This window comes from Ruegeria sp. E5 (assembly GCF_056534105.1).
Map to the genome: position 1 here is coordinate 739,045 of NZ_JBQFPA010000002.1, position 91,261 is coordinate 830,305.

Annotated in this window: 86 protein-coding genes (1 of these 86 cut by a window edge); 39 read left to right on the forward strand and 47 right to left on the reverse strand. The window is 57.2% G+C overall.

All coding sequences use genetic code 11. The features are described 5' to 3' along the window. Both ACR0BI_RS11525 and ACR0BI_RS11530 read left to right on the forward strand, forming a co-directional pair. On the forward strand, positions 1-78 hold the final stretch of the coding sequence (locus tag ACR0BI_RS11525) for an MlaA family lipoprotein (RefSeq protein ID WP_480561928.1). The gene continues 738 nt to the left of window position 1, outside the view; only the last 78 of its 816 coding nucleotides appear in the window; the start codon falls outside the window, past its left edge; its stop codon occupies positions 76-78. Then, the gene (locus tag ACR0BI_RS11530) at positions 68-676 is read left to right on the forward strand and encodes an MlaC/ttg2D family ABC transporter substrate-binding protein (RefSeq protein WP_170408534.1); all 609 of its coding nucleotides are present in this window, start codon (positions 68-70) and stop codon (positions 674-676) included. The genes ACR0BI_RS11525 and ACR0BI_RS11530 overlap by 11 nt, the downstream gene beginning before the upstream one ends. 59 nt (positions 677-735) lie before the next feature. Here ACR0BI_RS11530 and ACR0BI_RS11535 read toward each other — a convergent pair whose 3' ends face one another. The 5 genes from ACR0BI_RS11535 to ACR0BI_RS11555 form a co-directional block, all read right to left on the reverse strand. After that, positions 736-1,545: a methyltransferase domain-containing protein gene (locus ACR0BI_RS11535; RefSeq protein WP_170664290.1), complete on the reverse strand. Its 810-nt coding sequence runs from the start codon at positions 1,543-1,545 to the stop codon at positions 736-738. A 108-nt stretch (positions 1,546-1,653) separates the two neighbouring features. Further along, a complete protein-coding gene (locus tag ACR0BI_RS11540) occupies positions 1,654-2,751 on the reverse strand; it encodes an ABC transporter ATP-binding protein (protein ID WP_170408536.1) in 1,098 nt (365 codons plus the stop codon). A 5-nt stretch (positions 2,752-2,756) separates the two neighbouring features. Beyond that, complete coding sequence (locus ACR0BI_RS11545) at positions 2,757-3,656, reverse strand: carbohydrate ABC transporter permease (protein ID WP_170408537.1); 900 nt, start codon at positions 3,654-3,656, stop codon at positions 2,757-2,759. Then, positions 3,649-4,521, reverse strand: coding sequence for a carbohydrate ABC transporter permease (locus ACR0BI_RS11550; protein ID WP_039543053.1), 873 nt, complete (start codon positions 4,519-4,521; stop codon positions 3,649-3,651). Before ACR0BI_RS11550 ends, ACR0BI_RS11545 begins: the two co-directional genes overlap by 8 nt. A gap of 56 nt (positions 4,522-4,577) precedes the next feature. Further along, positions 4,578-5,822, reverse strand: a complete 1,245-nt coding sequence (locus ACR0BI_RS11555; protein WP_170514081.1) for an ABC transporter substrate-binding protein — start codon at positions 5,820-5,822, stop codon at positions 4,578-4,580. A 217-nt stretch (positions 5,823-6,039) separates the two neighbouring features. On the opposite strand from ACR0BI_RS11555, the gene ACR0BI_RS11560 reads away from it, so the two are divergent. Together ACR0BI_RS11560 and ACR0BI_RS11565 are read left to right on the forward strand one after the other, a co-directional pair. After that, the gene (locus ACR0BI_RS11560) at positions 6,040-6,777 is read left to right on the forward strand and encodes a response regulator transcription factor (RefSeq protein ID WP_170408540.1); all 738 of its coding nucleotides are present in this window, start codon (positions 6,040-6,042) and stop codon (positions 6,775-6,777) included. Next, positions 6,774-8,216, forward strand: coding sequence for a sensor histidine kinase (locus ACR0BI_RS11565; RefSeq protein WP_170598324.1), 1,443 nt, complete (start codon positions 6,774-6,776; stop codon positions 8,214-8,216). The genes ACR0BI_RS11560 and ACR0BI_RS11565 overlap by 4 nt, the downstream gene beginning before the upstream one ends. Here ACR0BI_RS11565 and fliP read toward each other — a convergent pair whose 3' ends face one another. From fliP to fliF, 4 genes are read right to left on the reverse strand one after another with little or no spacing between them, the layout of a single operon-like run. Further along, positions 8,217-8,945 carry a flagellar type III secretion system pore protein FliP gene (fliP, locus tag ACR0BI_RS11570; RefSeq protein ID WP_170626750.1) on the reverse strand — a complete coding sequence of 243 codons (729 nt, stop codon included), beginning with the start codon at positions 8,943-8,945 and terminating at the stop codon, positions 8,217-8,219. After that, positions 8,942-9,229: a FliM/FliN family flagellar motor switch protein gene (locus ACR0BI_RS11575; protein WP_170394848.1), complete on the reverse strand. Its 288-nt coding sequence runs from the start codon at positions 9,227-9,229 to the stop codon at positions 8,942-8,944. Before ACR0BI_RS11575 ends, fliP begins: the two co-directional genes overlap by 4 nt. Beyond that, positions 9,222-9,818, reverse strand: coding sequence for an ABC transporter ATP-binding protein (locus ACR0BI_RS11580; protein ID WP_170394851.1), 597 nt, complete (start codon positions 9,816-9,818; stop codon positions 9,222-9,224). Before ACR0BI_RS11580 ends, ACR0BI_RS11575 begins: the two co-directional genes overlap by 8 nt. After that, positions 9,818-11,407 (reverse strand): flagellar basal-body MS-ring/collar protein FliF, encoded by a 1,590-nt coding sequence (fliF, locus tag ACR0BI_RS11585; protein ID WP_170426084.1) that lies wholly within the window; start codon positions 11,405-11,407, stop codon positions 9,818-9,820. Before fliF ends, ACR0BI_RS11580 begins: the two co-directional genes overlap by 1 nt. Before the next feature lie 119 nt (positions 11,408-11,526). On the opposite strand from fliF, the gene ACR0BI_RS11590 reads away from it, so the two are divergent. Genes ACR0BI_RS11590 through ACR0BI_RS11610 form a run of 5 tightly spaced genes read left to right on the forward strand, consistent with a single transcriptional unit; the run spans position 11,527 to position 16,196 of the window. Continuing rightward, complete coding sequence (locus ACR0BI_RS11590; RefSeq protein WP_170466650.1) at positions 11,527-12,024, forward strand: flagellar basal body-associated FliL family protein; 498 nt, start codon at positions 11,527-11,529, stop codon at positions 12,022-12,024. A gap of 9 nt (positions 12,025-12,033) precedes the next feature. Continuing rightward, complete coding sequence (locus tag ACR0BI_RS11595) at positions 12,034-12,546, forward strand: hypothetical protein (protein ID WP_480561925.1); 513 nt, start codon at positions 12,034-12,036, stop codon at positions 12,544-12,546. After that, a complete protein-coding gene (locus ACR0BI_RS11600; protein WP_170664295.1) occupies positions 12,543-13,136 on the forward strand; it encodes a MotE family protein in 594 nt (197 codons plus the stop codon). Before ACR0BI_RS11595 ends, ACR0BI_RS11600 begins: the two co-directional genes overlap by 4 nt. 46 nt (positions 13,137-13,182) lie before the next feature. Further along, positions 13,183-14,052, forward strand: coding sequence for a flagellar motor stator protein MotA (motA, locus tag ACR0BI_RS11605; protein ID WP_170408548.1), 870 nt, complete (start codon positions 13,183-13,185; stop codon positions 14,050-14,052). Further along, positions 14,049-16,196, forward strand: coding sequence for a tetratricopeptide repeat protein (locus ACR0BI_RS11610; protein WP_480561922.1), 2,148 nt, complete (start codon positions 14,049-14,051; stop codon positions 16,194-16,196). The genes motA and ACR0BI_RS11610 overlap by 4 nt, the downstream gene beginning before the upstream one ends. A gap of 680 nt (positions 16,197-16,876) precedes the next feature. Here the strand turns inward: ACR0BI_RS11610 and betB are convergent. Continuing rightward, positions 16,877-18,331 (reverse strand): betaine-aldehyde dehydrogenase, encoded by a 1,455-nt coding sequence (gene betB, locus ACR0BI_RS11615; protein ID WP_480561920.1) that lies wholly within the window; start codon positions 18,329-18,331, stop codon positions 16,877-16,879. 191 nt (positions 18,332-18,522) lie between these two features. On the opposite strand from betB, the gene ACR0BI_RS11620 reads away from it, so the two are divergent. Then, positions 18,523-18,852: a hypothetical protein gene (locus ACR0BI_RS11620; RefSeq protein WP_480561918.1), complete on the forward strand. Its 330-nt coding sequence runs from the start codon at positions 18,523-18,525 to the stop codon at positions 18,850-18,852. A gap of 6 nt (positions 18,853-18,858) precedes the next feature. Here the strand turns inward: ACR0BI_RS11620 and ACR0BI_RS11625 are convergent, their stop codons facing one another. Both ACR0BI_RS11625 and trhO read right to left on the reverse strand, forming a co-directional pair. Beyond that, complete coding sequence (locus ACR0BI_RS11625) at positions 18,859-19,359, reverse strand: potassium channel family protein (RefSeq protein WP_170394876.1); 501 nt, start codon at positions 19,357-19,359, stop codon at positions 18,859-18,861. 64 nt (positions 19,360-19,423) lie between these two features. Further along, a complete protein-coding gene (trhO, locus tag ACR0BI_RS11630) occupies positions 19,424-20,329 on the reverse strand; it encodes an oxygen-dependent tRNA uridine(34) hydroxylase TrhO (protein WP_170737172.1) in 906 nt (301 codons plus the stop codon). 96 nt (positions 20,330-20,425) lie between these two features. Between trhO and pncA the strand changes: the two genes are divergently transcribed. Continuing rightward, positions 20,426-21,019: a bifunctional nicotinamidase/pyrazinamidase gene (pncA, locus tag ACR0BI_RS11635; protein ID WP_170737170.1), complete on the forward strand. Its 594-nt coding sequence runs from the start codon at positions 20,426-20,428 to the stop codon at positions 21,017-21,019. A 3-nt stretch (positions 21,020-21,022) separates the two neighbouring features. Here the strand turns inward: pncA and ACR0BI_RS11640 are convergent, their stop codons facing one another. Further along, the gene (locus ACR0BI_RS11640; RefSeq protein ID WP_170737168.1) at positions 21,023-21,553 is read right to left on the reverse strand and encodes a hypothetical protein; all 531 of its coding nucleotides are present in this window, start codon (positions 21,551-21,553) and stop codon (positions 21,023-21,025) included. Between the two features lie 164 nt (positions 21,554-21,717). On the opposite strand from ACR0BI_RS11640, the gene pncB reads away from it, so the two are divergent. Further along, entirely contained in the window at positions 21,718-23,010 is a 1,293-nt protein-coding gene (gene pncB, locus ACR0BI_RS11645; RefSeq protein WP_170394888.1) for a nicotinate phosphoribosyltransferase, read from the forward strand. Here the strand turns inward: pncB and ACR0BI_RS11650 are convergent. From ACR0BI_RS11650 to ACR0BI_RS11670, 5 genes are all read right to left on the reverse strand, one after another. Beyond that, complete coding sequence (locus ACR0BI_RS11650; protein ID WP_480561915.1) at positions 23,007-24,458, reverse strand: aldehyde dehydrogenase family protein; 1,452 nt, start codon at positions 24,456-24,458, stop codon at positions 23,007-23,009. The two genes, pncB and ACR0BI_RS11650, sit on opposite strands and share 4 nt — an antisense overlap. 35 nt (positions 24,459-24,493) lie before the next feature. Then, positions 24,494-26,092, reverse strand: a complete 1,599-nt coding sequence (locus tag ACR0BI_RS11655) for an ABC transporter ATP-binding protein (protein WP_480561913.1) — start codon at positions 26,090-26,092, stop codon at positions 24,494-24,496. Next, entirely contained in the window at positions 26,089-26,904 is an 816-nt protein-coding gene (locus tag ACR0BI_RS11660) for an ABC transporter permease (RefSeq protein WP_170648868.1), read from the reverse strand. The genes ACR0BI_RS11655 and ACR0BI_RS11660 overlap by 4 nt, the downstream gene beginning before the upstream one ends. Further along, positions 26,901-27,848, reverse strand: coding sequence for an ABC transporter permease (locus tag ACR0BI_RS11665; protein WP_480561911.1), 948 nt, complete (start codon positions 27,846-27,848; stop codon positions 26,901-26,903). The genes ACR0BI_RS11660 and ACR0BI_RS11665 overlap by 4 nt, the downstream gene beginning before the upstream one ends. 155 nt (positions 27,849-28,003) lie before the next feature. Next, a complete protein-coding gene (locus ACR0BI_RS11670) occupies positions 28,004-29,491 on the reverse strand; it encodes an ABC transporter substrate-binding protein (protein WP_170408558.1) in 1,488 nt (495 codons plus the stop codon). Between the two features lie 171 nt (positions 29,492-29,662). Here ACR0BI_RS11670 and panB point away from each other — a divergent pair, with 171 nt between their 5' ends. The 3 genes from panB to glpK all read left to right on the forward strand — a co-directional run bounded on the left by panB (position 29,663) and on the right by glpK (position 32,899). Then, on the forward strand, positions 29,663-30,502 hold the full coding sequence (gene panB / locus ACR0BI_RS11675) for a 3-methyl-2-oxobutanoate hydroxymethyltransferase (protein WP_480561909.1): 840 nt from the start codon (positions 29,663-29,665) through the stop codon (positions 30,500-30,502). After that, complete coding sequence (gene panC, locus ACR0BI_RS11680) at positions 30,499-31,350, forward strand: pantoate--beta-alanine ligase (protein WP_170514138.1); 852 nt, start codon at positions 30,499-30,501, stop codon at positions 31,348-31,350. Before panB ends, panC begins: the two co-directional genes overlap by 4 nt. Before the next feature lie 70 nt (positions 31,351-31,420). Next, positions 31,421-32,899: a glycerol kinase GlpK gene (glpK, locus tag ACR0BI_RS11685; RefSeq protein WP_480561907.1), complete on the forward strand. Its 1,479-nt coding sequence runs from the start codon at positions 31,421-31,423 to the stop codon at positions 32,897-32,899. Here glpK and smpB read toward each other — a convergent pair. The 10 genes from smpB to ACR0BI_RS11735 form a co-directional block, all read right to left on the reverse strand. Next, on the reverse strand, positions 32,896-33,378 hold the full coding sequence (gene smpB / locus ACR0BI_RS11690) for an SsrA-binding protein SmpB (RefSeq protein WP_170394914.1): 483 nt from the start codon (positions 33,376-33,378) through the stop codon (positions 32,896-32,898). The two genes, glpK and smpB, sit on opposite strands and share 4 nt — an antisense overlap. Positions 33,379-33,422: 44 nt before the next feature. Next, on the reverse strand, positions 33,423-33,965 hold the full coding sequence (gene idi / locus ACR0BI_RS11695; protein ID WP_170394917.1) for an isopentenyl-diphosphate Delta-isomerase: 543 nt from the start codon (positions 33,963-33,965) through the stop codon (positions 33,423-33,425). Between the two features lie 144 nt (positions 33,966-34,109). Beyond that, entirely contained in the window at positions 34,110-34,523 is a 414-nt protein-coding gene (locus ACR0BI_RS11700) for a c-type cytochrome (RefSeq protein ID WP_170394920.1), read from the reverse strand. Positions 34,524-34,635: 112 nt separating this feature from the next. Beyond that, positions 34,636-35,649 (reverse strand): P1 family peptidase, encoded by a 1,014-nt coding sequence (locus ACR0BI_RS11705; RefSeq protein ID WP_480561905.1) that lies wholly within the window; start codon positions 35,647-35,649, stop codon positions 34,636-34,638. Positions 35,650-35,731: 82 nt separating this feature from the next. Then, a complete protein-coding gene (locus ACR0BI_RS11710; protein ID WP_480561903.1) occupies positions 35,732-36,478 on the reverse strand; it encodes an SDR family oxidoreductase in 747 nt (248 codons plus the stop codon). A gap of 60 nt (positions 36,479-36,538) precedes the next feature. Next, on the reverse strand, positions 36,539-36,958 hold the full coding sequence (arfB, locus tag ACR0BI_RS11715) for an alternative ribosome rescue aminoacyl-tRNA hydrolase ArfB (RefSeq protein WP_170394928.1): 420 nt from the start codon (positions 36,956-36,958) through the stop codon (positions 36,539-36,541). 263 nt (positions 36,959-37,221) lie between these two features. Next, positions 37,222-37,869: a queuosine precursor transporter gene (locus tag ACR0BI_RS11720; protein WP_170394930.1), complete on the reverse strand. Its 648-nt coding sequence runs from the start codon at positions 37,867-37,869 to the stop codon at positions 37,222-37,224. Positions 37,870-37,960: 91 nt separating this feature from the next. After that, a complete protein-coding gene (locus ACR0BI_RS11725) occupies positions 37,961-38,845 on the reverse strand; it encodes an esterase-like activity of phytase family protein (protein WP_170394933.1) in 885 nt (294 codons plus the stop codon). Continuing rightward, on the reverse strand, positions 38,818-39,681 hold the full coding sequence (gene mepA, locus ACR0BI_RS11730) for a penicillin-insensitive murein endopeptidase (protein WP_170394937.1): 864 nt from the start codon (positions 39,679-39,681) through the stop codon (positions 38,818-38,820). Before mepA ends, ACR0BI_RS11725 begins: the two co-directional genes overlap by 28 nt. Next, entirely contained in the window at positions 39,678-41,045 is a 1,368-nt protein-coding gene (locus ACR0BI_RS11735; RefSeq protein WP_170394940.1) for an MFS transporter, read from the reverse strand. Before ACR0BI_RS11735 ends, mepA begins: the two co-directional genes overlap by 4 nt. 133 nt (positions 41,046-41,178) lie before the next feature. Between ACR0BI_RS11735 and ACR0BI_RS11740 the strand changes: the two genes are divergently transcribed. The 3 genes from ACR0BI_RS11740 to yaaA all read left to right on the forward strand — a co-directional run bounded on the left by ACR0BI_RS11740 (position 41,179) and on the right by yaaA (position 44,388). Beyond that, a complete protein-coding gene (locus ACR0BI_RS11740) occupies positions 41,179-41,466 on the forward strand; it encodes a YggT family protein (protein WP_170394943.1) in 288 nt (95 codons plus the stop codon). Positions 41,467-41,544: 78 nt separating this feature from the next. After that, positions 41,545-43,584, forward strand: a complete 2,040-nt coding sequence (gene recQ / locus ACR0BI_RS11745) for a DNA helicase RecQ (protein ID WP_480561901.1) — start codon at positions 41,545-41,547, stop codon at positions 43,582-43,584. A 33-nt stretch (positions 43,585-43,617) separates the two neighbouring features. Next, entirely contained in the window at positions 43,618-44,388 is a 771-nt protein-coding gene (yaaA, locus tag ACR0BI_RS11750; protein ID WP_480561899.1) for a peroxide stress protein YaaA, read from the forward strand. On the opposite strand, the gene ACR0BI_RS11755 is transcribed toward yaaA, so the two are convergent. The 6 genes from ACR0BI_RS11755 to ACR0BI_RS11780 form a co-directional block, all read right to left on the reverse strand. Beyond that, positions 44,379-44,840, reverse strand: coding sequence for a VOC family protein (locus tag ACR0BI_RS11755; protein WP_170733948.1), 462 nt, complete (start codon positions 44,838-44,840; stop codon positions 44,379-44,381). The genes yaaA and ACR0BI_RS11755 overlap by 10 nt on opposite strands. Before the next feature lie 9 nt (positions 44,841-44,849). After that, positions 44,850-47,063 (reverse strand): response regulator, encoded by a 2,214-nt coding sequence (locus ACR0BI_RS11760; protein ID WP_480561897.1) that lies wholly within the window; start codon positions 47,061-47,063, stop codon positions 44,850-44,852. 67 nt (positions 47,064-47,130) lie between these two features. Next, the gene (locus ACR0BI_RS11765; RefSeq protein ID WP_480561895.1) at positions 47,131-49,173 is read right to left on the reverse strand and encodes a hypothetical protein; all 2,043 of its coding nucleotides are present in this window, start codon (positions 49,171-49,173) and stop codon (positions 47,131-47,133) included. Then, positions 49,170-51,932 (reverse strand): DUF4159 domain-containing protein, encoded by a 2,763-nt coding sequence (locus ACR0BI_RS11770; protein WP_480561893.1) that lies wholly within the window; start codon positions 51,930-51,932, stop codon positions 49,170-49,172. Before ACR0BI_RS11770 ends, ACR0BI_RS11765 begins: the two co-directional genes overlap by 4 nt. After that, positions 51,929-52,804 carry a DUF58 domain-containing protein gene (locus tag ACR0BI_RS11775; protein ID WP_480561891.1) on the reverse strand — a complete coding sequence of 292 codons (876 nt, stop codon included), beginning with the start codon at positions 52,802-52,804 and terminating at the stop codon, positions 51,929-51,931. The genes ACR0BI_RS11770 and ACR0BI_RS11775 overlap by 4 nt, the downstream gene beginning before the upstream one ends. Next, positions 52,801-53,808: an AAA family ATPase gene (locus tag ACR0BI_RS11780; RefSeq protein ID WP_170394959.1), complete on the reverse strand. Its 1,008-nt coding sequence runs from the start codon at positions 53,806-53,808 to the stop codon at positions 52,801-52,803. Before ACR0BI_RS11780 ends, ACR0BI_RS11775 begins: the two co-directional genes overlap by 4 nt. Positions 53,809-53,872: 64 nt before the next feature. Here ACR0BI_RS11780 and ACR0BI_RS11785 point away from each other — a divergent pair, with 64 nt between their 5' ends. Beyond that, positions 53,873-54,451: a DUF1285 domain-containing protein gene (locus ACR0BI_RS11785; protein WP_480503076.1), complete on the forward strand. Its 579-nt coding sequence runs from the start codon at positions 53,873-53,875 to the stop codon at positions 54,449-54,451. Here ACR0BI_RS11785 and ACR0BI_RS11790 read toward each other — a convergent pair. Then, the gene (locus ACR0BI_RS11790; protein ID WP_480439074.1) at positions 54,376-55,383 is read right to left on the reverse strand and encodes a DMT family transporter; all 1,008 of its coding nucleotides are present in this window, start codon (positions 55,381-55,383) and stop codon (positions 54,376-54,378) included. The genes ACR0BI_RS11785 and ACR0BI_RS11790 overlap by 76 nt on opposite strands. Before the next feature lie 179 nt (positions 55,384-55,562). Between ACR0BI_RS11790 and ACR0BI_RS11795 the strand changes: the two genes are divergently transcribed. Both ACR0BI_RS11795 and ACR0BI_RS11800 read left to right on the forward strand, forming a co-directional pair. Beyond that, positions 55,563-56,318, forward strand: coding sequence for a TIM barrel protein (locus ACR0BI_RS11795; protein WP_170408575.1), 756 nt, complete (start codon positions 55,563-55,565; stop codon positions 56,316-56,318). Between the two features lie 73 nt (positions 56,319-56,391). After that, a complete protein-coding gene (locus ACR0BI_RS11800; RefSeq protein WP_170408576.1) occupies positions 56,392-56,622 on the forward strand; it encodes a DUF2798 domain-containing protein in 231 nt (76 codons plus the stop codon). Between the two features lie 45 nt (positions 56,623-56,667). On the opposite strand, the gene polA is transcribed toward ACR0BI_RS11800, so the two are convergent. The 3 genes from polA to ACR0BI_RS11815 form a co-directional block, all read right to left on the reverse strand. After that, positions 56,668-59,469: a DNA polymerase I gene (gene polA / locus ACR0BI_RS11805; protein WP_480561888.1), complete on the reverse strand. Its 2,802-nt coding sequence runs from the start codon at positions 59,467-59,469 to the stop codon at positions 56,668-56,670. Positions 59,470-59,573: 104 nt separating this feature from the next. Continuing rightward, the gene (locus ACR0BI_RS11810; protein ID WP_170394971.1) at positions 59,574-60,236 is read right to left on the reverse strand and encodes a YrbL family protein; all 663 of its coding nucleotides are present in this window, start codon (positions 60,234-60,236) and stop codon (positions 59,574-59,576) included. A gap of 44 nt (positions 60,237-60,280) precedes the next feature. After that, a complete protein-coding gene (locus ACR0BI_RS11815) occupies positions 60,281-60,466 on the reverse strand; it encodes a zinc-finger domain-containing protein (protein WP_170426216.1) in 186 nt (61 codons plus the stop codon). A gap of 87 nt (positions 60,467-60,553) precedes the next feature. Between ACR0BI_RS11815 and ACR0BI_RS11820 the strand changes: the two genes are divergently transcribed. Next, the gene (locus ACR0BI_RS11820; RefSeq protein WP_170395098.1) at positions 60,554-61,546 is read left to right on the forward strand and encodes an ABC transporter ATP-binding protein; all 993 of its coding nucleotides are present in this window, start codon (positions 60,554-60,556) and stop codon (positions 61,544-61,546) included. Here the strand turns inward: ACR0BI_RS11820 and ACR0BI_RS11825 are convergent. Then, positions 61,543-62,010 carry a DUF1203 domain-containing protein gene (locus ACR0BI_RS11825; RefSeq protein WP_170566845.1) on the reverse strand — a complete coding sequence of 156 codons (468 nt, stop codon included), beginning with the start codon at positions 62,008-62,010 and terminating at the stop codon, positions 61,543-61,545. The genes ACR0BI_RS11820 and ACR0BI_RS11825 overlap by 4 nt on opposite strands. 196 nt (positions 62,011-62,206) lie before the next feature. On the opposite strand from ACR0BI_RS11825, the gene ACR0BI_RS11830 reads away from it, so the two are divergent. Further along, positions 62,207-63,145: a DMT family transporter gene (locus ACR0BI_RS11830; protein ID WP_480561886.1), complete on the forward strand. Its 939-nt coding sequence runs from the start codon at positions 62,207-62,209 to the stop codon at positions 63,143-63,145. Positions 63,146-63,199: 54 nt separating this feature from the next. Here ACR0BI_RS11830 and ACR0BI_RS11835 read toward each other — a convergent pair whose 3' ends face one another. After that, positions 63,200-64,312, reverse strand: coding sequence for an S-(hydroxymethyl)glutathione dehydrogenase/class III alcohol dehydrogenase (locus tag ACR0BI_RS11835; RefSeq protein WP_170394983.1), 1,113 nt, complete (start codon positions 64,310-64,312; stop codon positions 63,200-63,202). Positions 64,313-64,441: 129 nt separating this feature from the next. On the opposite strand from ACR0BI_RS11835, the gene ACR0BI_RS11840 reads away from it, so the two are divergent. Beyond that, positions 64,442-64,729: an I78 family peptidase inhibitor gene (locus tag ACR0BI_RS11840; protein WP_170394986.1), complete on the forward strand. Its 288-nt coding sequence runs from the start codon at positions 64,442-64,444 to the stop codon at positions 64,727-64,729. A gap of 2 nt (positions 64,730-64,731) precedes the next feature. On the opposite strand, the gene ACR0BI_RS11845 is transcribed toward ACR0BI_RS11840, so the two are convergent. Continuing rightward, entirely contained in the window at positions 64,732-65,457 is a 726-nt protein-coding gene (locus ACR0BI_RS11845) for an SDR family NAD(P)-dependent oxidoreductase (protein ID WP_480561884.1), read from the reverse strand. A gap of 185 nt (positions 65,458-65,642) precedes the next feature. Here ACR0BI_RS11845 and ACR0BI_RS11850 point away from each other — a divergent pair, with 185 nt between their 5' ends. Genes ACR0BI_RS11850 through ACR0BI_RS11870 form a run of 5 tightly spaced genes read left to right on the forward strand, consistent with a single transcriptional unit; the run spans position 65,643 to position 69,843 of the window. Beyond that, positions 65,643-66,971 carry an FAD-dependent oxidoreductase gene (locus ACR0BI_RS11850; RefSeq protein ID WP_170648912.1) on the forward strand — a complete coding sequence of 443 codons (1,329 nt, stop codon included), beginning with the start codon at positions 65,643-65,645 and terminating at the stop codon, positions 66,969-66,971. Continuing rightward, a complete protein-coding gene (locus tag ACR0BI_RS11855; protein ID WP_170648914.1) occupies positions 66,928-67,467 on the forward strand; it encodes a hypothetical protein in 540 nt (179 codons plus the stop codon). The genes ACR0BI_RS11850 and ACR0BI_RS11855 overlap by 44 nt, the downstream gene beginning before the upstream one ends. Then, complete coding sequence (locus tag ACR0BI_RS11860) at positions 67,467-68,690, forward strand: MFS transporter (RefSeq protein ID WP_480561882.1); 1,224 nt, start codon at positions 67,467-67,469, stop codon at positions 68,688-68,690. Before ACR0BI_RS11855 ends, ACR0BI_RS11860 begins: the two co-directional genes overlap by 1 nt. Next, positions 68,687-69,304, forward strand: coding sequence for a DUF3833 domain-containing protein (locus ACR0BI_RS11865; RefSeq protein WP_170566832.1), 618 nt, complete (start codon positions 68,687-68,689; stop codon positions 69,302-69,304). Before ACR0BI_RS11860 ends, ACR0BI_RS11865 begins: the two co-directional genes overlap by 4 nt. After that, entirely contained in the window at positions 69,301-69,843 is a 543-nt protein-coding gene (locus ACR0BI_RS11870; RefSeq protein ID WP_480561880.1) for a DUF3833 domain-containing protein, read from the forward strand. Before ACR0BI_RS11865 ends, ACR0BI_RS11870 begins: the two co-directional genes overlap by 4 nt. Positions 69,844-69,879: 36 nt before the next feature. On the opposite strand, the gene ACR0BI_RS11875 is transcribed toward ACR0BI_RS11870, so the two are convergent. The 3 genes from ACR0BI_RS11875 to ACR0BI_RS11885 all read right to left on the reverse strand — a co-directional run bounded on the left by ACR0BI_RS11875 (position 69,880) and on the right by ACR0BI_RS11885 (position 72,832). Further along, entirely contained in the window at positions 69,880-70,668 is a 789-nt protein-coding gene (locus tag ACR0BI_RS11875; protein ID WP_170395006.1) for an ATP-binding cassette domain-containing protein, read from the reverse strand. A gap of 1 nt (position 70,669) precedes the next feature. Next, positions 70,670-71,794, reverse strand: coding sequence for an ABC transporter permease (locus ACR0BI_RS11880; protein ID WP_170408588.1), 1,125 nt, complete (start codon positions 71,792-71,794; stop codon positions 70,670-70,672). An 87-nt stretch (positions 71,795-71,881) separates the two neighbouring features. Continuing rightward, positions 71,882-72,832 carry a sugar ABC transporter substrate-binding protein gene (locus ACR0BI_RS11885; RefSeq protein ID WP_170395010.1) on the reverse strand — a complete coding sequence of 317 codons (951 nt, stop codon included), beginning with the start codon at positions 72,830-72,832 and terminating at the stop codon, positions 71,882-71,884. Between the two features lie 187 nt (positions 72,833-73,019). Here ACR0BI_RS11885 and ACR0BI_RS11890 point away from each other — a divergent pair, with 187 nt between their 5' ends. Further along, positions 73,020-74,024, forward strand: coding sequence for a LacI family DNA-binding transcriptional regulator (locus tag ACR0BI_RS11890; RefSeq protein WP_170514211.1), 1,005 nt, complete (start codon positions 73,020-73,022; stop codon positions 74,022-74,024). Here ACR0BI_RS11890 and ACR0BI_RS11895 read toward each other — a convergent pair. From ACR0BI_RS11895 to ACR0BI_RS11905, 3 genes are read right to left on the reverse strand one after another with little or no spacing between them, the layout of a single operon-like run. Next, complete coding sequence (locus ACR0BI_RS11895; protein ID WP_170408589.1) at positions 74,021-75,154, reverse strand: Gfo/Idh/MocA family protein; 1,134 nt, start codon at positions 75,152-75,154, stop codon at positions 74,021-74,023. The genes ACR0BI_RS11890 and ACR0BI_RS11895 overlap by 4 nt on opposite strands. 13 nt (positions 75,155-75,167) lie before the next feature. Further along, complete coding sequence (locus tag ACR0BI_RS11900) at positions 75,168-76,061, reverse strand: sugar phosphate isomerase/epimerase family protein (RefSeq protein WP_170515248.1); 894 nt, start codon at positions 76,059-76,061, stop codon at positions 75,168-75,170. 19 nt (positions 76,062-76,080) lie between these two features. Further along, entirely contained in the window at positions 76,081-77,184 is a 1,104-nt protein-coding gene (locus tag ACR0BI_RS11905) for a Gfo/Idh/MocA family protein (protein ID WP_170566823.1), read from the reverse strand. Positions 77,185-77,313: 129 nt separating this feature from the next. On the opposite strand from ACR0BI_RS11905, the gene iolD reads away from it, so the two are divergent. The 9 genes from iolD to ACR0BI_RS11950 all read left to right on the forward strand — a co-directional run bounded on the left by iolD (position 77,314) and on the right by ACR0BI_RS11950 (position 90,820). Further along, entirely contained in the window at positions 77,314-79,182 is a 1,869-nt protein-coding gene (gene iolD / locus ACR0BI_RS11910) for a 3D-(3,5/4)-trihydroxycyclohexane-1,2-dione acylhydrolase (decyclizing) (RefSeq protein WP_480561877.1), read from the forward strand. After that, positions 79,182-80,021: a phytanoyl-CoA dioxygenase family protein gene (locus tag ACR0BI_RS11915; RefSeq protein WP_480561875.1), complete on the forward strand. Its 840-nt coding sequence runs from the start codon at positions 79,182-79,184 to the stop codon at positions 80,019-80,021. Before iolD ends, ACR0BI_RS11915 begins: the two co-directional genes overlap by 1 nt. Further along, positions 80,018-80,995 carry a 5-dehydro-2-deoxygluconokinase gene (iolC, locus tag ACR0BI_RS11920; protein WP_170613444.1) on the forward strand — a complete coding sequence of 326 codons (978 nt, stop codon included), beginning with the start codon at positions 80,018-80,020 and terminating at the stop codon, positions 80,993-80,995. Before ACR0BI_RS11915 ends, iolC begins: the two co-directional genes overlap by 4 nt. A gap of 12 nt (positions 80,996-81,007) precedes the next feature. Beyond that, positions 81,008-81,865, forward strand: coding sequence for a 5-deoxy-glucuronate isomerase (locus ACR0BI_RS11925; RefSeq protein ID WP_170395026.1), 858 nt, complete (start codon positions 81,008-81,010; stop codon positions 81,863-81,865). Next, positions 81,862-82,692: a class II fructose-bisphosphate aldolase gene (locus ACR0BI_RS11930; RefSeq protein ID WP_480561873.1), complete on the forward strand. Its 831-nt coding sequence runs from the start codon at positions 81,862-81,864 to the stop codon at positions 82,690-82,692. Before ACR0BI_RS11925 ends, ACR0BI_RS11930 begins: the two co-directional genes overlap by 4 nt. A gap of 1 nt (position 82,693) precedes the next feature. After that, complete coding sequence (iolG, locus tag ACR0BI_RS11935) at positions 82,694-83,683, forward strand: inositol 2-dehydrogenase (protein WP_480561871.1); 990 nt, start codon at positions 82,694-82,696, stop codon at positions 83,681-83,683. Between the two features lie 2,203 nt (positions 83,684-85,886). Then, positions 85,887-88,073 carry an adenylate/guanylate cyclase domain-containing protein gene (locus ACR0BI_RS11940; RefSeq protein WP_170425982.1) on the forward strand — a complete coding sequence of 729 codons (2,187 nt, stop codon included), beginning with the start codon at positions 85,887-85,889 and terminating at the stop codon, positions 88,071-88,073. A gap of 26 nt (positions 88,074-88,099) precedes the next feature. Further along, entirely contained in the window at positions 88,100-89,251 is a 1,152-nt protein-coding gene (locus ACR0BI_RS11945; protein WP_170395034.1) for a phosphatase PAP2 family protein, read from the forward strand. Between the two features lie 21 nt (positions 89,252-89,272). Next, complete coding sequence (locus ACR0BI_RS11950; RefSeq protein WP_480561868.1) at positions 89,273-90,820, forward strand: S8 family serine peptidase; 1,548 nt, start codon at positions 89,273-89,275, stop codon at positions 90,818-90,820. Positions 90,821-91,261 lie beyond the last annotated feature (441 nt).

Genomic DNA, 91,261 nt, shown 5'->3' on the forward strand with positions numbered 1-91,261 from the left:
GATCCCTACGCCACCACCGGGACCGACCCTGTCAGAGACCCCTATCTTGACCCGTACGAGGACCCCTATGCCGAATAACCTGTTGAACCGACGCCGTTTTGTGGCCACCGCCCTGACCGGGATGACAGTTGCCGCATTGCCTCTGCCCGCGTTCGCGCTGACCGAAGCGCAGGCCAAACAGCTGGTCAACAGCGTTGTGGCCGATATCACGCGTATCATTGACTCGGGTAAATCCGAAAATGCCATGCTACGTGATTTTCAAAAGATCTTTGTGCAATACGGTGATGTGCCGATCATGGCCCGCTATGCGCTGGGGGCGGATGCACGCACAGCCTCATCCGCACAGCTGCGTCAGTTCACCAAAGCGTTCGAAGGCTATATTTCGCGCAAATATGGTCGCCGGTTCCGCGAGTTCATCGGCGGTGAGGTCACCGTGCGTAACGCGCGCAAGATCAAGACCGGATACGAGGTCAGAACCTCGGTCAAATTGCGCGGCTCATCCCCGTTCGAAGTGACATTCCTGGTGTCCGACAAATCGGGCCGTGGCAAGTTCTACAACATGTTCATCGAAGGTGTAAATTTGTTGCTGACCGAGCGCACAGAGATTGGCGCAATGCTGGATGCGCGCGGCGGCGACCTGAATCGCCTGATCAAAGATCTGAAAAAGACTGGCTGATCAGAGGTATTACCCTACGCCGGCCACCGCTCGACCCGTTCGCGCGGTGGCTTTTTTGTTCAGGTTGCAGGCTTGCGCGCGATCTGGCTGACATAAGACATGTAGCCAAAAAACGTGTTTGCAGACACACGCGCCCGGGCCTCGGATTTCAGCGCCTGTGCCGTTTCAGGCGCCAACAACCCGGTCTCGGCCATTCGATCCGCACCACGGTCGATAACGGTCAGAAAGTAAGTCGCCTCTCCTTCGGCTACATAACCGTGTCCCCGGCGACGGCCCAGCTCAAAACCTGCCTGAGAGAGTACACCGCCAATCTGGCGCATGATCCAAAGGTTTGTGACGTTCTGATTGATCATGAACCGAATGAGTTGATCCAGAGGATCAAAATCGGCAATCTGCGCTGTGGCGGTATCGTAGTCCCCATCGCAAATCGCGAATATCCCGCCCGGTTTCAGTATCCGAAAGGCCTCGGAAACCACATCGTCGGGGCCGGGTACATGGCACAACAGTGTATGCGCCAGAACAAGGTCTGCTGAGCTATCTTCAAGCCTGGTTGCCTTTGCATCGCCGGTTTCAAAAACAAGATTGCTCTCGCTGGCGAAGCCGTTTCTCGCACGTTTGACCATAACCGGTGAGGGCTCAATGCCGAGCGCGCGCTCCACCCCGCCAACTGACAGCAGCTCTTGCGTGATGTGCCCGGTGCCTGAACCCAGCTCAACCGCGAACCCGCCCTCAGGGACAATCAGATCACTTAGATAGCTATCCCTGATCTCTTTCTGCGCCGGCTCCAGACACCGCGCTTCCATAGCTTCGGCGATACGCTCTTGGACCGAGATATCCTGCCCGGCCAGATCGGAATACGGATCGGACATAGCGCGCCTCCCTTCGCTACGTCCCAAGATAGCATATTTCAAATTAACCGGCCAAAACCGACCGTGATTGCTATGGCCCACCCCGGGTTGGTGCGGGCCAACGGTCCCTTAGTTCAGCCGTTCACCCGTTTCCTTGGCAAAGTAGGAAACCTTGCTCATGTCGAACGCCAAGTTCAGCAATTGACCGGCCTGCGCGCTGGTTTCAGCATGCAGCCGCGCCGTGACCTGCTTGCCACCCAATTCCGACACCACATAGGTATCTGCCCCTGCGGGTTCGACCATATCGACCATGCAGGCGGCTTCCTGCACGCCTGCGCCAGCGCGGAACCCCGCCTCGGCGATATCTTCAGGGCGTAGACCAAGGATGACATCCTGCGGCAGAGACAAGTCGCGTGCATCGTTCAGAACCAGCGTTTCACCGGATTCGCGTGCAATAGAGATTTGCGTTCCCGAGCCATTGTTCGATGCCTGTGCCGGGATCAGGTTCATCGCAGGTGAGCCCATGAAATCCGCCACAAACAGGTTGGCCGGGTTGTTGTAGATCTCGGCCGGAGTACCGATCTGCTGCACGACCCCGCCTTTCAGGACCACGATCTTGGTGGCCAGCGTCATCGCTTCGATCTGGTCGTGGGTGACATAAACAATGGAGGCGTCCAGTGTCTGGTGCAGCTTCTTGATCTCGGTCCGCATCTCGACCCGCAGCTTGGCGTCAAGGTTCGACAGCGGTTCATCGAACAGGAACAGCTTGGGGTCGCGCACCAACGCCCGGCCCATCGCGACCCGCTGACGCTGACCACCCGACAGTTGGCTGGGGCGGCGGTTCAGCAATGGCTCGATCTGCAGCAAGGAGGCGACGTCTTTCAGCTTAGCTTCCTGCGTGGCCTGATCGACGCCGCGCACTTTCATGCCGAAGGTGATGTTCTTGGCCACCGACATGGTCGGGTACAAAGCGTAAGACTGGAACACCATCGCGATGTCGCGATCCTTGGGGCTGACATGGGTCATGTCGTTGCCGCCGATGGACAATGTGCCACCGGTGATCTCTTCCAGTCCCGCAATGCAGTTCAGCAGCGTAGACTTACCGCAGCCCGAGGGGCCGACAAGCACCAGGAAATCGCCCGGTTCAATCGAGATGTTGATGTCTTTCAGAATCTCGGTCGCGCCGTAATTCTTGTAGAGTTTGTTGATATCAAGGATGGGAGCCATGGGTCTTATCCCTTCACTGAGCCAGCGGTCAGGCCGCGGATGAAATACTTACCGGCAACGACATAGACGAGCAGCGTCGGCAGCCCTGCGATGATCGCGGCAGCCATGTCGACGTTGTATTCTTTGACGCCGGTGGTGGAGTTTACGATGTTGTTGAGCGCAACAGTTACGGGCTGTGTCCCTGCCTGGCTGAACGACACGCCAAACAGGAAGTCGTTCCAGATCTGCGTGAACTGCCAGATCACGGTCACCACGATGATGGGCAGCGACAGCGGCAGGAAGATCGACCAGAAGATCCGCATGAAGCCGGCCCCATCAACCCGCGCCGCCTTGGTCAGCTCGGCCGGAATGGTGACATAGTAGTTGCGGAAGAACAGCGTGGTGAAGCCCAGCCCGTAGATCACATGGACAAAGATCAGGCCCGGAATGGTTCCGGCAATCCCCATCATACCCAGCAGACGTGCCATTGGCAGCAGAACAACTTGGAACGGGATGAAGCAACCGAACAGCATCAGCGAGAAGATGATATTGGCCCCTTTGAACCGCCATTGCGCCACGACATAGCCGTTCAGCGCACCCAACAGGGTCGACAAAAATACCGCAGGCACCGCGATCAGAACCGAGTTCCAGAAATAGGGTCGCAAACCTTCACACTGGATACCGGTACAAGCGCCGGACCATGCGGTTTTCCAGGCGTCAAAGCTGACCTCTCGCGGCAGCGAAATCAGGCTGCCGGTGCGGATTTCCTCAAGGCTTTTCAATGATGTCGTCAACATCACGAAGAGCGGCATTAGATAATACAGTGCAAACAGGCCAAGCAGGACATAAAGCAACCAACGCAGGGCAATCTTGCCCGTAGCGCTTTGGGTGCGGGTTTGTGTTTGGGGCATCGACAGATCAGTCATTTTTCGCCCTCAGCTCTGAGTAAAGATAGGGAACCACGATGGCAAAGACGACCAGCATCATGATCATCGCGGACGAGGCTGCTTGACCAATATCGCCGCGCGAAAACGCCATGGCGTACATGTAAGTAGCGGGCAGATCGGTTGCGTAGCCCGGACCGCCACCAGTCAGGGCGATGACAAGGTCGAAGCTTTTGATTGCGAGGTGCGCCAGCACGATGAAAGCAGACAGGAAAATCGGGGCCATCGAAGGGATGATGATCGCCGTATAGATGCGCCAAGTGGGGATACCATCGACCTGTGCGGCCTTGATGATCTCGCCATCGACCGAACGTAAACCGGCCAAAAACAACGCCATGACGAAGCCGGAACTCTGCCAGATCGCGGCGATCACGATAGTGTAGATCGCATAGTCAGGGTTCACCAGCCAGTCGAATTCGAAATTCGGAAAGCCCCACCCCTGCACCATGGATTCGATGCCCAGGCCCGGGTTCAAAATCCACTTCCACGCCGTACCGGTCACGATCATCGACAACGCCATCGGGTACAAGTAGATCGTCCGGATCGCGCCTTCGACGCGGATCTTCTGATCCAGCAGGATGGCCAGCAACAGGCCCAGTACCATCGCGATCACGATGAACAGCGCGCCAAAGATATACAGGTTGTTGATCGCCGTATCCCAGCGGGGTGAGTCGAACAGGCGTTCATACTGAATGAAGCCTTTGATCTCGTATTTCGGCAGTAGTTTCGATCGGGTTAGCGACACCCATGCGGTCCATCCGATAAATCCGTAGACAAAGATCAATACGGCGATGAACGACGGTGCCAGCACCACCTTGGGCAGGTGGTTTTCCAGCCATTCGGACATTTTAGCCTCCGGGGAAAGATGCTCTGCCCCTCACTATAGGGGCAGAGCGTATTGGATCAGTAGCTGTTTGCTACCGCGTCCGCCAGTTGCTGAACCGCGTCAGCCGAGGACATATCCGAGTTGAAATGTGCGGTCACAACATCCGTAATCGCACCGGCCTGCGACCCGCGCAGCGCCATACCATGGGCGTAAGACGGCAGCAGCGAACCGCCTGCCGAGGTCGAACCCATATCTTCGGCCGAGATTTGCGCGCAGATGTCGAACGCATCCAGCGCCACATCAGTCCGCGCAGGGATCGAGCCCTTGTTCAGGTTGAACACTTCCTGGAACTTCGGCGCGACGATCAGCTTGGCCAGCAATTCCTGACCAGCGCGGTTGTCGTCACCTTCCACTTCGAACATGGCGAAGCTGTCGACGTTGTACAGATATCCGTCGCCGGGGGTCGAGGCACACAGGAAGTCTTCGCCGGGCTTCTTGCCAGCCGCCAGGAATTCGCCCTTGGCCCAGTCACCCATGATTTGGAAGGCTGCTTCGCCATTCATCACCATGGCGGTGGCAAGGTTCCAGTCGCGGCCTGAGAAGTTTTCGTCCACATAACCGCGCAGGGTGCGCATCTGATCAAAGACCTGAACCATGGTGTCCGAGGTCAGCGCCTCGGGGTCGAGATCGACAAAGGCTTTCTGATAGAACTCGGGGCCACCCAGTCCCAGCGCAACCGCTTCGAACACTGTGGCGTCTTGCCACGCCTGGCCACCATGGGCCAACGGGATCACTCCGGCAGCCTGCAGTTTTTCGGCAGCGGCGTTGAACTCTTCCCAAGTTGTGGGCATTTCAATGTCGTTGGCGGCCAGAACGTCAGCATTGGCCCAGATCCAGTCGATGCGGTGCACGTTCACAGGTGCTGCGCACCACGTACCTTCGCACATCATGTGGCCTGCAATCGATGCTGGCAGCACATCGGCCCAGCCTTCGGCTTCTGCCACGGATGAAATGTCTGCCAAAACGCCCTCTTCATACCATTCCTGAATGGCAGGTCCTTTCAGCTGAACAGCAGTCGGCGCGTTACCCGCAAGAACCCGGGCCCGCAGCGCAGTCATGGCCGCATCGCCGCCGCCACCTGCGACCGGCATATCGGTCCATGTGCCGCCGTTCGAGGCGAACTCTTCCTGCAGAACCGCGACCGATTTCGCCTCACCACCGGATGTCCACCAGTGCAGAACTTCGGCCTTTGGTTCAGCCACAACAGCCGACCCGGCCACTACGGCCAAGGTCGACACGGTGGCAAATGCAAAACGCTTCATTTTTTGTTCTCCTCCCTGAGAATTCGGTGCCACCCCAAGGGCGGCCATAGGTGATATAGCGCTAACGGAATGCCGCATGGCAACGCAGAATGCGATGCAATATCCTGACAAGGTGGAAATTTTCACCGCTTTTGTTACCCCGTGTTACGTTGGCCTTGAATCCGTTTCCATTCGTTACAATTGGCGGCGACGGAGAACCCTGAGGAGGAGAAACAGAGTGGGCATTCCCCGGCTCCTGGTGGTGGATGACGATTCGGAGATGCGGTCGATGATGACCCAGTTCTTTCAGCAGAACGGGTATATTGCTCTGCCTGCCAGTTCCGAAAGTGAAATACGCACGCATCTAACCTCGGGGCGGATCGACCTGATCCTGTTGGACGTGATGCTGGGCGATGAAAACGGCGTCGAGATCTGTGCCCGGTTGCGGGCCGAACAGGATGTACCGATCATTCTGGTCTCGGCCCTGTCGGCGGATCATCAGCGCATGGCAGGATATGAGGTTGGAGCAGACGATTACATCGCCAAACCATTCAACCCGCAACTGTTACTGGCCCGCGTCCGTGCGGTGATGCAACGCGCCCGACGCACGCCTTCGCTGGCATACCGCCGCCGCACGCGCACCTTTCACTTTGACGGCTGGGTCTTTGACGGCAAACGGGACGAGGTGCATTCGCCCGAAGGCTATCTGGTTTCCCTGTCCCAACGGGAGACCGCCCTGTTGAAGGTTTTGCTGGCGAACCCGCATATTCCGCTGACCCGTGATGAGATCGCCGCCGCACTGGATGTAACCGGTGAGGCCGACAAGCCTGAGGCGCAAGGCCGTGCCATAGATATGCTGGTGGGGCGGTTGCGGTCGAAAATCGAGGCCAACCCGAAAGACCCCCAGATGCTGCGCACCGAGCGCGGTGTTGGCTATCTGTTTACCGCTGACGTTATGGTGGATGAGGACGCATGACCCTGCGCCTGCGCAGTATTGGGTGGCTCTGGACCCTGTCCGCCTTTGTCGCGGGGCTGGTGGCTGCCGGGATGTGGTTCACCTCGGCACAGGCTTGGAACCGGTATCAGACCGCAGCATTTGTTGCCGGTTTCACCATATACGAAGACTTGCGAACGGGGATGGCGCCGCCACCCGGCCTATTGATCAACCCATTGCCAACCGAGGCAGCCGCTCTTGCTGATAGGGGAGCGTTCCAGCAAATGCCCGGCTTTGCGGATCGCCGCTTTGTCACCAATCTGTCGATTCTGACCGACAGTTCAGCCCCCCTGAGTGGCCGCGAATTGACGCTTGCGGTGTTATCGGATCGACTGGTCTATCCGGTTTCAGACATCGTATCTGGCAGCGATCAGACCGGCCCCGAGAAGATGGGGAACCTGACCCGTCTGTTGGCCACATATTGCAGCGAACCTATCCTGATCGCGCAGTTCGGGCGCGGAGTCTGGCAGCAAGTCGACGGCACCGAAATCTGGGGCTGTAAGGCTGCGCCGGTTGATCTGCGTTTGCCCGCGATATTGCTGGGAATTGTGTCCTTGGCGGTGCTTCTGACCTCGGTCGGGAATGTTTCTGACAGTTTCGCACGTTTCGCTCAGGCACTAGGCGACCGCCGACGTCGCGGCGGGCCGCAAAGCTATGACGCGGACGGGCCCGAAGAGCTGCGCGATATCGTGACTGCGGTGAATGATCACCTGGATGCCGAACGTGCGCAGCTTGAGAAACGCGCCATTGTACTGTCGGGCGTCAGCCACGATCTGGGGACACCTGCAACCCGCGTCCGGCTGCGTGCGGCGCTGATTCCCGATGGTGAGTTGCGCGAAAAGCTCGAGGCCGACGTGGACCAGATGACCGGCATGATAGAAAGCGTGCTTACTTACACGCGATCGGAACTCAGCGTCGAGGAACCGCGCCAGATATCGTTGACCTCGCTGGTTGAATCGCTTGTGGCCGATTATCAGGATATGGACCGGCCAGTGTCGTTGAAAGCCGTTGATCCCGTTGTCGTCGAAAGCGCGTCGTCTGTTTTCATGTCACGCCGTGGGCATGCGTCGCTGCCGGAAACGCGGCGCATCCTGGTGACGGGTCAGCCCATCGCATTGAAACGAGCGTTGTCCAATCTGATCGACAATGCCCTGAAATACGGTCGTCACGCCGAGGTTGAACTGGAAACTGATGCTCAGACCGCCACGATCATCGTCGAAGACAAGGGCACCGACCTATCGGTCGCGGATATCGAGGCGCTACTGGCACCGTTCCAGCGCGGATCAAACATCGGATCTTCGGATGGGTTCGGATTGGGCCTGACAATTGTCAGCACCGTTGCCGAACAACACGGCGGAACGCTGAGTTTCGAGGCCGGAGATCAGGGCCTGCGCGCGCGCCTGCAGATCACCCGGCAATAGTCATGGCACGTAGCTGCGCACCAAGGCGCTGGCGATCAAGGCCCAGCCATCAGCGATGACGAAAAACGCCAATTTGAACGGCAGCGAGACCGTAGCCGGGGGCACCATCATCATTCCCATCGACATCAAAACCGCTGCGACAACGAGATCGATTATCAGGAAAGGCAGGAAAATCAGGAACCCGATCTGAAAGGCCCGCGCGATTTCCGACAACATGAAGGACGGCATCAGCACGGATAACGGGGCCTCGGGCGATAGTTGGATCGCAGCATCATCTGGGCGCAGGTCTGCCATGGCCTGAAACGTGTCGGCATCAATACGCGCTGCCATAAAACTGCGAAACGGCACCAGCGCGCGTTCCAGCGCAGGCTCTACGTCAAGCGTTTCCTCGACCATCGGTTGAATCCCGGTCTCCCACGCCTCGGTAAAAACCGGCTCCATGACGAAATAGGTCAGAAACAGCGCCAGACTGACGATCAACATGTTTGGCGGTGACTGCTGCAAGCCGATTCCTTGCCGCAGGATCGCCAAAACCGTGATCAAAAACGGGAAACAGGTGATCATGATCGCCAGTCCCGGTGCCAGGCTGAGCACCGTGATCAGCAAAATCAACTGGATGGTCCGGGCCGAGATCGACCCGCCCTCGCCCAGGGACAGCGACAGTTCTTGCGCCGCGCCACCGGAGGGTATGACCAGCAAAAATGCCAGCCAAAAAAGGTAGCGCATCATCCGATCCCGTTCTGCAGATCCGAGATTTCGGTCAGCCGTACAGCCAGTTGCCCGGACTGGTCGCCCTCCATCTCTTCCAACAGACCGCGCGCTACCAATTGGTCCCCAACATAGAGGTCAACCGGATCCTCGATCCGCTTGTCCAGTGTCAGTACGGCATTTTCGCCCATGCTCAACAGGTCACGGATCAAAGGCCGCGCACGCCCGACCGAGACGGTGACTTCGATCGGAACAGTCTCGAACGGGTTGGGTTTTTCGGGTTTCGGTGGTTGAGGATCACTCATTTGACAAAGCCTCTTTTGCTTCAAACAGATATGCGTCGAACGTTGCAGCAATGGATGAGAGCAAGGCAGCGCAGTCCACCTCGCGTTGGGCGATCCCCACCTGCAATCGCGCCTGTCCCGGCTGGAGCGAGACATCCTCGATGACCTGGGGACGCGGCGAGATATCCTGCGGCAGCATCGCCTCGACCTGATCCCAGGTGCCCGCCGGGACAGTCAGCTGCAATGGCTGGCCGACCTGCTCACGCGCCATGTCGCAAAGCTGCTCGGTCAATCGCTTCGCAAAGCCATGCTCGATCGTCTCAGGCAGAATAGTCTGAACCAGGCTCTGGAACATCGGTTCCAGCGACAGGGTCATGCGGGTCAATGCTTCTTGATAGGTAAAGGACAGGTCGGATAACGTCGCCGACAGATCGGAGCTTAGCTGTGTGCCAGTCTGTTCCTGTGCCTGAACCGCATCTTCCCAGCCCGCCCCATAGCCTTGTTCAAATGCAGCAAGCCGCTGTTCTTCCAGTGCGTCTTCATCCAGTAGATGTACGGCCACCCCAGCCGCAGAGGCGTTGAAGTCTTCAAGAAGATGAGCGATCGACATCACACCTTCTCCTCGCCTTCTTCAAGCCAGCTGCGCAGGATCTCTACCGTCTCTTCCTGCTTGTCGCCGATCATGGCGCGCAAACGGTCGACAGGATCTTCCCCACGCGCAGCGGCAATCGCCGGAACATTCGGCTGCGCCGCATCCGCGAGCGGTGCAAAGTCCGGCGCATCTGCGGTCGCAATTTCTCCGGTCAGGGAAGGCGCTGGGGCGACCTCGACCGGTGCACCTGCTGGCAGCAGCGCCGATGCCGCAGATTTCGTCAGAATTGGCCGTATGACAAACAGACCCAAAACAAGGGAAACCAGCGCCAAAACCACCATCTGAATTAGCGACATAGCGTCGATATGCATGTTCTGCCAAATCGACCCGGACACCAACTCGCCCTGGGGTTCAACCATGGGCAAGTCGAGCGATTTCAGTGTGATGACGTCGCCGCGTTCAGCATCAAACCCGACCGCAGAAGCCACAAGCTCTTGCAGTGCATCAAGCTCGGGCTGCGGCATGGGTTCAAAAATCTCGACGCCATCTGTACCTGCCGCTCGAACACCATTGACCAGCACCGCGACAGTCAGACGTTTGATCGCACCTGGCGCGCGATGAACTTCCAACTCGGTCTCTGACACCTCATAATTCACCCGTTCGCGGGTCTGAGTGGCATTCGAATTGGATTCATCGCCTCCTGCCCCGTCGCCATCCGGCAGATTCGACGCCACTGTCACATCCGCCGACTGATTACGCGCACTGTCCGACCGTTCTTCAACATCCGTGCTGATCGCAACACGGCCTTTGGGGTCAAAGCGACGTTCCCGGATAGACTCGGTTTCGGTCACCGTATCTACGCTGACCTCAACCACCGCGTTGCCGGCCCCGACCCGGGCTTCGACCAGACGCAGGACTTTCTCACGCAATTGGCGCGCCTTATCATCTGCAGTATCGGCTGCCACCGCCGTGTCCTGCGCGCCAATCACGGCCCCGTTTGAATCAATCACAGTGACGTTTTCCGGTGCCAGCCCGCTAACCGCCGACGCCACTAAAAACCGGATCGCCTTTGCCTGATCTCCGTTAATCGGTGCACCCGACGGGACCAGATAAACCGAAGCGGTTGGTGCTATGCTGCGCTGAAACGGGTTGGAGGAGCTGTTGGCGATGTGCACCCGGGCCTTGCTGACATGCGGGCTGCCCACAATCGTGCGCGCCAGCTCTCCTTCTTTTGCGCGCCAATAGGCGGCATCAAACATCTGCGACGTAGTGCCAAAGCCGCTGAGCGAATCCAGCAGTTCGTAACCGCGATTGCCGTTCGCAGGCAGGCCCTCGCTGGCCAAAGTCATCCGCAACTCATCCCGCTGAACGCCGGGGACGTAGATCGAGCCACCCCTTATTTCATAATTCACACCACGCTGGTCCAGCGCCCGCACGATATCCCCGGCTGCACCGCTTTCGAGCCCCGCATAAAGCAGCGTCATCGACGGCACTGTCACAATCCGTGACATCGCAAGCACACCCAGAAACACCAGTGCCACGGCACCGGCCACGATAATTTGTTTGCGCCTGTCCAAACTAGCCCAGACAGTTCCGATCTGCTGCACGCTTACCTCCGACTCACCGACATTCTGTGCGGCTCTGCCCTTGTTTGGACGATTGCCCTTAACAATCGGTTAGTCCCTGAGGGGTTATGACGGTTGCCGAACAGATTCATGAGGACCGCATGACCGACGCAACTGCAGATGAGGCGGAAGCCCCTAAAAAATCAGGGAAAAAAGGCCTTCTGCTTGGGCTGATTCTGGCTGTCGCGGGCGGTGTTGGTGGCTATTTCATAACTGCATCCGGCCTGCTTCCCATAGGTGGGTCCGAGATGGTGAAAGAGGCCAAAAAGAAAGGCGAAGACGCTTCCGTAAAGGCACTTCCCGATGTGAAATTTGTCGATCTTCCGCCGGTGATCATCTCGGTCAAGTCAGATGATTCGCGACATTTAAAATTTCACGCGCAGCTTGAAGTGAATGCGGGCTACGCCGCCGAGGTTGAAAAGATGCAGCCGCGAATCATGGACGTTCTGAACAGCTATTTGCGCGCCCTTGAGTTAACCGATCTGGAAGATTCTCTGGCTTTGATGAGGATCCGCGGACACCTGCTACGACGCATTGGGATCGTCGTTGGCGAAGGCCGCGTGCGTGACGTTCTGGTCATGGAATTTGTACTGAATTAGGAGGCGATGGTGGAGTTGATTGCCGATATTCTGCTGGTTGCGGGCGCTCTTGGGGCTGGTCTGTATTGTTTCGTTCTGTCGCGACGCCTGAAGCGGTTTACCGATCTTGAGAAGGGTGTGGGTGGCGCCGTTTCTGTGCTGTCCTCGCAAGCAGAAGAGTTGCGAAAATCGCTGGATAGCGCGCGTCAGGCTTCGGATGATTCCGGCACCGCGTTGCAGACGCTGACCGAACGGGCAGAAACCGTCGCACAACGGTTGGAGCTTATGATGGCCTCGATGCACGATGTCGTTCAGGAAGAGCCCTCTGAGCCAGACGCTCCCATGGATCAGCCAGATAACGCACCTGCTGAGGACAGGTCTGAGCAGCCCGGCGAAGCACAAGAAACTGCATCCGATCCGTCTGGTGAACCAACTGAGGTCTCGACTGAGCCATCGGAAGCACCACCAGAGCCGCCCGCAAAGAAACCAGAAGGCCTGATGTTCTTTCGGCACGCCGCTCCATCTGGCGGAGCAGCGAAATGAGTCGCAACCGGGCAAAAGCGCCTGATCGCCGAGCGCGCGGCGGTGTTCTGACCGTCATTTCCTTGCTGATGGTCGGCTCTGCGATTATTCGCATCGGGCTTGAGGCCGGGCCTGCACTTGCCCGCGGCGCGGAACCAAACATGGCCTCGCCCGCCGGTGGTGAACGCAAAGAGGCGAATGCGGCAGATCTACAATTGCTGCTTACGGAACTATTGCGCCGTGAAAAGACTCTAAACCAGCGTGAAAGCACGATTTTGGACCGGGAACGGGCGCTCGACATTGCCGATCAGGCCATCGAAACCCGGCTCACCATGCTGGAGGACGCCGAGAACGCTCTGCGTGAAACGGTGGCGATTGCCGAAAAGGCCGCCGAAAACGATCTGACACAACTGACTGACGTGTATCAGAGCATGAAGCCCAAAGATGCCGCCGCGTTGTTCGAAACGATGGACGCGGTATTCGCCGCTGGCTTCCTGTCTCGCATGCCACCGGAAGCTGCCGCTGAAGTTATGGCCGGTCTCAGCCCCGAGGCTGCTTACACCATCAGCGTGATCATGGCCGGGCGCAATGCACGTGCCCCACAGGAATGACCCTCATGGCCATATCTATCTGCACCCTCAACGCTGGAGACCTTTCATGATCGGGCTCATCGGAATTGCCGTCATCTTTGTCATGGTATTCGGCGGCTACCTTGCCGCAGGCGGTAAGATGGCAATCATTATGAAATCACTGCCCTTCGAGATGATGATGATCGGAGGGGCCGCAGTCGGCGCATTTCTGATCAGCAATGATATCGGCGGCGTAAAACACACCGCCAAGGATATCGCGAAAGTTTTTAAAGGACCCAAATGGAAGCCCGAGGATTATCGCGATCTGTTATGCTTGTTATTCTCTCTGATCCGGATCGCACGCGCGAACCCGGTCGAGGTAGAGCAGCACATTGAAGAGCCAGGAAGCTCATCGCTATTTTCCGCATATCCCAAGATTCAAGCCGACAAAGAAGCGGTGGACCTGATCTGTGACACCATGCGCTCGGCGGCGATGAACTATGACGACCCGCACCAGGTTGAGGAGGTGCTGGAGAAGCGGATGGAGGCGAACTTCCACCATGCCATGCATTCAAGCCACGCGCTGCAAACCGTTGCTGACGGGTTGCCCGCTCTGGGGATCGTGGCCGCCGTTCTGGGTGTGATCAAGACGATGGGATCAATCGACCAACCACCGGAAGTCCTAGGTAAGCTGATCGGCGGCGCGTTGGTTGGGACGTTTCTGGGGGTTTTTCTGGCTTATGGATTGGTGGGCCCTTTTGCGGGCAAGCTGAAATCTGTTGTCGAAGAAGACAACCACTTTTATCAACTCATCAAAGAGGTTCTGGTGGCTAATCTTCACAACCACAACGCGGCCATGTGTATAGAGGTCGGCCGCCAGAACACACCGACCCACAACCGGCCCGGTTTCTCGGAACTTGAAGACGCGCTTAAGGAACTCAAGCAGGCTGCAGCATGATCCGCGCATTGTCTTTGGTCTTGCTCACATGGGGCACAAGCGCGTCAGCACAGGCTTTGTCCGTGCGATCGGGCGAGCATGAGGGATACACGCGTCTGGTGGTACAGGTCCCCTCTGGCACCGGTTGGATGTTGGATCCGGTCGAGAACGGCGCGCGGCTGAGCATTGGCATCGATAATGCGACATTCAACACTGCAGCTGTCTTCGACCGCCTGTCGGGGAACCGTCTGCAATCGCTTCAACAGGTCGGGCCAGGTGCAGCGTTGGAGATGACATTTGGGTGCGACTGCGTGGCAACGGCATTTCTGCATCGCCAAACTATGGTGGTCATAGATATCGCACCCGACCAGGGTACACCTGCAAATGACCCGGTAGAGCCAGAGGCGCCTCCCAGGACTGCAAGTATCCCGGCCCCAAAACCCTTACCTACTGATATTCCAGCCACCGAACTGGCCTTGCCTTTGCTGCAGTTAAATCAACGAAATTTTGAGGAGCAGTTGGCATCACGTATATTGCAAAGCGCTGATCGAGAGGTTGTTGATCTTGAACTGGCAGGTGTCGGACGCAGGGAATCGTCCAGTTTTGGTCCGCTGCGATCTTCGGAAAAGCTGGTGCCAAATCTGCGACTGTCTTCAGTGCTCGATGGGGTTTCGGGGCTAGGCAATCTGGCAGTTCCTCAGATTGATAGCAAACCGGAATGTATCACGGACAGCGAACTGGGTTTTGAGACATGGTCGGGCGCTCGATCATTTTCCGAGGATGTGGCCGAATTGCGGGTCGGGCTATTTCAGGAATTCGATCGTGTCGACCAGGCGTATGCAATGGATTTGGCGAAGCTCTATACGTATTTCGGGTTCGGTGTAGAAGCGCACCAAGCCCTGTCTTTGTTGTCGGAGACCTCGGTTGAGCAGCGCAGAGTAGCGGCCATCGCATCAGTGATGGACGGGTTGCCTGCACCGACGCCGAACCCTTTGGAAGGGCAGCAAAGATGTGATGGTGCCGCCGCACTCTGGGCGCTTTTGAGTGAGGGTAAACTTCAATCCGATGTGCATGTGAAAGCGATCGAACGCAGTTTTGGTCGGCTGCCGTGGCATCTCAGGCAACATCTCGGCCCGGATATCGCCGAGATGTTTGTCTCGGCAAGCCGGCTTGAAGCATCGCGACGGATCTTGCGTGCGGTCGAACGGATCTTAGAGGACGAACCCGCTGATGTAACCTTTGCCCAAGCCAGAATCGCGGATGCTGCAGGGGATACCGATACCGCGGAAACGCTGTTGACCGAGGTCATATCGGCGCCCGATGCCGCAACCGATGCGCCGTTAGCACTTGCGCGGTTGATCGAAAAGCGGTGGTCGGACCGGGGTACGGTCTCGCCCCGCGACCTCGATTTAGCTGCAAGTTATGCGCGCGAGCTTCGGAAGTCCGAACTTGGCCCGATGTTGGCGCGTGCTCACGCTTTGGCGATGGCTTTGTCCCAGGATTTTACCGGAGCTCTTGCCGGTTTTGAGGATGTCTCAGATTCCGACGAATGGCAGAGGACACGAGATCAGGTGTTCCAATTGCTGGCGGAGCGGGCCGACGACATTACTTTCCTGCGCCATGTGATGGAATTGAAGGACAGGCGACGCAACGCGCTGGCGGTCGAAACTGCCGTGTCCATGGCAGAGCGATTGGCTGACCTTGGGTTTTCAGCGCAGGCTTACGCGCTGGCAAACCGACCGCAAGATCGGGAACGCAGCCGTGATCGTGCTCGGCTTCGGGCAAAGGCGGCTCTGATGGACAACCGTCCCCGTCAGGCGCTGCTGGAAATCGCGGACGATTCCTCGGACACCGCGCAAGAGTTGCGCGCCCAGGCCATGATGCAAACACAGGATTTCGATGCCGCCGCGCGCGCATTGCAGGCAGGCGGGAAGCACGAGATGGCCGCTCGATACAACTGGTTGGCGGGCTCCGGCGGTGCGGATGAAGAGAGGTCAAACACCTTCACCGATTTGTCCCGCATCCGAACATCCCTGATCAAGCCGGTTGCGCGACAGCCGGACAAGCCATTGTCGGACGCCGCAATGCTAATACAGGACAGCACCATCGCACGCGCGCAGATCATTGAAATGCTTGAGACAGTGCGCGCAATCGACCCGAATTGAACCTTGGAAGTCTGTTCTTGCAGAGACAAGTGTAACTGCTTTGGCCTGTAGGCTGATAGACGCCAAAATCAGCCTCTAACAAGGGTATTGAATTCATTTTGACTTCCTATGCATCAATCAATGATGCCCATCGGACAGTGGCGGTAAACTCAGTGAACGTGTCGAAGATCTTCAGCTGGCTCAATGATCATTCAGGACCACCGCACGCGTTCAAGTGTGCTGGTTCTTGGACAACTCTATCTGAGATTACGATCACCACATCTGCCCTTGGTAAACCGGGCCGAGTGACTCGGACTTTCTGAAACCGTATTCCAGGGCACTACGGTTGCCACATCGGGATCCGGCAGACCCGCCCCAGAAATGTGTTCAGCCCAGATGCGAACATGCACCGCCAAAACAATCGCTACAATTGGCATTGCGTATTGTGCCGGGGACATGGTCTGGGGTTGGCCCGAAGATAGCTCGCCCTTTCCAGCATCGCCACGTCAATCCAACCAAACTTGGCCAGATGATAAAGGATCAAACTGCACCGATCACAAAAGCTTGGGCGTGTGTTTTCACAGGCTGATCTCCGGTTTGCGGAGGAGGCGTCTTGAGGAATTTAGTCATATGTACGAGCCAGCATGTGCTCTGTCCCCGACGTGAACCATCAAGAACAGAGACTATTCAACCGGATTTACTCAGTATGGGGCCTCCACATCATTCATCGAGACGTAGACTGTCTTCATCTCGCTGAAGTGGTTGATTGCCAGTTTCGAGTTCTCGCGACCTACGCCCGACATCTTGGAGCCGCCGAAAGGCGCCTCTACCGGGGCCAGGTTATAAGTGTTGATATAGCAAGTTCCCGCCTCAAAACCTGCCACGATGCGGTGGGCGCGGGTCAGGTCGTTGGTGAAGACGCCGGCGGCCAGACCGAATTCGGTGTCATTGGCACGGGCCAGAACCTCTTCTTCGGTGTCGAAGTCCAGCACCGACATCACCGGGCCGAAAATCTCTTCGCGCGCGATTGTCATATCGTCCTTAACATCGGCAAAAACCGTGGGCTGCATGTAGAAACCATCGCCTTGGACCCGTTCGCCGCCATAGATCAGCCGCGCGCCTTCGGCCCTCCCCTTTTCGACATAGCCAAGCGCGATATTCATTTGGTTTTCGCTGACCATCGGGCCAAAGTTGACCTCTTCATCCATCGGGTCGCCGATTTTCGCCGTAGCAAGGCGTTCAGACAGGCGCTTAAGGAACGCTTCCTTGATTCCCTTTTGCACAAAAACTCGAGTGCCGTTGGAACAGACCTGTCCCGAGGAGTAGAAATTTCCCAGAATGGCGCCTGACACGGCATTTTCGATGTCGGCGTCGTCGAACACGATCATCGGGGACTTGCCACCCAATTCCATGGTGACATGTTTCATGCTATCGGCGGCAGCAGCGTACACCTTGCGGCCCGTTGGAACCGACCCTGTTAGCGAGACCTTGGCCACTCGGGGGTCGGTCACCAGGCTGGCGCCTACATCACCGTAGCCCTGAACAACGTTATAGACGCCTTTGGGTGCACCTGCCTCGATCAAAATCTCGGCTACTTGCAATGCCGACAGCGGAGTAGTCTCGGAAGGCTTGAAGATCATTGTGTTTCCGCACGCCAACGCCGGGGCACCCTTCCAGCAAGCGATCTGCGTCGGGTAGTTCCATGCCCCAATGCCCACACAAACGCCGAGCGCCTCGCGGACGGTATAGACAAAATCCCCGTCTGCCAGAGGGATATGTTCTCCGGTCAGCGAGGCCGCCAGACCGCCAAAATACTCCAGCGCATCCGCGCCGCTGGTAGCGTCGGCCACCAGCGTTTCCTGCAAAGGTTTGCCGGTATCATGGGTTTCGATAATCGATAAGTCACGATTGCGATCCCGCATGATGTCGGCCGCGCGTCGCAGCACACGGCCTCGCTCGGTGCCCGATAGGGCAGCCCAGGCCGCTTGGGCCGATTTTGCGCTGTTTAGAGCCTTTTCAACAATCTCAGGCGTGGCGGAATGCAGCCGTGCGATGACCTCTCCGGTGGCGGGGTAGATAACGTCGATGGGCGCGCCATTGGTGTCCTCGACATACTCGCCATCGATGAAATGGCTGGCCTTAGGTTGAAATTTCATGCCGGTTCCCTCTGTGTTCAGAAATCTCTTTAGGCAAAAAGATCGCGTGCGTTGAGGATCGAATTATCGATTATTGACTGATCAGTCAATCAAGCCGCGGATTGGCAGGTTCTCGCCTAACCCAAAGGGTCTTCCCTTGAAACGAAAGGTTAATGTTCTATTTATGTTCTACATAGTCAGAGGATTACCCGATGGCCCAGAACATGCGAAATACCGCCCTGAGCGGCCCGACAAACGACTATCACCTGCTGCCAGTTACAGATCGGCAGATGCGCTTTGCCCGCGCCATCGCGCAACAATCAGCGCTTGAGATTCCGGTCGAGGCGCAGCGTGACCGCAAATCCCTGTCGGACTGGATTTCAGCCCATAAGCCGCATGATCCGTCGCCCTTTGCAAACTACCCAACAGGTAAGCAGGTTGCTTTTGCCGAACGTATCTCGCGCAGCAAGCGCCGCCCGATCCCGTCCGAATGTTTCCGCGACAAACAAATGATGTCGCGCTGGATCGATCATAATAAATAGATCGCTCTATTTGCCGTGGTTGCGCGCGTATAGCGCGACGGCGGCGGCCACAAACATGCCCAACAGGATGTAACCCGTCACAGCCTCGGCCACAGCCAGCCCACGGCAAAAGCCAGTTGGGGACATGTCCCCATATCCGACCGTTGTGAAGGTGACGTATGAAAAATACAGAATATCGGCTGGCCCTTCGGCGCCGATCACACAATGGTCGTTATATCCAAACGCGCCGTAGACGGCTGCGAACAGGAATGGCACGACCTGGATGAAGGACACCCCCATCAGGAACAACAACCTCCGGGGAGATTTCACCTGGGTCATGTAGTACCAGGACTGCGAGGCGATCCAGATCAGAAGGCCTACCGAAGAAAGAGTGCCAATGGTGTCGCCTGCAGTAGCTTCGTTCAGGCGCGACAGACCGTACCACGCAAGAAAGCTTGCCAAGACCAGCCCAAGCGCCGCCAGCAAAGTTGATTTCCATTCTTCCAGGGTTCTGGGTTCGTGGGTCATGAGCGCTCCGTCGGTTGGGCTTGCGCACAATCATCCGATTTCAAACGCAGCCTGCAAGCTGATTTCAGTCAGAGCCCAGATGTTCCTCGCCCCGCGCGCGGGCCAGCTGTATCTGCTTTTGCCGCTCGCGAAACCGCGCCTTGTCCTGTTCTGAAGTCTCATTGATACACCGATGGCAGGATACGCCATGCTCGTATTCAGGGCGTTTCACATCTTCGGGCAGGATCGGGCGACGGCAACCATGGCACAGCTTGTGTGGGCCTTCGACCAGACCATGACCAACTGAGACGCGGTTGTCGAAGACAAAACACTCACCCTGCCAAGTGCTGTCTTCGGGTGGCGTTTCTTCCAGATACCGCAGGATGCCACCTTTCAGGTGATAGACATCTTCGACCCCTTGCCCCAGCAGGTAGTTGGTGGATTTTTCGCACCGGATGCCACCGGTGCAGAACATCGCAACGCGTTTGTTGTGAAAGCGGTCCTTGTTATGTTCCCACCACGCCGGGAAATCGCGGAAACTGGCTGTGTTAGGGTCTATTGCACCCTCAAACGTGCCAATCGCCACCTCGTAATCGTTGCGAGTGTCGATCACCACCACATCATCCGAACGGATCAGCGCGTTCCAGTCCTCAGGCTCGACGTAATTCCCGACATTTGCGCGGGGATCGACATCGGGCTGGCCCATAGTCACGATCTCTTTCTTCAACCGCACCTTCATCTTGCCGAAGGGCGGGTGGTCCGAGGTCGCCTCTTTCCACTCAAGATCACTGCATCCTGGCAACGCACGGATATGCGCCAGAACCGCATCGATACCTGCGCGGGGTCCGGCGATGGTGCCATTGATCCCTTCTTGCGCCAACAGCAGGGTGCCTTTTACCGACTGCGCGCGGCAAAGCTCGTGCAAAGCCGGGCGCAGCGCATCGGGGTCGGAAAAACGCGTGAAATGATAGAGGGCAGCGATTGTGTACATGTGGGCGATCTAATGCCCTTGGCAAAAACACACAAGAGACCGGATTGACGATACCCGCTGCGCACCATACCGATAACACGACTTTAGGAGGCCAGCATGTCCCACGCCCTGCTCGTTATCGATGTTCAGAATGACTTCTGCCCAGGCGGCGCGCTTGCTGTTGCCGGAGGGGACGAGATCGTCGCACCGATCAATGCGATCATGGATACGTTCGATACGGTGATCCTGACACAGGATTGGCACCCGTCGGGGCATTCTTCATTCGCCAGTTCTCATACTGGCAAAGCGCCGTTCGAGATGATCGACATGCCTTATGGCCCTCAGGTCTTGTGGCCCGATCACTGTGTTCAGAGCAGCGCAGGCGCGAACTTCCATGCGGATTTGCGAACAGATGGCGATCTGATCATCCGCAAGGGATTTCGCAGCGCTATCGATAGCTATAGCGCGTTTTTCGAAAACGACCATTCCACGCCCACTGGTCTAAAAGGCTATCTTGAGACGCGCGGGATCACGCAGCTGACCATGGTCGGTTTGGCGACAGATTTCTGCGTGCATTATTCGGCGGTAGATGCGGCACAGCTGGGGTTTGATGTCACCGTCTTAAGCAACTTGTGCCGCGCCATTGATATGGACGGATCTTTGGCTGTCGCAGAGCAGGCCATGCGCGCAGCAGGTGTGACACTGGCCTGAGGATCAAAGCGCGGCACCATGCTCGGCCAGCAGTTTCAGAAACACAAACAGGATCACGGCAAGACCTAACGCGAAACCGATACGCCCAGAAACCGTGCGACGCTTTGGACGCACTGTTCTTGGGCGTGGCGCTTGCAATGGTCGCTCGGGCATTTTCCGGTTCACGGTCCCGGGCTTTGCGGTCCTGATATGGCCCAAGAAGTGATGGAAATCGAACTCACCACTATACTCTCCCTGGACACCCATATTCCGGATATTCGCAAAAAGCCGCTTTAGGATCAGGAGGCGATCTTCAGCCTCTTCTGGCCGAAAATAACCTCGGGCAAGATGCCCATCCGACTCGTCCAGGCTAAATCCTGATTCCAGAAATATTCTGCGAATCTTGGGCGATGCAGCGCGCAATGCGTCTGCCGTCTTGATATCCCTGAACCGCGCCCGCACCGGGGGCCGCCCAGTTATCGATGTTTGCCCATGCTCAGGATCAACCTCATCCGGAGCTATTGCAACAATGTCAAAATCGTACTCGAGACTCATTCACTAACTTCAACCTTCAGTTCCATCCCCACCCCTCACTAAAGCGTGAAGGAAACCCACAATAAGCCCGTAATGTGTTCTGTCGTGGGCATTGTTCCCAATTCCGCGACTCTTGCCATTTCGTGCTCCGATTGATCTAACAACGGAAATTGCAGGAGGTCCCCATGGTCGATATCGCGACGCGGGTCTACAATCATAAATGGAAGATTGACCCGATTATCCGGTCATTGATCGACACAGATTTCTACAAACTGCTGATGTGCCAGTCAGTGTTTCGAAATAAGCCCCAAACCGATGTGGTGTTTTCGCTGATCAACCGGTCGAATCACGTGCCATTGGCCCGTTTGATCGATGAAGGCGAGCTGCGCGAGCAGTTGGATCACATCCGCTCGCTAAGTCTGAGTCGTGGGGAAAGCACGTGGTTGCGGGGCAATACATTCTACGGCAAGCGTCAGATGTTTCGCCCGGATTTCATGGAATGGTTCGAGAACCTGCGCCTGCCCCCTTACCACCTGGAGCGTAAGGGTGATCAGTATGAGCTGACCTTTGAGGGTAAGTGGCACGAGGTCATGCTATGGGAGATCCCGGCGCTGGCCGTACTGATGGAATTACGCTCACGCGCGGTTCTGAACGATATGCGCCGGTTCGAACTACAGGTGCTCTATGCCCGTGCAATGACACGCGTATGGGAAAAGATAGCCCAGCTTCGCACTATTGAGGGGCTTGGGATCGCGGATTTCGGCACGCGGCGGCGGCATTCCTTCCTTTGGCAGGACTGGTGTGTGCAGGCCATGATTGAAGGTTTGGGCTCGTCCTTTACCGGAACGTCCAACTGTCTGATCGCAATGCGACGCGAAGTTGAGGCTATTGGCACCAACGCACATGAACTACCTATGGTGTATTCTGCGCTCGCCGAAGACGACGCCGCGCTTGCGCAGGCGCCCTATGACGTCCTTAGCGACTGGCACGAGGAACATGATGGAAATCTGCGCATCATTCTGCCCGACACGTATGGCACCAAAGGGTTTCTGGACCGCGCGCCTGACTGGCTGGCAGGCTGGACCGGCATTCGCGTTGACAGCGGCGACCCCGCTACCGGCGCAAAAATCGCAATAGACTGGTGGAAATCACGCGGCGAAGACCCGACGCAGAAGCGGGTTATTTTCTCGGACGGGTTAGATGTGGACAAGATACGCGAATTGCACGCTCAGTTCGCGGATCAAACCAATGTCTCGTTCGGCTGGGGTACGTTGCTGACCAATGACTTCCGCGAACTTGTACCGAATGACGCATTGGCTCCCTTTTCGCTAGTCTGCAAGGCGGTCTCGGCCAATGGCTACCCGACGGTCAAACTATCTGACAACCCAGAAAAGGCGATGGGACCCGCCGAGCAGATTGAGCGGTACAAGCGCGTCTTTGGCGTTGGAGCGCAGGAGCCGATCGAAGTGATCGTTTAGCCGTGGTAGGCCGCAACCGTTTTCAGTTGTGAGAAACCATAAAGTGCCTCGAACCCTTTTTCGCGGCCGTGGCCGGATTTTCCAACGCCGCCAAAAGGCAGCTCGACACCTCCGCCCGCGCCGTAGTTGTTAATGAACACCTGCCCCGAACGCAAACCCTTGGCCAGCCGCATCTGCCGCCCACCATCTCGGGTCCAGACGCTGGCAACAAGGCCATATTCGGTGCTATTTGCTATGGTTAGAGCCTGTTCCTCGGTGTCAAACGGGATCAGAATCTGTACGGGGCCAAAGATCTCATCCCGCGCCAAGGCATGATCGGGCGGCACATCCGAAAACAATGTGGGCCTGACATATGCGCCGGATTCGGGTGCGCCAGCCGCAATCTGGCCCTCGGCGGCAATCGCCAAGTCCGAGCCTTGGTGAAGGAAACCGGTCACGATTTCTTTTTGCCGTGTTGAGATCAGCGGACCAACGCGCAAATCCCGGATCGCCGGACCGACGGTAAGCTCTTGGTATGCCAAGGCCATACGGGATTTCACCGCATCATAAACACCGCGCTGCACCAGAATGCGCGACGAGGCCGAGCAGGTCTGGCCCGCATTCTGTATACCCGCATTCACCAGATACGGCAGCGCGGCATCCAGATCGGCGTCATCGAAAACCAGTTGCGGCGACTTGCCGCCCAGTTCCAGTGTCACCGGAACAACGTTTCGACCCGCCGCCTGCTGAACCAACGCGCCTGTCGCGACCGAACCGGTGAATGAAATGTGATCCACACCCGGGTGTGCCGACAGGGCCGCGCCCGCCTCAGCCCCCAGGCCGGGCACCACATTCAGGGCACCAAGCGGAAGGCCCGCCTGTATCGCCAGATGCGCGAAGGCCAGTGCGGTCAGGCAGGCCTCTTCCGCCGGTTTCAGAACACAGGCGTTACCCATTGCCAGCGCCGCCCCGACAGAACGGCCAATGATCTGCATCGGATAATTCCACGGCACGATGTGGCCGGTCACACCGTGCGGCTCGCGCAACGTGTAGACGGTATAGCCATCCAGATAGGGAATGGTCTCGCCCATCACTTTATCCGCAGCACCACCATAAAATTCGCAATACCGCGCCAATGCTACCGCATCTGCCCGAGCTTGGGTCAGCGGTTTGCCGACATCCATCGCCTCTAGCTGTGCCAGTTCATCCACTCGGTCCAGAACCAGTTGCCCCAGTCGGGTGAGAATACGCCCTCGCTCCAGGGCCGTCATGCGACCCCAATCGCCATCGCACGCGGATCGGGCGGCCTGCACCGCAGCGTCGATATCGGTTTCGCCACCTCGAGCGATCTGGCAAATTTCGGAACCGTCCGAGGGATTCACCAGCGGCAAGGTTTGACCTGACGCGGGCATTTTCCATTCTCCGCCGATCAGGCAAAGGTTGGGATCGAACCAGAGTGGGTTAGTCATCGGAAGCTCCAATAGCAGGCTCTATACAGGGGTTTTCATGCAGCGCCTCGTCCAGTCTCCGGCAATTTCGGTGCCGCATTGATCAGAGTTCTTGTGTAAGGATGCTGAGGCTCTGTGAAGACTTGCTCGGTTTCACCCTGTTCCACAATCTTGCCGGCCTGCATTACCAGCACACGGTCGGTGATGGTTCGAACCACGCTCAGGTCATGGCTGATGAACAGGTAAGTCAGATCGTAAGCCGCACAAAGCTCGGCCAGCAGGTCGAGAACTTGGGCGCGGACCGAGACATCCAGCGCCGAGACAGCCTCATCAAACAGGATCAACTCGGGTCGAATAATCAGAGCGCGCGCAATAGCGATACGTTGCCGCTGCCCACCCGAGAATTCGTGAATGTAGCGGCCCGCATCATCGGGGCTTAGGCCAACGGCGGTAAGCATCTCAGCGACGCGATCCTGCCGTTCAGAACCGGTTGGCGGGGTGTCCAGCAAATGAAATGGCTCGGTGATCAGGCGCGCGACCCGGTGGCGAGGATTGAAGCTGCCGTAGGGGTCCTGAAACACCACCTGCATCTTGCGTCGCACTGCCAGATTGGGTTTGTGGCCGGTGAAAACAGGCTGGCCATCAAGGGAAATGCGACCTTGCTGCACCTCCTCCAAGCCCAAAATAGCTCGTGTTAGGGTCGATTTTCCACAACCGGACTCTCCAACCAGCCCTAAACGCTCCCCCCGATTCAGGGTAAAGCTGACATGATCGACGGCCCGATGATGACCGGGCGTGGCAAACAGGCGCGTTCGGGGCAGACGGTAGTCCCGCACCACGTTCTCGACCTCAAGCAACGCTCGCGGTGCAGGAGAGGTCGGCAGGTTGACTTGATGCCCCGAAGCTTCGAACAGCATACGGGTGTAAGGGTGCTGCATATGGCGCAGGAGATGATCTGTTGCGCCCGTTTCAACAACCTCCCCATGCCGCATGACCACAATCTGATCCGCCATGTCTGCAACCACCGCCAAATCATGCGTGATCATCAGCAGACCCATGCCGTACTCCGACACGAGCCCTTTAAGCAGATCAAGGATTTGCGCCTGCGTGGTCACATCAAGCGCCGTTGTCGGCTCATCCGCGATCAACAGTCGGGGGCGCAGTGCAATCGCCATGGCGATCACCACTCGCTGGCGCTGACCGCCTGACAGTTCGTGAGGATAACGCTTCAACGGAAACCTGTTGGTTGGCAATCCAACCCGGGCCAGAACCTCTTCGGCCCGAGCGCGCGCTTTGGCCGGGGGCATGGCCTTGTGGATCAGGATAGTCTCCATAACTTGATCGCCGATGGTCTTCACCGGGTTCAGGGCAGTCATCGGCTCTTGGAAAACCATTCCGATCGCAGCGCCCCGCAACGCACAAATCTCGGCCTCAGACCGGTCCAGCAGGTTCTGGCCCTCTAACTCTAGCACCCCATCTACTTCGGCATCGTTTGGCAGCAACTGCATCACGGCAAAGGCTGTCATTGATTTGCCCGAACCGCTTTCTCCGGTCACAGCCACGATCTGCCCAGGGGCAATCGACAGGTTGATCTTCTTTAAAATCGGCGTGCCATGGATAGCCAACGAGAGGTCCTTGATCTGCAAAAGACTCATGCGCGGGCCACCCGTATCCGAGGGTCCAACCAATCGCGCAAGCCATCACCCAGAAGGTTCAGGCCAAGAACCGTCACGATGATGGCAAGACCTGGAATCAGAGCCAAATGCGGGGCAAAACTAACCATCGTCTGCGCATCGGCCAGCATTCTGCCCCAGCTTGGCGTAGGGGGTTGCGCACCAAGACCGACATAGGACAGCCCAGCCTCGGCCAGAATGCCAAGTGAGAACTGGATTGTTCCCTGAACAATCAGCAGATTGGCGACATTGGGCAGGATATGTTCAGCCGATATCCGTGCCGCGCCTTTGCCTGACACACGGGCGGCAAGGATAAACTCGCGCTCCCAAAGAGACAAAGCTGCGCCTCGAGTGATGCGGGCAAAAACGGGGATGTTGAAGATACCGATGGCGATGATCGCGTTAATGGCCCCGGCACCAAAGACGGCAGTGATCAGAATGGCGATGACGAGAGAGGGGAATGCAAAGACCAGATCATTGCCGCGCATGATGAATTCATCTAGCCACGATCCACTGCGCGCAGCGGCGGCCAGACCCAAGGGAACGCCCAGCGCCATGCCAATCCCGACCGCGACCAGCGCCACCGCAATCGAGGTGCGCGCACCAACCATGATCATCGAGAACATGTCGCGTCCGAAATGATCGGTACCGAACCAGTGCTGCGCGCTGGGTGGCTCCAGCTTGGCGGGAATGTTCAGCGCGGCGTGGTCGTATGGGGTCCAGACAAAGGACACCAGCGCTGCCAGCACCACCAGTGAGGACAGCGTCGCGCCAAGGATCAGGTTGCGGCTCATGTCCTGCTCCTCAGCCTTGGATCGACTGCGGCATAGGCCAGATCGACAAAAAAGTTCACCATGATGACGGCAAAGACCAGCAGCATAACGACCGATTCCACGACGATCAGATCGCGCGCCGATATGGCCTGAAAAACCAGCCGCCCGAGGCCGGGTAGATAAAACACCTGTTCGATGATGATCGAACCCGCCAGCAGGAAGGAAAATTGGAGTCCAATGATCGTCAGTACCGGGATCAGCGCATTCCGCACTCCGTGTCGCCAAAGCGCCTGCCGACGCGAAAGGCCCTTGGCGCGTGCAGTGCGCAAAAAATCCTCGGCCAGAATATCCAACAGAGCCGAGCGCATAACCCGCGCAAGGATCGCCGCTTGTGGCAGGGCCAATGCAATGGCTGGAAGGGTCAGCGAATGTAGACCGGTCCAAATGCCGTTCTCCCAACCCGCGAAACCGCCGGCATTGAACCAGCGCAAGTTGATGGCAAAGACCAGCACCAGCATCATCGCGAACCAGAAATTTGGCACCGCGATACCAAGCTGAGTCGCACCCATCACGGTCAGATCACCCGGTTTGCCGCGCCGTGAGGCTGCGTAGATACCGGCGGGGAAAGCAATCAGCGTGGACAGGGTCAGCGCGTATAAAGCTAGCGGCAATGACACCCACAATCGATCTGCGATCATCTGCGACACGGGTGTGCGATAGGTGTAGGACGTACCAAAATCCCCAACCAGCATCCCGCCGACCCAGTTGAAGTACCGCTCGATCTTCGAGACATCGAGGCCCAGTTCAGCTCTCAGCGCAGTCAACGTATCGGCCTGCGCGTTCACGCCCAGCATGAACGACGCCGGATCACCGGGCGCGACCTCGATCACTGCAAAGATGACAACCGAGGCGACGGCCAGGCTCAGGATCAGCGACAGCAGACGTTTGAGGGCGTAGCGGAGCATTTGGAAACGTTAGGGTCACATCCCGTGTGGGTCCAGCGCCTAAGGCACGAGAAGATAGACAAAAAGAAACCCGCCAAACCAGAATCCTTGTGGGTTTCATGGTGCAACAGTTCGCGCCGGGGCGCTGGCCATCGCCCCGGTCCAACTCTGTTCTTCTATTCGGACCAACTGATCCCGGTCAGATCGATCGCTGCGGTGGGTGCGTTTTCCCATAGCCCCTCAACACCGGCCTTGGCCACGCCAAGCTTGGCAAGTTGAAACAGGTACCCGTTGACGTAATCGGTCGAAATCAAGCGCTGTGCCTCACCCAGCAAACGTGTGCGCTCATCAGGGTCCGTGGTCGAATTCAGCGTGTCCATCAATGCCTGAAAGTCGGTGCTGTCATATTGGAAGTAATAGTCGGGCCGGGCATAAATACCGATATCCATCGGCTCGGTATGGCTGACGATGGTCAGGCCAAACTCCTTGCCCTTGAACACGCTTTCCAGCCACTGCGCCCATTCCACATTGATGATCTCGGCGGTGATGCCAATATCGGCCAGTTGCGCAGCGATGATTTCACCCCCGCGTCGGGCGTAGGAAGGCGGCGGCAAGTGCAGCGTGGTCTCGAACCCATCGGGATACCCGGCCTCGGCCAGCAGCGCCTTGGCTTTTTCCGGGTCATAGGCCGAATTGCCGGTCAAATCGACGTAAGCCGGGTTATGCGGAGCAAAATGCGTACCGATGGGTGTGCCATAGCCGAACATAGCCCCATCAATGATGGCCTGCCTGTCAATCGCGTGGGCCAATGCCTGTCGGACCAATATGTCATCAAACGGGGCTTGTTTGTTGTTGGTCGACAGAATGGTTTCCCCCTCGGTCGAGCCGACAAGAACCTGAAAGCGCGGATCAGCCTCGAATTGCGGCAGATTCTCGGGTGCGGGGAAGTTGTCGAACACGTCCACATCCTCGGCCATCATGGCGGCAAAGGCGGCGGTCGGATCCGAGATAAACTTAAACGTTGCGGTCTCTAACGCGGGCTGTTCGCCCCAATAGTCGGGGTTGCGATTCAGGATGATGCTGTCACCCTGCAGCCAGTCAGAGAAGGTGAAGGCCCCCGTGCCAACCGGATTGGTCTTGATATTCTCGATGCTTTCGGGCGCAACGATCACCGCGTCACCCCAGGCGAGATTGAAAAGGAAGTTCCCGTTCGGCTCATTCAACGTCACCTGAACGGTCAGGGGGTCCACTACCTCGACACTTTTAATGCCCGCAAACAAAGCCTTCTGCGCGTTGGCGCTGTCTTCTGCCGTGGCGCGATCAAGGGTGAACTTGACGTCCTCGGCATCCATCGTTGTGCCATCGTGAAATGTCACACCGTCGCGCAGCTTGAATGTGTAAACGGTACCGTCATCCGAGATTTCCCAGCTTTCGGCCAGCCCCGGCACCACCGAGCCATCCCCCATGAACCGGGTCAGGCCTTCGAAGATATTGGTGTAGACAACCGAATCGATAGCCTGCGCCGCAGCGCTGGTCGGGTCCAGATGCGGTGGCTCAAGCTGCATGGCGATGGTAATGTCAGATTTGGCCATGGCCTGCGTGGCAAACAGGCCCGCGCCAAGGACCAGGGCCGACGCGAACGAGCGAAAGCGCTGCTTTGTCATGAAAATCTCTCCCCACTGAAATTGGCTAGCCCTGCTTTTTTCGGGCCGATCTGCGACCAATGTCCTCGCAAACCCGAGGTCAATCAAGGAATTGTTGGCGCAACCGGGGTTTCTTTGCGCCTGCCGCATCTGCTATGCCGCGCTGCAACATGAACCCTGCGAGGAGCGAGCATGAGCGCCACCGCCCGCAAGAAAGCCCCGAACGCCGAGGATATCCGCGCCCGGAAAGGTACTGATCCTCTGGTATCGTTGACCGCCTACACAACACCGATGGCGCAGTTGATGGATGCGCATTGTGACTTCGTTCTGGTCGGTGACAGCGTCGGCATGGTGTTGCACGGGTTGACGTCGACCCTTGGTGTGACGATGGAGATGATGATCATGCACGGCCAGGCCGTTGCCCGTGGTCTGGACAAGGCAATGATGGTGATCGACATGCCTTTCGCCAGCTACGAGCATGACCCGGCTCAGGCATTCCGCAACGCAGCCCGGCTGATGTCGGAAACAGGGGCAGGGGCGGTTAAGCTGGAAGGTGGGGTCGAGATGGCTGAAACCATCCGGTTTCTGGTCAAACGCGGGATCCCGGTGATGGCACATATTGGCCTGACACCGCAGTCGATAAACACTTTGGGTGGCTATAAGGTACAAGGGCGCGACGAACAGGCCGATGCCGTATTGGCCGACGCCCGGGCCGTCGCCGAAGCAGGCGCGTTTTCGGTCGTGTTAGAGAAAGTTCCGCAGGGTTTGGCCAACCGGATTACCGCTGAGATTGCGATCCCCACAATCGGCATTGGTGCCTCGGCCGGGTGCGACGGGCAAATTCTGGTGGTGGACGATATGCTTGGCTTTTTCACCGCCTTCAAACCGAAATTCGTCAAACGCTATGCTGATCTTGGCCCGCTGGCCGAAGCCGCCATTGCTGAATACGCAACCGAGGTTCGTGCGCGAAGCTTCCCGGCAGACGAACATGTCTTTGCCGATGCCGTACCCGTCAAAGGACCCAAGTCATGACCGCGCCTATTCTGCGTCGACTGGCAGACTTGCGCGCTCTGACCCGTGATTGGCATCTGAATGGTGAGGTGATCGGAGTTGTCCCCACCATGGGTGCGCTGCACCAGGGGCATCTGTCGCTGGCCGAAGCCGCGAAGACGGCTTGCGACCGGGTGATCGTGACGATCTTTGTAAACCCCAAGCAGTTCAACAACCCCGAAGACCTCGCCAACTATCCGCGCACCGAACAGGAAGACGCAAAAAAACTCGCGCCTTACAACGTCGATGCGATATACGTGCCCGACCCGGATGAGATTTACCCTGATGGCTTCGCCACCACAGTCTCGGTCTCGGGTCTGACCGACGCGATGGAGGGAGAATTCCGCCCGGGTCATTTCGATGGTGTGGCAACCGTTGTCGCCAAGCTGTTCCTGCAAACGCAAGCGGATCGAGCCTATTTCGGGGAAAAAGACTATCAGCAGCTTATGATCGTCCGCCGGATGGCCCGCGACCTCGATATCCCTATCGAGGTGATTGGTTGCCCCACGGTGCGTGAACCTTCGGGCCTCGCAATGTCTTCGCGCAATCAAAGGCTATCCGAGGATGGTCTGGCCATCGCAGCCGAAAAACATCGTATCATGCGTGCAGTTGTTCAGGCGCTGGAAAACGGCGAAGAATTCGAAGCTTTGGCTTCTCAGGCACAGGCCGATCTTTTGGCCGCCGGCTTCAACGAAGTGGAGTATCTGCAACTACGCTGCGCTGAAACGCTGGAGCCTATGACCCATGCCAAACGACCCGCACGACTGTTTGCGGCAGCCTTGGTCGACGGCGTGCGGCTGATCGACAATCTACCGGTGTCTCCGGTCTGATTTCCCCTCTGGTACGTTTGGTTGTGTTTGCGCTAAAGTCCTGCAAAACCAAAGCGGGAGGGGCGCAGGAATGACCTATATACTGGCAATCGATCAGGGCACCACATCGTCTCGTGCAATCCTGTTCGACGCGCAAATGCAGCGTGTCGGCACTGCGCAGCACGAGTTTACACAGCATTTCCCACAGGAAGGCTGGGTTGAGCATGATGCCGAGGAGATATGGGACAGCGTTCTGACGGTTTGCCGTAAAGTGATGCAAACGACAGGTGTATCCGCGGCACAGATCGCTGGTATCGGGATTACCAACCAACGCGAAACCACTGTCATCTGGGATCGCGCCACCGGGACCCCCATTCACAACGCAATCGTCTGGCAGGACCGTCGCACCGCTGAGATTTGCGAGCGTCTTCGCAAAGCGGGATGCGAGGATGACGTAACTGCCCAGACCGGTCTGCTGCTAGATCCTTATTTTTCAGGCACCAAGGTCAAATGGTTGCTTGATACCGTCGCCGGCGCACGCGACCGTGCCGCCGCCGGAGAGCTGCTGTTCGGCACAATCGATACCTTCCTGATCTGGCGACTGACAGAAGGGCGCGTGCACGCCACCGATGCCACCAATGCGGCCCGCACATTGCTATTCGATATTCACAAAGGGGAATGGAGTACCGAGATCTGCGACTTGCTGGACATCCCCCAAGCTTTGTTGCCCGACGTGCGCGATTGCGCCGCAGACTTCGGATCGACCTCCCTGTTTAGCGGTAATATTCCAATTCTCGGCGTGGCGGGGGATCAGCAAGCTGCCACCATCGGACAGGCCTGTTTCCAGCCGGGCATGATGAAATCCACCTATGGCACGGGCTGTTTCGCACTACTCAACACCGGTACGCAGCCAGTTGAATCGAAAAACCGGCTGCTAACGACAATTGCCTATCAGTTGGACGGGCAGAAAACCTATGCGCTTGAAGGCTCGATTTTCATTGCCGGTGCGGCGGTGCAATGGCTGCGCGATGCGTTGCAAATCATCGAAACCGCACCGCAAAGCGGTGAACTGGCCGCCAAAGCTGATCCGAACCAGCACGTTGTTCTCGTCCCTGCCTTTACTGGGCTGGGCGCGCCTTATTGGAAACCCGATTGCCGGGGCGCAATCTTTGGCCTGACTCGCAATTCAGGCCGCGCCGAAATCACGCGCGCCACGCTGGAAAGCATCGCGTTCCAGACCCGCGACCTGTGGCACGCCATGCAGGGCGATTGGGGCGCAGAGACTGACGTGATCCTGCGCGTCGACGGCGGAATGAGCGCCTCGGACTGGGCCATGCAGGGGCTTTCCGACATTCTGGGCGCCCCGGTCGACCGCCCGGTGATGCAGGAAACCACCGCGCTTGGTGCCGCATGGCTGGCGGGCATGAAAGCGGGTGTCTACCCGGATCAGGCCGGATTCGCCGAAACCTGGGATCTGGACCGGCGGTTTGAGCCTGCAAAACCCGTAGCTGACCGAGACGCGGCCTATGCACGCTGGCAACGCGCGGTTCAGGCGGCCATGGCGTTCTAACTGTGGTCCTTCATCAAGCGCTGTTTCTGCCGTGACCAGTCGCGCTTGGCCTGCGTTTCGCGCTTGTCGTGCAGCTTCTTACCTTTGGCGATGCCGATCTTCAGCTTCGCCCGACCCTTGTGATTAAAATAAAGCACCAGCGGCACCAGCGTCATGCCTTTGCGTTGGGTCGCGTTCCACAGGTTCGACAGTTCCTTGCGTGACACCAGCAGTTTACGGCGGCGGCGTTCTTCATGTTTGAAGACCTTGGCCTGCTCATAGGGCGCGATATAGCTGTTGATTAGCCATAGCTCTCCATCATCGACGGACGCATAGCTTTCAGCAATGTTCGACCCACCGGCACGCAGGGATTTGACCTCGGACCCTTCCAGAACAATACCGCATTCGAGATCGTCTTCGATCGCATAGTCGAAGCGCGCACGCCGGTTTTCGGCGATCACTTTGTAATTCGGGTCAGTATTCTGCTTCTGCTTGGCCATGACGCGTTGATGTATGCCGCTTGCGTCCGCCTTGCAAGGCAGGGTTATGAATTGGCCGAGATTATCAGGTCAGGTCCAAATATCGTGTCAGCGTGATTGTGCAGATAAATCTTGAGCCACGGGGTAAAACGGTCGGGGTGCCGCTTCACCTCGGCCAGCAGATCGTGGTAATCGACCCAGCGGATATCCATCACTTCTTCCGGGTTAGGCTCGATTTTCAAGGCTCCACGCACATGGGCCAGAAAGACATCGACCACCTCGTTCTCGACCATTCCATTGCCGACATCGGCGTGATACTCCAATCGATGCCGATATTCGGGATAAAGCCCGGTGATGCCCAATTCTTCGCGCAGGCGCCGGACGGCACAATGCGAAGCGCTTTCGTCCCAATCCGGATGCGTACAACAGGTATTCGCCCATAGACCCGGCGTGTGGTATTTGCCCATCGCCCGGCGTTGCAGCAATATCTCGGTCCCGCGCACGGCAAACACGGACACAGCCTTGTGTCGCAGCCCCTTTTCATGCGCCTCCAGCTTGTCGACGGGTGTCAGTTCGCCCTCAACCCAAGCCGGGATCAAGATTCCCATCTGTCGTCTCCTGTTGGCGATCTCCGGTGCACATGGCCTTACCGGTTTTCCCCAAAGTGGCGCTGATTACAATGTCAATCAATCGCACGAAAGGCCGCAGGGGCTGCGGCATTTCGAAGTTCGTCTGTAAACCTGTTGGCGGAGTTACTCTCCCGAAACGCTCACGATATAGGCGTAAACGTCTTCGGCGCCCTTCTTCAGCTTGAAGGTCATTTTCGACTTGGCCGAGGTTTCCCCCAAATAGTCTTTCAAGAATGCTTTGGGGTCTTGGGCGTAGGCCACGAAAGTCTCTTCATCCCAGACCAGCCCATTTTCGCCCGCGGCCACGATGCTGTCGCCGTATCTGAAGCCTTCTTCAGTGCCGGCGGTGCGGCCTGCGATTCCGTACAGGTTCGGACCCGTCTTACCGCCCTTAACGATAACTTCACCCGCAGGGTCAGCAATCATGTGACAGGATTTGCATTTGTTGAAGGTCTTCTTACCCGCTTCGGCATCACCTTCTGCATAGACAGGAAGGGCCAGCAGACCGGCAATTGCGGTGGCAAGGATACGATTCATAGCTTTTGCTCCGATATGAATTGGCTGCACCGAATGGATCGCTGGCACAGCAGAGAGTCAACGCGCAGATTGCCGCGCGACGGCACTGTGTCACAGGCGATCGGTGTCGTACTTAACCGAAGTCATGTAACTGCGACCAGCAGGGCAGCAGGTCGCCAGTGCGGGGGGAAGCCAGATAGATAGCCCGTGCAATCGCGCGCGCAAGACAGATCGAGGCCGCATGGCCGATCATCGCCATCGCCTCGGGGCCAACCGTGCGCGCGCCGGTGCTGAGACCGAATACCAGATCTCCATCGCCAGGCGTGTGCGCAGGCACGATGGCGCGGGCGATGCCGTCATGGGCTGCTACCGCCAGACGCTGGCATTGCGGTTTGGTCAGCGCTGCATCAGTTGCAACTATAGCAATCGTGGTGTTTGCGCGATCTGGCGGAACAGAATGCATCATTTGCGCCTTGCGGCTGACAAGAGAGGAACCAAGGCCCGAGGCCGGGTCTGGCCCCAATCCACCGAACTCGTCATCGATCTCAAACGGCGCAGCCCAAAAATGCCGATCACCCGGTGTGGTTACGCTGCCAAGCGGATTGGCCGCAACCAGCGCACCGACGGTTACGCCACCCTCAAGCTTTAACGAAGCCGAGCCTAAGCCACCCTTGTGCATCGCGGCCAATGCGCCGGTACCAGCCCCCACCGAGCCCAGTTCAAATTCTGGTGAGGCGGTGAGATACGCAGACTTCCCCAGATCGCGATAAGGATTTTCGGTCCAGTTCTTATCTCCACCATTGAGTAGATCGAACAGAATCGCGCCCGGCACGATGGGCACGACGGCCGAACCGACCTGAAATCCGCGCCCCTGAGCGCGCAATGCGTCTGAAACGCCCGAGCACGCATCCAGTCCAAAGGCCGAGCCGCCGGACAAGGCAATCGCGTCGACCCGATCAACAGTTTTGTCGACCGCCAGAAGGTCGGTCTCACGCGTGCCGGGGGCGCCGCCCATCACATGAACCGAAGCTGTGAACGGGTCGTCCGCCGTCAGGACAGTTGTGCCTGATTTAAGCGTATCATCGTGCGCATTGCCAACCATGAGGCCAGCGACATCAGTGATCAGGTTTCTGGGTCCGGGGTTCATTTTCGTCTCGCACACTGGGCCGGAAATCGCGCTGGCGCGCGCTGCCTCCGGCGGAGATATTTATGGCCAGATGAAGGGCGGATCAGATGCATCGGCCTCCGTCCACTTCTAGGGCTGTGCCGGTGATCATGCTGGCCTCGTCCGAGCAGAGGAAACAGGCGGCGTTTGCCATGTCTTCGGGGGTTGAGAAGCGACCAAGCGGGATCGTCGACAGGAATTTGGCGCGGATTTCCGGGGTGTCTTCACCCATGAAGGATTTCAGCAGCGGGGTTTCACCCGCCACCGGGCAGATCGCGTTAACGCGCAGGCCCGAGGGGGCAAGTTCGACGGCCATCGTCTTGGTCGCGGTGATCATCCAGCCTTTGGAGGCGTTGTACCAGTTCAGATTAGGGCGCGGCGACAGGCCTGCCGTTGAGGCCACGTTCAGGATCGTCCCCGCGCCGCGTATCTTCATCTGCGGAACAAAGGCGCGCGCGGTCAGGTAGACGGATTTCATGTTCACGGCGAAGACGCGGTCGAATTCATCGTCATCGACGTCCTCAAGTGGGGCCGGCAGGTGCGTCACGCCCGCATTATTCACCAGAATATCAAGTTTTCCGAATTCTTCCGATACCGCATGTGCCATGGCCTGAACCGATGCCGCATCCGAGACATCAACGTGCTGTGCGATGGCATTCGTGCCCTCCGCGGACGCCATGTCGGAAGCCGCTTCGCCATTGATATCTGCGATCATCACGCGGGCACCTTCGGCCAAGAATTTTTGCACAATCCCTGCGCCGAACCCGGATGCGCCGCCGGTTACGATGGCGGTTTTTCCCTCAAGCCTCATGGCTTTACCTCCCCTGCGTCTTGCACCGGCAGAGTAGCAACGTGCAGCGAAACTGCCAGATCAATCTTCGGACACTTTGCCTCGCAGGGCTTTGACATCCGCGCGGGCTTTCTTAGCAGCAAGCCTTCGCTTGACCGAACCATAAGTGGGTTTGGTCGCGATCCTGCGCTTGGGATTGACCAAAGCCCGCGTGATCAGTTCAGCCAACCGGGCGCGCGCGATGTCGCGGTTGCGGGCCTGAGACCGTGTTTCTTCACATTGAATGATGATGGCGCCGTCCTTGGTCCAGCGACGTCCGGCCAGCCGTTTCAAACGTGTCTTGACCGGATCAGGCAAGGAGGGTGAGCGCGCGGCCTCGAACCGCAGCTCAACGGCGGTGGAGACCTTGTTGACGTTCTGCCCACCCGGACCAGAGGACCGCACGAAGCTTTCGGTCATTTCCCAGTCTTGCAGGGCGATATCGTCGGTGATGCGCAACATGGATCGGACCTTACAGGGCGCAGTTGAAAACAAAAAGGGCCGCCCCGGCGGGACGGCCCTTCGAAAGTTCAGGAGGTTGGGTCGGTTAGATCAATCGACCAGCCGGAGCGAGCGCTCCGCCAAGGGCTGCCTTAACAGGCGATCCCCCCGGTTGTTCCAACACCTCTCTCCAATCTCTTTCTCGACACTGGATCACCTCCTTTTCTATCTGTTGCGGTTAACAAGGAGCGTGACACAAGTTGTGCCAATCTCAAAGAACTTTTTTACGCAGGCTGTGCAGCGGTCAGACGGGCGACGATCACCTTGAACGGAATCAGGGCGATTAGTGCCAGCGACAGTTTCACCAGCCAGTCAGCGAAGGCCAGCGTCACCCACAGCGGGGCCATCGGGCCGGACAGCATGAAGGGCACAGGCTCCCACGCCCAGTTGATCGCAGCGTCTGCATTGGCACCAAAGACGGTAACCGAGGCCGAGAACGCCAGCGTAAAGAAGATCGCGGTGTCCAGCGCTGAACCGACCAGTGTCGACACCAGCGGCGCGCGCCACCAGCGGCCACCACGCAGTGAGTTGAACACAGTGACGTCGGTCAATTGCGCGATCAGGAAGGCGGTGCCCGAAGCGACTGCGATGCGCAGCGGCACGGCGGCATAGGTGAAGCCGTCACCCTGCAGCATGATCTGGCTGCCGATCAGCGAGCAGATGATACCGGTGACAAATCCGGCGAATACGACCTTGCGGGCCGGACCCACGCCGTAGACGCGGTTCATGATGTCGGTGACCAGAAAGGCCAACGGATAGGTGAAGGCACCCCAGGTCAACAGGCCGTCAAGGATCAGGAACTGGACCAGGATGTTTGAGGCCACGACGATCGAGGCCATGGCAAGGATGCCGGGAATAAAGCTGCGTTGCATTTTCAGATGCCCGTTTTGACAAGGTAGCGGCGACTTGGCCCCAGGCTCATCCCGAGGCAGGCCGTGCGTTTAGACCTTTGTCTGCCGCCTGTCAATCAGGCAGCAAGTATTCGACCAATTCAGTGCGTTGCAGAAAGAAGAAGTTGTCGTCGGAAATCATCGTTGCGCGCAGCCGCCCCTGCACATCGCGCCAGACAGAAAGGCCCTCGAGATTGTCATGCGTCCCGGTGCTGGTTTCGAACAGAATCTCTTGTGACACGGGTGCATCATCTGCGATCACCCAGCGCCGCAGTCGCGAGCGGAAGCCGAAAAATGACACCGCGCGCTCTAACACATACAAACGCCCATCGGGCCCAAAATCTGCCGCAACCGGCAGGAACCTTCCACTCGGCGGCAAAACAAACGGCCTTGTCCAGTGGTGGCCATCCCACCGATAGACGAGGATTTTACCGTCTGCGGTGCGGGATTTCTCGGTCAGGGTGTAAAGCCTGCCCCGATCATCGATCGCCAATGCTTCGAACGAGCCATTGCGCTCTAAATCATGAAAAGCCTCCGGGCGGGGCAATACCTTGGCTTTGGCCCCCGGTGTGGAATAATGGACCACTCGGTGCACACCTTCGAACGAGATATATAGGCTCCCATCCGGAGCGACAGCGATCCCTTCGGAATCCCCTGCCCGACCGCTCAGGCTGCGCCCTTTGCTCGAGAAGATGGGTCCGTATCTCAGTATCTGGATATTCCTGATTTGGTCTCCATCCCGGTTGATCCGCGCGGTCACAAGCCTCGACCGGTCGCCGAGCACGATCATTTGCCGGCCGTTTTCCGACAAATGAAGGGCCGAGAACCCGCCAAACCAACCGGCACTGTTGTTCCAGTCAAATCGGGCTAGAAGCGTTGCCGGGCTGGTACCAACTGCCGAAACGGCACTGGCCAACAGCGTTGCAACAATCAGTTGGATTGCAAGACTGCGGCGCATTGCTGGGGAAGGTCCGCCATTCGATATTCACGACGTTTCTTGGGCGGCGGCGCATTTGGATCAGGTGGCGGTGGGTTCAGAATATTGCGCACCCATTGCTGCGCCTCGGCGCAACCATCACCCTTGGGTGGCGGGTCCTGATTTACACAGCCTTTCGATCCTTTCGGGCATTTCAGCCGCACGTGGAAATGATAGTGATGTCCCCACCATGGCCGGATCTTGCGCAGATAGGCTTTGTTGCCCTTCTCGTCATTGCACATCTGCACCTTTGCACCCGGGAATACGAAGATCCGGGCAACGCGCTTGTCCTTGGCGGCTTCGCGCAATACCGCATGGTGCTGCTTGGTCCAGTTGCCGTTTACATACGCGCCGTTCGCGCGGCGCAAGGATATAGACGAGATATTCTCGCGTGCTTTGCGGCTTAGGCGCATGTTATCGCCCGGCAGCATCCAGATATCGATATCCAAACCCAACTGGTGCGAACGATGGCCCGAGGTCATCGGCCCACCCCGCGGTTGGCTGATATCCCCGATATAGAGACCATTCCACCCCGGTTGTTTCGCGGCAAACCGGCTGAGATCCTGCACATAGTCGATCGCCTGAGGATGCCCCCAATTGCGATTGCGCGACAGGCGCATGGCTTGCCAAGTTGGCCCGGTTTCAGGGAGTTGCACCGACCCGGCGGCGCACCCGCGCGAATAACTGCCGAATGCGGCAGATTTTTGCTGCGACCCAACCTTCTGGGCTCCGAATAACTGTTTGGCCAAGGGCTGTGCCGTAGCCACGCCTGCCAGTGCTATTGCGGCCAGAACGGCCAAAAAACGTAGTAAAATCATCTGCTCTGATCCCCTTCCGGTTTCACCCAGCGCATCAGGACTAGGCCCAGAATAAACAACAGAATGATCGGTGACACCCCCAGTCTTGCACTACCGGTTGCTGCTGTTGCTATTCCGATCAATAGCGGCGCTGCAAAGGCGGTCGCCCGACCCGAAAGCCCGTACAGCCCAAAACTCTCGACCGGGGTGGCGGGATCAGTATGGCGTACCATCATTGAACGGCTGGCGGATTGCAGAATACCTCCCATGCCGCCGATCAGAACTCCGCACCCGAAGAACGCCATGTCCGGCAGGCCCGAGCCTACGGGTAATGAAATTCCGTAGATCTGTGTTCGATCCATCGACACAACCGTTACGCAGACAAAGATCAGAACCCAAATCGCAACCAATATCACCGGTTTAGGGCCGTACTTGCGATCCATCTTGCCCCCGATCCACGCAAAGATGGCCGAGGCCAGAACGCTGACGATTCCAAATACGCCGATTTTTATCAGGTCCCATTCAAGCACCAACCGCGCGTAGACGCCTCCGAAACTGTATAGCCCGTTCAACGCGTCGCGATAGAACATCGACGACCCCAGATAGGTCGCCAGACTGACCCGGTGACGCAAAGCCGCCACGGACTTGCCCAGCAAGCGCAGCGCCTCACCCACGCTACCCTGTTTGTTGGTCTCAGGATCATCCCGAACCCACAGGAAATACGGCACCATGAACAACACGAACCATCCAGCGGTGAAGGGGCCGACAAACCGCGTCCCTTCACGCGTTGCCGCATCCAGCCCGAACAACGGATCCATACCAATCAAGGTCTTGCCGTTGGGCTGTTCAACAAACAGCGCCAGCATGATGGCCAGCGACAGCAGGCCTCCGAAATAGCCGAAGGCGAAGCCCGAACCTGAAATCTCGCCCACTTCTCTATCGTCACCCAGATCGGGCAGCTGAGAGTTGATGAAGATCAGTGCATATTCTGCGCCCACAAAGCCCAGACCAAAAGCCGACAGCATCAACCACATGTTCGAGCCATCGGGCATCGTGTACCACAACGCGGCAGACCCCACCGCGTACATCACCGAAAACCCGAGAATCCACGGGATGCGCCGACCCGAAACATCCGCCATCGCGCCCAACAGGGGCGCTCCGAACGCGATGATCAGCCCAGTTATGGTCAGGCAATTCGCCCAGACGGTCTGCGCCTGCGCCGCCGCAGCATCGGTGTCTAATCCGGTATTCGCATAGTATTGAGCCGCCACCCCGGCGAAATAGGGGCCAAAGACAAAGGTCACCAGCAATGTATGGAACGGCTGGCTGGCCCAGTCGAAAAACCACCAGCCCCAGATGCGCTTACGCTTGGAAATCTCCGCCATCTCTGCCCCATATTATTATTGTTGCGATCATAAGACGAGGCTTTGGGTCAATTCGCAAGCGTTCTGTTGGGGCGCACTTGCTCTTTGCGGCTGTGACGCTTAGGTCTCAGGGCAATTGACGAACGGAGTGCCCATGCTGTCACTGATCCAAATCCTTCTGCTGATCCTGGACATTGTCTGGTTCATCATCCTTGCCCATGTGATCATGAGCTGGCTGATCAACTTCCAGGTGCTGAACCTGCACCAGCAACTGGTGGCGCAAATCTGGTACGGACTGAACCGTTTGTTAGAGCCGATCTACGGCCCCATTCGCCGCATTCTACCCGCCATGGGCGGTCTGGATCTGACCCCTCTGGTGGTGCTGATCGGGGTCTATGCGTTGCGGATCATTCTGATCAACAACGCGGTCTATTTCTACTGACCTCTTGTTCACCGAATCTTAGTATGTGATGGTCCTGTCTTAAGAGCAGATAAACCATAAAACAGGACCCTCCGTCGCATGTTCGACTCCGCACCCTTGTTGCGAGACGTTTTCGGATTCGACGACTTCCGCCCCGGTCAGGAAGAGATCGTCGACGCCGTGACCGCAGGTGAAAACGTGCTGGCGATCATGCCCACTGGTGGGGGCAAGTCCTTATGTTTTCAGTTACCTGCGTTGCTGCGAGACGGCGTGACTGTTGTGATCTCTCCGCTGATCGCCTTGATGCGCGATCAGGTGCGTGGGCTGCAGGAAGCCGGTGTCGAGGCGGGCGCGCTCACCTCGGGCAACACCCCCGAAGAAACTGATGCGGTATGGGACGCATTAGAGGCTGGGCGGCTCAAGCTTCTGTATATGGCGCCCGAGCGTCTGGCCGCCGGGTCGGCGCTGGGGATGCTGCGCAGGATTAACGTCAATCTGATCGCGGTGGATGAGGCCCATTGTGTCAGCCAATGGGGCCACGATTTCCGCCCTGATTATCTGCGGATCGGAGAGCTGCGGCGCGCTTTGAATGTGCCCCTCGCCGCGTTCACCGCGACAGCGGATGCGGAAACGCAGGACGAGATCGTCGAAAAACTGTTCGACGGTGTTGAGCCGCGCAAGTTCCTGCGGGGGTTCGACAGGCCCAATATCCATCTGGCTTTTGCCGCCAAGGATGGACCGCGCAAACAGATCCTCGATTTCGCTGCCGCGCGCAAAACCCAATCCGGCATCGTCTATTGCGGGACCCGCAACAAGACCGAGGTGCTGGCGCAAGCCCTGCGCGCCGAAGGTCACACGGCCTGCCACTATCACGGCGGGATGGAGGCCGAGGATCGCCGCATCGTGGAAGCTCGGTTTGCGCGCGAGGACGGGCTGATTGTCGTCGCTACGGTCGCCTTTGGCATGGGTATCGACAAGCCGGACATCCGCTGGGTCGCCCATGCGGATTTGCCGAAATCGATCGAGGCCTATTATCAAGAAATCGGTCGCGCCGGGCGCGATGGTGGACCAGCCGAGACCCTGACCTTGTTCGGGCCTGACGATATCCGACTACGACGCTCACAGATCGACGAAGGGCTGGCCCCACCTGAACGGCGCATGGCGGATCATGCGCGTCTTAACGCGCTGCTGGGATTGGCCGAAGCACTGAAATGCCGCCGCCAGAGCTTGCTGGGGTATTTTGGGGAACAGACTGAACCCTGCGGCAAGTGCGATCTCTGCGACAACCCGCCTGAAGTCTTCGACGGCACAACGCCCGTCCGCATGGCTCTGTCCGCCATTCTACGCACCGAGGAATGGTTCGGCGCAGGTCATCTGATCGACATTCTGCTTGCCAACGAGACCGATAAAATTCGCGCACGGCGACACGACAATCTGTCCACCTACGGCATCGGCAAGGACTGGTCGCGCCCACAATGGCAAGCGATCTTCCGGCAGATGATGGGCCATGATTTGGTGCGCCCCGACCCTGAACGCCACGGCGCGCTGCGTATGACAGAAACCGCCAAACCCATCCTGAAAGGTGAGGCGCAGATCGATCTGCGCAAGGATACCATCCGCAAAGCCACCCGACGACCCGCTGTCAAATCGATGGTGTCCGAGGAAGACGCGCCGCTGCTCTCGGCGCTCAAGGCCAAGCGGCGCGCACTGGCCGAGGCCGCTCGGGTCCCGGCTTATGTCATTTTTCCTGATCGCACCCTAATCGAGATGGCAGAAACCCGACCTGCAAATCTGGATGACATGGCGCGGATCAGCGGTATCGGGTCAAAGAAACTGGAGCGCTATGGATCCACTTTCCTTGAGGTGCTGACCGGCGCGGTAGAAGAATTGCACCCGGCGCGGCGCAAGCTTGCCGGCCGCAATCAGGGCGACATTTACGATCAGTTGCTTGAGGTTCAATCACAATTGTCGCGTGGCCCCGACGGGATCGACAAACCGCTAAGCTGCACGGCCTCGCAATTGGCGAAAGTGGCACAACTGCACCCGGATGATCCACGAGCGATGGAGCAGGTTCTGGGTGACCGTCGTCACGAAAGGTTTGGCGCGGCGTTTCTGGACGTGCTGCAACAGGCGGGCTAGATACGCCTGAGCAGGCGAGAAACGAGGGCGGATATGCTGGTAGTGATTTCCCCGGCCAAGCGGCTGGATTGGGCTGAACGAAACGTCGAAGTGACACAACCCGATTTTCAGGATGACGCGATCCGCTTGTCGAAGACCGCACGCAATCTGACATTGGGCGATCTGAAAAAATTGATGGATCTGAGCGATGATCTGGCTCGCCTGAACCGCGACCGGTATCGTATGTTCTCGGACGCGCCCGATGCGGAGACGACGCGCCCTGCCGCACTGGCTTTTGCGGGCGATACCTATCAAGGGCTTGAAGCCGCATCGCTGGATGCCGACGAAATGGCCTGGGCACAGGATCACCTGCGCATTCTGTCCGGGCTTTATGGCGTATTGCGCCCGCTGGATGCCATACAGGCCTACCGGCTTGAGATGGGTAGTAAACTGAAAACCAGACGCGGGAAAAACCTGTACGAATATTGGCGCGATCAGCTAAGCAAGGTGCTGAACGCGCAGGCCGCCGAAACTGACAGCAAGGTTCTGGTGAACTGCGCCAGTCAGGAATACTTCGGCGCGGTCGACCTGAAAGCACTGAAGCTGCCCGTTGTGACCCCGGTCTTCATGGAGGACAAGGGCGGCACCCCCAAGATCGTCAGCTTCTTCGCCAAGAAAGCGCGCGGTGCGATGGCACGCTACATCATCCAGCACCGCCTGACCGATCCCATTGGCCTGTTGGATTTCGACAGCTGTGGTTATGAATACAGGGCAGATCTGTCTGACGACTACAAACCTGTGTTTGTTCGCCCCTATCAGGCCTGATCGAGCAGTGAAGGGTCGTAGGCTACAAGCTCAACGGTGTTCCCTTCGGGGTCTTGGGTGAAGATACCGCGCCAGCCGATCCAGCCGAAATGCTCGACCCGATAAGGCTGGTCGATCTGGTCGTACCAGCGCATGACAGCATCCTGTTCGACAAAGGGCAGCGACAGCGCGATATGGTGCAGGGCCGAGGCGCCCCCTGTTACTGGCACTGCCGCGCCAGTCTGGCCCGATCCACGCTCAGAGCCAACAGATTGGTGAAACAGGGCCAGCACCTGTGTATGTCCACCAAACCCTTCGGCAATCCGAAAAAAGGTGATGGCGCTGTTATGGTCGCCTTGCAATCGCTGCAACCCGATCACCTTCTCATAGAAATACACCATTGCCGCCATATCGGCGCAGCGAATTGCAATCTCACCCAATCCCCGGGGGCGAAAACCGCGCTCATCTGACATAAATCGATCCTATACCGTACTTTCACCTTCTGCACCGACCAATTGGGCATCGGCTGGACGATGTTCCAGTATCATCTTGTGGATCAGTTTCTTGTGCAACGGTTTGGTCAGATAATGATCAAGCCCGGCTGCCAGTATGCCCTGATCATCCCCTGTCATGGCATGGGCCGTCAGGGCCACTATGGGAACATGTCGATCCGTTCCGATCTCGCGCCGCCGGATTTCACCCGTCGCCTCTTTCCCATCCATCTTGGGCATCGAGATATCCATGAAAATCAGGTCCGGGTCGAAACTGGCGAAGGTTTCGATCGCCTCCAACCCATTGGAGACGAATTTCAAATCGATCTTCAGATCTTTGGTCATCTTTTGAAGGATCAGTTGATTGGTTCGATTGTCCTCGGCTGCCAGAACCCGCATCAGCCTCTGATTCTGCGGAACTTGCGCATGAGTCTCGGGATCAGCGACGCAGTCGTCACTGCGATTCGACTTGAATACAGGAGCACCCAGCGCCATCAGCCGTGAATACAGCTCGGCGCGAGGAATGGGCTTTTGCAACACGCCGTCAATCAGGCGATGGGCCGGGTCGGCATGAATCACACCCGGATTGGCCGACATCACCACAATTGGCAGATCACCCCATCCTTTGTCGCGCAGTGTTGTGGCGAGTTCCAGACCGTCCATGTCCGGCAGATCGTGATCGCACAGCACCAGATCAATAGTTTTGTCCATTGCAGAAAGCGCTTCAGCCCCTGTTGAACGGGTGAGCGCCTGAGACCCAAGGCGGCTCAGTTGTTTGGTCAGAATGGCGCGGTTGACGGCCATATCCTCGACCACCAGAACCTGGCCCAACTGCCCCGCCAGATCGGGCGGAACGGGCTGCGGACCTTCGGCCGTGGGCAGTGTGATACGGAAACCAAAGCAAGATCCTTTGCCCGCGTCGCTTTCGACCCAGACGGCACCGCCCATCATCGAGATCAGCCGCTTGGTGATTGCCAGCCCCAAACCCGTGCCTTCGAATTGGCGGTTCTGGGCATCCTCAACCTGATTGAATTCACCAAAGATGTGCGGGACCTTGTCGGCTTTGATTCCGATACCCGTATCCTCGATGGCCACGTGGATGTCGCAGGTTTCAGTTGTCGCGTCAGGAACACCGGTCACCCGGATAAGGACATGGCCCTGCGCGGTAAACTTCACTGCATTGCCGACAAGGTTGGTCAGAATCTGCCGAATCCGCCCCGGATCACCCACAAAAAGCGTCGGCAGGAACAGGTCATAGTCCACCAGCAAGGTCAGGCCCTTGTCGCGTACGCTGGGTTGCAACAGCATCGCGACCTCAAGGATACAGCGCTCCAAATCGAACTGTTCGGGGTGCAGCGTCAACTTGTCGGCCTCGATCTTGGAATAGTCGAGAACATCGTTGATGATGACCAGCAAAGCCTCGCCCGAATTGCGAATTGTGCTTACATAGAGCCTTTGTTCTTCGTTCATCGGGGTTTCGGTCAGCAGTTCGGTCATACCGACGATCCCGTTCATCGGCGTGCGAATCTCATGGCTCATATTGGCCAGAAAGGCGGATTTGGCGCGGTTTGCGGCCTCGGCCCGTTCACGTGCAGCGTTTAGCTCGGCCTCATGCCGGACCGAGGCTGTGATGTTCAACGCCAGGCTCAGCACGTCACCGCCGTGGCCCCGCTGATCAATCAGCCGGATATATTGGCTGTTCCACAACTGGATCACCTCGGGTTCGGGGTGCGGTTGCGCCCAGCGTGCAAGCATACGCGCCTGCCAGTCCGCGATATTTTCCGCGCCGATGTCCACGATCCCTTCATGGGTCAGAATTTCGAGAATACGCGTGTAGCTGATCCCCGGCGCGACCTCTTCCAGCCCATCGAAAACGCTTAGGTAAGCGGCGTTGGCACCGATCAGTGTGTTGTTGCCGTCGAAAAAGGCAAACCCGTCAGGGATGGTCTGGATCGAATGCCACAGGCGGCGTTCAGCCACTTCGATCTTGGCATTGGCTACGGTCAGATCGGATTTGACCTTTTCGTTTTCATCGCGAACCGTCGCAACCTCGGCCTGAGTCTCATCGATCTGACGTGTCAATGCGATAGCATGGCGTCCCAATTTGCGGTTGGCAGCAGACAACTCGGCCTGTTTCAGATGCAACAACCGCTCGGCCGCCAGTCGTGCGCGCCGTTCCTGCGCCAGTTTCTCAGCAAGACTCATGTAAAGTTTTCCCGCGATAATCTGCTCAGAGCATCGCGGTAGAGCATGAAAAAGTGCTTAAGCAGCGTTAGCGACGTCCCTCACGCAACCAACCGGCCAAGAGGAACCCACCGGCAAGCAACAGCACCAGCCAGGGTGGAAGCAACCCGGCCTGTGTAACATCGCGGGTTTCATAGGCGTCGCGCGGGGTCAGACCGATCCAGCCCCGACCTGCTGCCGGTCGGCCCGCACGGACATTCCGGATTGAGGGCAGACCCTCTTCCAACCGGATCGTTCCCCCGCGCAGGCTGGCCAGAACGGGGCTTAGAATCTCATCGGTCGCGATCGTGCGCTCGAATTCCTTTGGTGCAGCAGGACCAAGACCGATCACGGCAGAATGCGCACCCTCTTCCAGACGGTACAGGCCAATTTCAGGGCCGAAGTACTGCGCCTCGAACCGACCGGGCGAGACTTCGTTTAGCGTAATCTCCAAGGTGTCGCCGTTGGGGAGGGTGACGGTGACCGGGCCAACCTCATCCTCCAGCGTTTGACGGATAATACGCATGGACTGGCCGTTCGCTTCGGCCCACAGCGCCTCTTCCTCAAGCTCGGGTTCTTTCATCATCCAATGCGCCAGCCTGCGGAGTAGTTCCAACTGCGGGCCACCGCCCTCAAAGCCGCGGCTCCATAGCCAGGCGTGGTCTGATGCCATCAGCGCCACACGGCCTTCACCCACGCGATCCAACAGCAGCAACGGACGATCATCCACGCCGGTCATGAGCATATTGCCGGACAGCTGGCTGACATCGATCTGGCGCAGCCAAGCGCCCCAAGTCTCAGCATCGCCCAGATCAGCGGTAACCGGATGACGCTGGCCCAGATCGGTGACCATGGGCACGTACCGTTCCTCGTAAACCCGCGCACTGGGTTTTGCGGGCAGGACCGGCCCAAGCGGGGATCGGTACAGGCTGTCAGCCGTGGCAAAATCAGGACCAGCAGCGACCAGCACCGCGCCACCATTGACGATATAGTCGCCAACATTGTCCAGATAGATCGCAGGCAGGATGCCGCGCCGCTTGTAGCGATCAAAGATGATCAGGTCGAAATCATTGATCTTCTCCAGAAACAACTCCCGCGTCGGGAAGGCAATCAATGAGAGTTCGTCCACCGGAACGCCGTCCTGCTTTTCCGGTGGCCGCAGGATGGTGAAATGGACCAGATCAACCGAGCTGTCGGATTTCAACAGATTGCGCCACGTACGCCCGCCCGGATGCGGCTCGCCCGAAACCAGCAGAACACGCAGGCGATCCCGCACGCCGTTCATCTGGATCAGAGCCGTGTTGTTGCGGTCAGTCAGCTCACCCTCGGCCTGCGGGACCGTGAACTGGATGACGTTCCGACCACCATGCGGCAGCGTGATCGGGAGCTCGACGTCCAGACCGATTGGAATGGTGAACTGCTCGGGTTCACCTCCATCGACGGAAATCTCAAGCGGAGCGTTTGCAACTCCGGCAGGCGCAGCGCCAGTATCTTCGACGCGCAGGGTCAGGGTCACGGGTTCACCGATAATGGCGAAGGCTGGGGCGTTACGCACGATCAGGCGCCGATCCCAATCGCCTTCGCGCCCGGTCTGTAACAGATGCATTGGAGCAGGCAGGTCGGGTGCCAGGTCTGCATCATGAACGATGCCGTCTGACACAACGATAATGCCCGCAATCCGCGCACGGGGTTCTTCGGCCAGTGCCGCGTTCAGCGCAGCCATGACCTGCGTGCCCTCGTCACCATCGCCGTCACCAACCTGGATGTGGCGCAGCTCGGTATTGTCTCGGGCTTCGATCTCGGTCGCGAGGTCGTTGGCAGCCTGAGCAGTCTGTTCGGCACGATCCGATAGGGTTTGACTGGCGCTTTCATCTTCGATCATCAACACGATGTCGGTAAGCGGCGCGCGATCTTCGACCTGATAGACAGGACCGCTAAGCGCCCCGAGGATGACCAAGGCCGCCAAGCCGCGAAGGGCCCAGCCCGACAGACCGCGCCAAAGCGCCAGAACCACACCTGACATGGCAATCAATGCCACGGCTGCCAGAAACGGCCACGGGATTAGCGGGTCAAAGATGACGGTTCCGGTCATTGTCCCAACCTGTCCAAAAGCGCGGGCACGTGAACCTGATCGGATTTGTAATTCCCGGTCAGCACATGCATTACCAGATTAACCCCAAACCGATTGGCCAACTCGCGCTGTCGTTCTCCGGCATAACCGCGACCCACGGGCAACAGGGACTGACCGTTGCGATCCACCGCCCAGGCCCCGGCCCAGTCATTACCGCCGATCACCACCGGGGTCACGTTATCGTTGAGGTTTCGGAAGGGCATTCCTTCGATCTGCTCGGCATCGGGTGGCGCGGCTTCGACCCAGACCTCGGTGCCAGAATATCGTCCGGGAAAATCCTGCAACAGGTAGAAGGCGCGAGTCAGCACGTGGTCACGCGGAACAGGCTCTAACGAGGGGATATTCAGCGGTGCCGCCAGCTGTTGTAGCTTGCGCCCATTGGGGCTGGACGCCCCGAAACCGGCGATATCGGCATCGCGCGTGTCAAACAGGATCATCCCACCCGACCGCAGATAGGCGTTGAGCTTTGCATAAGCTTCAACCGAGGGCTGCGGCTGGTCCGGAGTAACAGGCCAATAGAGCAGCGGAAAGAATGCAAGCTCATCACGTTCAAGGTCGATGCCAATCGGGTCGGCGGGTTCGACCGAAGTGCGAAAATGCAGCGTCTGCACCAACCCACGCAGCCCGGCCAGCGCGATATCGTCGACCTGAGCATTCCCGGTAAGTACATGGGCCAGCACAAGCTCATGCGTCGCGTTCAATGCAAAATCGGTGTCTTCAGGGGTCTGCGCCCGCGCCTCGGGGGCAAGGAACACGGCAGCAAGCGCAAATGCAACAGGGGTTGCCTTGGCCAAGCGCCCCGACAACGCCAAAGACGCAATCACATCGATTGTCAGCAACAACAGTGCAAGGCCAAGCAACAGCCCTTCCAACGGAGTCTCATTGCTGATCTCCTGACCCCGGATTGGGACGTCAGACGGCCAGACCACCGGGGATAGTACAGCATCCTCGGCAAGAACATTCCGCGCCAGTTTCTGCTTGCCGTTTTCATAAAGCCCCGGGCGCAGGTCCGGCCCGATTTGCCCAGAAACCAGTTCGACTCCATCGACACCGGGCAGCGTTCCTGCGTCAGTCAAAACACCGAAGCCATCCATTATTTGAATCGGCTCCCATACGGTGCCCTGCATCTGAGCCTCTTGACGCGATTTGGCAGCAGAGGCAACGGCAAGCCGGTCGAGCATTTCGACAAACAGCCCGGACAGCGGCAGGCTGGACCATTCCGCATCAGCCGTGACATGGAACAGAACCACCTGCCCCAGCCCCAGCGGTTTTCGGGTCACCAATGGTGTGCCATCCGACAGTGACGCAATGACCCGATCCGCCAAATTAGGATCTGGTTGTGCCATGACCTGAGTGGTCACAGAGACGTCCGCAGGAATCTCCAACCCATAGAACGGCGAGTTTTCAGTGAACGGAGCAAGCCCTTTCGCTTCACCCCAGCTCATGGCGCCGCCGACCGAGCGGCCACCGCTACGAAGTCGAACCGGCAACAGTGCATCCTCAGTATCGCGCCCCAGATCGCTGGCGGCCATGCGTGGGCCGGCAAAGCGCAGCAGTAGGCCGCCCTGTTCAACCCATTCGACGACTTCAGCCTGTTCCGAATCGGACAGCTTGGCCACATCCGCCAATACGATCACATCCGGGTTAGCGGGGAGAACCTCGGCCAGGCCGCCTTCGACAAAATCAGCGGTCGGAATCAGCACCTGTGTCAGGTAGTGAAGCGGCGACAGTAACTCTAACCCTTCGCGGTTCAGGGTGCCTGCGATCAATGCCACTTCGCGCCGACGCAGGCTGTCATCTGTCAGTGTAATGGCACCGGCAGAGCGCTGGCCTTGAATCTCGAACCGTGTAATGCGTGCGCGCAGTTCCGATGGAAGCGCAAGATCAATTTCCGCCTGCGTAGAGCCGTTTTCGAACTCAAGACTGGTCGATTGCAGCACCCGCATTGCTCCTGCCGGGTCGCGCCCTTGCGCCAGAACGGTAATTCTTTCATCTGGTCCTGGATTAGCGCGCTGTACGCTTAGTCGGATTGCGCCGTCCTGATAGGTGGCGGGCAAGATCGCGGTGACAGGTGCAGAGGATTGGTAGACAATCACGTCCCCACGCGCCTGAAGGGCAGAAGTCAAACGATCATGGCCGACATAGGACAGACGGTCGCTGAACCAATGGGTGTCGAAACCACCTTCAACCTGTCCCAACGCGATCAGAGTTTGGTCAATCTGCGCTTGGGTTGGTTGCCACGGCATCGGTGTAAGGCCCGGCAGACGCCCACGCCACGCCTCGGCGGCCTGAAACACAGGTGCCTCAGGCTCAGTCAGACGCAAGATCGACACAGGACGACCCGCCCGCCCGGCTTCCGTCAATTGCGCATCAATCTGATCAAGTGTCGAGGACCAACGTGTCGCGCCCCCCCAGCTTGCATCCAGCACCAGCAGTAGCGGCCCGGATCCGGTCTCATCGCGTGAGGGGTTCAGCACCGGCCCTGCCAGCCCGATGATGATCGCTGCGGCTGCCAGCATCCGCAGTAGCAGCAACCACCATGGTGTACGGTCCGAAACGCTTTCATCATCCTTAAGGCCCAGCAACAAGGTAACCGCAGGGAACAGTCGGCGGATCGGCGCAGGCGGAACAGCGCGCAGGATCAGCCACAGGATCGGCAGGGTCAAAAGGCCCAGCAGCACCCATGGCGCGGTAAAGCCGATGCCTGCAAGAACCGTCATTGCGCACCCCCATCTAAGGCGCGATAAAGCCACAACAGAGCCGATTGAGCACTGTCACCGGTGTGATGGAGCCCCATCTGCCATCCGGTCGCACGACAAAGCTGCGTCAGCGCGTCCTTACGCTGCGCAAGGCGATCCAGATAACGATCACGCAGGTCTGCGGCCTTCAAGGTTTCATGTCGAGCGGTGCCACCAACACTTTCAAAAATGGTACGTCCCGAATAGGGAAAGGACTCCTCGCTGGGGTCCAGAACCTGCAGCAACACGCCGCGCACGCCCCGGTCAGCGGCTTTGGTAAGGGCCAGCTCGACCTCGTCCAGCGGCCCAAGAAAATCCGAGATAAACACCGCACGCGCATGCGGGATCATGGCGCGGTGTTCGGGTGGCGCGTAATCGGTTTGCGCATCTTCAGACCAGGCTTGGGCCAGCCGAATGATCTGAGCATTCCCCCTGCGCGGGGGCAGCGTCGTGCCAGTCAGACCAACGCGCTCGCCACCACGCACAAGCAGGATAGCGGTCGACAGCCCCAGCAGGCGCGCACGATCGGCCTTGGTCGGCAAGTTCTTGTCCGAAGCAAACCGCATCGACGCGCCCTGATCGACCCAAAGCATGATCGACTGTGCAATCTGCCATTCGCGCTCACGTACAAACTGCTGATCACCACGGGCCGAACGGCGATGGTCGATCAACCGGCGACTGTCGCCAATCTGCGCAGGGCGGTACTGCCAGAAATCATCCCCCAGACCCGAGCGTCTCCACCCGTGATCGCCCAATAACACGGTTCCGGCCAGATGCTCGGCACGCGCCAATAACGGCGGCAACCGGGACGCCTCGGCCTCGGAGCGTTCGCGTAGGGTCTGGGCGACGCTCACGCCGCGGCCTCAGTTCGGACCAGCCCAGTAGCGGTGGACTCAATCAGGTCAGAGAGGCTGTCACCACGTGCCCGCGCCGCGAAGTTCAACGCCATACGGTGGCTGAGAACCGGACGCGCCATGGTCAGAACATCCTCGGCATTGGGGGCCAAACGGCCTTCCAGCATCGCATTTGCGCGCACGGTCATCATCAGAGCCTGCGCAGCGCGCGGTCCGGGACCCCAGGCAACAGTTTCCTTCACCCGCTCTGACACACCTGCCTCATCCGGGCGGAAGGCGCGGACCAGATCGAGGATCAGTTCGACAACCGACTCTCCTACAGGCATCCGGCGCAACAGAACCTGTGCGGCCAGCAATTCCTCTTTGGTGAAAATCTGATGCGCCTCGGCTTCCTCGACACCCGTGGTAGCCAGCAGAATATCACGCTCGGTCTGGCGATCCGGATATTCCACGTCGACCTGCACTAGAAACCGGTCCAGTTGAGCTTCGGGCAATGGATAGGTCCCTTCCTGCTCAATCGGGTTCTGCGTTGCCAGCACATGGAACGGTACGCCCAATTCGCGGTCTTCGCCCGCGACTGTCACCGTACGCTCTTGCATCGCCTGCAACAGTGCCGATTGAGTCCGGGGACTGGCACGGTTGATCTCATCCGCCATCAGCAACTCACAGAAAATCGGGCCGGAGATGAAGCGGAAATGGCGGCTGCCATCTTCGGCAGTATCCAGCACTTCCGAGCCCAGAATATCAGCAGGCATCAGGTCCGGCGTGAACTGGATGCGGTTGCCATGCAGGCCCATCACGGTCGAAAGCGTCTCGACCAACCGCGTCTTGCCCAGCCCCGGCAGACCGATCAGCAGCGCGTGACCGCCGCACAAAAGCGCGGTCAGAGTCAGGTCCACGACCTTCTCCTGCCCGATAAAGCGGCGGGTGATCGAGGATTTGGCCTCTTGCAGCTTGTTTTCCAGCGCTTCGATCTCGGACACGAGGTCGGCAGGTTCGGACATGAGGTTCCCTTCCGTGGACTGTTATGATTGAAGTGTATCGCGCTGAGAGGAAATGGCAAAAGCAATGAGCGGACAAAAACCCGTGACCCCTTCACCAGACGGTCTGGCGGCTTCGGTCAAAGCGGCCAAAACGCGGGGTTTGCCGCCCGTTCACCTATGGAATCCTCCGTTTTGTGGCGATCTGGACATTCGGATCGCCAAAGATGGCACTTGGAGTTATCTAGGGTCACCGATCAACAGGGTCGAGCTTGTTAAGCTATTTTCCTCAATTCTTAAGAAAGAAGAGGGTAGGTACTTTCTCGTCACTCCCGCTGAAAAGGTGGGAATCACCGTCGAGGATGCGCCGTTTGTTGCCGTTGATTTTGAGCATGAGGGACAAGGCGAAGCCCAACGTCTGACTTTTACGACGCAAGTGGGCGATACAGCCATCGCCGGGCCCGATCACCCGATCCGCATTGTCCTAAATACGGAAACTGATGAGCCCTCACCCTACATATTGATGCGCGCGAATCTTGAGGCGCGCATTGATCGCAAGAGCTTTTACCGGTTGGTCGAGATCGCCAGACATCACGACGGTTGGTTTGGTGTCTGGTCGGACGGCCAGTTTTTCCCACTGATCGCATCTGATGTGCTAGAGGATTGAACCGGTCGCGGCTTGCGGTCCTGCGCCAGCACGACTGCAAGCGCCACCAGCGACGCGCCCAGCGCGCGGGTCCAGTTCCAGTCCTCGCCCAGCGCCATCATGATCACCATCACATAAAATGGCGCGATATTGATGTGGAATGACGCCAGGGCGACCCCTAATTTTCCTACTGATGCTATGAAGAAAAACTGGCTCAGGCCCAGTGAGAACAGTGCGTAGAACACCAACATACCCATCTGCGCCACATCAACGGGGCGTGTAGGCAAGACCTCTAGCCCCAGCAATCCGGCTAACGGTACTAGAATGGCTGCGGTCGACAATCCTCCGACCAAGGTAATGGTGCTACGGCCCAACTGGCTAAGCTCGGGGAAGTCGCGCGCAGTGGCCATGCTGGCCCAACAGAACAGCGCGGTAGACACCACTGCGCACATCGCACCCAGTCCTAATTGTGCCGGTGCCACCGCGCTGGTGGCAATCAGGCCGCCAATGATTGAAATCACCAATCCCAGCGCAAAGCTCCAGCGCAATCGCCGCGTTCCCGCCACAAGCTCCATGATCGTAGCGATCAAAGGCGCACACGAGGCGATAATGGCAACGGTAACTGGGTCGGTCAGCTTCTGCGCCACAAGGATCAGGAACATCCCCGACCCTAGCCCCAAACCTCCAACCAGGAGGGCATGGCCCCAACGGGCGCGCAATACCTGAGCCGGTCCGTCCAGAATCAGCCAGATTGGTACCATGACCAACACCGCAAGAGACATCCGTGCTGCGAACAGGGCGATAGGTGGCCAGCTTTGCAATAGGATCTCAGCCGCCGGGAAACCCGCCGCCCACGTCAGCATCGAAGCCACCGCCAGCGTATTTCCGGTGAACGCGGTCTGTCGACCGTCAGATACAGCTATAGCGGTCCCGCGCGCGGGTTCAGGGCTCATGGCCATCGTGATCAGACCTTATTGTTGGCGCGGCCCTCGCAACGGGATACCGCTCGAGCCTGATGGTCCCTGATTCGAAAGCCTTTATCTGGCCGATTTTCGACAATCTGTCGTTTTCAGTCTCTTTCACGTGGCCGTCGTGATCGCTAGGCTCTGCAAAGTTCGACACCGGATGCCCGATGCCCAGATTTGCCGCCAATCTTTCACTGCTGTTTGCAGAACTGCCCTATCTCGACCGGTTTCAAGCCGCCGCGCAGGCCGGGTTTACGGCTGTTGAAATTCTCTTCCCCTACGACCTCGCGGCCAAAGAGACCCGCCGCGCGCTGCTGTCCAGCGGGCTTGATCTGGTGCTGATCAACGCCCCGCCCCCGAATTATACCGGCGGTGAACCGGGTTACGCCGCCATGCCCGGCAGCTCTGACAGGTTTAAGTCCGATATCCGGCGCGTTCTGCGCTACGCGGATGTGCTGCGGCCAGAGATGATTCACGTTATGGCCGGATACGCTTCCGGCCCCGAGGCCCTGCGTTGTTTTGTCGAGAACCTGCAATGGGCCGCCGACCTCGCGCCGGCACAGCGGTTTACAATCGAACCGCTCAACCCCGTATCGCAACCCGGTTACTTCCTGAACAATTATGATCTGGCCGCCGAAGTGCTGGACCGCGTCGACCGCGCAAATGTCGGCCTACAATATGACAGTTTTCATGCGCAGATGATCCACGGCGACGCGCTGGCGATTTGGCTCCGTTTTCAGCCCCGTATTGTCCATGCACAGATCGGGGCTGCGCCGGATCGCTCGGAACCCGGGCTGGGTACAATGGACTTTGCCGCGTTGTTTGCTGCGATGGACCAGTCGGATTACAGCGGCTGGGTCAGCGCCGAATACAACCCCTCAACCCGGCGGACTGAGGACTCACTGGCTTGGATACAGTATTAAACCCTGCATGAACGCTGGATTTTCAGACTGAAATGGCGCAATTGAGGGCATCGACACGCCAAGGATGCCCCGCATGATATCTGCCCGCTATGCCAATGCCCTGTTCGCCTTGATCATGTCCGGCCTGATGTCCTGCGTCGTCACCGGCATAGCCACGCTCAAAGCTATCGGCTTCAGCCCTTCAACACTCGGAGACTGGATGGCCTCTTGGGCCTTTTGCTGGCCTATCGCCTTTACCGTCATCCTGACGCTGGGCCCTTTCGTAAAACGCCTGATCGCCCGCCTGGTCAGGCCAGAAGCCTGACCCGCTGCAAAGAGGGCCCGCAGGGCTTGATAAGCTGCACCGCCCCTAATGGGCCTCGGCCCAGTTCGCGCCTTGTCCGGCATCCGCGACCAGCTTGATATCCAGCTTCACTGCCGGATCAGCCGCCCCTTCCATCACCGCGCGCGCGACCGAGATGGTCTGATCCACGGCCTCTTCGGCCACTTCGAACAGCAATTCGTCATGCACCTGCAACAGCATCTTGGCGGGCAAGCCGTTGATCGCATCCGGCATCCTCACCATCGCGCGCCGGATCACATCTGCTGCCGTCCCTTGGATCGGAGCATTGATCGCAGCACGACGCGAGAACCCCGCATGCGGCCCCTTGGCATTGATCTCAGGTGTATGGATTTTCCGGCCGAACAGGGTCTGGACATAGCCATTCTCTTTGGCAAACGCGATCGTGTCGTCCATATAACGGCGGATACCGGGGAAACGTTCGAAATAGCGATCGATGAAACCCTGCGCATCCGCCCGGGGAATGCGCAGATTGCGCGCCAGCCCAAAGCCCGAAATGCCGTAGATCACACCAAAGTTGATCGCCTTGGCCTGACGACGGATATCCGGCGTCATCTCGTCCAACGGAACATCAAACATCTCGGACGCCGTCATTGCGTGAATGTCCAAACCATCCGCAAACGCCTGTTTCAGGGTCGGAATATCGGCGATATGGGCCAGAATCCGAAGCTCAATCTGGCTGTAATCAAGGCTGACCAGCACATTGCCCGGCTCGGCAATGAACGCCTCACGTATGCGCCGACCTTCCTCAGTCCGCACCGGAATGTTTTGCAGGTTCGGATCGGTCGAGGCCAAACGGCCCGTATTCGCCCCCGTAATCGAATATGACGTATGCACCCGGCCCGTATCAGGATTGATATGGGTCTGCAGCGCGTCCGTATAGGTCGATTTCAGCTTGGAGAGTTGCCGCCAGTCCAGCACCCGGCGCGGCAGTTCATGTTCGGTCGCAAGGTCCTCAAGAATGTCCGCCCCGGTCGAGTACTTACCGGTCTTGCCCTTCTTGCCGCCCTCAAGCCCCATTTTGTCGAACAGGATTTCACCCAGTTGCGCTGGCGAACCGACGTTAAAGTTCTCACCCGCCAATTCGTGGATTTCAGCCTCTAATCCGGCCATCTTCTGCGCAAATGCATTTGACATTCGGCTGAGAACATCGCGATCGACCTTGATGCCATGCATCTCCATTTCTTTGAGAACCGGCACCAATGGACGTTCAAGTGTTTCATACACCGTCGTCACCTGCACCTGATGCAACTGCGGCTTGAACAATTTCCACAGGCGAAGGGTGATGTCCGCATCCTCGGCAGCGTAGGCCGTGGCCTCGTCAATCGGCACCTTGTCGAAAGTGATTGCAGACTTGCCCGAGCCAAGCAGAGGTTTGATGGGAATCGGCGTATGGCTCAGATAGCGTTCAGATAGCGTATCCATGCCATGCCCATGCTCACCGCCATGCATGGCGTAGGACATCAGCATCGTGTCGTCGATGGGGGCGACGTCGACGCCATATCGCTTAAAGATTTTGGCATCGTATTTCATGTTCTGTCCGATCTTCAGGATCGACGGATCCTCAAACATCGGTTTCAGCAAGTTTAGAGCCGCATCCAGCGGCATCTGTCCATCGGCCAGCGCATCCGATCCGAACAGATCATCGGTCGCGCTTTCACGGTGAGTCAACGGGATGTAACAAGCCTCACCCGCCTCGACACATAGCGAAATCCCGACCAAATCGGCGATCATCTCATTCAAGCCGGTGGTCTCGGTATCCACCGCAACCCAGCCGCGCTCGTAGGCCTGATCGATCCATTTCTGCAATGCCGCTGCATCGCGCACGCATTCGTATTTCGATGCATCAAATGGGGCGTCTTCGGCCTGTGACTCCGCCTCAGGCGTGGATATCTCGGGGATGACGGGGGACTCGACGCCCAGCTTGTCAGCAATGCGTTTGGTAAGCGTACGAAATTCCATCTCTGCCAGAAACTTCATCAAAGTCTCAGCATCGGGATCCTTCACCTCAAGGTCATCCAGAGTGAAATCCAACGGTGTGTTTTCATCCAATTGCACAAGTTTCTTCGAAAGCTCGATCTGGTCGCGCTTTTCGATCAGAGTCTGGCGGCGCTTGGGCTGTTTGATCTCTTCAGCGCGATCCAGCAGGGTTTCCAGATCGCCATATTCATTGATCAACAGCGCCGCCGTCTTCACACCAATGCCCGGAGCGCCCGGTACGTTATCCACCGAATCCCCGGCCAAAGCCTGCACATCGACAACCCGCTCGGGCCCGACGCCGAACTTCTCAACCACCCCATCGCGATCGATCCGCTTGTTCTTCATCGCATCCAGCATCTCGACACCGCCGCCCACAAGCTGCATCAGGTCTTTGTCAGAACTGACGATGGTCACCCGCCCACCGGCCTCACGCGCCTGAACGGCGAGGGTCGCGATGATGTCGTCGGCTTCATAGCCTTCAAGTTCTTTGCAGGCGATGTTGAACGCCTTGGTGGCTTCGCGAGTCAGCGGCATTTGCGGGCGCAAATCCTCGGGCATCGCTTCACGGTTGGCCTTGTAGAGATCATACAGGTCATTACGGAACGTATGCGAGCCCTTGTCGAAGATCACCGCAACATGGGTCGGCGCATCCGGCCCGGCGTTCCCTTCGACATATTTCTGCAGCATGTTGCAAAAGCCCGACACGGCCCCAATTGGTAGCCCATCCGATTTCCGCGTCAACGGCGGTAAAGCGTGATAGGCGCGGAAGATAAAGGCTGATCCATCAATCAGATGCAGATGGCAGCCTTTTCCGAATTGGGTGGTGGTCATATGAGGCTCCTGCGCTGGGTTGCGCCAAGTTGTACAGAAGGGCTGCACGAAAGACGAGGCCACCTGGCCAATTCGTTGCGACCTAATTTGCCCGTGGTCTGGCCTTAGCTATTCGAAAAAGTGCGCTTATCCGCATTCCAAGCCAAGCCTGCTTTTTGCGCGATCAACGAGAACTGTTTGTTCAGCGAGCGATCATTCAGACGTTGGGACAGGCTGCGCAGTGGGATGAGGTTCCGCTCACCATATCCATCGATCAGGAAACAGGCTGGGCCCGCCCCCCGCGTTCCATAGACGATGTTCGAGCTTTTGACGTCGCGCGCGACGATGTGAAGGTCAAACATCTGCGCAACGAATGCATTCAACGCTTCCAAAACCGGGGCGTCCAATCCACTGCGGCAGACTTCATAAAGCTTGGGTGCAAGCCCGCCATCAAGGCCAGAAATGCGCTCAACCACAACCCCCGCCCCATGCGTCGTCTGAACCACGCCCAACATCCTGGACAGGGGTGAACGCTCAATTTCCGTCCCGAGTTTCAGCGATACCCGCAGCTCGCATTCCAGCTCTTTTAGCGTGCTGCGATACTGCGCCTCGGGGAACAGTTTCCATGCCAGTCGCTTGCCAAGCCTGTGCGAGACACGATCTTGGGACCGGGTAAAAACTTTGATCAGAAGGTCAGGATGACCGGGAAAGTCATAGACACTGCGCACAGTCCCGTTCGCGATTGGCTGGCTGTCGGAAAGGTCAATCGTTTTGGCTGTGAACAGCATTATCCATCCTCGCCAGTTACGACCGCCTGCCGTCCTGATCGCCCTTACGCGTCCTGACCAGAGTCCTCACCACGCAGCACGTATTTGCAATCGCAATAGGGGCACTCGACCCAACCAGTGTCTTCGGGAATCTGCAGCCAGACGCGCGGATGACCCAGCGCACCCTCGCCACCATCGCAGGCGACGCGGGTATTTTCGACAATCTTGGTTTCCGGCGCTTCGATGGTCACGGCTGGCGATCCTTCTTTGGTTGTCGGCCTCGCGGGCATGTATTAGGTGCGTTTATGGGCGATGAGCAAACCGGGGGCAAGGGCCACATGTCCGATGCGGCAATCACAATCAGATCACTGCGCAAGACCTATCGCGGCGGCAAGGGCCAGCCCGAGAAACAGGCTTTGAAAGGGATCGACCTGACGGTACCGCAGGGGTCCGTTTTCGGTCTGCTTGGCCCGAATGGAGCCGGCAAATCCACCCTGATCAACATTCTGGCGGGGCTGGTGGTCAAAACGTCTGGCAGCGTCTCGATCTGGGGCTTCGACCAGGATCAAAACCCGCGCCAATCCCGCGCCGCCATCGGCGTGATGCCTCAGGAATTGAACCTTGATCCGTTCTTTACACCTCGAGGCGCATTAGAAGTTCAGGCCGGGCTGTACGGTGTTCCCAAGTCTGATCGGCGAAGCGATGAGATCCTCGACCTCGTTGGCCTTGCCGACAAGGCCGAGGCCTATGCGCGCACGCTTTCGGGCGGAATGCGGCGGCGTCTGCTGCTGGCCAAGGCGCTGGTGCACCATCCCAAGATTCTGGTGCTCGACGAACCCACGGCGGGTGTGGATATTGAACTGCGACAGATGCTTTGGGCCAATGTGCGCAAGCTGAACGAACAGGGCATGACCATCATCCTGACCACGCACTATCTGGAAGAAGCGCAAGAGATGTGTGACGAGATCGCCATTATCAATCACGGCGAAAAGATCGCACAAGACAGCACGGCCAATCTGCTGGGCCGCATGGACAGCCGAACCATGGTGATCGTGCCGGATAGCCCCATACAGACTCTGCCTGTAGCGGATAACGTGATTGCAGCGCAACGTGAGAACGGCGACCTTGTGCTGCAATACCACAGCAACCTAACTACAGCCGAGCAGGTGCTGGAATCTGTACGTCAGGCCGATATTCGCATCCAGGACGTCCGCACTGAAGAAGCTGATCTTGAGGATGTGTTCCTTGCGTTGACCTCCAGTCGGGTCGACGACGCAACTGTCAACGACCCGAACCAACCACATCGGGGGATGCACCGCGTCAAGCTTTAGACACGATCGATCCGTGCGTGATAACAGTTGTTCAGAGCAGATCGGATGTGGATGTAAGCGACATCAGCGCGGGAGAAGATTTTTTTAGCCGCCTCATGCAACTGCGCCTGTGGGGTGATGATCCCGGTTCCATAGACAATTCGGTCGTCCGGACCATACCCTTTGATCAGGTAGTTGGGCGAGTCGGTCAACGCCTCGGGCAGCACATCCTCACTTTCATAGCGCGCGCAGGGGTCGGCACAAAGGAAGATCGGTCCAGTCTCTGCATAAGGCTGCGTTTCCGGGAAGGGTCGGTGCGCCAACACCAGCATCTCTTTGCCTTCCGGTATGTATTTCAAACAATGACGGCATGGGTTGCCCGCCCCATTGGAAATCGCACGCTCTGGTGGGTTTCCATATCCATCCGGCGCACCGGCGCGATATGCCTGAACCTGCTGTGTTGGTAGGGCTGAAATTCCGTGCATGATGTTTCTCCTTGATTTGAGATGATCATGGCAATCGCTTGTTTTGGACTCGACCCGTTTCCTGCGTATTGCAAAATCTGCAACCCTGCTTGCAAAAGAATGTTAGCGATAAAATAAGGGCTACCCGTCAGACCAATTTGGGTCTAAGCAAACATCAAACACCCCAAACGATCCATCTATGATTGAGGCTTTTGTCATGAGCGCTCAGAACTCCACCCTTCGTGGGCTTGCCTTTGCGTTCTTAGGCTTTGCCGTCTTCGCGACGCATGACGTGCTGATCAAGGTGCTGGGTGGCACCTATTCGGTTTTGCAGATCATCTTCTTTGCGACGCTGTTTTCCTTTGTCCCTATGGCAGTAACAATTCTGGCCGATCGGACCACTGGGAATTTCCTGCCGCGGCATCCGTGGTTGGTGCTGTTGCGATCAGCGACGATGATCATGGCCATGTCTTGTGCCTTCTACGCTTTTTCGGTGCTGCCGCTGGCCGAAGTCTATTCCCTGCTATTTTCCTTCCCGCTGATCGTAACTGTTCTGTCGATTCCGATTCTGGGTGAGGTGGTCCGTGCCCAAAGGTGGGCGGCCGTGGGCGTCGGCCTGATCGGCGTCCTGATCGTCCTGCGCCCTGGCGCGACCGAAATCACCCCAGGCCATTTAGCGGCCCTGGCAGCAGCCTTCTGCAGCGCATTTGCTTCGGTTCTTGTCCGCAAAATCGGGAATGAAGAACGCTCTGCCGTCCTGATCCTTTATCCTATGCTGCTGGCCATCGCCGTCATGAGCGTCGCCCAACCGGCAGTTTATCAACCACCATCATTGCTGCATCTGGCGATGATGGCGTTTGTCGGGGTGTTCTCGGTAATCGCACAGCACCTGATCATCCTTGCTTATCGCGCCGCCCCCGCCGGCGTCATTGCCCCCAGTCAATACAGCCAGATCATCTGGGCCACGATCTTCGGCGTGATTTTCTTCGGCGAGCACCCGGATATCTGGGTCGCCGTTGGCGCAAGTATCATCATCGCATCAGGTGTTTTCGTGGTTTGGCGAGAGAGCCGATCAAACACTACCTCTGCTAATACGCCTGTGCTGCGCGTCAGGTCGCCCCGGTCAGATACTGGAGCGACGAGGCCCGGAGAATAAGAAACGGCGCGCATTGCAGCGCGCCGTGCAATCCATTTCAGCCCTTATAGAGCCTTAGTAGACGACCACTGATCGGATACTCTCGCCCTTATGCATCAGGTCGAAACCGTGGTTGATGTCATCCAGGCCCATGGTGTGGGTAATCATGGGGTCGATCTCGATCTTCCCGTCCATGTACCAATCCACGATTTTCGGGACGTCGGTGCGTCCACGCGCTCCGCCAAACGCGGTGCCACGCCATGAGCGGCCTGTTACCAGTTGGAATGGACGAGTCGAGATTTCAGCGCCCGCAGGTGCCACACCGATGATGATCGATTCACCCCAGCCCTTGTGAGCCGATTCCAGTGCCGCTCGCATTACGCCGACATTGCCTGTGGCGTCAAAGGTATAATCCGCGCCGCCCTTGGTCAGGTTGACCAGATACGGCACCAGATCACCTTCGACCTCAGAGGGGTTCACGAAATCCGTCATGCCGAACTTGGTCGCCATTTCCACCTTGGCTGGATTCAAATCAACGCCCACGATCTGATCCGCGCCAGCCAGACGCAGGCCCTGAATCACGTTCAGGCCGATACCGCCCAAACCGAACACGATGGCACGGCTGCCAATTTCTACCTTTGCAGTGTTGATCACCGCGCCAATTCCGGTGGTCACGCCGCAGCCGATATAGCAGATCTTGTCAAAGGGCGCGTCCTCACGCACTTTGGCGAGCGCGATTTCAGGCAGAACCGTATGGTTCGAGAAGGTCGAGCAGCCCATGTAGTGCAGGATCGGATCGCCATCCAACGTAGAAAAACGCGAGGTGCCATCCGGCATGAGGCCCTGGCCTTGGGTTTCACGAATTGCCTGGCACAGGTTGGTCTTGGGATGCAGGCAGTATTCGCACTCACGACACTCGGGCGTATAGAGCGGGATGACGTGATCGCCGGGTTTCAGGCTGGTTACACCCGGGCCGACCTCAAGCACGACACCTGCGCCTTCATGGCCCAGAATGGCGGGAAACAAGCCTTCAGGGTCGGCGCCCGACAGGGTGAATTCATCGGTATGGCAAATGCCTGTCGCCTTGATCTCGACCAGAACCTCGCCCGCTTTGGGGCCTTCAAGGTTTACGTCCATCACTTCCAAAGGTTTGCCTGCCTGAACGGCGACGGCGGCACGGGTACGCATGGTGCTTGTCTCCCTGTCTGTTTTGCCCGACCCTGCGTCAAATACAGGGTTTTTTCAACTGCGCTTTCATGACAGGTTGGCTAAATCTTTGATATTTCAGAAACGACATCACCAGAAAGCCCTGCGCCAATGTACCGTTTATTTCCGATCCTAATTCTTCTGACCGCATGTTCTGAGACCTCTGCACCGCAGGACGCGGCGCTTGAACTAGAGGAGGCACCGGTTGATCTTGCATTTTGTAAGGGAGAACCGTTTGCGAACACCATTGGTGAGCCGGTTTCAACCATACAAGCCCAACTGCCTGAACGGTCGCGCGTTCTGGGCCCGGATGATATTGCCACGCAGGATTATCGCATCGACCGGCTGAACGTTTATGTGAACGGCGCAGGCACAATTCAGAGGCTTACTTGCGGATAGGGTCACTTTCCCCGGTACACCAGAATATCGGGCAAATAATCGATCAAGCGCACAACCCATGAGAACGGTATCGGGAAATCGGTTCGAAACCGGCGACGGGACATGGCGCGCAATACGCGATCGGCCGCATCTTCGGGTGTCATCAGCATCGGCATTTTGAAACTGTTCTTGTCGGTCAGACGGGTCTTGATGAACCCCGGATTGACAATGCGCACCGTCACGCCTGACCCTGCCAGATCGTGCCGCATGGTCTCGGCCAGCGAGATCAGCGCAGCCTTGCTGGCCCCGTACGAGATCGCATTGGGAAGCCCATGATACCCGGCAAGCGACCCGATCAGCGTGATATCACCACTGCCTGAGCCCACAAATCCTGGGACGGTTTCACCCAACACCCGAAGCGCACCGGAATAGTTCACATCGCTGATCGCCAAAGCGGCATCGGTGTCCCAATCTGACGTACTGATCGGCTCATAGGCGCCTGCGTTGTAGACAAGCGCGTCAATTGAGCCAGCCTCCACCACAGCGCGGCGCACATTGTCGAGATCAGTCACATCCATCGGTACAGCACGTGCATTGGGCAAGGTGCCACAGATTTCATCCAATCGCTCGGCATTGCGAGCAGAAAGGATCAAATGCGCGCCTTCGCGGCTCAGCTTTTCGGCCAAGCAACGGCCCAACCCTTCGCTGGCGCCAATGATCCAATAGGTTTTTCCGTCAAAACTGCTCATGCGTAAGTCTTTTTTCGTACTACTAGGTCGAATACGTTCTGACAGCAGCAATGGATCACGCCCAGCGCTCGTAGCATTCGGCCAGATAACACTACATAGCGCGTCGGAAAAAAACTTCTAACGCGGTTGATCCAAAGGCTCATTCCCTGCGTATCTTGTTGTAAATACCGAATAACGAGGATGGAATGTTCGACGAAACCCGGGGCGTACGCAAGAAAATCGCAGTCATAGGCGCAGGCATTTCAGGTCTCTCCGCAGCTTATTACCTTTCCGAAGACAACGATATAACCGTGTTCGAGGCTGAACCTCGGCTGGGCGGCCACGCCCGCACGGTGATGGCCGGAAAGAACGGAGATCAGCCGGTAGATACCGGTTTCATCGTCTTCAACTATGTCACATACCCCTATTTGACCCGGCTGTTTGATGAGCTGAACGTGCCGGTCACCAAAAGTGAGATGAGCTTTGGTGCAACTATCGACAATGGCCGCATTGAATATGGGTTGAACAATCTGCGCACTTTGACCGCGCAAAAGCGCAACCTCGCGCGTCCAGCCTATTACAAGATGATCGCCGATATCCTGCGGTTTGGCAAAGAGGCCCCCGAAGCCGCACAGGACGACGACACCACGATCGGAGAGCTCGTGGATCAGCTGCGTCTCGGCCACTGGTTCAGGCACAATTATCTGATGCCGATGTGCGGCGCGATCTGGTCAACTCCGGTCGAGTTCGTCGATCAGTTCCCAGCCCGCTCGCTGGTGCAGTTCTTCCGCAATCACGCGCTGCTGGCCTCGGGCCGTGCCAATCAGCACCAGTGGTACACCGTGAAAGGCGGCAGCATCGAATATGTCCGCCGGATCGAGGCCGCTCTGCGTACGCGGGGGGCCGACATTCGTGTGGCCTCGCCCGTTCAGCGGATCGAACGGCACGATCTGGGTGTCACGGTGCATGCCGGCGGCGACGCCGATCTGTTTGATGAGATCATCCTAGCCACCCACTCCGATCAGTCCCTCGCCATTCTGGGCGATGCAGCGACCGAAGCGGAAAAAGCGGCGCTCGGCGCGATTAGATATCAACCGAACAAAGCTATCCTGCACTGTGATCCCCGCCAAATGCCCAGGCGGCGTGCTTGCTGGTCCAGTTGGACCTATCGATCGCAAAAGGGCAATGTTGGGGTCACATATTGGATGAATCGGCTTCAGAATATCCCCGACAGTGACCCGCTGTTTGTGACCCTGAACGCCGCATCAGACATTCCAGCGGACAAAATCTATGACGAGGTCGAGTTCGCCCATCCGGTGTTCGACAAAGCCGCCCTGCGCGCGCAAGGGCAAATCCGCGAGATGCAGGGACAGAACCGAACCTGGTTTGCCGGGGCGTATAACCGGCATGGTTTCCACGAAGACGGGATTGCCAGCGCAATGCATGTTGTCGAGCGCCTCACCGCCATCCCGCAGAGCATCGGAGCTGACAATGGTATCCCTGAAACGGACCTCGCTGTTTCGGCCAGCGTATAGAACCTGTTGCGCTGCGCTGCTGTCACTGGCGCTGATGGTCCCCGGCGGACTGGCGGCTTCGCCTTTGTCGGATGCAATCAAAGACCCTAAGCTGCGCGGCACCGGGACATTCCGTTTTCTGGGGCTGCCGCTCTATGACGCCAAGCTTTACACGCCCGGCGGTGCCGCATTCAGCTGGAACGAGAATTTCGGCCTACAATTGACCTATCGAAAAAACCTGAAACAAAAAGCGCTGGTCGAGTCGACCCGGGAAGAGATGGCCCGACAAGGCAATCCTGCGCCGACGGAAGCCCAATTGCAGGGCTGTTTTCAGGCGGTCAGCAAAGGCGATAGCTATCTGGCCATCGCGCAAGGCCCCAATAGCGTCAGCTTCTGGCGCAACGGAAGCAAAACCTGCACCCTGACAAATCCGGGTATCACACGCAGCTTCATGTCAATTTTTCTGGGTAACAATACACGATCCGCCTCGTTCACACAGAAGTTGAAGGGGCAGTGATGCTGTACCCGCGTGTCAGCCTCTATGCGCTGATGCTTGCTGCAGCAGGTATCCCGCTTTACATCCACCTGCCCCGCTTTGCCGCCGTGAATCTCGGTATCGGGCTGGGGGTCATTGGCACCATTCTGCTGGTCATCCGGCTGGTCGACCTGGTGCAAGATCCACTGATTGGCTGGGCCATTGATCGCTGGCCCGGTGGGCAGATGTTATTTGCCGCCGCCGCTGCGCTGGGTCTCGCAATTGGATTTCCATTGCTGTTTGGTTTGCCAGAAGGGGTAAGTATCGCCGCATTAGTGTCTATTCTGATCCTGTTATTCTCGGCCTACAGCCTTGGGACCATCTTGCTTTACGGCCGCAGCGCCACGCTGGCGAAACAGGCTAGCGCGAAGGAACTGATGACACTGGCCGCCTTCCGCGAAGGCGGACAACTGACCGGAGTTATCATAGCAGCCGCAGCACCCGCTGTGTTCGTGGCGCTTGGCGCAGCCGCGCAGGGGTATCCGGCCTTTGGAATGTTTCTCGGGCTTCTGAGCGTTGTGACTCTGGCTGTTACCCTGCCAATGTGGCGACGCACGCCGATCACCGGTCAAGGGCTGTCCTTTGCAGGCCTAGGACAGGCTGGGGCTTTACGTCTGCTTGCCCTTGCGTTGGTCAACAGCCTGCCCGTCGCCATCACCTCGACCCTGTTTCTGTTCTTTGTTGAAGATCGGCTGCAACTGCCAGGCAAAGCGGGGCCATTGCTGATCCTGTTCTTCCTCAGCGCCGGGCTCAGCGTTCCGTTCTGGGCCAGGCTCAGCAATCGGATTGGCCCGAAACAGACTCTGATGATCGCCATGCCGCTGGCCATTCTCGGCTTTGCCGGGGCCGCTCTTCTAGCCCCTGGGAATCTCATCGGTTTCGCCATCATATGCCTCGCATCCGGCGCGGCGCTTGGGGCGGACATGGTTGTCCTGCCCGCAATGTTCTCGGTCGTTCTGACCCGGGCCGGGCTGAACGCATCTGCTGCGTTCGGCATCTGGTCCTTCGCAGGCAAGCTGGGTCTAGCTCTGGCCGCCTTTTTCACACTGCCGCTACTGGAACGCAGCGGCTTTACACCTGGACAGGCCAATTCTGCCGAGGCTTTGAATACACTCACCCTCGCCTATGCGGTGCTGCCCTGCATCTTGAAACTCGGAGCGTTTGGCATGGTCCTGACCCTCCCGACAGAGGTCTCTGCCAAATGAAAACGCTCCTGATCTGTCTGCTTGCGATTTTTGCGCTGTTTGCTGTGAAGAACCGGTTCCTCAGTTTCCGCTCGCAATCACCCTCCGACTACAGCGGAACCGGACCTGAGTTTTCACTCAAAAAGAACCTGAATGGCGAAATCCTGTCCGAAGGATTGATCTATGGCCCGAATGGCAAGATGTCGAACAGCTTTGTCGCGCGTATGGTGGGCGAATGGGACGGCAACACCGGTACGCTGTCCGAGTATTTCACCTATTCCAACGGCAAACAGATGACCCGCAAATGGCATCTGACGTTGGGCACGGGCAACACTTTCACCGCAACAGCGGCCGATATTGTCGGCGAGGGCAAAGGCGTGATTTCGGGCTCAACCGTCAAGCTGACCTATCGCATCATCCTGCCCGAGGACGCGGGCGGGCATACACTGGATGTGACCGACTGGATGTATCTGACGGAGAACGGTGTAATCATAAACCGGTCCGAGATGCGAAAATTCGGGATCAAGGTGGCCGAGCTGGTCGCCACGATGCGCCCTGCGCCTGAAGTGAAATCCACCCATCTGCATGGCGCAAACGGCCACGATGCAGACTCTGAGCTGAGGGTTTTGCAATGATCGCCCGCCGTACCCTTATTGCAGGTGTCGCGATCGCGGGGTTGGCCATCCTCGCCGCATGCTCGGCCAAGCCGCGTATACCAAAATCGTTTCTGTCAGATCGTCAGCTGAACCTTGAAGAGTTCTTCGAAGGTAAGACTGTCGCTTATGGTCAGTTTCAGGATGTACTAGGTAATGTCCCGCGTCGCTTCCAGGTCGATATTGACGGCACATGGGACGGAGAGACTCTGACGCTTGTCGAAGATTTCGTCTATGACGATGGTGCGACCGAACAACGGATCTGGACCCTGACCAAGACCGGCGATGACACCTGGACCGGCACCGCTCCCGGTGTGCTGGGCACAGCCAGTGGGGTCGAAAGGGGCGATACGTTTAACTGGAAGTACAAAATCGACCTGCCCGTCAAAGACGGCACCATACGTGTCAATTTTGATGACTGGATGTGGTTGTTGTCGGATGACCGGTTATTGAACCGAGCCTATGTTTCGCGTTTTGGCGTAAGGCTGGGTGAAGTCATATTGTACTTCGAGAAGAAGTAGTCACCCCGCCAGCACAGCCAGCGGGGCAAGAAAAAATCAGACGGTTCCGCCCAGACTGCCTTCAAGCTCGACCATCTCCTGACCACCGGCCATCAGGTCCTGCAGCTCTTCCGGGGTGATCTGGCCACGCTGCGCCGTACCCAGCGTCTGCCCGCGATTGAGAACCGTGAACCTGTCACCAACCGCCAGTGCATGGCGGACGTTGTGAGTAATAAAGACCACCGCGATCCCCTGCTTGCGCACCTTGTCGATGGTCGCCAGAACGTTGGCTGTTTGGCGCACCCCAAGGGCCGAGGTCGGTTCGTCCAAGATCAGAACCTTCGCCCCGAAATGCACCGCCCGCGCGATGGCGACGGTCTGGCGTTCACCACCTGACAGCGTGCCCACCGCCTGATCGGGTCCGCGCAGGTTGATCCCCATTTTCTTCATCTCTTCCATCGTGACCTTGTTGGCATAGTCATGATCAAAAAAGTGAAGAGGTCCGACCTTCTTTACCGGCTCATTCCCCATGAAGAAGTTGCGCGAGACCGACATCAACGGGATCATGGCCAGATGCTGGTGCACGGTTGCGATCCCGGCCTCGATGGCATCACGCGGGTCGGCGAAATGCATGGGGTGGCCTTCGAACAGAATCTCTCCGTGGGTGGGCTGGTGCACGCCCGACATGGTCTTGATGAAGGTCGACTTGCCCGCACCGTTGTCGCCGAGAAGGCAGTGGCATTCACCGGGGAACACGTCCACCGAGACACCCGCCAGCGCGATCACGCTGCCGAAGTGCTTTTCGATGTTTTTCATCTGGATGATGGGTTCATGTTCGGGATTCATATCAACGCTCTCCCGTGATGATGCGGCGAATATAGGTGTTGAGGATCACAGCCCCCAGCAGGATCACCCCAAGGAAGACCCGGAACAGCGAGCTTTCGACACCGGCAAAGAACAACCCCTGTTGCACCACGCCAAAGATCAACGCGCCCAGCGCCGCGCCCAGTACCGAGCCGTATCCACCGGTCAGAAGCGCGCCGCCGATGACCACGGCGATGATCGCTTCGAACTCTTTCAGCAAACCCCGGTCGGCACCAGCCGATCCGAACTCCATCACCTGACAGACCGCAAAGACGGTGGCGCAGAAGGCCGTGAACATAAACATCAGAATCTTGACCCGGTTCACAGGCACACCCGAGTTGCGCGCCGCCTCAGCATCCCCGCCCGAGGCGAAGATCCAGTTGCCGAACCGCGTTTTGGTCAGCAGCACGTGACCAAAGATGATCAGTGCGATCGCCCAGACGATCAGCATTGGAATACCATCCACAACCGGCTGACCGGCGCGGGTGCCACGCTCGAATACGGCGATGATCCCGGCATCCCCGAGCCATTGGAACAATCCCTGCAAAATTTTACCACCAAAGATCGGCGCCAGCCAATCGCCTTCGGCTGCGTCTTTCACACCGCCGATAATAGTTTTGCGCTCGATCACCTGCGGCAGGAAGATGGTAAAGCCGCGCAAGATGAACAGAAAGGCCAGCGTTACGATAAAGCTGGGCAAACCAGTCCGGATCACGATCCAACCATTCAGCGCGCCGATTGCCACCGCCATTGCAAACGTGACGAGAATTGCCATCCAGACCGGCCACGCGAGCGTGACCGAAAAAATTGCGATCATCATGCCCGAAAAGCCGATCATCGACCCGACTGACAGGTCAAACTCACCCGCGATCATCAGAAGGCAGGCACCCACGGCGATGATCATGAACTGCGCCGAGACAACCGACCAGTTCATCATGCCCTGTGCGTTGAACATGCCGCTGTCAAAAGCGAACAAAAGAAAGAAGGTGAAGACGGCAACGGTGCCAACCATCCCGCCAAGTTCAGGCCGGATCAAGGCTTTGCGCAGCGGCGATATTTCTTTAATCCGTTCGTCGGTTACAGCCGTGTTTTGAGCAGACTCGCTCATTAGAACGCCCCTCCGAGTTAAGCAGTGATTTTGCGTCAGATAGTTGTTGGCGGGCGCCGCTTTGGCGGGGCGCCCGCGCTGTAAGAATCAGCGGTACTCGCCAGCAAATTCTTCGATCTTGGTCAGACCATCAGCAGTTACGAAGCCGGGACCCGAATTGATGTTGTTGCCCGGCAAAACGCCATAGCGGTGGTAGTTGGTCATCACAACAACCGGCAGGTAAGCCTGCAGGAAGGGCTGCTGATCAATTCCCCACTGGATCACGCCAGACTTGATGCCTTTGACAATCTCACCACCCAGATCGAAGGTGCCGAAATAGATGTCACCGGCCATACCATTTTCTTCCAGCGCCAGAATTGTCGGATCAGCCGAGGTTGGACCCAGTGTCAGAACCGCATCAGTATCCGGGTTCGCCGACAGATAGGCCAGCACGCGGTTCTTGATCTCGGCTGGGTCCTGGCCGGCGTCGATCATCTGATCCCCCAGTTCAATGCCCAAGCCGTCTGCAAAGCCCTGACAACGTTCCTGGCTTGAGGGCTGAACGATATAGTGGTTCACACAAAGGAACGAGCCGATGCCGTCACCCTTGGCGCGCTGGCCTGCAGCAAATCCGGCATCATATTCGGGCTGACCCACATACATCAGGGCACCAACTTCCCGGGCCTGATCCGGCGTACCAGTGTTCATGATGATCACATCAACGCCCGCATCGACCGCCGATTTGATCGGTCCGCTCAGCACATCATAATCCGCCAACGTGGTAATGATCCCGTTCGGACCCGAAGCAGCCGCCTGATCGATAATCCGCGCCATATCGGCAAGGTCGCCAGTGGGCGGATTGCGGTATTCGACTTCGACACCCATCTGGTCGCCTGCCAGCGCGATGCCGTTCTTGATCGTGTTCCACCAGCTATCGCTGTCTGGCGCGTGGCTGACCAGAATGTATTTCTCACCTTCCGCCGCAGCACCCGTGGCTGCGATCAGAGGCGTCGCAGCTACCGCCGCCGCCAGCGCCAACTTCTTCGTCAGTGAAGTCATGATGTCCTCCCAAAACTCATGTTATCGCGGATTGAGGCAGTCCTTCGCACCTCTCCGACTCGAGTTAGAGCATATCTGTCAAAATTTTGCAACCGGTTGCAAACGGTGTCAGATGTGTTTCATACTGTATCTGCCAAAGAATACAGGTAAAAGGACTGCCACTAAACGCAGGAAGGTCAGACGGATCATGGCTGTCACATTGAAAGAGGTTGCAGAACGCGCCGGCGTTTCACGCTCGGCGGTGTCGCGCACTTTCACCGATGGGGCCTCGGTTTCCGACAAGATGCGCCGAAAAGTCGAGAAGGCCGCGCGTGAGCTGGGATACAGCCCAAATGCACTGGCTTCATCTCTGACCACAGGCCGAACTAAGCTGATCGGTCTGGTCTCGAACAACTTCCACAACCCGATATTTCTTGAAGTTTTCGACCTCTTTACCAGGGGGCTGCAGGACCGAGGCCTGCGCCCGTTGCTGGTGAATCTGACCGACGAGGTTGAACCCGAAAATTCGGTACGAATGCTGCGCCAATATTCGGTCGATGGCGTTGTCGTAGCGTCGTCGACCTTGCCGCCCGGGTTCGCAAAAGCGTTTCGGGATGCTGGCGTACCAGTGGTGCACAGCTTTGGCCGGTCATCCTCTTCACCGCAGGTTCATGTGGTCGGGATCGACAATGTGGAATGCGGACGCATGGCGGCCCGCGAGCTGGTCGCGCGTGGTTATACGAGAGTAGCCTTTCTAGGCGGACCCGAAGCGGCGACCTCGACTCAGGATCGCCATGCAGGCTTCATGTCAGAGATGGCCCGGCATCCTAGCATTGATGTGACCTGCTCGTTTGCTGAGGCTTACTCATTCGATGCAGGTCGTCAGGAAATGCTACGCTTGCTCCAATCTGAGCGGGCTGATGCATATTTCTGCGGCGATGACGTGTTGTCCATCGGGGTGTTGTCCGCGATTCTGGATAGTGGCCTAAAGGTGCCCGAAGACATCGGCATCATCGGCCTGAACGACATGGAAATGGCACGGTGGGAGAATATTGATCTCACCACCATCCATCAGCCGATCCGGCAAATCGTGAGTTCTTCGATCGAGCTGATGGTGGCAACCCTGAACGAACCCGACCGATATCCGGAGGCACGGATATTCCCATGCTCGGTGGTGGAACGGGGCACATTGCGCCCCGTATCTGAGAGTTAACGAAACATCGGTGGCCGGGCATCCATCCACGCGCTGCCCTGTTTCGCCGACTCGACCGCTGTATGCACAGCCGCCATCGACCGCACGCCGTCTGCCGCATTGGGCAAGCCGTCGCGGGTTTCCCCGGCAATTGCATCTGCGAGATCGCAATAGATATTCGCAACCGCCAACGGGAACCCTTCAGGATGCGCAATCGCCACCCGGCTGAGTCGTTGCGCGTCTTCATGCAGCCCGCCTTCGCCTTTTTCTATGATCTGCAGGCGACCACCAACAGGCGTGTAGATAAGCTGGTTCGGCTGCTCCGACGCCCATCGAAGACCGCCGGTTTCTCCGAACACCTGAATGTCGAACCCGTGCTGCCGACCGATGGCGACCGAAGAGGTCCACAACCGGCCAACAGCGCCTTTTGTCGTGCGGAAGTTGACCATGGCATCATCTTCAAGTTCACGGCTGCCAATGGTTGAAGCAAAATCTGCAGACAGGGTCTCAACCTCATCATCCGCAATGAATCCGGCCATGTGCATCGCGTGGATACCGCAATCAGCGAACTGCCCGGAAACACCCGCCATCGCAGGATCATAGCGCCAGCGCACGCGTGGATTGTCAGCATCAGTGGCGTCTCCGTGATGGCCGTGACTGAAATTGGTAACGACCAGACGGATTTTGCCGATCTCACCTGCGCGCACCATCGCGCGAGCCTGACGCACCATCGGATAAGCCGAGTAACAGTAGTTTACCGCGCAAATCTTCCCTGATTTCTCGGCGACTTTGACAATCTCTTCGCCCTCTTCCACCGTCATGGTCATGGGCTTTTCGCACAGCACGTTGAACCCGGCCTCAAGGTACGCTTTGGTGATCTCGAAATGCGTCGCATTTGGAGTGGCTACAGTGACCAGATCAATCCGATCCTCGCGCCCGCGCTCACCTTCCAGCATCTCGGTCCAGTCGCCGTAGGCTCGGTCTGCCGCGATACCCAATCGTTGGGCGTATTCGCGACCAATGTCAGGCCTGTGATCCAGCGCTCCGGCGGTGAATTGGAAATGCCCGTCCGCCAGCGCCCCCAACCGGTGCGCCGGTCCGATCTGGCTGCCTTCGCCGCCTCCGATCATGCCCCATTTCAGCTTGGTCATGGTCTGGACCTCCTTAACTGAAACCAATTGATTCAAGGTATTCACGATTCTTCCGCGCGTCCCCTACAGGATCAGGGTCGAGCGTTGGGTCGCAATCCTGCTCGACCGTGCACCATCCTGTGAAACCAGCGTCCAGCAGCACCTGGCGAACGGTCGGAAAGTCCACGTCGCCGTCGCCCAGATTGCAGAAAATCCCCTGCCCGCAAGCATCATAGAAGCCCGTCCGATTGGCAATTACATCCGCTTTCACTGTCGGAGAGATATCCTTGAAGTGCATGTACGAGATCCGATCAACGTAGCGCTTCATGAAGCCGACCGGATCGAACCCGGCATAAGAGTGATGCCCCGTATCGAAGCAAATTTTAAGAAGGCTTTCATCGACCTCGTCCAGCAAACGGATAAGTTCAGGTTCAAAGTCCATGAAGCCCGCAGCATGAGCGTGCATCCCAACGGTCAGCCCGTATTCCTCGGACCCGATCCGCGCGCTTTCAGAAATCCGATCCCGGAACGCCGTCCACTCGGCCTTGTCCATCTGCTCAGCCTCATCGGCGCGACCAGCGGTTGGCGCGCGGCGGGGTGAGATCGCATCGATCAGCACCATGTGCTGCGCCCCATGCGCTTTCAATGCGCGAGCGGTGCGGTGGGTGGCGTCCAGCACGTCTTCCCACGCGTCGGGGTCGTGATAGTTGCGGAACACAACGCCGCCGATCAGTTCAAGATCATGCTCGGCCAGCGCATCGGCTAGCACCGCAGGGTCTTCGGGCATGAAACCCACCGGGCCGAGTTCGATACCCTTATACCCGGCCGCAGCGCATTCGCTGAGAACGGTTTTCCAATGCGGATTGCGCGGGTCCTGCGCAAATTCCACGCCCCAGGAACAGGGCGCATTGCCAATTCTGATGCTCATCTTGTCTTGTCTCCGATGCTCAGAAATCTTCGATATTTTTCCAGCTTTCATCCGCTGACGATGCCAATGCCGCAGCGACGACCCGGTTGACCTCATGCCCGTCGTGGAAGGTCGGCCAGACCGGTTTACCTGTCTCGATCGCGCGCAGGAAATCTCGCGCCTCGATGATGATCTGATCCTGATAGCCCGTGCCATGGCCCGGCCCTTGACAGAACGGCTCATAGTCCGGGTGCGCAGGGCCGGTCAGGATCTTGCGAAAGCCACGCTCAGCTTCGGGACCCTCCATACGGTAGAGCCACAAAACGTTCTGGTCTTCCTGATCAAAGCGGATCGCACCCTTGGTGCCACTGATCTCATAGGCATAGCCCATCTTGCGCCCAGTCGCGATTCGACTGATATAGATCGATCCCATTGCTCCGTTCGCGAACCGCACCATCATCTGAGCGTGGTCGTCATTGTCAACTTCGCCACCCGGGCGGCTATTGTGCACGGTTTCGACCTCGGCCATCACGCGTGAAATCGGGCCGATCAAAGCCAGTGCGGCATTGATCATATGAGGCGCAAGATCACCCATCGTTCCGTTCGACATTCCTGTTGTACGCCAGGTTGCCGGGGCTTGAGGGTGCGCGTAGAAATCTTCGGTATGCTCACCCCGAAACCATGTGATGTCGCCGATCTCTCCTTCGGCTATCAGAGCGCGAGCGTATTGGCTGGCCGGGGTGCGGATATAGTTGAAACCAACCATGTTGGCCAAGCCCGAGGCCTCGGCCGCTGCTGACATCGCCGCACCATCCTCCAGCGACGCGCCCAAAGGCTTTTCACACAGCACAGGTTTGCCCAGCGCAAACGCTGCCTGAGCGATCTCGCGATGTGTTTCCGGAGGCGTGGCGATCACAACGGCCTCGACCTTCGGGTCGTTCACCAACACACGCCAGTCATTCGTCGAGCGCGCGAATCCATAGGCCTGACGATACCGCTCAGCGCTTTCCGGTGACGAGGCGCACACCATCTCTAACCGTGGTCGCAAGGCCGTGTTGAACACCGCCCCAACCGAGGACATGGCGACCGCATGGGCCTTGCCCATATATCCGCCGCCTAGAATGCCAATGCCGATCTCTGCCATTCCGACGTCCTCCCTCGCTTTTTCTTGAAAACCATTTGCAACCGGTTGCAAAACTTGTATCGTGAGAATAGGACTCTCGCAAGCTGCATTCGGCACTGCATCATAATTTTCCTAAAGGAGCCCGCAGACATGTCCGCGCAACACGACACTGTTTACCTGACAACAGCGCAGGCGATCATTCGCTGGCTGTCGAACCAGTTCATCGAGATCGACGGGCAAGAATATCGCTTATGTGGTGGTGGTTTCGGGATTTTTGGCCATGGCAACGTGACCTGCCTGGGTGAAGCCCTGAACACAGTGCGGGATGAGCTGCCGCTGTATCGTGGGCAGAACGAACAAAGCATGGGATTCGCCGCTTCGGGCTATGCCAAGCAATGGCTGCGTCAGCGATTCATGTTCTGCACTGCCAGCGCGGGACCGGGAACAGCGAATCTGCTGACAGCCGCCGGTCTGGCCCATGCCAACCGCCTGCCGATGCTGATGCTGTGCGGGGACACCTTCATCACCCGCTTGCCGGATCCGGTTTTACAGCAGATGGAGAATTTCAACGATCCAACCTTTGGCCTGAATGACGCGTTCAAGCCGGTCAGTCGGTATTGGGACCGCATCACCCATCCGGCGCAGGTGATCCAATCGCTGCCCGCTGCCATTGCGACGATGCTGGATCCCGGCGATTGCGGCCCTGCGTTCCTCGGGTTGCCACAGGATGTTCAGGGCTGGACCTATGACTATCCGGTCAAGTTCTTCGAGAAGAAGGTGCATCGCATTCGCCGTCAAACACCCGATGCAGATGAGATTGCCGATGCGGCCGCTGCGCTGACCAGAGCGAAGCGTCCAATCATCATAGCGGGCGGTGGTGTGCAGTATTCGCAAGCCGTGGCTGAACTGACCGAATTCGCAGAGAGTCACCAGATTCCGGTGGTCGAAACCATCGCTGGCCGCGCCAATATGCTTGCGACTCATCCGCTGAATATCGGCCCGATTGGCGTGACCGGATCAGACAGCGCCAACGCGATTGCGGAACAGGCCGATGTGATAGTTGCCATTGGAACCCGGCTGCAGGATTTCACGACAGGATCATGGACAGCCTTTTCCAAGGACGCCCAGTTCATCTCGATTAACGCCGCGCGACATGATGCGGGCAAGCATATGTCATTGCCGGTTGTCGGGGATGCTAAACTGTCAATTCAGGCTCTAACACAGGCGATTGATTACTCTGCGCCATCCGATTGGGTATCTCTGGCGCAGGACGAACGGCGTAAATGGGATGCCTATGTGGCCGAGAATGTCGCGTACGGGAACCGTCCTAGTTCTTACGCGCAAGCCATCGGCGTTGTGAACGAACTTTGCGACCCGCGCGACCGTCTGATCGCCGCTGCCGGAGGTTTGCCCGCCGAGGTCACTGCCAATTGGCGCACCCTGGATATCGGCACAGTCGATGTCGAGTTTGGCTTTTCCTGCATGGGCTATGAGATCGCAGGCGCTTGGGGCGCGCGCATTGCCCAATCTGAGCGTGAGCCGGATAAGGACACGATTACCTTCTGCGGAGATGGCTCATATCTGATGCTGAACTCGGACATCTATTCCTCGGTTCTGAGCCGTAAGAAGATGATTGTTCTGGTGCTGGACAATGGCGGTTTTGCAGTCATCAACAAGCTGCAGAACAACACAGGCAACGAAAGCTTCAACAACCTGCTGGAAGACTGCCCCACCATCCCCGAAGCCTTTGGCGTTGATTTCGCGGCCCACGCGGCCTCGATGGGGGCCACCAGCGAAAAGGTCGCGAACCCGGCGGAACTGGCCGAAGCGTTCAAGCGCGCCAAGGCCAGCGACAAGACTTATGTGATTGTGATGGACGTGGACGCCTATGAAGGCTGGACCACTGAAGGCCATGCATGGTGGGAGGTTGGAACACCCCACACTTCGGCTAACGAGAAGGTTCGTGATGCCCATGTCGAATGGGAATCGACCCGCGAAAAACAACGCAAGGGCATCTGATGAAACGATTCAAGGCAGAAACGGCTGACCCAGACGTCATTGTGGATGAATTGCTGAACGGTGACGGAGTCGTCGCAATCTCGGGCCTTTTCACCCCTGAAGAGATCGCCGAGGCACGTGCCATCGTCATGGCCGAATCCGAATCGGCGGCCGAGAAAGTGACCCATTTCCAAGGCGCTGCGGAAGAAGATGGCAAACTGAACCTGCAGCGGCGGGTCTGGAACCTGTTGGCCAAGGGCGACGTGTTTTCACGCATGGCTGCGCATCCGGTTCTGATGAAGATCCTCCGCAAGTTTCTGGGGACCGAGTTCATCATGGGCTCGATCGCTGCCAATCGCATCCTGCCGGGCGGGCCGGGGCAGGAGCCGCATGTCGACTATCCCTATTGGGACTTTCACAGCCCCGAAACGCATCCCGTCGGTCTGAATGGATCATTTCCGATGAATGCACAGGTCTCGGTTTTGCTGGACCCGTTCACCAAGGAAAGCGGCGCGACCGGCTATGTACCCGGATCGCAGAAAGAGCTTCGTTATCCCACGCCCGAAGACAAGTTCTATGACAAATGCGAGCAGATGACCGGTGAGCCTGGCGATGTTGCTCTGTTTTATGGCGTAACGTGGCATTGCGCGATGCCGAACAAAGCGGATCACGACCGCAGCGCGATCCTGATCCAGTATCTGCCCAAATGGGTTAAACCGATGGAAGATATGCCCGCTGCGCTACCGCAGGATTTCCTTGATCAGGCAAGTCCCGATCTGCGGCAGTTGCTGGGCCTGAATTATCCCTACCCCGAGGTGCTGGATGCCGCGCGGGCAGGCAATACCGAGGGGCGCACGTGACTCTGATCGAAGGTATAAAAGGTAACCGCTTTGCCGTGTTCGGCAGGGCCGGAATGGACATGTTTGCGGATCCGGTCGGAACCAAAAGCGAAGACGCACAAGTGTTTCGCGCCGATCTGGGCGGATCAAGCGCCAATATCTGCGCCGGACTGGTGAAGCTGGGATCGCAAGCGGCGCTGGTCACCTCGGTCTCGGATGATGCCGTGGGGCGGTTCTGTGTGAACCGGCTGCGGGACTATGGCGTTGAAACGAGATATGTCCGAGCTGTGGGTGGCGAGGCGCGTACGTCCTTGGCTGTCTACGAAAGTTGCATTGAAGACTTTCAGAATGTCATCTACCGCAACGGCGCCGCTGATTTCCAGGTAACCGAGGCGGATATGGATGAGGTCGACTACAGCGCCTTCTCAGCCCTGATCACGGCGGGCACGGTGTTTGCTGCGGAACCCTCACGCTCGGCCACCTTCCGCGCATTTGAAAATGCGCGCGCCTCAGGTCTGCCGGTGATCTTCGACATCGATTACCGCCCCTATAGTTGGCCATCACCCGAAGTCGCCTCAGAGGTTCTGACCCGCGCAGGGAATGAAAGCGATCTGATCGTAGGCAATGATGAAGAGTTCGGCTTTATGGCGGGCGGCATCGAAAAAGGTTTAGACAAGGCCCGCGAATTGGCGGCCAACGGCAAGATGGTGATCTACAAGATGGGCCATGAGGGGGCCATTACGCTGGCAGACGGACAAGAGGTCCGCACCGGTATCTACCCCGTTACCGCCGTGAAGCCCAACGGCGCAGGCGACAGTTTTCTGGCCGGACTGCTGGCCTCGACCGCTGCCGGGCATGACCTGCGCAATGCGGTGCTGCGCGGTTCGGCCTGCGCGTCGATCGTCGTGTCGAAACCCGGATGCGCCGGGGCCATGCCGACGACGCCCGAACTTGACGAATTTCTGGCCCAACACCCGGGCTCCACGGATACCTGAAAGGAGACGCAGATGCATATTGCGCCCCATGACAACCAGAACAAACCTATCGTCGATGCCGACCATGATCTGGTGCCGCTAAACTATTTCAACATCGTCAAACTGAAAAAGGGCGAGGTGTTCGAATATGCCGTGCCGGGCTATGAGACCTGCATCGTGCCCGCCACCGGTACCGTGGATGTCGATGTGGACGGCGCGATCTATACCAACCTTGGCAACCGCACCATCGACGTCTGGGATGGCGAGCCCGAGGGCGTATACGTTCCCGTCGGCGCCAAGGTTCGAATAACCTGCATGACGGATGAAACCGAAACCTTCATCGCGGGCGCAAAATTCGACCGTGTGCTTGAACCCTTTGATGTCCGCGTACCCGAGCTGGATCTGGTGCAGTATGGATCGGACGACACCAAAACCCATCGAAAAATCAAACACATTCTGGGCGCGAACCATCACGACAAGGTCGGCCGCTTGCTGGTGTCTGAACTTTATACCGTGGGTCAGGGCGGCTGGTCCGGCTTTCCCAGCCACAAACATGACACCGACCGCAAAAGCGACGATGGCGAAATGATCGAAACCCGCCATGACGAAACCTATAATTTCCGCTTCCGGCCCAACTATGGTTCTGGCGTCCAGATGCTGCAGCGCGAAGACAACAAGCCGGGTGATGCCTATCACATCATGGATGGCTCGACGATCCTGCTGGACAAGGGCTATCACCCCTGCGCAGTTTTGCCGGGGTATGAAATGTACTATTTCACCATCCTCGGCGGGCTCAGTCAGCGCTCGCTGAAGCAGTATTTCCAACCGACCCATGCAGCCCAGCTGCATACGATCCCGGGCATTATGGACATGGTGGCCAAGTTCAAATGAGCCTTGTGACATTATCGGACGTGCTGCAACCCGCGCTGCGCGACGGCTATGCCGTGGTAGGGTTGGTGACGCTGGGCTGGGAGGATATGCGTGCCTACGTGGCCGCTGCCGAAGCCGAAGGCGTACCGATCATCCTGCAAGCCGGCCCATCATGCCGCGAACACACGCCGCTGCCGGTTCTGGGCAAGATGTTCCGCCATCTGGCCGAATGTGCCAGCGTGCCCGTCGTGGCGCATCTGGACCATGGCTACACCCATGACGAATGCCACATCGCCATCGACAGCGGCTTCACCTCTGTCATGTTTGACGGCTCACGCAAGCCTTTGGAACAGAATATCGCCGAGACCACTGCAATTGCCGAGATGGCCCATGCCGCTGGTGTCTCCTGCGAGGGTGAAATCGGTTTTGTCGGCTATTCGGGTGGTGAAGGTTCGGACGGAACCGACCCGGCGGAAGCCGCGCAATTCGCCCGAGAGACCAGCGTGGATGCAATGGCGATCTCGGTCGGCAACGTCCACTTGCAGCAGAACAAAGAGGGCGGTCTGGACGAGACCCGTATCCGCGCCATCGAAGCCGTGACCGAGATACCTCTGGTGATCCATGGCGGCTCGGGCGTGCCGGTTGCGCAACGTGCTGCGCTGGCGCGCGGATCGAAAATCTGCAAATTTAACATCGGGACCGAGCTGCGAATGGCCTTTGGGAATGCCCTGCGAACGGCCGTGAATGCCGATCCGGACAGGTTCGACCGCGTTCAAATACTGAAAGATACACATGAACCGGTGGTCGAGGCGACGCGCCGAGTACTGAAAGCGTTCAAAGGGGCATGACATGCTGAATATTGGGCTATTGGGATGCGGGCGGATCGGTCAGGTTCATGCGCGCTCGATCGGGCAGATTGATGGCGCACGGGTGAGCGCAGTGGCGGACGCATTCACAGAACCGGCTCAGATGCTGGCCGACAAAACTGGCGCACAGATCCTGTCGGCGGACGAACTGATCGAAAGCAAAGATGTCGATGCTGTCGTCATCGGTACTCCGACCGACACCCACTACGATCTGATCCATAAAGCGGCGAATACCGGCAAAGCGATCTTCTGCGAAAAGCCGGTGGACATGTCCGCTGACCGCATCCGCGACTGCATCAAGGTGGTCGAAGCCACCGGCGTGCCCTTCATGACGGCCTTCAACCGCCGCTTTGATCCGAGCTTTGCCAATATTCAATCCCGCATCGCCGAAGGTGAGATCGGCGCGGTCGAAATTGTTACCATTCTGTCCCGCGACCCCTCGCCGCCACCGATCAGCTATATCGAAAGCTCAGGTGGGTTGTTCCGCGATATGATGATCCATGACTTGGATATGGCACGTTTCTTACTGGGCGAAGAACCTATCAGCGTTTACGCTGTTGGATCATCGCTCGTCGATCCCGAGATCGGCAAAGCCGGAGACGTCGACACCGCAGCCGTAACCCTGACGACGGCCAGTGGCAAGATTTGCCAGATCTCCAACTCGCGCCGCGCCAGCTACGGCTATGATCAGCGCATCGAGGTGCATGGCGAGAAGGGCATGTTGCGGGCTGAAAACATGTTGGAGAATGCGGTTGAGGTCGCGACTCCGTTGGGTTTCCGCAAAGCCCCCGCCCAGCATTTCTTTCTTGAACGCTACGAAGGCGCCTATCAAGCCGAGATGGCCCATTTCATTGCCGCTGTGTCCGGATCAGGACAACTTGCACCAGGTATCATCGATGGGCTGCGGGCTCAGTTGCTGGCCGATGCGGCGGACGCGTCCTTGAAGCAGGGCATCGTTATCAGCCTCGCTTGAGGTTTTTGGGAAATCATCGAGGTTCAAGGTACGACGCGCCAAACTCGTACCCCCTCAAGAAATCATCAGACATCTTCTAGGCGCGCCGTATCGTTTTGGTATCTGGGCGAGATGTCCGGAATGTGTCTGAAAGATTAATTTTCCCAACTACGGGGAACCCCCAATATACGGGCCTACACGCATCGCATAACCTGAGCTCAACGGACCACTTTCACTGTTCCGTGTATCCCCTTCAGAGGGGTTGGCTCGACCCCCTCGCCAACCCCTCTGCTAGGTGGAATGTGAGGCGACGCTTTCAATCTAATACCGCCACCGCGAGATTTGGACGAAGCGGGCTTGTTTTCGGGCCCTAGACCTGTTCACTTTGGGTGACGACGGCGTCAACGATGAACGAAAAAGAAGTACATGGTGTTTCTTTAATTTTTTAGTTTCAATGTCTTACTACAAAGCCACCGACACCCCGAGAGAACAGTTGTCACGAGCGCGACAACATGCGCCTAAAGGCCCTACAACTTTGCGGTGCTACATTAGATCGCTGAAACAAGCGCATTCACGGCTCCGGCAAAACCAGCCACTGCCACAACACTTGCCAAAATGACGCAAAGGATTTCCAACGCACTAAGTTTCATATCGGCCCCCACCGGAATGCTGCACCCGGCATAGAGCAAGTCTTGAAAGGCGAAAAGTGAGCTTATGTTTACGTTGCGGAAACTTGCTATCCAGGCAGCGCTTACTTGCTCAGATACCGCTCTCAGGACGTTAGTTGGGGTCGTTCTGATGGCATTTCTATCTTGACCTGTTGCACCTCTGCATCGCCGATTGCACATCATTCGGCGCGCAACGATCAATGGAAAGATACCTGAAACTGCGCCCATAGAATCTAATGGCGCTGTCGAGGTACGCCATAACTACACCGAGATGCGCGATACAAAAGGTTTGAACGCGCATTGTATCAACGCCACCGAAAATGCGCTTCATTCATTGGACGATCAGAAGACTGCTCGTGGGGCGGCATATCGAACTAGGTAACCCCCTCAAATCCAGTTGGAAAAACTAGAAAGTGCTAAAAATAAAGACATGCCGCCCACTGTGCCAGGATGGCATTATGGCAAAAATGTGTCCACGGCTAAATTCGAAACTCTTAGTTCGCGAATTGGAAACAAGATGTTTCGGAAAGATTCTCGGGGTCACAGAGAACCCTACACTTCGAAGGTGCTCAGTGATGAAAGTTTGAATGCAAAAGATAACACTATGACGACACTCTCTCCACCTATGAAGAAGGCTCGATAAGCGGACCATCGCTGCTTGGTGTCCTTCTCAGCAGAAACTACGATACCTCTCATTGGATGAGGGATAGCCTCATCAAGCTTCAACCGAATTGCACGGCCAACACTGGATGGGCACTTCCCGAGCTACTGAACTGACACTTTAAACTGGAATGCATCTTGCTTCCCCATCTGTGCCCATCGCGCATCCTTCGTTCCAGAGAACGGTTCAAGTCATCAAACCTTGGGAGCAAAATTTGTTCTAAACAAAAAACGGGGGAGTTCTAGGTTAGTTCAATATACTTCAACTGATAAGCATCCATTTTGACGAAATATAGTACAATGCTTCAATTGGTAGAAATCCAAAGATCTAATTCAATTGTAACACGACCCTTGGGTTTTACCGTTGTGTTGTCATAGAGAAAGATGAATTAGCAGCGCTTGAAGTCTTGGTACGTGTTGATGCAAAAATAGAATCCAATGACAAGATGTCAAGAAACGCCTTTTGTCGATATTCAAGTGGCATTCACTCTTTGACCTCTTAATGTGCATCCTTATCTCGCGCTGCGACGGTGCGTTTCTTTCTTATTCACCGGAATCAAGCACTTATGAAGTAATGCGGAAGCTTTCCCTCTTTAACATCTACCAATGACCGGAAAGTATCAGTTCATATCGCCCACCACTAAATTTATTTATTTATATCTGGCACTTAACAAATACCTGCGTTCGCAATTGCAAATGTCGAGCGCGTTTAATGTCGACGAGTTACTGAGATTAGTGTACTACTGAGCCTAACTGTGGGGTTATTTTTATTTAAAACAATCGATCAGGGTGTCGAATTTTAGGCATTAGAAACGTTTAATCTATTTACTTTGAGGTCAAGATATGGGGTAGACCAGACAAAGTTTTCCAAGACTAAAACACCCGAAGCCCGCCTAATGGCCATCGTGTTCATTGATGCATGTGGGTACTCGTTAGCGGTTCGCGAAACTGAAATGCGAACCCTATCCACTATTCGCGCGGATCTGAATCTAGCCAGTGAAGTAGTGGTCGCACTTGGAGGTGAAGTCACGGGTATTGCTGGTGATGGTTTTTGCGCGACATTCAGAAGTGTTTCAGTCGCGGTAGAAGCCTCGTTGAGGGTACAGGAAACTCTTTCTGAACAAGTCGGAAACTATGATCGCGGGTTCAGGATCGGTGTACATGTTGGTGATACATTTGAAATAGACCGCCAAATCATAGGGAACACCGTGAACACTGCGGCCCGTATCGAAAGTGCTGGATCGGCCGGTGACGTCCTGGTCTCCAGTGCGGTCCGAAATTCGCTTCGGGGTGGAAACGACTTTCGGTTTGTCTCCATCGGCTACCCAACACTAAAAAATCTGGGAAACTCTCTCGAGTTATTCAAGGTGATCAGAGTTTCGGACCAAGGGTCGCTGACAAAGGCCCGTCTCGAATTGATTGGGTATCCGAAGTATTGGGGCTCCCAAAACACTTTGCTGGACCTAAGCAACGAGCAGACAATGCTTCTCTCGCTCTTAGCTTGCTCTCAAGGTGTTTTTTCAGCGCATCGGGCTGGCGAAATTATTTGGGAGGACCAGTCTACTTCTGAAAGGTCTGCTTTATTGGAGCGGCTCGTCGACGCCACCAATGAACACACCGGTTTGGCAACCCTAATCAGTCTAGTTCGCGACAAAGATCTCATTTACCTCAATCAACAAGAGTTGGAAATAGACGTAACAGAGCCAACAGCAGAACCATCAAACAATAGGCTGTTGGAGGGTTTCAAATGCCGCAGTGCTGCTTTCATGGATTGGCTCCAGCATCAACGGTCTGCGGTTCGATGCATCAACCAAGATGGTGCTAGTCTAGTAAGTAAAACCGATCTCACAACTCAGCCAACGCCTAATGCATCATGGGTAGAAACTACGAGAACAAATTTCGTAATTGGCCTTCTAGCCTCAGATGTGGGAGCGGGATCGGAGAAAGCCTCTTTCGTAGCAAATATCGTCGCAGAGCAGCTATCAAAATCTCTTTCGGAAACCGAGGCCCTGATTGTTCAGGACTATCGCACCCCGAACGTGCCCGGGCCATACAACTCTAGCCCCAGTCACGGTGTTGGTCCCGACTTGTTTCTTCAGTGCAGAGCGTCAGCCTGCGAAAGCATGCTTCAAGTTTCTGTCACTGCAATGCGCCCCGAGGACCGGAAAGTTATTTGGAATCAGAATGTGGTGGCTGATCAGGGCGACTTTCTTGGGCTCTCAACCTCCAGCGTTGCAGCTTTTGTAAGCTACGCTACCGATGCGCTCCTCACGGCATTGGTGAACGGGCGTCATATGCGCGACCCCGCTGCCCATCATGCTGCAAAGACGGCGATCTCCGCAGTCCATCACTTGCTAACAATGTCCGGACCCGGTTTGGACCATTTGCAGGCAGACATATTGGCAGCCTACGAAATCGACCCCAAGCCTGTTTACTTGGCCTGGCTAGCATATTTTACGACGTTCCAAATCGGCGAACGTTACGGAACGTGGGACATTGAGCTTGAAGAAAGAGCACGAGAGCTTGCGAGGCGAGCAGTCGAAGCTGACGCAGATAACGGGACCGTTTTAGGGCTTGTCGCTCACGTCTATTCCTACGTGTTCCGCGAGTTTTCGATTGCTCAGGACCTTTCTGACAGAGCCCTGGAGCTGAGCCCATATCGTGCAATGTGTTGGGATTCTGCTGCGATGCTCTATTGCTATACCGATCGTCCGAGGCTTGCAGTGGAGGCCGCGAACAAAGCTAGGGTTATCGGACGGCACAGCCCTTATCGTCATCTATTCGACGGCGCAAGCTGCGTAGCTTCGTTGGTAAATGGCGACTTCGAACAAGCCGTCAAATTTGGCGAAAACGTAATGGCGGTACAACCACAGTTTAAAGCAGTTATGCGCTATCTGGCGGCATCTTACGGTCACTTGGGCGATCACACCAAAGGTGAGAAAGCGTTACATCGACTTGTCGAATTGGAGCCAGACATGTCTCTCACAAGTATTCGAGAAGACTGGTTTCCGGTTCCAACCCGCTTCAGCGCAAAACTTATGGAGGATGGTCTGAGCCGTATCGGGCTGCCAAAACAAATTTAGTATTTCGATCAAGGGAGGGGGATTCATTGAATTACGTTAGTTTTCTCAACAACTTCGGTATGCTCGTTCGGCGTGGGGAATTGATTTCGTGTAAAGTTTTAAAGCTGGCGAACTTGGGCGCAGAGGACAATCCTGAGCGAAATAGGGATGAACTTGTATCGCTAATCTATGACGAACAGCAGCAAACATTCTGGGCGTACATCAATGCGATTCGTGAGATCAAGGACGACATAATTGATGATCCAACACTTGAAAAATTGAATTTGTTTTTTGATGAGATGACTCTGGTAGATCGTCTTCAGCGGAACGAACAAGTAGCTAATTCGGTTGCCACAGAAATTGGAAGCCGGTCTGCACTCGGAGCCGCTGTAATCGCGATGGGTCAGTCTTCATCCTTTGCCCTGAACCGCAACAGAAATAGAAACCGCAATAGAAACAGGAATCGAAATAGAAACAGAAATAGGAATCGAAATAGAAACAGAAACCGCACTGAGTTCGATTTCGGTGGGAGCGATGCCTCATTTGGGTGGCGCGAAATGCGTGATCTCTGTAAAATTGGCATTCCTATTGATACAAGTATTCTCGGGAAAATCTGGGAGAATATTGATCTTCTACCACCTCCAGGACCCGATGAAAGCCTGAACGAAACCACTCATCTGCTGGAGCTTCAGGAGCAACTGAAACAGCCAGATCAAGTGCGCCGTCGCGACGAAATTGTTGCACAAGCGCAGTTCGGAATTGACGATTACCTGACCCCTTTAGGGATTGACGAGCAGGGCGGATTTGATGCGACGAAGGCCTTGATGGTCATCCTGCTGGAAATCACCAACGAGATCGGCCTTACTTACAAGAATAGGTTCAGCCGACCTCGACCAAACATCGTGCAGCCGCTTATCCGTCCTTACATCCCCGTACCCTATCACGCTGCATATCCATCCAACCATTCTTATCAATCATTCGCGATTGCAGAGCTGTTCTCTCGGCTGGTTCCCGAGCATCCGGGAACGATAGCGCTTTTCCATCGCGCCCAGCGTATTGCCGAGAACCGAGAATGGGCAGGTCTACACTACCCAAGTGATACAGCTGCAGGACGAAGTCTCGCAAAGAAAACAGTGGTTTATCTAACAGAAGCACTCGATGAATTGATGGATGAAGCCCAAGACGAATGGCTGGGATAGCTACAAAGGGGAGGTGAGCCAATGCCTGTTGGCGATGAGTTATATAAACGTTACTACTATCTTTGGCATCTGGTGGCGATCAATGCGATTTCCGTACCAACTGGCACCTCATCTGGTGAGGTTTGCCCGACGATAACTGGTGTCGAATGGGATTTTGCAGGACGGGATGTAAAAATTGGCCTCATTGATATGGGGGTGGCCCGGCATCATCCAAACTTAGAAGCGCCAGAGGCCCCCCTTCCCCCTCCAGATCAAGTTATTTGGAATGACGCAATTGATCTAGCGAGCCACCCGTATGGAGCAAAGTACGAGGAGTTATCGGCATATCCTGCAGCAAACAGACACCGCGAGCTACCAGAACAACATTTGACCGGAATCAGCGCTTTGGTCATACCTGGTCTCGACCCCGAAGAAACCGAGATAATTAACAGAATTAGTAACGGTTTTGGCGTCAAGCGTTACGTCGATGCCTATGATGATCGGTATGCCGCTCACGGGACTGGATGTGCCGGCCTGACGAGCGGTACCAGTTATGAATTGGATCAGTTCGGCAATGCGGGTAATGTTGCCCCTTACTTTGGCGTAGACCCGCTAAGCAAAATAGTTCCTATCACAACTTCAATATCTCCTAGCCCTGAAGAACTGATAGCGGCCTTTCTTTATGCAGAAGCGAAAGGTGTGGATGTCATTCTATTTCCGCGCGATGCCGCTGACCCTTCGTATTGGCCCGGCTATCCAACCTCTTTTGACGATGATGAAGAGACCCGCCTTCACAAAAGCAAGGCGGGAGAAGTTCATGAAGATATTTTGGATATCCAAAAAGCCTGGGCTCTACTTGAGAAAGTCATAGAATGGGTGAGCAAGCAGACGCCTGTTGTATGCGCCGCAGGTAATGAGGGCAGGAGTGAACTGATTTACCCGGCCAGTTTGTCATCGAATTCCGCAAACGGTATCATTTCAGTAGGCGCCGTCAATTACAACGGCTACCGATCGGGTTATTCCAACTACTCGGGTGATCTGACCGTAGTCGCACCTTCAGATGACGGAGAAGTATATAACCGATACCAAATCCGATTGGACCGTCGCGCTGCTTCAGCAGGCGACTTCTGGGTAGAGAACGTGCACAAAAAGCGCGAACCACCTTATGATGATATCCCTGAAATTTCATTTGCATCACAACGGTTGCTTTCCTTGGATGTTCCAGGACCGCGGGGCTACGTGGAAGGAACATTCGCTGGCCCCGTGAAGAAACGAGAAAGTGCGCGCGACGATCCTTCGGGATTATATGCTGAATTTGGGGGCACATCAGGTGCTGCTGCCTTGGTAGCCGGTGCAATCGCGATGATGCAGCGCAAGTCGACTTCAAAGGTGTCAGGTGTTGACGTCAAGAACATTTTCGAAGGTTTTTCGGCTGATACCAATAAACTAAATCTAGACCACTGGTATTGGTTAGATGCAGGGTCATCTTTGCAGCCAGATGCCATGAACTCATATACAACACCGAGCACTGATGAGCTTTTTGGGCAAGCAGGACTATTGGACGTCGCAAAACTACTTTTACAGGTTTGAACAAACTAGGACGTGTGATTGGTCGATACCGCTCCTTTCAAGGCATTTTGCCGCAAAGGAGATTGAATATGGGAATGAAGCGCACGGATTGATTCGTCTCTGCTGCGAGACGGATCAAGCTGATCATTGGGCTTTCATGCAAACAAACTGCGTTTGAACGCGGCATTGGCATTAAGCGATCGGAACGCTTGGCGCAGAATACCAATATCGCGCCATTAATGGGTTGAGATCAGAAGCACGTAGAGCGATAGATTCAGGGTCATCCCTATTCTCCCATTCTTCCTCACGCGTCGATTTTGGAGCGTGGCGCGATGAGGTGAAGACGTTAAGCAATTGCTCCGGGTGATCAATTGTAGTCTGCGCGGGCTGCTCTGGGATTTTCTAAAGTTGGTTGCGGGAGCAGGATTTGAACCTGCGACCTTCAGGTTATGAGCCTGACGA

Excerpts from the sequence above, each read along its gene's own strand:
- ACR0BI_RS11640 (WP_170737168.1), bottom strand. The coding sequence starts at position 21,553 with ATGAGTCTCGAGTACGATTTTGACATTGTTGCAATAGCTCCGGATGAG.
- ACR0BI_RS11590 (WP_170466650.1), top strand. The coding sequence starts at position 11,527 with ATGACCGACGCAACTGCAGATGAGGCGGAAGCCCCTAAAAAATCAGGG.
- ACR0BI_RS11940 (WP_170425982.1), top strand. The coding sequence starts at position 85,887 with ATGGCCATCGTGTTCATTGATGCATGTGGGTACTCGTTAGCGGTTCGC.
- ACR0BI_RS11620 (WP_480561918.1), top strand. The coding sequence starts at position 18,523 with ATGGCCCAGAACATGCGAAATACCGCCCTGAGCGGCCCGACAAACGAC.
- ACR0BI_RS11670 (WP_170408558.1), bottom strand. The coding sequence starts at position 29,491 with ATGACAAAGCAGCGCTTTCGCTCGTTCGCGTCGGCCCTGGTCCTTGGC.
- motA (WP_170408548.1), top strand. The coding sequence starts at position 13,183 with ATGATCGGGCTCATCGGAATTGCCGTCATCTTTGTCATGGTATTCGGC.
- ACR0BI_RS11820 (WP_170395098.1), top strand. The coding sequence starts at position 60,554 with ATGTCCGATGCGGCAATCACAATCAGATCACTGCGCAAGACCTATCGC.
- idi (WP_170394917.1), bottom strand. The coding sequence starts at position 33,965 with ATGGGAATCTTGATCCCGGCTTGGGTTGAGGGCGAACTGACACCCGTC.
- recQ (WP_480561901.1), top strand. The coding sequence starts at position 41,545 with ATGTTCGACTCCGCACCCTTGTTGCGAGACGTTTTCGGATTCGACGAC.
- ACR0BI_RS11600 (WP_170664295.1), top strand. The coding sequence starts at position 12,543 with ATGAGTCGCAACCGGGCAAAAGCGCCTGATCGCCGAGCGCGCGGCGGT.
- ACR0BI_RS11555 (WP_170514081.1), bottom strand. The coding sequence starts at position 5,822 with ATGAAGCGTTTTGCATTTGCCACCGTGTCGACCTTGGCCGTAGTGGCC.
- ACR0BI_RS11625 (WP_170394876.1), bottom strand. The coding sequence starts at position 19,359 with ATGACCCACGAACCCAGAACCCTGGAAGAATGGAAATCAACTTTGCTG.
- ACR0BI_RS11705 (WP_480561905.1), bottom strand. The coding sequence starts at position 35,649 with ATGAACCCCGGACCCAGAAACCTGATCACTGATGTCGCTGGCCTCATG.
- ACR0BI_RS11930 (WP_480561873.1), top strand. The coding sequence starts at position 81,862 with ATGAGCCTTGTGACATTATCGGACGTGCTGCAACCCGCGCTGCGCGAC.
- ACR0BI_RS11660 (WP_170648868.1), bottom strand. The coding sequence starts at position 26,904 with ATGAGCCGCAACCTGATCCTTGGCGCGACGCTGTCCTCACTGGTGGTG.
- polA (WP_480561888.1), bottom strand. The coding sequence starts at position 59,469 with ATGACCACCACCCAATTCGGAAAAGGCTGCCATCTGCATCTGATTGAT.
- iolD (WP_480561877.1), top strand. The coding sequence starts at position 77,314 with ATGTCCGCGCAACACGACACTGTTTACCTGACAACAGCGCAGGCGATC.
- ACR0BI_RS11810 (WP_170394971.1), bottom strand. The coding sequence starts at position 60,236 with ATGCTGTTCACAGCCAAAACGATTGACCTTTCCGACAGCCAGCCAATC.
- ACR0BI_RS11835 (WP_170394983.1), bottom strand. The coding sequence starts at position 64,312 with ATGCGTACCCGTGCCGCCGTCGCCGTTCAGGCAGGCAAACCTTTGGAA.
- ACR0BI_RS11865 (WP_170566832.1), top strand. The coding sequence starts at position 68,687 with ATGAAAACGCTCCTGATCTGTCTGCTTGCGATTTTTGCGCTGTTTGCT.
- ACR0BI_RS11710 (WP_480561903.1), bottom strand. The coding sequence starts at position 36,478 with ATGAGGCTTGAGGGAAAAACCGCCATCGTAACCGGCGGCGCATCCGGG.
- ACR0BI_RS11760 (WP_480561897.1), bottom strand. The coding sequence starts at position 47,063 with ATGAGTCTTGCTGAGAAACTGGCGCAGGAACGGCGCGCACGACTGGCG.
- ACR0BI_RS11875 (WP_170395006.1), bottom strand. The coding sequence starts at position 70,668 with ATGAATCCCGAACATGAACCCATCATCCAGATGAAAAACATCGAAAAG.
- ACR0BI_RS11915 (WP_480561875.1), top strand. The coding sequence starts at position 79,182 with ATGAAACGATTCAAGGCAGAAACGGCTGACCCAGACGTCATTGTGGAT.
- ACR0BI_RS11950 (WP_480561868.1), top strand. The coding sequence starts at position 89,273 with ATGCCTGTTGGCGATGAGTTATATAAACGTTACTACTATCTTTGGCAT.
- ACR0BI_RS11880 (WP_170408588.1), bottom strand. The coding sequence starts at position 71,794 with ATGAGCGAGTCTGCTCAAAACACGGCTGTAACCGACGAACGGATTAAA.
- ACR0BI_RS11755 (WP_170733948.1), bottom strand. The coding sequence starts at position 44,840 with ATGTCAGATGAGCGCGGTTTTCGCCCCCGGGGATTGGGTGAGATTGCA.
- ACR0BI_RS11895 (WP_170408589.1), bottom strand. The coding sequence starts at position 75,154 with ATGACCAAGCTGAAATGGGGCATGATCGGAGGCGGCGAAGGCAGCCAG.
- ACR0BI_RS11785 (WP_480503076.1), top strand. The coding sequence starts at position 53,873 with ATGAGCGGACAAAAACCCGTGACCCCTTCACCAGACGGTCTGGCGGCT.
- fliP (WP_170626750.1), bottom strand. The coding sequence starts at position 8,945 with ATGATGCGCTACCTTTTTTGGCTGGCATTTTTGCTGGTCATACCCTCC.
- ACR0BI_RS11700 (WP_170394920.1), bottom strand. The coding sequence starts at position 34,523 with ATGAATCGTATCCTTGCCACCGCAATTGCCGGTCTGCTGGCCCTTCCT.
- iolG (WP_480561871.1), top strand. The coding sequence starts at position 82,694 with ATGCTGAATATTGGGCTATTGGGATGCGGGCGGATCGGTCAGGTTCAT.
- ACR0BI_RS11780 (WP_170394959.1), bottom strand. The coding sequence starts at position 53,808 with ATGTCCGAACCTGCCGACCTCGTGTCCGAGATCGAAGCGCTGGAAAAC.
- glpK (WP_480561907.1), top strand. The coding sequence starts at position 31,421 with ATGACCTATATACTGGCAATCGATCAGGGCACCACATCGTCTCGTGCA.
- ACR0BI_RS11655 (WP_480561913.1), bottom strand. The coding sequence starts at position 26,092 with ATGAGTCTTTTGCAGATCAAGGACCTCTCGTTGGCTATCCATGGCACG.
- ACR0BI_RS11725 (WP_170394933.1), bottom strand. The coding sequence starts at position 38,845 with ATGCGCCGCAGTCTTGCAATCCAACTGATTGTTGCAACGCTGTTGGCC.
- ACR0BI_RS11870 (WP_480561880.1), top strand. The coding sequence starts at position 69,301 with ATGATCGCCCGCCGTACCCTTATTGCAGGTGTCGCGATCGCGGGGTTG.
- ACR0BI_RS11825 (WP_170566845.1), bottom strand. The coding sequence starts at position 62,010 with ATGCACGGAATTTCAGCCCTACCAACACAGCAGGTTCAGGCATATCGC.
- ACR0BI_RS11855 (WP_170648914.1), top strand. The coding sequence starts at position 66,928 with ATGGTATCCCTGAAACGGACCTCGCTGTTTCGGCCAGCGTATAGAACC.
- ACR0BI_RS11610 (WP_480561922.1), top strand. The coding sequence starts at position 14,049 with ATGATCCGCGCATTGTCTTTGGTCTTGCTCACATGGGGCACAAGCGCG.
- ACR0BI_RS11795 (WP_170408575.1), top strand. The coding sequence starts at position 55,563 with ATGCCCAGATTTGCCGCCAATCTTTCACTGCTGTTTGCAGAACTGCCC.
- arfB (WP_170394928.1), bottom strand. The coding sequence starts at position 36,958 with ATGTTGCGCATCACCGACGATATCGCCCTGCAAGACTGGGAAATGACC.
- ACR0BI_RS11860 (WP_480561882.1), top strand. The coding sequence starts at position 67,467 with ATGCTGTACCCGCGTGTCAGCCTCTATGCGCTGATGCTTGCTGCAGCA.
- ACR0BI_RS11830 (WP_480561886.1), top strand. The coding sequence starts at position 62,207 with ATGAGCGCTCAGAACTCCACCCTTCGTGGGCTTGCCTTTGCGTTCTTA.
- panB (WP_480561909.1), top strand. The coding sequence starts at position 29,663 with ATGAGCGCCACCGCCCGCAAGAAAGCCCCGAACGCCGAGGATATCCGC.
- ACR0BI_RS11565 (WP_170598324.1), top strand. The coding sequence starts at position 6,774 with ATGACCCTGCGCCTGCGCAGTATTGGGTGGCTCTGGACCCTGTCCGCC.
- ACR0BI_RS11845 (WP_480561884.1), bottom strand. The coding sequence starts at position 65,457 with ATGAGCAGTTTTGACGGAAAAACCTATTGGATCATTGGCGCCAGCGAA.
- ACR0BI_RS11650 (WP_480561915.1), bottom strand. The coding sequence starts at position 24,458 with ATGACTAACCCACTCTGGTTCGATCCCAACCTTTGCCTGATCGGCGGA.
- ACR0BI_RS11900 (WP_170515248.1), bottom strand. The coding sequence starts at position 76,061 with ATGAGCATCAGAATTGGCAATGCGCCCTGTTCCTGGGGCGTGGAATTT.
- ACR0BI_RS11575 (WP_170394848.1), bottom strand. The coding sequence starts at position 9,229 with ATGAGTGATCCTCAACCACCGAAACCCGAAAAACCCAACCCGTTCGAG.
- smpB (WP_170394914.1), bottom strand. The coding sequence starts at position 33,378 with ATGGCCAAGCAGAAGCAGAATACTGACCCGAATTACAAAGTGATCGCC.
- ACR0BI_RS11740 (WP_170394943.1), top strand. The coding sequence starts at position 41,179 with ATGCTGTCACTGATCCAAATCCTTCTGCTGATCCTGGACATTGTCTGG.
- ACR0BI_RS11840 (WP_170394986.1), top strand. The coding sequence starts at position 64,442 with ATGTACCGTTTATTTCCGATCCTAATTCTTCTGACCGCATGTTCTGAG.
- ACR0BI_RS11800 (WP_170408576.1), top strand. The coding sequence starts at position 56,392 with ATGATATCTGCCCGCTATGCCAATGCCCTGTTCGCCTTGATCATGTCC.
- ACR0BI_RS11530 (WP_170408534.1), top strand. The coding sequence starts at position 68 with ATGCCGAATAACCTGTTGAACCGACGCCGTTTTGTGGCCACCGCCCTG.
- ACR0BI_RS11540 (WP_170408536.1), bottom strand. The coding sequence starts at position 2,751 with ATGGCTCCCATCCTTGATATCAACAAACTCTACAAGAATTACGGCGCG.
- ACR0BI_RS11885 (WP_170395010.1), bottom strand. The coding sequence starts at position 72,832 with ATGACTTCACTGACGAAGAAGTTGGCGCTGGCGGCGGCGGTAGCTGCG.
- ACR0BI_RS11550 (WP_039543053.1), bottom strand. The coding sequence starts at position 4,521 with ATGTCCGAATGGCTGGAAAACCACCTGCCCAAGGTGGTGCTGGCACCG.
- panC (WP_170514138.1), top strand. The coding sequence starts at position 30,499 with ATGACCGCGCCTATTCTGCGTCGACTGGCAGACTTGCGCGCTCTGACC.
- ACR0BI_RS11925 (WP_170395026.1), top strand. The coding sequence starts at position 81,008 with ATGCATATTGCGCCCCATGACAACCAGAACAAACCTATCGTCGATGCC.
- ACR0BI_RS11665 (WP_480561911.1), bottom strand. The coding sequence starts at position 27,848 with ATGCTCCGCTACGCCCTCAAACGTCTGCTGTCGCTGATCCTGAGCCTG.
- ACR0BI_RS11720 (WP_170394930.1), bottom strand. The coding sequence starts at position 37,869 with ATGCAACGCAGCTTTATTCCCGGCATCCTTGCCATGGCCTCGATCGTC.
- betB (WP_480561920.1), bottom strand. The coding sequence starts at position 18,331 with ATGAAATTTCAACCTAAGGCCAGCCATTTCATCGATGGCGAGTATGTC.
- pncB (WP_170394888.1), top strand. The coding sequence starts at position 21,718 with ATGGTCGATATCGCGACGCGGGTCTACAATCATAAATGGAAGATTGAC.
- ACR0BI_RS11535 (WP_170664290.1), bottom strand. The coding sequence starts at position 1,545 with ATGTCCGATCCGTATTCCGATCTGGCCGGGCAGGATATCTCGGTCCAA.
- mepA (WP_170394937.1), bottom strand. The coding sequence starts at position 39,681 with ATGATTTTACTACGTTTTTTGGCCGTTCTGGCCGCAATAGCACTGGCA.
- ACR0BI_RS11765 (WP_480561895.1), bottom strand. The coding sequence starts at position 49,173 with ATGACCGGAACCGTCATCTTTGACCCGCTAATCCCGTGGCCGTTTCTG.
- pncA (WP_170737170.1), top strand. The coding sequence starts at position 20,426 with ATGTCCCACGCCCTGCTCGTTATCGATGTTCAGAATGACTTCTGCCCA.
- ACR0BI_RS11770 (WP_480561893.1), bottom strand. The coding sequence starts at position 51,932 with ATGACGGTTCTTGCAGGCATCGGCTTTACCGCGCCATGGGTGCTGCTG.
- ACR0BI_RS11580 (WP_170394851.1), bottom strand. The coding sequence starts at position 9,818 with ATGTCGATCGCTCATCTTCTTGAAGACTTCAACGCCTCTGCGGCTGGG.
- ACR0BI_RS11790 (WP_480439074.1), bottom strand. The coding sequence starts at position 55,383 with ATGAGCCCTGAACCCGCGCGCGGGACCGCTATAGCTGTATCTGACGGT.
- ACR0BI_RS11890 (WP_170514211.1), top strand. The coding sequence starts at position 73,020 with ATGGCTGTCACATTGAAAGAGGTTGCAGAACGCGCCGGCGTTTCACGC.
- ACR0BI_RS11850 (WP_170648912.1), top strand. The coding sequence starts at position 65,643 with ATGTTCGACGAAACCCGGGGCGTACGCAAGAAAATCGCAGTCATAGGC.
- trhO (WP_170737172.1), bottom strand. The coding sequence starts at position 20,329 with ATGTACACAATCGCTGCCCTCTATCATTTCACGCGTTTTTCCGACCCC.
- ACR0BI_RS11545 (WP_170408537.1), bottom strand. The coding sequence starts at position 3,656 with ATGACTGATCTGTCGATGCCCCAAACACAAACCCGCACCCAAAGCGCT.
- ACR0BI_RS11735 (WP_170394940.1), bottom strand. The coding sequence starts at position 41,045 with ATGGCGGAGATTTCCAAGCGTAAGCGCATCTGGGGCTGGTGGTTTTTC.
- yaaA (WP_480561899.1), top strand. The coding sequence starts at position 43,618 with ATGCTGGTAGTGATTTCCCCGGCCAAGCGGCTGGATTGGGCTGAACGA.
- ACR0BI_RS11905 (WP_170566823.1), bottom strand. The coding sequence starts at position 77,184 with ATGGCAGAGATCGGCATTGGCATTCTAGGCGGCGGATATATGGGCAAG.